Here is a 115343-nt window from a genome sequence, read left to right on the forward strand (position 1 = left end):
CCACTTTTTCTTTCCGGAGCAGCTGGCCGCTTTCAAAGACCACCAGGGTTTAATCGCCGCCTCTTACAGCACTTTTGCAGCAGGCAATGTACTGATGTGGCCCGCCATCCTTACTCTCGTGAAGCTGATCAACGCAAAAAGGCCCGGATGGGCCTTATGGGGCGGCGTTTTCGCCATCTTCGGGCTGTTTGCCCGCACATTTCATGCCGGCGTAGACCATCTGGCTTTTCAGCTGGTTCGCTCGCAAGGCTTAGAGCTAGCAGCGAAAGCCGTTGCCGATTCCTACGGAGCGTTCCATATTTTCAGCACGCTCAATCTTGCCATCCTGCTCGGATGGATCGTCCTGGCCATAGGCGCATTCCGCTCAGGAACATTCGGATTCATTCGGGCGATTGCGCTGGGGCTGATGGCTGCCCTTCCCTTAGGTGTGCTTAAAGGGACAACTTCGTTCTCCGTTGCTGCCGCTGCCGGGCTTTGTATAGCCCTCGTTCCGCTTGGCATCCAGGTACTGGGCAGCGGGCCCGCGCCGAGCCTTAGGGCTGCATTGATCTGGGGATTTCTCGTAGCTGCAGGAGGCAGCGTCTTCTATTATCTGGGGCAGCAGGGGTAACCAATCTTGTTCCATCTGTTGCGAATTTTCGGTCGCTAGCGCTGTATGGTAGTGGAGAAACCCTGTGGCCAGGGGAGTCTCCACCCGTTCCGCCCCTATCCCCACGGGCAGGTATACTAAAATGCATTTTGTGCCGGATTATTGTGACTATGGAAGCGTAGTGAAAAAAAAGCTGCATTTCCTGCCGTATTCTTGGGCTAACTATGCGTTTTTGGCACGTTAGAGCAAATAATCAGGCACTATTTGCAGGTTGTGCGACCATTTTAGGGCTTCATACATAAAAATCCGGCACTTGTTGCATTTCCGCGACCATGTTACCGTCATTTTCCCTTTGGATGCACCATGTCTTCCGGGCGCACATAAGCATCAAACTGCTCCGCCGTCAAATAACCGCTGCGTATCGCGGATTCCTTCAGCGTCAGCCCTTCCTTATGGGCTTGCTTCGCAATGCTCGCTGCTTTCTCATACCCGATGTGCGGGTTGAGCGCTGTCACGAGCATGAGCGATTGCTCCAGGTTGCGCTGAATCACTTCGTAATTCGGCTCCATGCCGATGAGGCAATTGTCGTTGAATGACCGCATCGCATCCGCCAATAGCCGCACGGACTGCAGGAAGTTATGAATGATGACGGGCTTGAACACGTTCAGCTCGAAGTTGCCTTGGCTCGCGGCGAAGCCGATGGCCGCATCGTTGCCCATCACTTGGCAGACGACCATCGTCATCGCCTCGCTCTGGGTCGGGTTGACCTTGCCCGGCATGATCGAGCTGCCGGGCTCGTTCTCCGGAATCGTGATCTCGCCGATTCCGCAGCGCGGACCGCTCGCCAGCCATCGCACGTCATTGGCGATCTTCATCAAGTTCGCCGCCAGCGCCTTCAACGCGCCGTGCGTGTATACAATCTGATCATGGCTGGTCAGCGCATGAAACTTGTTCGCCGCCGAGACGAAGCGCGTACCCGTCTCGCGCGAGAGAGTTTCGGCGACGCGCGCGCCGAACTCGGGATGCGCGTTCAGCCCGGTGCCGACCGCGGTGCCGCCGATGGCCAGCTCGCGCATCGCGTCGACGCTGGCGCGTACCATGCGCGCAGTCTGCTCCAGCATCGCCCACCAGCCGCTGATTTCCTGCCCCAGCGTCAGCGGGGTGGCGTCCTGCAGGTGGGTGCGGCCGATCTTGACGATGTCGGCATAGGCCTCCATCTTGCCGCGCATCGTCTCCTGCAGCAACGCGAGCGCCGGCAGCAGCTCTTCCTCCACGGCGATGACGCCTGCGACATGCATCGCCGTCGGGAACGTATCGTTCGAGCTCTGCGAACGATTCACGTCGTCGTTAGGATGGATGCGACCAGCACCATCCCCCGCCGCAGCGAGCAGCTCATTGCCGCGATGGGCGATGACCTCGTTGACGTTCATGTTCGACTGCGTCCCGCTGCCCGTCTGCCAGACGACGAGCGGGAACTCGTCGTTCCAGCGCCCTTCCACGATCTCGTCCGCCGCTCGTGCGATTGCCTCCGCTTTCTCCGGCGTTAGTCCGCCAAGATCGCGGTTCACCTGCGCAGCCGCCTTTTTCAACAGAGCAAACGCTTGGATCAGCCTGATCGGCATCCGCTCGGTGCCAATCTTGAAATTCTCGTAGCTGCGCTGCGTTTGAGCGCCCCACAACTTATCCACAGGTACTCTGATTTCCCCCATCGTATCTCGCTCCATGCGATACGCTTGATCTTGATCCATCATCAACACCTCTTTTGTTCAAGCTGCAACATAGCGCAGCGTTTTGTCTCGCCATAGCTTTCCCAACTCATGGAGAACTATCAATGATTCTCCAGCTGAAGAGCTCCATTAGCTCACTGGTCGTCACAATCGTCGCAAACTCCTCGTGCAGATTTGCAAGTGTCATTCGATGAACATCCTCCGCTTTATGCACGAACCCATCGGGTCCCATACGGTCAAACGTCGCCGTTGCATCAGATACGAGATATGTCTTGAACCCCAGATTGCCCGCCATCCTTGTCGTTGTTTCCACGCAATGATTGGTGGTCAGTCCTACGATCACGACTGTATCACACGCCATCGCACGTAGCCGTTGCTCTAAATCCGTACCGATAAAAGCACTGTTGACCGTTTTTTCTAGAACCGTTTCCCCTGCCAACGGCATGGCCTGGGCTTTGAACTCGAAACCAATAGTTCCTTTAGCAAAACGTGACTGACTTACGTGCCTAATGTGAAAGATAGGCAACTTCCGATTTCGCCACGCCTCCAGTAGAAAAGCGATCTGCTCCTCAGCCTGAGGGTTATTCCTGGGTCCCCATGTCGGATCATCAAAAGCTTTTTGCACATCGATCACAATCAATCCCATCATCCTGCATTCATCTGCCTCTCATTTATGAATATCGCCCATTATATCGGTCTATTCATATTAATTACATGGGAAGATGAATCCGTTGGCTGGTTTTCACTTTCAAAATTTAGATATAATAGACTCATGACTTTAATTTCCAAAGGACTGATAGCCATGGATGACATCGACAAAAAAATCATCGAACAATTGCAAGATAATGCCCGGCTCAGCATGACTGAACTTGGCAAAATCATTGGCCTCACCTCCCCGGCCGTCACAGAGCGTGTGCGCAAATTAGAGGATGCGGGCGTGATCGTCGCTTACCGCGCTATCGTGGCACCGGACAAATTAGAAAAACGGGTAATCGCGTACATCCTGATGGAAACAGAACATTGTAAAAAATATGTGGAATTCGCGAAGCACTACCCAGACGTCGTAGAGACCCATCGCATTACCGGAGCATTCAGCTACTTAACCAAGATCGTTACTCCATCCGTCCTCACACTCGAAGCGTTCATCGATGCATCGATGGCCAACGGGAAACCGACAACGTTGATCGTATTATCTTCTCCTGTCGAATATAGACCGCTAATACCCGAGACTATGAATGCTTAGGTGCGCGGAGCGGATGCGTTGAAGGGGTGCTATCTGGCTTTTCCTAGGTTATGATGACGAATGTCATGCTGCACTTAGGGCGCATCGTTGATCCTGCGCATATGGATTGAATAACGAATAGAGTCGTTGATTGGAGAGCACTAGGACGCTAATCGATGGTGATAAGGCCCAAATCAATTTTATTCGCAACTCCGGCGATCTTCTTGTTTCCGCTGCATGCCGAGCATCCCTAAACAAGCATTTCGACACCCCCGGAAATTTATAATTCTATAATGTATAAAAAAACACCCGACTAAGTCAGGTGCCTAACAAAGGAGTCTAAAGCCATGAAATCTAAGCTGGACATCATCGTCCGATCCACGGAAATCGATGTAAACGGACATGTCAACAACGCCAAATACTTGGAATACCTGGAATGGGGCCGTGAGGAATGGTACGAGCAATGCGAACTGCCCTATGACGCTTTCAGCCAAATGGGCATTCAAACCGTGACCGTCAACATCAATATCAACTATAAAAAAGAATGCAGGCAAGGCGACAAATTAACGGTCACCTGCCAGCCCGAAAAAATCGGCCGCTCCAGCTACGTGTTGAAACAGGAGATTATGAACGAACATAGCGAGCTCTGTGCGGACGCCCTCGTCACCAGCGTTACGATGGACAGCAGCACCCGCAAGAGCCGTGAAGTGCCGGCAGAGTTGCGAAAACATTTTGAGTGAACGCTTGCGCTATGACGCAGTATCTGTGGATAACTTTTGACCGATCGTTGTCGTTAAGCCGTCCATACTGACTGTATTTTTCTCTTTGCGGTAATCCAGCAGACCCTGCTCGCCTTTATTCGCCGCCCATTTTTGCAGCGTATCCCGTTCTCCCTCGTACGTGTAGAAGGGAACACTGAATCCGCATGAGGTTTTAACCACGTGGACGTTAACGACAATGATTTGGCGAGCACCGGGCAGCAACGTAAACCGCGTAGCCAGATCCTCCCAATCTTGGGTTCCCGGCAAAATAACCCGCCCCTGACCATATAGCCTGAGGATCATGGGAGGGCCCTCAAATGCGGTGAACATGAGCGTAATTCTCCCATTTTCTTCGAGATGCGCGCTCGTTTCATTGCCGCTTCCCGTCAAATCCAAATAAGCCACTTCGATCGGAGATAAAATACGCAGCACATCATGACCTTTTGGCGACAGATTCACATGTCCTTCACCATCCAGCGGAGCCGAACCGACAAAGAACATGTGCTGCTTCGCGATGAATGCTTCATGCTCAGGGAGCATCATTTCAAACACTTTTCCCATCCAAAACACCTCACCCTATTTGAGTTTCCATTTTCTTCTATTATCAATCCTTCACCTCTATTTGTGAAGTAGACGAATCCTATTCGGTTTATAGGTTTTTCCTATCAATATCTTCTTTGGTTTTGCTCTCTTCCGAATGAAATCCTCTCTTTCGTGGCATACTTTGTTCGTTACATAGCTATTCGTTTATGAACGCTAAGGAGGAGGTGATTTCACATGTCAACAGCCGATAACAATGACGTGATCAGTCATGCCATTAACGCAGCTCAAGCGAATGCGGATGACAGCGAGTCCAAAGAGCAGGTGGAACAATTGTCCTCCCAGCTGAATCAAGCAGGTGCAACATCCCAAGCCGACGACGCCACGGCACAACAATAATCATACAGAACGCCAAAAACGACAGGAGCCAAAAAGCTCTTGTCGTTTTATTTTCGGCACTTTTCAACCATCGCCTATTGCAAAATGGAACCATGAACCATTCGCCCATCTTTCGAATAAATTGTAGCAAAAACCTAGGGATGGATGATGGACATGGATCAACCCGTTAGTATACAGACGTATTCAGTGAAGCGGGAAAAGCTCGATTTGTTATATCCCGCTGTTGTGAACTTAACTCCTTATGCCGTAGGACACTCGATTAACACAATTATCGTGAATACGGTCAATCAAATGCTTCACGATCAGGGATATCCGCAAAATCCGCTGACTGACGTGAGCGCTTATTACGAGCTCAAAACAAATGAACGTCACATCCTCAGTTTGTCCTTGATCAATTATGCGTTTTCGGGGGGCGCACACGGATTAACGATCCAAAAATCGCTGACCTTCAGTACGGAGACAGGCAAGCTATATGCACTAAAAGATTTATTTAAGCCCGGCAGTAACTATGTCGCCAGACTTACAGCTATGATCCAAGCTCAGATTAAAGCCAGGAATATCCCGCTGCTTGTAGATTTCACCAGTATTCGTCCCGATCAGGACTACTATATCGCCGACAAAGCGCTGGTCGTCTACTTCCAGGTATATGAGCTTGCCGCCTATGTATACGGGTTCCTTTACTTCCCGATTTCCGTGTACGACATTCAGGATATCATCGACGAAAATGGGCCGCTCGGCAAAATGCTGTACTAGTCGGGCCGCGATCTTCACACGCAGACGAGAACCTGTCTGCTGAATTTGCCTTTGCGGACGACGCAGCGCTCGGCGATGCGGAAGCCGGCCCTAGCGACGAGCGGATCGATCTGCTCGGTCGTGATGATCACTGCGCGGGCCGCGAGGCGCCGGGCGCTCTCCAGCATTTGAAGCTGCTCGTCTTCGGGCAGCTTCGAGCAGAGGTTGTACGGCATGTCGAGGATGAGCGCCTCATAGTGGCCCCCTAGGCTTGTCGGCGATTGCGTCGCCTGCTCGCCTGTGCATCCGAGGGTCCGCATGTCCGCAAGGCTCACCACATTCGGCATGCCGAAGTGGTCCAGGTTCACCCGCGCGCCGCGCACCGCCAGCGGGTTCACGTCGCAGCCGACGATGTCGATGCCCATCGACATCGCTTCCACGAGCACCGTGCCGATGCCGCAGCACGGGTCAATGACCCGCGTGCCCGCTATCTCGGGCACGGCGATATTCACCACCGCCCGCGCTACGCGCGTACTTAGGGCGGTGGAATAGTTTTGCGGCTTCTGCTGATGCTGAAGCCATACGGCTTCGCCGTAGCTGCAGTCGCCGAACAACCACCGGCCTCGCAGCTCCGTTACGGCGAACCACTGCTCCGGCCGTCGCATCTCGGCTTTGCCGCGGAGATGCCGGCCTATTTCGCGTTCGATCTCCCGCTGGCGGTCATAGCTGACCGCAGCTCCCGTCTCCGCGAACACAACCTTGAACGTTGACCCCCGCACGGTCAACGCGGCAACCATCTCGGCCAGCTCCTGCAGGCTGCCGGCCTCGAACAGCACATCCATCCGCAGCTTCAGGAACGGGCTGCGGCTCGGCTCAACACAGCGCGCGCTTTCTACGTAGCGCGCATTTACTTCTGCGCCCAGTAAGGTGCGCAGCTCTAATTCACATAAAGCCCGCTCATCTTCATGGCAGGCATAGGTATACATATACTCCACGGATAAACCCTCTAATCTCTGTAAACATATTTTATTCGCGCTGTAAATATTGGATCTTTAAGCGGTCTTTAAGTCTCTCCTTTTGCTCCTTCTATTGTATACCCAGGTCCGGCCTGGTCAAGTTCTTAGTAGAAACAGGAGCGAACCCAACCGCCGAGATGATTTGAATGTAAAGTTTTACCATAACGAAAAATGGAGGATTAAAGTCGAAATATGTCGTAAACGAGTAGTCGTACTAAAATGACTACTGGAAGGAAGAACGCTACATATGTCCGTATTACGTACCTTATTGGGATCCAAATCGCTGAAAGTGAAAATGACGCTGCTTCTGCTGGCGGTTTCTCTGATCCCGTTATTGATTGCCATGCTCATCCTGACCTCGCAATCCGCGTCCGTCGTCGAGTCCGACACCAAAGAACAGCAAATGCACATTGCTGAGCTGAATGCAAGCGAAGTTAATGCTTGGCTGAACGGAAAAATCGCTTCTATTCAAACCGTTGTCAAAGATCACCCGGAGTTTCTGAACGGTAAAGCAGACGCTATCCTCCCCACTTTGAAAATTATGGCTCAAAGCGATCCGCAGGTGTTCCGTTTTGCTTATATCGACCCGCAAGGCAAGTCGATCGACACGGCAGGCGAACAGCTCGACGCCAACAAATTCGATAATTTCAAGAGTGCAGCAACTACCAAAAAAGTAGCCGTCTCCGAAATCATCAAGGAGGGATCCAGCGGTAAAAATATCATCATCATCGATGTTCCTCTCGTTGACGACAAGGGCGCATTCCGTGGTATCGTACAGTCCTTCCTATCGCCGGAGCAAATGCTGTCGATCATTAACCGGACCAAATTCGGGCAAACCGGTTACGGCTATCTGCTCTCACCGAACGAGACCTACCTCGTTCATCCGAAGAAAACGGGGCAAAAGCTGGCGGAATCCTCTACAGCGGAGAAAATGGATCTTTACAAAAAAACAGTATTTGCTGATAAAAGCGGATATATTTTATACAAAGAACCTGACGGCACGTTAAAGTCAGCCGCTTTTCAAACAATTGAAGCTACAGGCTGGAAGCTGATTTTGACCGGCGAGCAGGATGAAGTCTACCAAAAAGTGGATAAGCTAAGACATAATTCTATCATTATGCTGGCAATCACCGCTTTACTCGTCATCGTGCTGGCTATGTTCCTTACCAGGCTGATGATTCGCCCGATCATGGCGATCTCTTCGCTTATGCAGCAAGTAGGTCAGGGCGACTTATCCGGCAGATTGCCGGGCCGCGGTGAGGACGAGATCGCTTCCCTGCGAAAGAACATCAATGCCATGCTCGATACTTTTTCCGAGACGATCGGCAAAATGTCTGAAGCGGTCTCGCATACAGCCGCATCTTCCGAACAGCTCACAGCGATCGCAAACGAGTCCACAAAAGCTTCCGAGCATATTACCGCTTCGGTCGAGCAGGTCGTGCGAGGTGCCGAAGCGAATTATCAGGCCTCGGAGCAAATCTCTACCGCGATGGTTGAAATGGCGTCAGGCGTACAAAAAATTGCCGAGTCGTCCACCGATGTATCGGAAACCGCGCAAATCGTCGTTCAAGAAGTCGGCCACGGCAACGGCGAGATTCAGCAAGCCATCACCCAGATGCGGGAAGTCAGTCACGCCGTGGAGCATACGGCCGATCTGGTACGCGGCTTGGAGGAAAAATCCGAGCAAATCCGTCAAATTGCCGGCTTTATTTCCGAAATTGCCTCACAAACGAACCTGCTAGCCTTGAACGCTTCCATTGAAGCGGCAAGGGCCGGCGAGCACGGCAGAGGCTTCGCGGTTGTTGCGAGCGAGGTTAAAAAGCTGGCGGAGCAGACAAGCAGCGCCACCGTGAACATCACAGCCATCATTAGCGAAACGATCGCCGCCACCAAAGAAGCCTCCAGCTCTATGCAGGGCGGACTCGCGGAGGTCGAAAAAGGAGCGGTGCTTGTCGAGACCGCCGGTCAAGCCTTCCAAACGATCCTGGCCTCGATCCAAACGGTCAACGACCAGATCCAAGAGGTGTCAGCCGCATCCCAGCAAATATCTGCCGGGACGGAAGAAGTATCCGCTTCTTCCCAAGAAACCGTCGTCGTCGTGAAACAAGCGCTGGATAGCCTGCAGGCTATCGCCAAATCAGCGAGCGGACAGCTGCAATCGATGGAAGAAATCAGCTCTTCTTCCGAATCGCTTAGCGTAATGGCGGCTGAGCTCCAAGAACAAATTAATCGATTCAAGTTGAAATAACCCTTGGATGATTTCCCAAAAAAATGAGCAGTCTAAATGCGGAGGTGAAAGATCATGGACGAGCAAAAAGAAACTGTCACTTCATTCGATCCTAAAACCGGTCAATCCAAGGAGGTTAATGTCGTCTTGGATCATGCCCGCAATGGGAAAATGAAATACACGGTCGAAGATGCAGAGAAAGATAACCAGCAAACTAATCACTGACGCGATAGATAGAAAGCGCATGTTGCCAGAGGGGCTCTCCCCTAAACAACATGCGCTTTCTTAATGTCTGCTACCTATTATTCGTCAATACCTGCTCGGCATGTTTCAGGACTGGTTAATTCCGAACTGCTGTTAATAGTACCATCCGCCCCATTTTCATCGGTATGATCCTGTTTATCTTCGTCATTCATCGCCGATTCCATATATGAATCTATACGTCCGGTTTCACTATCCATACTTTTGCTCCTTTCCATATATAGGCTAATATGCTTCGTGAGTAAGGGACTTATTCCACCGTATTTTTAAAATAAAAAAAATACTGCATTAAAAATGCCGCATCAGTTCTTTAATAAACGTATCCATCGTCGTGCACATGAACATGTCCTTGCGGTAGACGATGCCCACTTCCTTTTGCGGGACGGGATCTACGATGGGAATACTGCTAATGCCGCTGCGGCCGCTTACGCTTTTCACATAAGATTCCGGCACAATCGCCCCGCCCAGGTTGTTCTTGGCCATTTGCAGCAGCGACTCCAAGGTAGACAACTCCAACACCGGCTTTAACGGGAAGCCGATTTGTCCGGTGCAATCGTCGATCATCTGCCGTACATAGAATTTCTTCTGGAGCATGGCGATCGGAAGCTTGTCCAGATCCCTTAGCGGGATCGAATCGGCTTTCGCAAGCTCGTGCTTGCTGGAAACGACGAGCTCGAGACGCTCATGATATAGCGGAATACGCTGCAGATGTTCATCCTCATCCGGCAGGAAAACAACGCCGAGATCGAGCTGATTGCTTAGCAGCCCTTCCTTCGTTTCTTCGGTAGCCAGCTCAGTGACCGAAAGCTCTATTTTCGGATAACGCGCATGAAACGAAAGGATCGTCTCGGTCAGCAGATGATTCCCGGAACAGCCAATGCGCAGTCGGCCACGCTGCATGCCCCTAATTTCATTGATCGCAGCCTGGGCTTGGCCGAGCTCGTGAAACATGTTCCTGCTGTGCTTGTGAAGTATTTGTCCGGCTTCCGTGACGAATACTTTTTTACCGATCCGCTGAAAAAGCGGCGTCCCGAGCCGATGCTCGAGTAGTCGGATTTGCTGGCTTAGGGTAGGTTGGCTGATGCCCAGCTTTTCCGCAGCTTTCGTAAAATGAAGTTCTTCACATACTGCTAAAAAGTACTCCAGCAGCCGATATTCCAATCTCCTCACCCCTGCATATCATAGTTAATATCTATGATCGTAATTGTTAATTCGGAATTGATCAATGATTATTCTTTATCTATAGTTAGAATAATCACTTTCATTTTTTTCCAATAAGGGGATGACTCACGATGTACGGGACTATTCGGATTGAGCGCAATGAGCAGGGAAAAGCCATACCTGCGGCAGAGCAGAGCCTTGGATTCGGGCGTTATTTTACCGACCATATGCTGCTGGTAGATTATGAGGAAGGGAAAGGCTGGCACGATCCGCGCATCGTTCCCTATGCGCCGCTTTCTTTGGATCCGGCTGCGATGGTTTTCCATTATGGGCAGGCTGTTTTTGAAGGCTTGAAGGCTTATCACTGCGTGGATACGGGTGAGGTTCGGATTTTTCGTCCAGATCAAAATGCAAAGCGGCTGAATCGTTCAAATGAACGGTTGCAAATGCCTCTTCTCGATGAGGATTTCTTTGTCAACGCTATTCAAGCTCTCGTTCGTCTGGACGCAAAATGGGTACCACAAAAAAAAGGCGCTTCGCTTTACATTCGCCCCTTCGTTATTGCGACGGAAGCCGGTCTAGGCGTACGGAGTTCATCGCGGTATCTGTTTGTCGTCATTTTGTCGCCAGTCGAGGCTTACTACGATGAAGGGCTGAAGCCGATTAACATTCTCGTTGAAAACCACTATGCAAGAGCCGTTCAGGGCGGTATCGGCGATGCGAAAGCCGCCGGCAATTATGCCGCAAGCCTTAAAGCCCAGGCGTTGGCGAAAGAAAAAGGCTGTGCGCAGGTGCTCTGGCTGGACGCCATCGAGAAAGCGCATCTGGAAGAAGTCGGCAGCATGAACGTCTTTTTCCGGATTGGCAGGGAAGTTATTACCCCTAGTCTGAGCGGGAGCATTCTTGCGGGGATTACAAGAGACAGCATCATTCAGCTGCTGTGCGACTGGGGAGTTCCGGTAACCGAACGAAAAATTTCGATAGCAGAAATTGTTCAGGCGTACGAGGAAGGTACCCTTGAGGAGGCTTTTGGCACGGGTACAGCGGCGGTCGTTTCGCCAATAGGCAGCTTGCTTTGGGGTGAAAAGCAGATGGATATTCAGGGAGGCGGCATCGGCGAGCTTACACAGAAGCTTTACGACGCCGTAACCGGCATACAGAGCGGAAGCCTTCCGGATTCCCGCGGTTGGATGGTTTCATGTTGAAATAAGTAAAAGCCCTCCGGAAGTGAGATAACCGAGGGCTTTCCTTATGCCAATATAGATCGAGTATTACGAAGTACGGCTTTCATAACATCTGAGTCAGCCGGAACGCTGCCGACAACTTTAAGCTTACGTTTTTTTACGTCCAAACTTATCATCTGTTCCGTAAGCACAACACCAGTGAAAGGGAGTCCTTCCGGAAGCGAGACTTCAAACGCATAATCCTGTGCTGAGCTTGTAATTGGGCAAACCAGCGCAAAACCGGTCAGCTCATTAAAGTCCTCTTCAGATAATACGATTGCGGGACGACGTCCGGCCTGTTCTCGCCCTGCTTGCGGGTCGAAGTCCAGCCAGACCAGGTCGCCGCGTATTGGGATAGCGGTCAAATCAGCTCGTCTCCTTCTTTACCGAGATCGATCTCTTCATGACGTGGTGAATCCGGTTTAATCTTTGAGAGAAGCAACCTTAAATGGGTACGCAATTCCTCATTCGACTCTTGCGGCTTTGCCACCGGGCGAAGCAAAATATCGTTTTCTGGAGTTAACATGATTTGCAGTTCAGCGCCTTCTTCCAGGTTCAAGCGTTTCAACAATTGGTTCGGAATGCGGATAGCGCTGCTGTTTCCCCATTTACTGAGCGTGGCAGTCGTCAATAGGATCAAGTCCTTTCCACTTTTATAATCCAAGTATATCCTCCCCCCGAGGAATGTATATACATATGATATACAAAAATCAAGGATTTGATACCTGATCACGCTGTACGAACATGGCTGAGAAAGAATTCAATATGATCCGCCATACTCTGCTCGATCGCACTGGTGTCTTGGTCTAAGTACTTTTGCAGGTTGTACTCGGTGATCATACCGAACAAAGGATACTGATACTCAGCTGCGAGCAGCTTTGGCGGGTGCGGCTTGACCGCCCCTTGCTCGATCATTAGTGCAAAGGCGCTCTCCAGAAAGCTCAGTGTTCTTTGAATAATATCCTCCACCAGAATCGAACGCGCCAAAGGGTCCCGGTACTGTTCAATCGTGACGATTCGCCAAATGCGCGCATTAATCGGATCATCAATATGAGCCTTGAAATTGATGACCCCTTGCTGCAAAAATTGCTCTGCTATCATTTGTTTCAAAGCGCCCCTTAGCATTTCAGGCGGTAGAAGTATCTCTCCGATCGCTCTGCGAAAATTGAGAAAAATAACGCCCAACAGCTCTTCTTTACTCGCAAAATGATTATAAAGCGAGCTCTCTTTGATCCCCACTTCCCGAGTGATCTCACGGATGGAAACGCCTGAGTAGCCTTTGCGGGAAAAGAGGTCAATGGCGGTTTCGAGAATTTTGATTTTGTTCGTATTGACGATCGGATTTCCGTTCAAATCCAAGTAAGTTCTGTACTCACTCATATGGCTTGCTCCCTTATGGAGTCAGTCTTATTCTCTCCGGTATTCTGTTGTAAAAAGGCGATCACGAGGTTGTTCACGAGTTCCGGATTCTCCAAGCTAAGTCCATGTCCCGCGCCTGCAATAACTTCCCCTTGCAAGTGAGGAATAAGCCGCTTCGCGCGCTGCAAGCCTAGCTTCGCATCATACTGCACCTCATGCTCTCCGAGCAGCAACAGAACAGGGCATTCGATGGCGCGAAGCTCCTCATCCGACATATTGGCAGCATGCAACCGCACTTGAGGTAAACAGTTCTGCATGGCGATGACGAATTGCTCCCGGACAACGGGATTGACCTGATTGCCAGGCGCGGTCATGTATTCCATGAGCCGTTGAATTCGTACCGTGCTCGGCAGCATGCCTGCCATCATGCAGCGCAGGAAGAAGCTTTTCCGTTGTGGCTGTATAGCTCCGCCAGGACTGATCGCAACCAGACTGCGTATTCTATCTGGCAACAGACGGCTTACGATCATCCCGATGAAGGCGCCGTAAGAAAGCCCCATAATATGGGCGCTGCCTATACCTAACCCGTCCATGACCTGCGCGAACCACTCCGTGCACTCCTCTTTGGTACGGATAACCTTGGTTGTCTTACTAAGGTTCATATCGCCGATGAAATCAATGGCATATACTCGGTACTTTGCGCTAAGCGGCTCTATGTTGTCGACCCAGCTCGTGGAGCTGAAGCCATAGCCGTGCAGCAGTATAAGCGGTTCGCCATCAACGGGGCCTGCCGCTATAATATGCGTTTGCCCATATGTTGTGGACACATACATACTCTCATAGTTCACCTTCCAACTAGACAAGGTGGCGTTGTAAGCCTCATTTAGCAGGATTTCTCCTGCCGGTTTCCGATATAAACTTCTCATGGTCGTCCCTCCAGAACTTATCGTTTGCCGTGTTATGACTTAGATAACCCGGGCCGATTGCTTCAAATGGCGAATATCGGGGCAGCGCATACAGCGCTGCTCTCTGATCCTGCGCACACGATCAGATTAACGAATACTGTCGTTATTTAGCGTACATCTTGACTCTATTCAATGATCAAAGGGGCCAAACTGATGCTCCAGCGAACAAGTTCTCAGTTTTACGAACATTGTTCGTTAATTTGCGTCATTTAGTCTCTACACCCTTATTTAAGTCTTATTGGCTCGATTTAGCGTCTTGAGTGTCGTTATTAGCGAAAAGTGGGCTCTATTCCATTTTGTTATGCGTAACCCAATTAAACTAACGACTGTTAGTCTATTTTAGCTAACGCTCGTTAGTTCGTCAATTATTTTCATAATAAAACGAGACCCACAGCAACGTTGTGGGTCTACGTTTTCTATTTTTCACTTTTTCAACAATAAATACATAAAATACGGCGCTCCAATCAATGAAACCATAATACCTGCAGGAATACCATCGGGGTCAATGACATTTCGCCCAATCGTATCTGCAAGCAATAACAGCCATCCGCCTAGTAGTATTGCGATTGGAATAAACAATTGATTTCTAGGTCCTACTAATGCTTTAGCAATATGCGGTGCCATGAGGCCTATAAAAGCAATTCCGCCCGTGACAGAAACCGCCGAAGCCGCCAGAGCAACGGCCGTTAACAGTAGCACAATGCGCTCTTTTTCAACTGATACACCGACGCCTATGGCCACTGGTTCACCCAGTACAAGGAGGTTCAAACGATGTGCTTTGTACAGGGTGAATGGAATAAGAATGGCTAACCACGGAAGGATGGCCCAAATAAAGGGCCAGTCGGTCCCCCAAATATTTCCTGCCAACCATTTCGCTATAAAATCAACTTTTACACGTTCGGCCGATGAAATAACGACGATCATGACGCCGGAAAGCGCGAGTGAAAACCCGACCCCGATCAGCACTAATCTTACAGGGTGAAGACCCGCTTTTCGACTATACGCCAGCACATAAATCAAACAGGCCGTGATGATAGCGCCGAGAAAAGCGACAAGCGGCAGCATATAAACAAAGGATCCTGCTTTAACGGGAAAAAATAAAAAGAAAACGGCAATGGCAACGCCGGCGCCCGAATTAATCCCAATAATACCGGGATCCGCCAAATCATTACGTGTGATCCCTTGCAGGATGGCACCGGATAAGGCAAGGCCCATGCCTGCTAACAGTGTAATGATGATCCGGGGCAGTCGTACCGAAAATAGAACGAACTCTTCTTTAAACGTACCATGGCCGAGAAGGGTCGGAATCAATCTGTCAAAGGATACCGAGGAATATCCGATCCCCATCCCGATAACGATCGTAATGATAATCAATGCAAGCGAACTGCCTACCAGGAGTCGTTGTTTTCTGAGCAAATTCAGATGAATCATGAGAATACTTTCCTCCCTTTGCGTTCGATAATGAGGAAGAAAGGCAGACCCATCATTGCAACGATCGCCACTACGGGCGTCTCGTAGGGAGAATTGATCGTACGGGCAAGGGTATCCGCAAAAAGCATAAATGTAGCGCCGGAAATCGCCGACATCGGGATAATAAAGCGATAATCGGTGCCGACGATCGCCCGAACAACGTGAGGAATCATTAATCCGATGAATGCCATATTCCCGACCAGTGATACCGAGGCGCCTGCCAGCAAGATAATGACGATAAAAAGAATCGTTTTGATATATACCGTCTTCTGGCCTAACCCGACAGCAACTTCTTCACTCAAACTAAGAATAGTTAACTGTTTAGAGAGAATTAGCGAGATCACCGTTCCAATTGCAATAAACGGCACGATGGCTTGCAGCTGTCCCCATGATGTACCGGTCATACCTCCGGCGGTCCACATGGATACATCTTTGGAAATTTTAAAATAAATACCGATGCCTTCCGCGATCGCGTACAGGAACGCAGAGACGGAAGCTCCGGCCAGTACGATACGAAGCGGCGACAAGCCCCCCTTCTTGACTGCGCCGATCCCGAACACCATGGCAGCTCCTGCGGCGGCTCCGATAAAACAAGCCACCATAATGCCGAAGTAGCCTGCCGAAGGAATAAAGGCAATCGTACAGGCAAGCGCGGCATTGGCTCCGGCAGTTAATCCGAGCAAACCCGGATCGGCAAGAGGGTTCCTTGTCATCCCTTGCATAATGGCGCCGGAAACCGCTAATGCGGCTCCGACGACAATTCCCGCAATTTCACGCGGCAATCGAATTTCACGGATGATCGAAATGTTATCGCCGGATGCGTTTGAGGTTAGCGCTAACCATACATCTTTCACTGTAGCATCTGCTGCGCCAAGTATCATGGAGATAACAAACATGAACATAAACGCTATGATTCCAGCAACCAGCTTAAAGCCAAACGGGATGGATCGTTGATTTTCTTTGGTCATGGAGTTATTTACCAAGCAAATTTTTATTAAAGGTTTCCAGTTGGAAATCCAGCGTTAACGGATCGTTGAAGTAAAACTCTTTTGCATTTACTTCGAACAATTGCTTGTTTTTGACGGCTGGAATGTTTTTATACGTATCGGTTTGCTGGAAGGAGTTATCCGCATCCAGGTTTTTACTAAAGATGACATAGTCGCCCGCATACTGAGGAAGAACCTCTAGGGACAAGGCGTAGTAACCGTCTTTTAACGCCATCTCTTTAACTTTTTGCGGCATGGACAGCTTCATTTCCTGGTAAAGAATTTCTGTTCCGCGGCCCCAGTTATCACCAAAGACGTAGAGCTGCTTGTCGAAGCTTTCAATGACGGAAATCGTTTTGTCCGCACCGATCTTCGCCTTAATGTCGTCTCCAGCTTTCTGAACGCGCTTTTTGAAATCATCGATCCAAGCTTTGGCTTCTTTTTCTTTGTTTAGAAGTTTGCCTATTTCCAGATGCTGCGTTAAATAATCAACCTTGCCGTAAGTGTATGTAACTGTAGGAGCGATTTGTTTCAACTTATCAACGTTCTTAATATTGGATAAGCCGATAATGAGATCGGGCTTGAGTTCAATCATTTTTTCCAGGCTTTCGTCGGTTACTTCTTGCACGTCTTTAAGTTGACTTTCAAAACGCGGGTTCTTTTTCGACCACGAATCCACACCGACCAGCTTGACGTTTAACGCCATGACGTTCCCTGCAAAGGAAGACAGTACAATAACGCGCTGCGGGTTAGCAGGAACTTCGACAGCTCCATTTTCCGATTGGTATGTGATCGTAGATTTGCTATCGGCTTTGGCTGGAGCGTTCTCTGCCTTGGCTGCCTGCGCCGGACTGCCCTCTGTTTTCGTTGTTTGGCTGCTGCAAGCACTGATAGCTAGCACAAGCACTAGCAGGATTGGAATGAATGGTTTTTTCATTTGGCTTAACTCCTTATATATAAATGATAATGATTATCAATCTTAGTTAATACCATACTTGATGTGTAAAATATTTGTCAATATTTTTTTTCGTTGTCAAAAGAAAGAAAAAACAGTATATTCGATTAAGAATGATTATCAATCGCAATAGGATGGCGAGGAGTGTGCGAAACATGGAACAGCCTGAATTGTTTGATGTGACTGTAATCGGAGGCGGACCGGCCGGGCTTTACTCGGCTTTTTATAGCGGGCTAAGAGAAATGAAAACCAAGATTATTGAGTATCAGCCGCAACTAGGCGGCAAAGTGCATGTATATCCGGAGAAAATGATTTGGGATGTCGGAGGGCTCACGCCAATACCTGGCGCAAAGCTGATCGAACAGCTTGTACAGCAAGGGTTGACCTTTCAACCTGAAGTGGTGCTGAATGAAAAAGTAGAGTCGATCACGCGTAACGCAGAGGGTAATTTTGTCTTGCATACAGCTTCCGGTAAACAACATTATTCGAAAACGGTCATTGTTGCGGTGGGCTCGGGGATTTTGAATCCCAAAAAGCTGGAGATTCAAGGCGCAGAGAGATACGAGGTTTCGAATTTGAATTACACCGTGAAGTCATTAGAGCGATTTAAAGGCAAAACAGTCATCATTTCCGGCGGAGGAAATTCGGCGATCGATTGGGCTAATGAATTGGAGCCTGTTGCCGAGCGCGTTTATTTGACCTATAGAAAAGATCAGTTAACAGGCCATGAGGCTGGGGCAAGACAGCTGATGAACAGCTCTGTCGTTTGTTTCTTTAACTCTTCGATTTCCAAACTGATTGCCGGTGCCAATCACGAATATATTGAACGCGTTGAACTGACCAATCATGAGAGTGGAGAAATATCGCATCTGCCGATCGATGAAGTGATTATTAATCACGGTTATGAACGCGATACGACACTGCTGGAGAATAGCGATTTGAATATCGCGATCGCCGACAATTATTATATTGCAGGCAATTCAACGAGCCAATCATCGGTTGAAGGACTTTATGCGGCCGGAGATATTTTAAGCTACGAGGGGAAAGTCCATTTAATTGCAGGCGCTTTTCAGGATGCCGCCAATGCTGCAAACAAAGCCAAACTCTATATACAGCCTAGTGCTGAAAAGCACGCAATGGTGTCTTCTCATAACGAAGTGTTTAAAAAGCGCAATCGGGAACTAATCGAACAAATGATAAGATAAGGATAAAATGCAAAAGCCGACCAGCGCGGGCTTCATGGGCTCCGAAGGTCGGCCTCTGTCTGATTCGGCTATCAGCTTACCGGTCTTATACGTGTAGGGAAACTTGATATCCCGGTTGGTTTTTGGGATGGTTTTGGTTTAAGAAGACGGATCTGTCGTTTTTCAAAGAAATCACTTCGAAGAATGGTGTAAAGCGCTCTTCGGAAATGTTAAAGCCGTTCAGGAATTTGGCGAACAATACTTGTTCTTCCTTTTCAGGTTCTCCATCGGCAAGCGAAGAATCGACCAGATTGATCAGGATACAGATTTTTTGGGCATCCGTCAGGATGGGAGCAGCTTCTTGCAGAAACTTCTCGATTGGATTGTTGCGGGTATACTTCATCGCACGGTCGAGCAATTCCCGATTGTTCGCGCCTACGCCGATTACACCATTTTTTTCTTCTCCGCCCAGCACCGCAAGCAACTGCCCGATTTCCTCATGATCCATCTCACCGTCTGATTTCATCATGTACAACAACGAAGTCGCGAATGCGAAATGAGGTGTCATGCCTTCTGTGCTCTTATCACCTTTGAATAAATCAAATAAACCCATACAAGATACCTCCAGAATTAAAAATAATGTTGCAGCTCCCGACGCGGGGACACGCACACCCTTCTGTACGCAGAAATCCGGACAAGGTTCCAAAATGCACCGAAAAATTATGCTTCCAAAAAAAGGATTGTCACAACCGTCTCCTTTCGTTACGATGTTGCTGTGTCGAAATGAAGAAAGGAAGTGCAACATGTCGATCTATAAACGAATGATGGATAGAGCTGCAAATGGTGGCGTTCAAATCGATACCTTTCTTGACGAACCGTCCGGCGTTCGGTGCGGAGAGGAGCTGCGAGGCTCCGTTATCCTGAAGGGCGGGCACAGCGAAACGCAAGTAACGCGGATTTGGTTTCAACTGCTTGCGGAGTTCGCATGCGAGAAAGACAAGCAGATTGTAAAAGAAAACGGCGTCATTTACCGTTATATGTTTGAAACGAACATTTCTATCGCGCCGGGTGAAGAAAAGAACATCCCGTTCCGGTTTCAAATTCCTTTTTCGACACCTCTTTCGATCGGGACAACGAACATCTGGCTCGAAACCGAGGCGGATGTGGAAATGGCACCGAATCGGAACGACCGGGACGTTGTGCGGATTATGCCGCCTCCGATCGTCGGCGCTTTCTTTGAAGCGGTCGGTCTGCTCGGCCTCCGATTGAACGAAGTATCTCTGCTGCACGTACCGCATTTGCGGCCGGACTTTCCCTTCGTGCAGGAATTTGAGTTCAAACCGCGGCTCCCCTCGGCTTTGGACGAAATCGAAGTCTATTATATCGCAGAAAGCCGGGACCGGGTCGACTTCTATATCGAGATCGACCGCCGCTCCAAAGGGATGCTAGGCTTGCTGGAAGAAGCTTTCGATTGGGATGAGCGGTGCATAAAAGTGACGCTGACGAGTGAGGACATCGGGGATCCCGATCGCTTGGCCGATCATTTGGCCCGGACCTTTCTACCTTATTTGGGACGATAACTGCCGGTTTCGCGACTTGTGAACCGACGCTGAAAAACCTGAGGCTGCGCTTAAGGCTGCGCCTCAGGTTTTTTTGTGCACGATTCTAACTCCATTGGAAAAAGTACAGTGTATTTTGATTAGGTACGATTTCCTATAGCGTAGCCTGGATTATGTACAATAAAACCACCCAAAAACAGCTCCGCAACAAGAGTTTCGGGCAATTCCAATGGATAAATTCCAATGAAGGGCCATCCAAACACCTGAAAAGAAGGAATCCGTTGTACATTTTCCAATAGTGATGGCCTTTGATACCGCCAAATTACTTTACCTGCCCGCCATTCTCTGCATCGTCCTCATCATCTACAAGCTGCGCCTCAATGTCGATAACGTCCGGGCTGTTCACCGCTTCCTCGCCGAAAAATTCGCGCAGCTTATCTTTCGCTTTACGCTTCACCTCGTCATCAATGCTCTGCGCCACAGCACCGAGCGCTAGAGCTAACGCGCCTAGATCGTCCACGTAGCCAACAGCAGGAAGAAGATCGGGAACGAGATCCAGCGGCAAAATGAGATAGCCCAGCGCACCGTAAATTTGTACCTTGGCTTTGAGCGGTGTTTTCTTGCTTTCGAGCGCATAGAACAGGAGCAGACCAGTGTAGATGACCTTGATGCCGGCGTCTTTGGCGCCTTTTTTCAGTTTGGCCCAGAAGCCGTCGTTAGAAAAATGTTTATCATACTTGGATGCATCCATCTTTCATCCCTCCATTCATGAAGTCATACGCACCGCAGTGGCTGAGCGTTTCACCCTACAGCGTCGTCACCAAGTAAATCGCAGCGGCCCACATGACGATGGCCGATACTTTATTTAGATAAGGAATAAGCTTACCCTTCTTATCCTTGACCCCCACCAAACGTCCGGCCAACGCCAATAAGAAGAACCACGTCCATGAAACGACGATGCACGTTAGGGTGAAAGCAATTTTTTCATAACCTGAGTAGCTTAATGAGCTCGTGCCGATCACACCGACCGTGTCGAGAATCGCATGCGGATTCAGGATCGAGATCATCATCGTAAACGAAATCAATTTACCGGTATGCGTATGCTGCGGTACCTGTTTGTCTCCTTCGGGCTTTGTTCTCCAAGACATATACCCCATGTATAGCAGGAATATAGTGCCGCCAACCACTAGGATCGTCTTCATCCAGACGAAACTCAACACAACAACCGATAGTCCGAGAACGGCAACTAAAATCAGTACCGAATCACATATTGACGCCGTCAAAACGACCGGCAGCACATAAATCCATTTTTCCCTGACTGCCCCTTGCGAAAACACAAAAAAGTTCTGAACGCCTAAAGGAAGGATAAGTCCGATTGCGAGTATGAATGCATGAATAATTGCAGATAACATGATGTCTCCTTAGTTCGATTGTTCGTATTTGGTGAGCCATTGCTTACCGGTTTCCCATTCCTCCACAGGGTTATTCTCCTGTAAAATATCGGCGCAAGCTTTGGCCATGATCCATTCTTTTAACCCATTCCGGTTGCTGGCTTTGAGTTCTTTCGTTAAATAGACGATTGCCGCATCTCCATGACGGACGATTCGGTCGTAGGATTCTTGGTTATTGGCTATGTATTGGCCCGGATTGCTGGACGCCATGGACGATTTATCCGTTATGATCTTGTGAAGATCGGCTTCGATTTCCTTGCCGATGTTCTGGTCGTTCTGGAGCAAACCCAACAGCGCTATCACACCGAAAATAGTGACAATAGCTCCCGAAACCCGATTGACCCATTTCAACGCGCCAACATTGAGGCGTTCTCTAAGTATGCCAACGATCAAACTCAGAGCGAGCCACCAGAGCGCGGAACCGATAAAGACGCCTGCGACTAAGGCCGCGGCCGAAGGAATGCCGGCTTGTGAGCCGCCAAGGCCCAGCCCTGCAAAAGCCCCGAGGAAGGACATAATCGTCAACGGGTTCGTAATGGTAAGCATGAAGGTCGAAGCATACGATCTGAACAGAGTCTCGCCTTTCGCTTTTGCGGGATCCTTTGCAGGGTCCGATCGATAAGTTTGTATCCCTAGATAGAGCAGGAACAAGCCCCCGACTGCCTGCAGCAGCGTTCTTTGGTCAAGAAGAAAATTCGTAATCAGAGTGAGGCCGAAACCCGCTATAAAGCCATAGAAAGCATCAGCCGATGCCGCTCCGAGCCCTGACAGAAAACCGTGAAGCCTCCCCAGCGTAACCGTCCGTCTTATGCACAGTATACCGATGGGTCCGACGGGTGCTGCTATCGAAAAACCTAGCAAGATTCCTTTCAATAGAGGAATCAACATAGCTGGTGAATCCCCCTCCTGTCATTTGGTTACGAAAAAAGCAGGTCACCTCGTATAGGGGCAGCCTGCCTTTTCACACATATTTCCTATAATACCAAATCGCCGTCGTATGTGGCAATTCTTTTATACAGATCCGGGCGACGGTCGCGGAAAATCCCCCACTCGATGCGCTGAACTTCCAGCTGATCAAGGTCGAACTCTGCAACGAGCGTCGTTTCTTCAGAACGGCCTGCTTCCGCAATCTTGTTGCCTTGCGGGCCGGCGATGAAAGAAGAGCCATAGAAATTGATGCTGGATTCATCATCGGTTTCCATGCCGACGCGGTTCGATGCAATAACCGGCATCAAGTTCGCCGCGGCGTGGCCGAGCATGCACATTTGCCAGTGATCCTTGGAGTCGATCGAGCTGTCCTGCGGCTCCGAACCGATCGCTGTCGGATAGAATAGCATCTCTGCACCCATCAAAGCCATGCAGCGCGCCGCTTCCGGGTACCACTGGTCCCAGCATACGCCTACGCCGATCTTGGCGTAGCGGGTTTTCCAAACCTTGAACCCGGTGTCGCCAGGGTTGAAGTAGAACTTCTCCTCATAGCCGGGACCGTCCGGAATATGGCTCTTGCGGTAAAGGCCGAGCACTTGGCCGTCGGCGTCGATCACCGCGAGCGAATTGTAGCGGGCGTAGTTCTTTTTTTCATAAAAGCTGATCGGCAGAACGACCTTCAGCTCTTTGGCGATTTCGCGGAAATGATTGATCGCTTTGTTGTTCTCCAGCTCCGTTGCGAAGTGATAATAATCCGACTTCTCTTTCTGACAGAAGTACGGCGTCTCGAACAGCTCTTGAATCAGGATGATCTGCGCACCCTCAGCGGCCGCTTTGCGGACCAGAGACTCCGCTTTGCGGATGTTTTCTTCAATGTTGTCGGTGCAGCTCATTTGGGTGGCTGCCACTTTCACCTTTCTCATTTCAATCACCTCGTCCTCTTTTATCGTTATATAAAACGTTACAGACCTACGCTCTTGCGCTTGCAGGCATTTGCTGCGTCGTGCAGTGGACGTTGCCGCCCTCTTTGATAATCGACATGCCGTCGATCTTACGGATTCTGCGATCCGGGAACACAGTGCTCAGCACCTGCTCCGCTTTGCGGTCCGTCTCTTCCGCGGTTCCGCCAAACACTGGCAAAATGATCCCGCCGTTCACGAAATAAAAGTTCAAATAGCTCAGCGTCAGACGCTGTTCTCCATAAAACGTCTTAGGCGGCTGTTCGATTTGAATAATCTCGAAAGCTCTGCCTTTGGCATCCTTTGCGCTGCGCAGAATCTCCAGGTTTTCCTGCGTGATGGCGTAGTTCTCGTCCGCCGGGTCGTTGCAAACCTGAATAATCACTTTGCCTGGGGCTGCGAAGCATGCAATGTTATCGACGTGGCCGTCGGTTTCGTCCCCATCCAGACCTTTATTAAGCCAAATGATTTTCTCCACGTTGACGAAGTTTTTCACATGTTCCTCGATTTGCTCTCGGCTTAGCTCAGGATTACGATTCGTGTTGAGCAGGCATTCCTCGGTTGTCAGGAGCGTGCCTTCACCATCCGTGTGAATGGAGCCGCCTTCCATGACGAGCGGTGCGTCGAGACGCTTAACGCCATAGTGCTCCAGTATTTGCGGAGCGACTTCATCGTCCAAATTCCATGGCGCATATTTGCCGCCCCATGCGTTGAACTTCCAGTTGACGCCGGCAATCTCTTGCTTTTCGTTCAACAAGAAAGTTGGGCCGTTGTCTCTGAACCAAGCATCATTATGTTCGATGGTCAGGAAAGTGATGTTCGGCTCCGTGAAAAGCGCCTTCACTTGCTCCGCATCGGAAGGATTCACGATCACCGTTACGGGCTCGAATTCGGCGATCGCCTTTACCAAGTCCGCATAACCTTTCGTTACAACCGCATAATCTTCCGGATATACCATCGAGGCTTGTACCGGCCAGGAAACGAAAGTACGCTCGTGTGTTGCCCATTCAGCCGGCATTGTATATTGTAAATCTTTAGCGTTCATCTCATCCATCTCACTTTACACATGAATTATTAGGGTAGCCTCGCCAAACGCTTTTCGCCATCGCAAGCACCGTCTTTCATCATATACTAAATGTCGCACAGTCTCAATGCAAATTCGGGAATGAAATAACAGGTATATGTGTTTGTTCACATGATGCTTGACAGGAATTATATGGAAATTATATGCTGTATATAATTTACAAACACATACGTAAACGCGATGATTGGGACTAGTAAGGAGCAACTCCGATCCAGAGAGCTGTCGGCCGGTGCAAGACAGTGATGAGACTCCCCAACTCACCTATGAGCGGTAAGGTCGAATTAACGTAGATCTTAACGGATCGCCTCCGTCATCAGGTTCTAAGGTATTTGCTGTTGCCCGACTGGACGGCGAATCAAGAAGAGTGGTACCGCGAAGGTCATAACCTATCGCCTCTTTCGAGGCGGTAGGTTTTCTTATTTTCAACGATCAAATAAAGCTAAGGAAGGTGTTAACAGATGGAGAATGTGATTGCGTATTATTCCAGTTTTGATGAGTGGGGAAGGTTGGATCGCGAACCGCTTGAGTTCACTGTGAATTGGCACTTTATGAAGCAATATTTGCCGGTAACCGGTCATGTTTTGGATAATGGCGCCGGACCCGGCAAATATGCCATGGAGCTGGCCAAACTGGGCTATCAGGTAACCCTTTCTGACCTAACGCCTAAATTAGTGGATATCGCGAAGGAAAAAGCTGAGGAGCTATCGCTTTCGGAGCGGTTTGATGGTTTCCATGTTTTGCATGCAGCTCATTTAGACGGAATCCCGAATGAAAAATATGACGCTGCCCTCATGATGGGTCCCTTGTACCATTTGCAGCAAGAATAGGAACGAGTGGCCGCTGTAAAAGAATTGTTCCGGGTGACGAAGCCGAATGGCATCGTTTTTGTAGCTTTCCAGACCCGTACCCGCATGCTGCTGACCTCTTTGAAATTTCCGCAAGCATGGAAGCCGAATGATACGATTGATGCTATCCAGCAATTTTATGAAACGGGCGTTTTTAATCATAGTGATACAGGGCGATTCACCGGTGCTTATTACTTTCATGTCGATCAAATCCAACCTCTTATGGAGCAGTTGAAACGATTCAGCTGATTGGCTCCTCCAACTTGGGTGCGTTACTGACAAATGAGCAAAAACAATACTGGGCAGAACAAGGTGACGAAGTGTACAACAAGCTGACCCAGCTGCTGATTGCCATTGCGGCAGATCCGTCTGTTTTGGGCGTGTCCTCGCATTTGTTATATATAGGAAAAAGGAAATAATAGCGGGATTCGTCAAAGATCGTACACATCCTGAATACCGGCGCTTCGTTTATAGGCTCCGATGGATTCTACAATACGAGCTCGTTCATTCAACAAATCCAGCAGTTTCAAATTCATTTCGTCAATTTGGGCTCGAAGCCCTTTTAATTCCTTATGGTTCATGCTGTCGTCTCTCCCTGTACGATTGTCACTTCTTCCCTCGGTATTTTCCCGTACGCAGTTCTAACAAATAAGGCTCCAGATCCGGCATTTCCTCGTTCATCGCTTGCTGTATGGCAAGTTCAATATCATAAGGTACCCGAACCAGCTGTATGTTCAACGCTGAAGCCTGCCGGCTGTGATAATGCCCCTCCAGGATCGCATACGAAGCCTGCGTCATATCGAGCGGATTACCGACACTTCCTGCGTTAAACAAGGTTCTCCCGTTCAAATTTTGAAGGTATGCATTGTGGACATCGCCATAGCCGGCAACATTCGCTTGCGACGACTCCGAGCATAGTGCCGAAGACTCGAACATGGACAATCGGCGTTCTACCGGATCCCATGGCTGAATACGTTCGTATACGCTTCTAGGGGATGCATGGAATAGCCTTACATACTTCCCGCTCATCCAAAATTCACAGGAAAAGGGCAGCTCCTGCAAGTAGGCCATTCTCTCTGCTCCCAGTCTGGTTTGGTGCCATACTAAAGTTGGATCTTCCGTCGGCTTGGCGATGAAATCGTCCCAGTTGCCTTGGATGACGACATCGCACACTTCGCGTACTCGATCAACAGCAAGATCAGAATGCGGGCCTTTGCCTACGAGATCGCCAAGACAAAGAATACGAGAAATATGGCGGTGATGAATATCCGCCAGAACAGCGTCAAGAGCAGGCATATTTCCGTGAATATCTGAAATAATGGCGATTTTATCCATGCTCATCACCTAACTCCTTCGCTAAGATTCCTTGATCATAGATAAAGCTGTTCGGTTTGCCCGCCCAACGAGAAACGGATACATCAGGTAAAGTCCCGCGGCGTAAAGAGCTACAGCGATATACACAGGCAGCAAATGCACGAAGTCTGTATATCCTATATGAAAATGAACGAGCAACCCAGCCGCAAACCCAGGTAGACCGCCTAGTAAAAACGTCCACCACAACCAGCTTTCGCCCTGGTTGACGCCCCATAGGGCTGAAGCGGTGATAGCTACCGCGAGTGAAAATAAAGCGCCTCCGAAGCCCGCGCGATCGTGCGCAATCAGTGGTATCAGCCGCTCATTCCATGCCTGCAGCTGTTCAGCGGTCAAGCCGATATAGGCTAAATCGGTCTGCACGAATACCGTCGTGATTCCAATCAAGGAGATCGTCAGCCCCCCGATCGCCAAAGCAAAACCAAGCACGACAAAACAGCACTGCCCCCACTGCGCTCTGCGCCAAACGGAGTCGTTGTACAGCCCGGGCGGCGTTCGCGAAGGACGATCCTTCAAGCCGCGCAGCGTCAGCAGCAGCATCGGGAGCAGCATCGCGGCAGCCACGGCGTGCAGCGGATCGAAATAGCCGTAACCGAGGTAGAGGAAAAAGCTGCTGAATCCCACCGCGCATGACGTGAGCAGCGCTGTCCGCGCCCAATGCAGCCCAAAGCGCAATCCGTGATGGGCTAGCTGATAGTAAAAGATGCCAATAGCAATCATCGTTCCTGCCAGTGTGATCCGGTCATGAGACATGAAATGAAGGAGATTGGGGTTGAAGCGACGGATGACGTTTCGGCTCACGCCAAGAAACGTTTCATCGTATGGCAGGAGCACGCTCGTGGCCGCAATGAGCCAGGCTAGCACGCCGCCGATCATCATGCCGATGCCCAGCAGGCTCATCCAGCCCCAATTCGCCCAGAACGACGGCAGATCGGGCGCTTTGGTTTCCCGAATGCGATCATAGAGGATCGCTTCGTTCACCCGCTTCGGCAGCCCCGGTCCTGCGTAGACCAGCCCGCTGTGCAGCTGGACGCTGTTCGCGCCGGCTGCCAGCAGCTCCAGCGCGTCCTGCGGCTGATGCACGCCGCCGGCCGCGACGATCGCGCTCCGCTCGCCCAGCGCCTCGCGGAGCAGCCGTACCCGGCTCAGCGACGCGCCGAGCGACTCCGGACCGCCGACACGGATGCGGCGGCCGTCGCCCTCGCGCATCGCGTCGCCTACGACTACACCGTCCCAGCTGCGCAGCTGGGCGGTTGTTGCAATCTGCCGCAGCATCCCCTGTGGATAACTCTGCGGCAGATAGAGCAACAGCGGCTTCCCCGGGGCCGCTGTCTGCGCGAGCCGGCGTACCTCCGCGAGGTACGCCGCAGCTTCATCCGATGGCCAGCCTTCGTCCAGGCCATCGATGTAGTAACCCGCCGCGTACGGCGCCAACTTCAGCAGCATCTCCTGCTGCTGGATCAGCGCCTCGCGCGGCGAGCTCCCGGGCATCGGCCGCAGCCGCACGAAGTGCGGCAGGCGATGCCCCGTGCCCTTGCTCAGGCGTCGTACGATCGCGTCGACGCCGTCATTCGCATAGCCATCGGGGTACACGATGGCTTCCTGCTCTTCTTCTCGCTGGATCACCGCATCGCCAACACCGCTCACCTCCCGTACGGTAACGGGGCCGATTTCGATGAAGCCAAAGCCGAATTGGGCCAGCGCCTTATGCGCTGTGCCATGCGGGTCTAGACCACCGCTAAGCCCGACAGGACATTGGATGGACACACCTGCCAGTTCGCTCTCAAGGATTGGCGACAGCTCCATATGCCCCATCGTTTTGATGACAAACGTACCTCCGGGAACGCGGCTGAGTCCGCCCATAGCATAGAGCGTGAAATCTCGTGCAAGTTTGGCCGGCAGACGAAATAACACAGGTCGGAATATCGCGTGATAAGACCAGTCAGGCATATTCAGATGCGCTCCTGTTCATAAGCGTTATAGATGGAAAAGTTTTCTCTATAGTATACCAAAACCGGAGCTTATTTGCCGATTCCTATGCTTGTACGTTCATTTAATCTTTCGGTTCGGCGCGGACACAGATCGTTGCCTTTTGGTGTGATTGAAATCACAAGCCCCCTCCTCCGCTTTGTTTATACTTGGGGCATATCTTCACATAAACATTGCGAATGAGAGGGGATTAATCATGTTAAGCGAAAAAACAATATCGATAATCAAATCCACCGTACCTGTTCTGGAGGTGCACGGTACAGCCATCACTAAGCGTTTTTATGAACTCCTATTCACAGGGCATCCCGAGCTGCTCAATGTTTTTAATCACGCCAACCAGAAGCAAGGAAAGCAACAGACGGCGCTGGCCAACGCCGTATATGCTGCAGCTCAACATATCGATCGGTTGGAGGCAATTCTGCCTGCTGTGAAACAAATTGCCCATAAACACCGGAGCCTTGGCGTGAAGCCTGAGCATTACCCCATCGTCGGGCAAAATCTGCTTGCCGCCATAAAAGACGTTCTCGGCGAAGCGGCGACGGAAGACATTTTGCAAGCATGGGCGGAAGCCTACGGTGTAATCGCAGATGCTTTTATAAGCGTAGAAGCGGACATGTATGTACAAGCGAAGGAACAGCATGGCGGATGGGCGGAGTTCAAGCCTTTTCGCGTGGTTCGGAAAGTGCAAGAGAGCGATGTGACTACTTCCTTTTATCTTGTGCCTCAAGATGGAGGGGCTGTCGCGGCATTTGAACCTGGGCAATATGTGAGTGTCAAAGTCGAGATCCCTGGGGAGCCAAACACCCATATCCGTCAGTACAGCCTTTCCGATGCCCCGGGAAAACCGTATTACCGAATTTCCGTCAAACGTGAAGATACGCTTGAAGAACGTCCTGCCGGAAAAGTATCGGTTTATCTACACAATCATATCGAAGAAGGTGGGGTACTCCTGCTCTCAGCACCGGCGGGTGCATTCATGTTGGATCAAGCGGATGAACGCCAGGTTGTTTTGATTAGCGGCGGGGTTGGACTGACGCCTATGGTTAGCATGTTGAACACATTGGTGACAGCCAATCCATCGAGAAAGGTCACTTTCATCCATGCCGCTCAAAATGGGAATGTGCATGCCATGCGCGAACATGTGGAAGAATTGGCCCGTCAGCATTCGCAGGTATCCGTGTATTGGTGCTACGAGAAACCGACGGAACGCGATAAAAAGGAAGCAGCCTACCATAAAGAAGGCTTCATCGATTTGGCTTGGCTGCAGGAAGTGGTGCCAACCCAAGATTCCGCATTCTATTTCTGCGGCCCTACTCCTTTCATGAAAGCGGTCAACGGCGCGCTTCGGGCTTGGGGAGTTCCGGAAGCCGACATTCATTACGAATTTTTTGGCCCTGCCGGCAGTTTGTAACCCTGCTTGCGGATGTGCGGGCACTCCTCCAATGCGGTTACGATACGGCCAGGAAACAACTTAGACTATTGGAAAACAAAAATGGCTATTCCCGGAAGGGAAAGGAACAGCCAGAACAAATGCATGGCGGATTGATACGACTCGTAAACCGCCTCTGTTGTAAGGGGCATAGCTGTAGTACGATTTCACCCACTTAGGAATAACCGACCAGGAAATTAGCGGATGTAGTCCCATTTTACCCGCTTACGATGACCGTATCGAACATGCGACCGTACTTACCATTTTACAACTAGGTATAATCGGACTGCAGCTAGTATTGACTGACGCAGCTTCCGTGGAATTGGGCATTTCCGGACTGCAGCGGGGCGTGGGTGACCAAGCTGGGACGGAGTTGGACGGACCGGGGGTGACTCCATTAAATAAAAAGACCAAAGTTCGTCCCAACCTTAACGTCTTGTGCTCTAGCCTTGGAGGCAACATCACACGGGGTTAGGCACGTTTTTCAGCCCTAACATCCCGGTCCCGCGGATACACGCCACTCAGCTCATCGGCTCCGATTCTGAGACTCCGCCCTCAATAGACGATTAACCGTTTCGCGGCGTAAACCGATGAACTGGCCGATCTCTTCCTGCGTCAGAACGTCGGTCAACGCTGCCGGGCCTATGTAGGTTTGAAACCATTGCTGCAGCTTTCGCAGTTTCTCGGCAGGGGTCACCTCCGTTAGCTGATCGATCCGCTGCTGCATCACCCTCAATTTATCCTGCAATTGGAGAGCTACGGCGCGGCATTTGTGCGGATTCTCGTCTAATTCCCGATACCAATCGGCTGCCGAAATCATCTTTACCTCACAGGTCACGAGCGCGATAGCTGTTCCATGATAAGGTTTGGGGCTAATGAGCGAGTGATGCGGTATGGTCTCATCCGGTACGATAATGTTGACGAGCGCCTGGTTGCCGTCTTCATGGAGACGGGTAATTTTGAGCAGACCGCTGTTCAAATGATAAAGCGGCCCCGACTCTCCTTGTCGGAACAGGGTCTCCCCTTTGTGTAAAATCATAGTAAATCTCCTTAATGAGAAAACCTCTATCGAGGTCATTTCAATGATGAGCGACCGCGTATAGAGGTAGGTTTTATCGCCAATAAGAAAGCGGTTTTCGGAAACCGAAAACTTATACTTTCTTATGTGGTTGAGAAAAAGCGAAAGGCAGGTCTATCACTGCTTTTCGCTTTCTTTATTTTTCGATTTAGCTTGAGACTAGCTTACAGCTCTTTCTTGACTGCCGTCCATTTACCGCTCCGCGACTGCAGTGCCATGGACCATCTTGCCAGCATAGGGAGCTGTTCCAGTCTCCCGATGACCAAGATCGGAACCAACAGACCTACCAAAGAAATCAATACGGCGGCAGGCAGCGCCCAGATCGAGGCCGGGTGGGCAAAGTACGGAATGAGCGATACGGACATGATCGGAGCCGCATTCCATTTGAAAAATTGAATCAGCCAAATCGTAATGATCGCTGTCACAAAGAATGAGATCGCTCCTGTGCTTACGCTATATAAAAGGCTGCCGATCGTTACGGAAATCATTGCACCGATAATTATCCGCCCTAAATCTTTAATTTGATCCACACGGTGCATAAAGAGAAAGCTGAATGCGCCAAGCGTCGGGTAGAACACCATCTTCATTGATGGGAAGTGATAGGATGCCCAATAGGCAGCCACCAGGTAAAAGCAAACAATAAGTGAACGAAGAAGCATCGTTGGTTCCCGTCCTTTACTATATAAATGAGTGCGAATGCCAAGTCAGCGACTAGGCTTTTCTCATTTTACAGAAGGTACGAACCTCTGGTCAATCATTTTGCGTTAATTATGCTCTACGGACACTCGTGTCGAGGCAAAAAACTTGGCAATCGCGAACGATGAAGCGCCGAGCACCGTCGAACGATCGCCCAGGCTCGAAAACTCTACATTCAGCTGTTCGCGCGGATGCGGTAACGAACGTTTCTCCAGAACGGTTTGCAGCGGCTGCATCAACCACTTCTCGGCTCTGGCCAATCGGCCGCCCAGAATGATGAAGTCCGGGTTATAGCCGTTGATGATATTCACTACACCTACGCCCAGGTAATAGCTCAGCCGTTCGAAAAGCCGGCTCACCGCCGGCTCTCCCGCATCTGCCATGCGCAGCAGCGATTCCAAATCTGCAGACTCCCCGAGCTCGATGCGGGCCTTCTCCAGCAGCGCATGCTCCGACGCATACAGCTCCCAACATCCCAAGCTGCCGCAGCGGCACTTGGGACCGTCGTGCTGGATCGAGATGTGCCCGATCTCGCCGGAGAAGCCTGTCGCGCCGCGATACAACTCGCCCTTGATAATAATCCCTGCACCGATCCCGATGCCGATGCTGACGTAGACCAGATTCGCCGTGTCCTTGCCGGCGCCGAATTGCTTCTCCCCGACAGCGCCCGCGTTCGCTTCGTTGTCGATAACGACCGGGATGTCGAACTCCTCTTCCACCTGCTGCTGCAGCGGGACGTTCTCCCATCCGAGGTTCGGCGCGAACAGCAGGTTGCCGTTCTCGTCGCAAATGCCCGGCACCCCGATGCCGATGCCGATAATGCCATAGACGCTGTCGGGCGCGCGGCGGATGAGCTCGCGGATGCTCGCTTTGAGCAGCCCGACCACTTGTTCCACAGAGGCATTGTCATGCTGCACTCTGTATTCCTCAACCACTTTGCCCGTGAGGTCGGTCAGTACGGCCAAAATATCGTGCACGCCAAGGTCTACGCCAATGGCGTATCCGGCCGTGCCGTTGAAGAGCAGCATCATCGGCTTGCGTCCGCCGCTGGATTCCCCGGCGCCGATCTCGTGGGCAAGGCTGCTCTCGATCAGCTCGTTCACGAGGCTCGATACCGTCGCCTTCGTCAGACCTGTAATTTCCGCGATTCGTGCGCGGGAAATTGGGGAATCCGACCGTATATGGTGCAGCACGATCGATTTATTTATTTTTTTCACCAGGTTCAAATCGCCTGTTTGCTTCATGATTGGCCCCCATACTACTTCTAATCTATACACCGTAAGCGCCAAAAAGGGCGCTACGGCGGCCACTTCACCGCCATCCCATCTGTAACGGCCGTATCGGCCCTTACCCGCCTCGTACGCTCCGCTCCTGCTTTAAGGACTGTGAAAACCGCCGTTCTCGTAGGTTGAAATGATTTTACCATGAATGGGCTGTCCATGCACGAACTAAGTTTGTTTAATGAATTTACAAACTTTGCGAATGATGCTATGATGACTTCATGAGCACTTATCAATCTTATTTGTGGAGGCTGAATTCATGAGCTACTTTGATAACATTCAAACGATCAAGTACGAGGGCAAGCAATCCAACAACCCGCTTTCTTTTAAATTCTACAATCCCGATCAAGTCATTCTCGGCAAAACGATGCGTGAACATCTGCGCTTTGCAATCGCTTACTGGCATTCCTTCTCCGCTAACGGCTCCGACCCGTTCGGCAGCGGAACGATGCTTCGCACTTGGGATAAATACGACGGCATGGATCTGGCCAAAGCGCGCGTCGAAGCTTGCTTCGAGCTTCTGAACATCCTGGATGTCGATTATTTCGCCTTCCATGACCGCGACATCGCGCCTGAAGGCAGCACGCTGCAAGAAACGAACCGCAACCTCGACGAGATCGTCGCGCTGATCAAAGACAACATGAAATCCAGCGGTAAAAAACTGCTCTGGAATACAGCCAACATGTTCACGAACCCGCGCTTCGTTCATGGCGCAGCTACTACGAACAATGCAGACGTGTTCGCGTACGCTGCCGCACAAGTGAAAAAAGCGCTTGAGCACGGCAAAGAACTCGGCTCCGAAAACTACGTGTTCTGGGGCGGCCGCGAAGGCTACGAAACACTTCTCAACACTGACCTCGGCCTGGAGCTGGATAACCTTGCCCGCTTCCTGCACATGGCTGTCGATTATGCCAAAGAAATCGGCTTCGACGCGCAATTCCTGATCGAGCCTAAGCCGAAAGAGCCGTCCAAGCACCAATACGACTTCGACGCGGCAACAACGCTGTCTTTCTTGCAAAAATACGACCTGCTTCCGTACTTCAAATTGAATCTTGAAGCGAACCATGCGACGCTCGCAGGTCATACGTTCGAGCATGAGCTTCGCGTAGCGCGCATCAACGGCGTACTCGGTTCGATCGATGCGAACCAGGGCGATATGCTGCTCGGCTGGGATACCGACGAGTTCCCGACAGACTTGTACGCGACGACGCTCGCTATGTACGAGATCCTGCTTAACGAAGGCGGCATCGGCCGCGGCGGCGTAAACTTCGACGCTAAGGTTCGCCGTACGTCCTTCGAGCCGGTCGATGTGGTTTATGCCCACATCGCAGGCATGGATTCCTTTGCCCGCGGCTTGCAAGTGGCGGCGAAGCTGATTGAAGACCGCGTCTTCGACAACATCCTTGATACGCGCTACGCTTCTTTCAAATCCGGCATCGGCGCGGACATCGTATCCGGCAAAGCGAACTTCAAGACGCTTGAAGCCTACGCGCTGCAAAACAGCAACAATATCGTGAACCAATCCGGCCGTCTCGAGCTGATCAAGGCGACTTTGAATCAATACATCATCAACGTTTAAGATTTTAAATAGTTAGGGGCTGTTTCTCCGTGGTTTAACCACCGGAGAGACAGCCCCTTTCCCTCATTTCACTTCAACAATGACATTATCAAAATAAACATCATTGACATAAATATCAAAGCGCCACAAGCCGGATTTGCTTATTCCGAATTTTGCCCCGCTTCGGGCATCGGCGCCGATTTCGTCTGTCACGACATTAATCGGCCATTCGTATAAAGGAATGACCTCATTCGTATCTTTATTGGTGGCCATTAATTTGTATTTTCCATTGAATTGCTCCGGTTTCCCCCAAAAATAAATTTGCATGACGATGCCTTCATTCCTCGAAATGAATGGTTCTGCAGTGGAGCCATTCATTTTTAAAAAACCGATCTTTCCTTCCTTCCCCATCAACGACTTCCCACCCGCGTTGAAATAACCGCTGGGACGCCATTCATTTTCTGCACTAGTCGCGGAACGTTGCGCACTCTGAAAAGGAAGACCTTGATTCAGCCAAGCGTAACCGATCAGAAAAACGATCGCCATCAAACCGACCACCGATAAAGCAACAACCGGTATGCGCCGCTTTTTCACCTTCGTCCTTTGCATCACGTTATATCTCAATTCATTTGTAAAATGCTTGCCGGCAAATGGCGACGCCTTCAATTGTTCCGTCCATATCTCCTCATGAGAATTCATTTTCTCCACCCTCCCTCATTATCCGTGGATACCATTTTCGACATATGTGCTTTTGCTCTGTGCAGGCGGGACTTGACGGTCCCTTCTGAAAGTTGGAGCAGCTCTGTCATTTCCTTCATGGTGAGTTCATAGTGATAATTTAAAATAAGGATTTCCCGGAATTTGCGCGGCAGTTTCATCACGTTGCTCCACAATTGAGCCGTTTCCATACGATCGAACATAACTTTCTCTGCGGACGGTGAAGCGTCGCCCTGGGGCCGTATGGTATCCATCAGAATCACCTTGCGAAAAAAAGCTTTTTTCAAAAAATTAAAGGATTTGTTGCGAGTGATGGTGAGCAGCCAACTTTTCACGCTGCATTCTCCACGGAAGGCGTACAGCTGTTCAAACGCTGTAAGAAAGACCTCCTGTGAGATGTCATCGGCTGCGTCAGATTTTTTAGTGATGAAAAAAGCAAAATTCCAAACATCTTCTCCAAAGGTCTCCATTAGATCACGCAAGACCTCTTCCCGCTCGAAGCCAGGAACCAGATTATGCAAATAATGACGCTCCACAATGATCACCTCTCAACAATAAGACAACTGAATCTGAAAAAAGTTCCCGGAACTTAAAAAAAGGCCCCCTGCCTTAGTGGCGGGAAGCCTCGGTTTCATGCTATTTTCGCAGCGCATCCTCTATCGCCTTTTCGATCTGATCCATCGGATCGTTCGAGGTTGCTGCGCTTTTCTTATACAGACCACTTGCGGCGGCGGCCTCCGCACTTACGGTCTTGTCATCCTCGACCAGTTTCTGCAGCAGCGTTTTGCCGCTGCCCTTCAGCTTGGTCTGGATGGCGCTGTACGCGACCGCGACCATGTCGTCGCGGCGGAACACCGCTGCTTGCGCGAACTGCTTCGCATCGCCGGCGCCAAGCAGCCCGCTTGACGCAGCGAGCTCGCTCGCCTGCTGCGGCTCCGCCTCCGCGTAGCCGAGCGCACGCAACGTCAGCGCGATGAATTGCGCGCCGGTCATGCTGGCGTCCGGCGCAAAGCTCTCGTTGGTGACACCATGCACCAACGATTTCCCGTGGGCGAATGCGACGGACTTCGCCGCCCAATGCTCCGCCGGCACGTCTGTGAACGGCGACGTCAGCCCTTGCGCGTTAGCCGCGGCGGCCTCCCAACCGAACAGACGAAGGAGCATCGTGGCGCCCTGCGCCCGAGTGAACGTCTGATCCAGCTCGTAGCCGCGGTCTGTGCCCTGGAACAGCTGCAGCTTGTTCAAAGCATCCGCCTCCGCAGTATGCTTAACTCCAGTGTCTGCAGCGGTTGCTCCTCCTGTTAATGAAGCAATCAGCAGCAATGTGCACATAAGTCCGATCACAGCCTGCTTCGTTACACGCAGGCAACTTCTTTTAACCATCAAATCCGTAGTCTTCATCGCTTCACCGCCTGATTGCCGCCGTTATGCCGCAGTGTTGAGAGATCAATCTGGTAAGTCGTTTCCGTCAGTTTTTGGAAAAACGGGTCGCTCGGACCTTTTAGATCCCAGTTAAACCGAATGGTGAAGCTTCCAGGATTGCCGTAATCATCCCAATTACGCGTCAATCGGATCGTTTTCCAGCCTTCGGAATAATCTTTGACGACGCTGCTGCCCTCGAGCTTTTTGCCGGTCACGAACTCGGTATCTTGCCCTCTCACTTGATTGTTGGCATTATAAATTGGCCCTCCGCCATTGGATAATCCGCGCGCCGAATGCACGCCGTCCGAAACCCGGATGAATTCTTCCGTAAACTGGGACCCATTTTCATTCGTGAGCTTCACGACACCATACATCACCTGGATTGGCTTGGGATCGCTGTTATATACCGCTTCGTAAACCGAAGCAGCGACAGTCGGCTTCTTATTCGAAGTCACAGGATTAGCCGTGAACTCAGCGGCATATTGAACCTCTATCGCTTTCATTTCATACTTGATGCTGCCAGGATTCATTACAGATTTCTCCGCTTTCACTTGAGCGGCGAATGCCAAACAACCCAAAATCAACAATAAAGTGAATTGCTTTCTCAATTTCCTTATCATTCCAATCCCCCTTTTATTCATAGATTACTAGAGGGCAGAGTGAACTGACAAGTCTTTATTTCTTATACCCTTCAGGTTTACGATAGAACCACACATAGAACCCTCGAGAAAGATACAGAGTCGCCCATGTGCTTAAGAAGGTCCAGTACCACTTCCAAGAAACGTAGTCAATCAGCCGGGTATGTATTTCGATATAATGCTCGATGATTGTGAGGCCTGCCGGGTAAGCCGCCACATATAACAATTGAATCCACATGCTTTTTCTTATTGGGTAATATAAATTCATATAAACGGCAACGAGCGGATAAGCCAAAAATTCATAGGTTAAGCTTGTCAGATTCAAGCTCAATTCTCTTACCGGATACTCCAGCCAGCCATTCTGAACGACAATCAGGCCCAGAATCCAGGTAATAAACTGTTGAAATAAAAACACGATTTGAGCTTCCCGTCTGAGATGCTTGGGCACCAAGAGCAAGCCGGCGATACATACCGCCCATACGGTTATTAATATGATTCGCTCCAGCGTGAATACCATATCGGCAATTCTATCCTTCCTTTTGGTGCTTTTTGAAGAACCAATGTCCATAGAATCTTACGGCATTTACACACAGGAAAAGCACAATCCCATTATAAAAAATGTTAAAATGCACGAATTCGAGTAAATCCGTATAAGTCTCAATGGTTTGCATGTAGATACAGGCTACTACAATATAGCTAGCCTGATATAAGACTCTAATGAGCAGCGATTTCTCCCTGGGATAATATAGATAGAAAAGTGTGGAAGTCAGCGGATAAAGCAAATAATTATCCGTAAAATTAGTCCCCGCTGCTTTCGGAAACTCCCGAACAGGGTTTTCAAACCAACCCATTTCAACAAAAAGCACGCTCAGAATCCAGGTGATCATTTGGTTCGCGAAAAATACGACAATCGCTTCCCGCGTTCTATCCTTGGGAATAGCAACCGGAATCAAGATCACGGCAACCAGCCAAATCAGAATCAAAATAGCCCTTTCGATCGTCATCGGTCCATCATCCTCCCCCTTTGGACAGCATAATACCTCCCAATATTCCCGATTTTGTTCAGATTATTCTCTCTGAGATGAAGTAAGCTCGGATCCAATGGATCCGAGCTTTTCTCAACTTCATTTGCCTAGCATGGGCTCGCCCACAATACTCTTGTCTCCTTGCACATAGATCCGGATGGACTTGGTATCTTTGATATCCAGCTCCAGATCCGTTATTTTCCCCGATTTCACTTTGAGCTCTTTCACCATGACATTATTTTCGTCAACAACGGTTACGATCAAATCATCATTCGTCAGCGTATCGGCCGCCCAAATTTTAGCCTTAAATTTACTGTACTCGAAGTTGGTTGTCACTTCCATGTTGACGGATCGGCTGCCTCCTGTGACATAACCAAAATTCAATAACGTGCCGTCAGCCGTTTTAAGTTCCTCGGGCGTCCGGCTTGCCAACCTATAGAGTTTTTCGCCATTATAAACAAATTCAGGAGATGCTTTGATGTAGTTGATGCTGCCTTTGGCAATATCCCCTCCCACTTCGCCGAGATATGCCGTTTCGGTGTTGGGATCCCAGGTTACTTTAAGCCCAGCCGCTTCGGCAACAGCCCTCATCGGTAAGTAGGTCGACCCTCTGTAGGTAATCGGCATGAGCTTTGTTCCATCGTCAGGATCTACCGGTTCGAAGGCTTTGCCATTCAGCATCACCTTGATCCCCGAGTTCAAAAACACCTTAACTTCGGTTAGTGAGCCTGCTCCGACTACATGCATGGAAAGGCTCAGGAACAACATGACGGAAAGGATGGGAATGACGATCCCTTTTTTAGTTAATGGCTTTCTCATTCTAATCATTCTCCTTTTAGTTTGTTTCAGTCGACTCGAAATTGTAAGAATTTTGGGAAAAACGCCCTGATCGCATCGATCAGAGCGCCCGAACGCTAAGGTTCGTATTTGAGGAGAGGGTAGGCCATGCCGATATGAGATAATCCCCACAGAACGGTGGCCCAATTCGACAGGAAGGGAATAAAGCTTATAAAAGGCCAGACAACCAATAAAATGGATGCCCAGCGGGGGAGTATGTTCAGGCGAATCGATTCAATCGCGAACTCGTTTCAAGGTCATGGAATCACAACCAGACTCGCCGAGCGGGCGGGCAATTGAATGGAAAGCATGCCGTCGTCAACTTGCGCGTTACCTGACGCTTGCAATCTTTGTTTCGCGTCGAAGCGGTAGATGGAAGCTGTGCCATCAAGGCTCGTATCGGCCTTCACTTCGGCTGTACGCGGTGCTGTATCTTTGTTGAACAGCAGTACAAACTTTTTGCCTTGCGGCGATACAATCGTATAGGCGCCTACAGCGTCGATATTGGAGCTGACCGTTTTCACGGCATCCCCTTCCACTTTAGAGCCTTGGCCGTCGTAGTTGATATACAGCTTGAAGGCATCTTCAAGCGGTGTATTCGCGAGCAGTGCTCCCCAACGTGTAGCGACATCGACGCCTTCGCGGGCAAAAATCGCGAGCGCTTCGGCTTGCGCCAGACCGCTGCCAATGCCGGTACCGTCACCGAAGTTGTACTCGGTAATGGCCAGCTTCGTATCCGGAGCGTTGCGCTGGATGATATCACGCATCCGCGGAATGAGGTTCACTGGCTCTTGGATCCAGGATGACGCATCTTGGAAAGCCGGATCATAGAGCGATTTGAGCGAGTTGAATCGCCTTTTGGTCATGGCCGGCGATTCATCGCTGGAGAAAGCGACATCCGCTTCGGCCGGATAATAGTGAATGTCGAGATAATCAACGAGACGAACGTTCTTCTGTTTCTGATACTCGCTGACTTGGCTCAAATACCATTCCAGGAACGGCTTATCGCCATGAGATTTCATATCTTCCCCGCCGGAATAGCATCCATCCTTGGCGGAATAGAAGTATTCGCACCAGCCCCATGCGACCGGACCGTATACATTCGCTCCCGGATCTTTTGCCTTAATCATGGAACCGTAGTTCACCGTGTAGTTCCAGATCTCATCATAGTTGGTCATCTGCGGATGGACGTCCCAATGGGAATAGCCCCATAGCGCAGGTTCGTTATCTAACGCATAGTTACGAACGTTGTTCCCATATTTCTGCTTGAGCTTATCGATCCAGCGGCCGATGAACTCAGGACCTACCTGCTTAGAAGTATCGGTCGGATCGTTGCCTGTCACATGCGTACGGTCCGGTTTCAGACCATTACCGGCATCTTTGCGGCACCAGGCTTCATGATAGTCGCACTCATTGCCGGCTTGCTGGCCATACTTTTGGATGGAGAAGCTCCATGAGATGTCCCTGCTCTTCGGCGTCCACCCGATCGTCGGCACTTGTAGCAGCACCTTCGTCTTATCCGCAATGGATTGCTCGATAAATTGGTCGGAAAGGGTTTTGCCTGATGCATTCGTTTCGTAAGGAACATTCAAGAAATACCAGTCGCCGCCCCGGTTGGTCGTATCGAGCTCCCAGTTATAACGTGTCATCTGGTTGCCGCCCCAACGCTTGAACGGGAACTTCAGCTGCGATCCGTTCTCCGTCGGAGTATCTTCGAAATTAACGCCAAAGATGTCCGGGCTTACCGCGCGTCGATCCGCCTGCTGGTCGATCGTGACGGAAACTTTGGGCAGATCCGGGTTAGGCAGGTTTATAACATTGGCGTTCTTCAATATTTCAATGTTATCAAAATAAACCGTACCTTGGTCATGTTCGCCCCAAGCCTGAATGACGATGCCGTCGAAGCTTGGCGTCGTCATGCCGAGGTCTGCCAGCTTTACAGTTGCCTCGACCCATTGGCCGGCTGGAAGTCCACCTTGCGGCAGCACATTATCCATCTCATAGTCAGCGGCGAAGTTGCGTCCGTCCATCAGCAACACTTTCAGCTTCTGCCCTCCGCTGCCCCCGCCGTAAACGTGGAAGCGCAGACCGTATGTTTGCGCCGTTTCGAACGGTTCTTCGTTTTTGTGGACCCAGATGCCTTCATAGCCCCTTGCCGCAAAAGAAACCGATCTCGTACCGGCATATGCTTGCGTCGCGTTCGCGAAATCCCGAGTTCCCCAGCTCCAATCTGAGTAACCGTCCGTAAGCGCATCCGTATACATCGGAATCGGTGTAACGTCTGTCACCGCCACATAAGCGGAGGATGATACACCGTCAAGACTTGCCGTTACTTTGGCAACGCCCTGCTTCAACGCGCTAAGGGTGCCGCCTTGTACAGCGAGTACGCTCGGATCGCTCGACGTCCAGGCGGCCGCTGCAGACGCGTCCTTGGACGTGCCGTTATTGTAGTTCGCCGTAAGCTGCAGCTTGGAGGTATCACCTGGTTTTAATACCAGCTGATACTGCGACAGCACAGTTTCGACTAATTGAGGAGGTGCTACATATTTCGGCAAGAGCCGAATGTCGTCGATGTAGAGAGAAGGCTGCGCGCTGCTTACAGCGCCGTGAAAAAGAAGCGCATCGAACAAATTCTCTTTCAGCCCAATATCAGCTAAAGTAATGGATGCCTTCGCCCACTGGCCGGCCGGTATGCGTCCGCCGTCCAGCAGACCGCCAATATCGACTTTGGCGACGGTCTCGCCCCCGGCGTTAAATTTCAGATCGACCTGCTGTCCGCCTTCAGCTCCGCCATGTACCCAGAACTCAAGCTTTTCGTAGTCTTTTACCGTCACCGGACCATCGCCTTTGTACAGATACAATCCGCCGTCATTGCTTGGATCGAAGCTTATCGCTTTCGTTCCGGTGTGGACGTTAGCGGTATCATTCAAATCATGCTGTGCCCAGCTGTAGTCCTGAAATGACTCGTGAAGCTGATCGTTATAAACCGATAAGCCAGGTCCGTCCTGCGCAGGCGGCGGTGTCGGCGTTGGTCCCGGACTCGGCGCCGGTTCGGTCACCGTGACGGTCATGCTCGCCGACTTGCCACCGTACGTCGCCGTGACGACAGTCGTTCCGGCTTGCACAGCAGTTAACTGTCCACGTTCAACCGTAGCTGTTTCCGGATGCTCCGATTGCCATACAGCACTATCGGATACGGCCACGGAGGAACCATCCGTATATGCAGCGGTCGCAGTCACGGACTGCTGATCTCCCTTTTTTAATGAGACAGTGTTCGGTGTCAGGTTAATGGAATCGAGCCGGATATCCTGAACGAGCGAAATATCATCAATATATAGCACAGGCTGGCTGCCTGTTGTCGTCCCTTGCAGCATAATGCCATCATAAATCTGATTGGGGATCGCGAGTGTCGTTAAATCGACTTGCACTTTTTGCCATTTCCCTGCCGTCAGCTTTCCTTCCGGTAAAAGCGTATTCAACGCAACGGTGGCCACTCGCTGACCGCCCGATTGAATGCCCAAATCCAAATTCTGTCCGCCTGCCGTTCCCCCGTGTACCCAGAATTCGAGCAGAGGGTAATCCTTCAAGCTAATTATCCGATCTTTGTATAAATACAAAGCCCCGTCTCCATCAGGCATCATTTGAATGGCCGTGGTTCCTGCGTGGATAACGGATGTTTGTGTGAGCTTATGTGCAGCCCAGCTATAATCAGCGAAGCTGTTTCGGAGCCCATCGTCATAGACAACCAGTTTGGTGCTGGCTGCAGCAGCTTCGGCCACTTGAACCGGCTGCGCCCCTGGCAGTATTCCGCTGAAAAGCAGCGCGTAGGCAAGCCCGGATGCAACGATATGTCGGAGCCTGCGGCGAGCCCGGTATGATTGGTGTTTCAACTTGTGTATCCCTCCTTGTGCGTATAAAGCCTCTTGCATTCCTTTATTATCCAGAGTTGATTGCTCTTCGGAAATGGACCTTCGCCCTAAATCGGCAGTGACCTCGTCACAATCCTCCTCGTGACCGGTCATAATTCCGTCATTTTAAGCAGCTTTTCATTGTAGGAAGACATCGGGGGGCGTTATACTGAAGTCAATAACCAATGATGTTGGGAGAAGAATAGCGTGATATCTGTACTTATAGCGGATGACCAAACCTTAATGCGGGATGGGCTGCAAACGATTCTGAGCCTGCAAGAAGATATGCACGTTGTGGGCATGGCCAAAGACGGATCAGAGGCGCTGCTTCTGGTCGAGACCTTGTCTCCTCAGGTTGTCTTAATGGACATTCAGATGCCCGGCATGAATGGCATAGAATGCACGAAGCGTATCCGGGCTGAATACCCCGGGACGATTGTGCTTATTTTGACTACATTTGCTGATGATGACTATATTATCGATGCTCTGGCTGGAGGGGCCACAGGCTTCCTCTTGAAAGATATCCCCGGCGAAAAGCTCGCGCAATCGATTCGCGACGCCGTGAGCGGCCACTTCCTGCTCCCTTCGGTCATCGCAGCCAAGCTTGCGGCTCGACTCTCCTCTGCTTCCACCACCGTGCAAGTCATGAAAAGCTCCGCCCGGGCGAAAGCGGAAGGCATCAAATGGTCCGAGAAGGAGCTTGAGGTGACAAGCTTAATGCTGGAAGGGAAAACAAACCGTGAAATCGCCGCCGCCTTGTTCATGAGCGAAGGCACGATCAAGAACTACGTCAGCGGCATCTACGCCAAAATCGGGACGAATGACCGCACCGTTGCCATCATGACGCTCAGAGAGCTGAATAATGGCTGACGAGACCCGCTCCATGACTACCAAACGTCCCGCGTCCCGGTTTACAGGATTAACTATGTTTCTGTTGATTGCGTTCGGATGTATGCTTGGCTATACGTACTTTATCAATGGCGGCTTTGACCGCTTAAGTGTGCCTCTGCTGCGGGGGTTAAAATGGGAAGCTGTTCAAGGCATGCTGCCTGTGCAGAATGACCGGCTACAAGCCTCGGATGCGAATTGGCAGCCGTTCAAGGCGCTGCAGCAATCGGAGCCCGGCAGAAGCCACAAGGGTGAGTTCTGGATGCGCACCCGCATTCCGGATGATGTCGCAGCGCTTCGGGATCCGGAATTATTTGTCATGCATATGAAGGCTTTCGAAGTCTTTGTGGATAACCGTAAAATCGCTTCGTTTCACACAGACGAGCAGCGGCCGCTGAAAACGTCGATCGTTGACTGGCACATGGTACCGATCCCACGGGATGCGGGAGGCCAAATGCTGCAGCTGCGCATTATGCCCGAAGATTCCGACTCCGGAATGATGGTCGGCATGATAACAATTGCGGAAGCGGCAGACACGCTCATTCAATTCGTTCGCAACGATTCGTTAAAATGGATATTGGCAGCATGCTTTTTCTTTATGAGCGTCATATCCATTGGGGCTTATTTTCTGCACAATCGGGACCCGCTTTATTTCTATTTCTCGCTGCTGACTGTAGCAGCCGGGTTCCCATGCGTAGCGCTTACGTATACATTGCAATTCTACGGGGACTGGTCGCACATCACCTACTATTACGGCGTTTGCATCCCGGTCGGTACGGTTGCGGTTGTCGGTATTTTTGAGCGGCTGACCGAGCCGGATTTGCACCGGCGGTTTCGCATCAGCCGTTATTTCATGCTTGTCTTTACCGCCATTTGTGCGATAACGGCGTACGGGAATCCAACTTGGTTTTCCGCATTCATTTATCTGTATCTCATCATCATTGTACTGGTAGTTCCCATTCTTGCTTTACCGATGATTGTCCGTTACCGCAAACGAAAAGACGGCGAAGCGGCTTGGTTAGCTACGGGCATTGGTGCAATCGTGATTGGCTTCACCATTCACTATGCTTACTTTTTCTTTCCCGGGCTGGGCCCGCTAACCCGCCAATATGCACCTTATTTCTACTTTTACTGGGTAGACGTAAGCAGCATTATGGGCGTATTCATGTTCGTCCTCTCTCTGGGAATGGTCTTGATTACCAGATTGCGCAGCGTTTTCGTGCAAAACCAGGCGATTTCCGCGGATTTGCAGGAGAATAACCGCCGATTACAGGAATTGGACCGGTTAAAGGACGATTTCTTGGCCAATACATCTCATGAGCTTCGGACGCCGCTGCAAGGCATTATCGGTCTCACCGAATCCTTGTTGGATGGTGTTGGCGGCCCCCTCCAGCGTAAAGTGAGAGATAATCTCGAGCTCGTCGTATCCAGCGGAAAACGGCTGTCCCGGCTGATCAATGATCTGCTCGATCTGTCCAAGCTGAATCATCAAGATATTGCGTTGGAACTTGCAGCTCTCCCTTTGCGGGATTCTGTCGCTCTGGTTCTTGCCGCATTCGAACCGATTGCTGCGGCTAAGCAAGTACGGCTAAAGAATGATGTGCAGCCCGATCTTCCGTTCGTGATGGCTGACGCCAATCGGTTGCAGCAAATTTTATACAATTTGATCGGAAATGCAGTGAAGTTTACGGACAGTGGGGAAGTGCGCATTACAGCCCGTTTGGTGCACCGCATGGTGGACTTAAGCGTGCACGATACCGGTATCGGCATTCCGGAAGCGAAGCTCTGGGACATTCGGGAGCCTTTTGAGCAGGCTGAGGGCGGGAGTCATCGGGGAGGAACCGGACTGGGACTGACCATCTCCCAGAGGCTGGTCGAGCTGCATGGCGGGAAGTTGAGCATGGAATCGGCTCTAGGGCATGGTACGACAGCCTCCTTTACATTGCCCATAGCGGATGTGAGTTCGGTTCAAGACGTCCAAGTTGTTCAGAGCATGCAGGCATATGGTCTTATGACTACCATGAATTATGCAGCTTCTGGTGTTGAAGCCGGCTTCGAAAATGAGCCTGCTTATTCCGGCACAGATAGCCCTGCCCCTGTTTGGCGATCCGAAATCTCTGCGGCCACTGTGCTGCTCGTCGATGATGAACCGATCAACTTGCAGGTTGTTAAGAATTACTTGGCCGGCTACCCGCTTCGCCTCATCAAGGCCACAAACGGCAGGGAAGCTTTAGCCTTGTTGGAACAGCAGCCTCCGGATCTTGTCCTGCTTGACATCTTGCTGCCCGATATGAACGGGTACGATGTTTGCCGGACCATTCGGGAGCGTCATGACGAAAGCTCGCTGCCTGTCATCCTGCTCACGGCCAAGGGCAGGCTCTCCGACATGCTGACGGGCTTTGACGCAGGGGCGAACGATTATATCGTGAAGCCCTTCGCCAAGCACGAGCTGCTTGCCCGCGTCGGGATTCAGCTCAAACTAAGCCGCTTCACCCTGGAGCTGGAGCAGATGGTGGAGGCGCGAACCGCCGATCTGGAGCAAACGACGCAGCGACTTCGAGAATCGATCCGTGAAACCGCGGAGACGCTCAGCGAGCTGTCGGTGATGGAAGAGCGGAACAGGATCTCCCAAGAGATTCACGATCACGTGGGGCATACGCTAACGACCTCCATCGTCCAAATGGAGGCTGCCAAAATGCTGTTAGACCGCGGAGACTCTAGAGGCCTTGAGAAACTGGCACTGTCCCAGCAGTTGGTGCGCAAAGGACTGGACGACATTCGCGAATCCGTCCGCATGATGAAGCGGCAAGCCGCCGACTTCAAGCTGGAGCCTGCGATGACCATGCTCCTGGAGCAGACCAAAGAAGCTGCCGGGCTTGAAATCGATTATTCGTTCGGCAAGCTGCCGCAGCTTACGTCCATGCACAAAAAAGCGCTCTACCATGCGCTCAAAGAGGGGCTGACCAACGGCATCAGGCATGGCCGCTGTACCCGCTTCCGTTTTCGTTTGGCGCATGAGGGCGGCATCATAACGTTCGCGCTATGGAACGACGGGCTCAGCTATCAGCAATCGGCGCATGGTTTCGGCTTGCAAACGATGTACGAGCGCGTATCGCAATTGGACGGAAAGCTCCAGCTGACAAGTTCGGATGAGCGTGAGGAGCATGAGGAGCATGAGGAGCGTGGTTGCCTGCTCCGCATCGAGCTGCCCGTGGCGTGAGCGTTTAACGGTATTTACCAGTGAGATAATGGCCAAACCCGTGTCTAAACCCTTATGTCTGAGCTAGGGATGGAAATAAGATGGAGTTCCCACCGCCAATCCTGTTCACACAACATAACGAACAGGGTCTTTATTTCGAGAACTTTTGAACGCTAATTGATGGCTAAACGGGTCAGATCAGGGCTCCAGCGAACAATGTTCTCAATTTCTCGAACATTGTTCGTAAATTTGCGTCATTTGGTCGTTATGCCTTCATTTACGCGTTACCCGCTCGATTTAGCGTTCAGAGTGGCGTTGTTAACGAACAGTGGGCTTTGTTGTCTTTTTCAAGCGCAACTTCTGAGGTATTCTTGCTTCCACTACATGCCGATCATCACATAACATGCACTTTCGACAACCCCGAAAATTTATAAATTAAAAAGTCGGAGATTGCCAGCGGCTGCTCCGACTTTTAATCACTACACTCTCTTTCTTTTAACAGCGATCAGCAACAAAACAGCACCTAACAAAACGATACCGCCCATAATATACCATACCGCACTAGGCAACCATTCGCTTTTAGCCATCTCAGCATGGCGAATATTAACAGCTTCGTCGATTACGTGCGGGGGCGTACCCAGCGAAGCATAGTCCGCTTGCGCTTCGGCATCTTTCAAATTTCCGTTGCAGAAATTCGTCTGTAACCATCCGTTTTGACCCATATAAGCATAAACCAAATAGGTCCCATTCATATCAAAAGCAAAACCGCATGAAGCCTCGCTTCCGTCATAACTATAGATGGTTATTGTATCGACCGTGGCGCCTTTCCACGATTTATGCACTTGAAACGTATACTCCCTAAGCCGGCCTATATCACCTTTCACGCTCTTCCCAACATCGATGACCTTTCCTGAAAAAACGGCGTTCGAGCCGCTTAATCTCTCTGCAACGCTGCCACCCGCACAACTGCATGCAAAAGCTTTGTTCTCGGGAAGAATAAGCAGCATTTGGATAACAATCAACGCAGTCACAAGCGTGTACATGATTAAGTGTTTTTTCACATTTTCATCATCCTCACATAGGATCGATCCGAATTCGACTCCCCGACTCTTTGTAATGAACCCTCATGCGCTATCACATAAACAGACGTAAGCAAGATTCTTTTTGTTACATTCCCCATGACGAAACCCACATTAATTCTTTAAGGTGATGATTTACTGTCAATATTCGAGTTTTCAAAATCGTAGTTTGGACGCCGATTCTCCTTACTCTTAAACCAGTTTCTAATCCCCTTGCCCGCAAACGGCTCGTCTGCAAATCTGGGTATCACGTGTAAGTGTGCGTGAAAAATATGCTGTCCTGCAACGGTCCCGCTGTTCCAACCCACATTATAACCGTCTGGTCCGAACTCTTTGTCTATGACTTTTTTCGTTTCATGAAGCAACAAATAGGTATGTCTCCATTCTTCCTCCGTCAAATCGAACACCGTTTCTCTATGCGCTTTTGGAATAATGATTCCGGAGCCTTCAATTTCGGGCTTCAATAATTGCAAATATAGACAGTACTCATTCTCCAGTACGATCCTTTGCTCCTCGAATTTAAGATTACAGTACTCGCAATCATTCACAACACTCGCCCCCACGTCCAACCGCTTATTTTTTCCACAATTTTCTTAGTAAACTAAATTCAACGCATTTAACAGATGACCTCCTTGTCAAAATGCCGGGTTTCTTATGGATCTCAATCGAAAAGATCGCATGGGAACGACGACGCGCTATTTAGCTAAAATGTGTCTCCTACCGAACCCGGTCAAGGTTAAAATTTCATCCCAAATGTTTATACCAAACGCCCGCGAATTCCGGTAATACGCTCCATTTATTCTCAATAACTTTATTCGCTAATACATCTCCAAAAAAGTACCTCGTTAATTCTTTCGCCTCATCTAAATCTCCAAATACATAGTCGGCTTGAATCCAGATATGTTTGTACCCATATTCATTTTCCAGTTTATCGAAATAAGGTTCTAGAAAATCGTATCGCATGGGTTCATGGACGCCTGTGCCCAACGTTTCGATAATGATTACTGTGCCGTCTTTTCTTAATACGCGCTGAATCTCCGCCATCATTCGCTTCAAATGATGTCGCCATTTTGGCACATTCGAGCTGGCCAGATAACACAAACTCCATCCGGCAACAACTAGATCGGCACTAGCATCGTCTAATGGCAGATCCCGATGATCAGCAACAATAGTCTTACAGTTCTGATGCTTATTCTCAATAAGTCTCGCTTCCAGCAAATCAAGCATTACTTTTGAGCTATCCAGACTAATGACAGACTTGGCTTCTACAGCAAGGAAAGAAGTCAGTCTTCCGGTACCGGCCCCCAAATCAACTACATCCAACTTACAAAATGATCTGATTCCGTTAATTACTTTTTCCAAACTTGGCTGTTTGCTTATTAATCTGTCATACATTTCAGCTCGATCTTGATAAATCTTTTCATCTCTTGACATGATGTACCTTCGCCTCCTTGTTAAGCACTTTAATGATTCATGGAATTAACCTTCCTAGAACGAAAAATAAACCTTAACGCAAGGTTAAGGTCAAGTGATTTTAAACGTTTATCCTTCATCGTACAAGCGTTCTTATTTCTCGATCCTCTCCGCCCTACACCTTCCGCGCATTTTGAAACCTATGTATCCCAAAATTCTTTAATGTCGAATTCAAAATGGCGTCTCTTAACGGGTATAAGTTCGGTGTGAATCTAATCTCTATATTCATGGCGATTAATTTTTCAATGAGGTTATGAATCGGATCTACGGACAGAGGTTCAATCGTCTGTTCTGCAATGTAGTAACCTGCTGTCTCGTCAAACAGTTGAAAATCGTCTCCCGGCAGCATATACCGATACAGGGTTGTTTCGTTAATGATCTTATACCAGCCGGTTTCGACGGTAATGATGGTGTCCGACTTACTGAGTCCAAAAAACTTGACCTCGTCCTCTGCGCTTATCCCCTCAGATCTGGTATAGACAATTCTAGGGCAATCTCTTGGGAAGTAAAAGGTAAACTCATGCTTTTGATCAATGGCCCATACAACGGGAGGCATGTCTGTTCGGTTTGCTTTCACTCTCGGTACGAATAGTTCAATATCCGGCTCCTCGCTAAAATGATACAATCTCATCAAATCCCCCCTGATCCGTTTGAATTAAAACGAATTCAATATGCTTTCTACCCATACGTAGCACGCTTCCAACTCTTCATCATTCACTAAATGTTCCATGCAGACCTATTTCAAATGAAAGCCCTCCCCCGTGAAGTACCATCCCCAAATCAGGAAATATTGCCCAATTTCATTCTAGTTTATATCCGTTTCGTTGTATACCAAAAAGAGCGCCTATCAGCCAACCGGTCGTAGACGCTCATCTATTTACAATTCCTCTGCGGCATCAACCGCTTGAAGGGCATCATCTTCATGATTATCGCGAATTGTTTTCTGTAGAACGAATGAGGACATTGTCAAGAACAATGCGGTTACGGCGTAGTAACCTTTGACAGAAAGCGGTTGCTGCAAGTTGATGATGCCGATGAACATCCCGAGCAGGGCCAACGCGAACGAACTCCATGCCAAGAAGGTGAAGGCCGTAGTATTGCGTTTGCGGGAACCATAACCGTCTTCCATGTTATCGCGAACTACTTTTTGCAGGACGAAAGCGGACATCGTCAAGAATAGCGCGCACACCGCATAATACCCTTTTACACTCAGCGCCTCCTCCAAGGTATATATCCCAATAAACATCGCCAGAAAAGCGCCAATAAAAGAAGCCCATGCCATAAAAGTGAAAGCTGTTGTATTTCGTTTCCGATTCGTGAACATGTCAGATGACCTCCTGTGGTTGCTTGCAGCAACGCGCGAATATCTTGCTCTTGTTCCTTATGATAGGAGATAAGTCTCATTCCGGATAGTACTATTTACCAATAGTACCGATCTCAAATGACGAAAAGACCGATCGAGCGATGATTCGAAACGGTCTTTTGAAACTCTCCCCCTCACTCGCACACCGCCACTCCAAATGCCAAATGATCCCAGAAAATCGCCTCCACCCGACCCGCTTCCTCTTTGGTACAGGTAACCAGCACAACGACTTCCGTATTTTGAGTGCTTGAGGTCGGGCTTGGTCGCTTCTTTTTGCGAATAACATCAATGATAAAACCTAGAATAAACCCGACAATCGCACCGATAATCCCCCATAGGATTGGCCCGCCTTTCAACTTAAAACCATAAGAGGAGCCTACCACCGCCAGTGCTGTTCCCAAAGCCACGCCCGCATCGAATAGGCTTACACCGTCTGAACGATGGATGGTATCGAATATTTTCGGCTTTTCGGATCTGCGACGCAAAGGAATGGCATAAATATGCGCTTTGGGAATACCCGCTTCTTCAAGCGCAGTAATCGCCAGCTCCAAATAAATGGAATGGTCAAAAGATGAGACTACATGCATACTTGTCACCCTCATTTTAGAAGCGGAGATTTAGGAAATGGATAATTGGAAGGTTGGTGGTCCGTCTGCAGCCATCGAATCTGGTCGTGATCAAACAGTTTGTTATATTCGACCGTACTCACATAAGCGTCATAAACGGCAAATCCATAGAGCGATGGTAAAAATAGCAGCCATTTCATTTCCACAACGGTTGCAGTTCGTGTCCAATCCCCCATGAGCATGTATTGAATCCCTTCAAGTAAATGCGAGAAATAAGAGAGCACGATCCAACTGCCAAGACCAAAAAAGGCATTAATGATGCGATGCGTATAAAGCTGCCCAATCCCCGGCATCAGCAGGGACCAAGCGACAACTAACCAAGGTGAGCGCTTATCCAGGTAGTTGAATTCAATACCGCTCATTGTAAAAATATCAATCGGGGCATTCTCCCTTTTGGCTAAGACGAATTGATGATTTATATCCACAGATGTGCGATAGCTATCGTAGATGGCGAACAAATAAACAGGTGCATACATGGACATCCACCGAATATTAAGCACTTCACTCGCGTGTTCGAACTGACCGAGAAAGGTATATACCATCGCCTCGTTCAGGTGCGTCTGCGTGTTAATCAACATCTCCCAACCAATGAGCATAAAGCCCCTGATATACTTGGATAGCAGCAGATGACCAAACCCAGGGAAAGCGGCGGACCACCAAGCGATAATGAGCGGATTGCTCAGATGCAGCTGAGTAATACCTATCAAGCTGACAAAAGCGATTCGACGACGCGGTTTATGAGCCATGTGCAGCATCCTTATGAATAAGTTTCCAGTCTTCCTATTATCTTCTTTCCAATGCAGGATATGCATGTACGGTTTGACAAACATTTTTTAGTACTGTAGAGTGCTAATATGATGAAAAAAAATAAACCCAGTAACCGTGACCTTGTCCTCCAAGTCGCGACCTCTCTGTTCCTGTCGAAAGGTTATCTCGCAACCAGCATGGATGAAATCGTAACGGCGAGCAAAGTGTCAAAAACAAATATTTATTATTATTTCAAAAGCAAGGAAGACCTGTTGTCTGCTATCATGGGTCAGCTCATACAAACCTATACAGAGATGATCTGCGATATCGCCAAGCGATCAAGTTTAACCGTAGAAGAGCGTTTCAAAGATATCCTACAGCTTCTGACACGTCAACAGTTGGAATGCTTAGGCGGGTGTCCATTTATTACCCTGTATGCACAAATGCCCCCTGAAGCCCACATGATTCGCGAAAAGATCGGCCAATTTTTTCGCAATCAAATCGACACAGTGGAACAATTAGTTCTTGAAGGGATTCAAAAGCAAGAGTTCAAGGCTGATTTACAGTCCAGACCCACAGCACAATTCATCGTCGCGGCGATCGAAGGCGGATTATTCCTGCAGCATGCGAGTGAAGACTCGGTTACGTTGGACCAAACTCTTCCTACTTTAGCGTTATTGCTAAAGTAATTTTTTTGCCCCGAATTAGTACTATTGAGTACTAAAAATAAGTTGAGAGTAGGCGATGTTGATGGCACATATTTTCATGACGGGAAGTACGGGATTCATCGGTATGTATGCATTAAAGGAGCTTGCGGATGCGCAGGAGATTCACACAATTACTGCTCTCGTGCGGTCCAGGACAAAGTGGGAGCTAGTGTGTAAGCAGATCGGTTTGGACAGCGAGCAAATGGGACGAATGACGCCGGTTATTGGAGACTTGAGCGTACCCCATCTCGGATTAAGCGAGTCCTGCGCTCCGTCCGCACGATGGAGATTCCGGCTGCTCACAACTTCCCGATTTCGCACCCGGAGAAGACAGCTGAGTTCCTGCGGCAGCTGGGACTTTAGGCTTGTTGGCTAGGCTTCGCTGCAAAATTTTACAGGCAAGCCTAGCCATTTCACATGAAAAACGCTAATTACCTGGCCATCAAGGACTTTCCACCACATCCAATGACTTTAACCCGGAAAACCGGCTTAACTCCGCCATTCTGCCGCTGATCGCAGAGCTTTCCAAGGGTAGCGTAACCGTAGAGGAGCTTTCGAAAGCATTCTTTGATAACAAATTAGGGCCCGCAGCAGCGGAGTACAGCACGATTATTTTGCAAGAAGGCGATCTATATCTCAGCGGCAAGTTCGTTGGACGATGCAATTCAAGCGATTAAAGAAAAAGTGGATGCAGCCATACTTATAAAAAGAGCAATAAGCAGTGAGAGGCTAGCATTTCAGCCCCTAATGCTCTGATTCGAAGAACTGGGAAAACCCGACCTCATTTCGGCCGGGTTTTCCTATAAGCAAATCAGTATCTAACGTATTCTCGCCTTCCTTGCCAGGGACAGATCCATCTCACCGAGCCGATCTCCGTAACCGCCACACATGGCTCGTAAAATCTCCATGCATCAGCTTCGCAGGCACCCGGAGACCGACCGCCATCAATTCGTCTCCGCCGAACACTTCTCCGCCCTCGACCAGCTCATACTCCCAATCCGCATCCAGGCCCTGCAGACGAACTGAACGGAAGCCCGAGTTGGGCTGAGCCAGCACCTTGAAGTAGAAGACGATGGCTTCCAAGCGGTTCTCCGAGACGATCATCCATGCGGCATCGTTGCCCTCGAACGGACTTAGCAGACGATAGAGATCCCCGAACTGAACCAATTGGCGAACTTCCTTGAACCATTCGACTTGCTTTGCGGCGGTCTCATTCTCCTGTTCGGTGAACGTGGTTAAATCCAACTCATAGCCAAACGCACCGAAGGCTGCCACGTTCCCTCGCGTCTCTAGCGATGTCACACGTCCAAGCAGGTGGTTAGGAACATCCGATACGTGCGCGCCAATCGTGCTGACCGGGTAGACGATGCTGGTTCCGTATTGGATTTTCAGCCTGCTGATCGCATCCGTATTATCGCTGGCCCAGGTCTGAGGCATATAGTACAGGATACCGGGGTCGAACCGACCGCCGCCGCTGGAACAGCTCTCGAACAGCACATGTGGAAACGCCGTCGTCAGCCGCTCCATCACCTGATAGACCCCCAACATATATCGGTGAGCCGTCTCGCGCTGGCGCTCCGGAGGAAGCGCAGCGGAGCCGATCTCGGTCATGTGCCGATTCATGTCCCACTTCACGTAAGCAATCGGCGTGTTTCCGAGAATCTCCGACAGCTGCTCCACGATCGCATCGCACACCTCCTGCCGCGAGAAATCGAGAATCAGCTGGCTCCGGCTGAGCGTACGGCGGCGCCCCTCTACATGAATACACCAATCCGGATGACGCCGATAGAGCTCACTGTCCTCGGATACCATCTCCGGCTCGAACCACAATCCGAATTGCAAGCCAAGCTTGTTGATCCGCTCCGCTAGATTGTCGAGCCCGTCCGGCAATTTCTCGCGATTGACGAACCAATCACCTAGCGAGCTCCGGTCGTCGTTCCGCCTGCCGAACCACCCGTCGTCCAGCACGAGAAGCTCGATGCCCAGCTCGCTCCCTTTGGCTGCGATCTGTTCGATCTTCTCTGCGGTGAAATCAAAGTACGTGCCTTCCCAGTTGTTGACGAGAATGGGCCTCACCTTGTCCCGGTACTCCCCCCTGCACAAGCGGGAGCGATAGAGGCTGTGATAAATCCGGGACATTCCTCCCAGCCCCTGGTCCGAGTATACCATCACTGTCTCTGGCGTCTGGAAAGCTTCGCCCGGCTCCAGCAGCCAGGAAAAATCAAACGGGTTTATCCCCATGGTAACGCGAGTCGTATCGTATTGATCGACCTCCATGTTCGCCAGGAAATTCCCGCTGTAGACGAGGTTGAAGCCGTAAACCTCTCCCTGCTGTTCGTCGCAGCCATTCCGCAATAGTGCTAGAAACGGGTTATGCTGCGGACTGCTGGCTCCCCGTTTGCTTTCGACAGACTGGTTCCCCGGGAATAGCGGCCTCCGGTACATATTTCGCTCGTTCGCCCAAGCTCCCGAGAGGTGGAGCATCTCATACTCCGCGTCGTCGAAATCCAGGCTCATGCTAGCAGCACGCAACAGCTTCACCTGCTGCCGATCTTTATTGAAGAATCGTACGGAGCGCGTCATTGCATCGAACCGGTTGAATACTGAGTAAGACAAAATCACGCTTAAATCCAGCAGAGTATCCTTCAGCTCGATTTCCAGCGTTTCGGCTTCCTCATCGCTTTCCGTATAAGTCGCAGGCAGCCCTTCCAGCTTCGGCTTTCCTTGAAAGATCCGATAAGAATGAAACCGCAGATCACAGGTCGTCGAGCCATCCGCCTGCATGATTTGAAAAGCCGGCGTACGGAAATCGCCCGTTCCGAAGCCAGGGTACTCCTGGGGCAGCATATCCAATGAAAAATTCCAGTCCCCGTCCGGATTAGGCGACAGCGGGCGGCCCTTAAATACAATCGGCCTCGAATCGCGGAACCTGCTGACTCTCTTGCCCCAATATCGATGCGCCAAGTACCCGTCCCGCACGATTTGTAGCACATAGCTGGTAGTTGATGTCGTTAAATGAAAGATTCGGCTCTGTTCGTCATAATGGATTGCCATTTTTCTTCTCATCCTCCTGTGTAACGAAACGCTTACTTCGTGAATTCCCGCTCCAGTATCGTATACTGATGGGTCATGCCACTTTCCTTTATGAAACATATGCTAGCGGAGATGTCCCTCGTACGTCATGCCGATCTTCTTTATGACGCAAGAGCAATAAGCCGGACGGACGTAATCTCATCCTACCAAAGCCGGAACCGCTTCCATAGGGCCCGTTCTTTGGATCGACGAGCTCATTTGTACGTTTCTTCCCACCGCTCAAAAAAGCCACCACTAAGGGTAGCCCTGTCTGCTGTCCGTTAGCGGGAGGATTGGCTCTTCTTGAAATCGGACGGGTATATCCCGACGATCTCCGTGAACAGCTTGGTAAAGTGTCGGGTACTGTAGTAGCCAACCTCCTCAGCTACTTGACCGACCTGTAAATTCGTCTTCGTCAGGAGTTCCTTCGCCTTCAGTATTCGGACCTGGGTCAAGTGTTTGATGAAGGTAGTTCCAGTCCTCTTATGAAAGAGGGTGCTCAGGTAGCTCTGGGTCATGTTGAGCTCCCCTGCGATCTGGCTGATCCCGATGTTATTCATGTAATTGCGTTCAATATACGCCAAGACCTGCTTAACCACATCGGGAGGTTCTGCCACCTGTCCTACTGCCAATAGATCCTCCCCCAACAAACGGAGCCTTTCCGTAAGTCCAGTGGAGCGTCCACTGGCGTCTGAGCGGGTGATGTCAGGAAAGACCTTGCGGAGATAGACCTCGATTCCCCTCCGTTCATCTGCAGCCGCTCGCGTCAGAAAGCGCTCCAGCTCCTGCAGGGTGGTCTGGTATTTCATATATAATCCATTCTTGAACTCCTGCTGCAGCTGCAGAGCCAGCTTTGCCGCCTTCAGGACCAGAGAGCCATCCGAACGTTCCAGATCTTCCAGCTCCTGCAGCGTCCACCTCCGGTCCAAGCCGTCCGCCGCTACCCGCAGGTATGCCCGTTCCTGAAGCCGCTTCAGCCGCTGCTGAAATTCCGAGAAACCTGCCGCCTCTCCCGTCTCCGCCACCGTCAGGGCTGTTACCTCCGACCGCAGTTGCTTAACGGATGACAGAATCTCCGCTTCGAGCCTCTGGAGACAGCGCTCCGATTCGGAATTGTGCGGATCCCGTACGCCAACCCATACCAGTTCTCCCCCGGGCAACGGAAGCAGGGCGAGATGAACGCCGTAAACGATGTTCTGCTGAACCACTTGCCTTCCCCCCTGAAGCCACCGGGTCTGCAGCTCGGCATAGTCGGCCGGGGATCCCGAAGTGTCGATCAGCACCATCCCCCCTGTGAAGACCCCGTTCCTCAACAGCCCGTTGGCCGATTCCAGAGATACCATACCGTGCAGCAGGGAGAACAGCTGGTTCTCGAATTGCTGGTTCAACTGCTGGATCACGAGCCGGTTGCCTTGGCTGATATGTGTGACAACCTTCTCCAGTTCTTCCGGATTCACCGGCTTCAGAAGATAATCGGAGACCCCCATCTGCAGCGCTTGCCGGGCATATTCGAAGTCGGAGTATCCGGTCAGGATGATCCATCGGGTCAGAGGTGACAAAAGGCGCGCCTTGCGGATGGCCTCGATACCGTTCAATCCGGGCATCCGGATATCGACGATGGCCGCCTCCGGCTGGATGGCTGACGTAAGCTCCACCAGCTCCTCCCCGTCCTTGGCCTCCCCGGCCACCTCCCAAGCCGTCTCCATCTCCTGGATCATGCTGATTAGCCCCAGCCTAACCCACTGCTCATCATCCGCCACCACGATCTTCATCTGCTGTCCCCTCTTCCATCCGTCTCTATGCCTGTAAACTTCAGTCTCAGTCGTCTTTCCATCTTAGGGGAATCGGCACTCCCTTGTCCATATGAAGTCCTACCCTGTAGGGAACCGGAGAAAGAGCCGCACGGCTTGCGTGCGGCTCCCCTGTTAATTGCCCAAATAAGCGGCCACTTGAATCCGGTCGATGTCGGGCGCGAAGCCGATGGAGCCGTTGGAGAACTTGATCGTGTTGGCGCCTGCGTTAAGATTCACATCGATTACTGTGGTTCGGAAGTTGGACCAGCCCAGGGTATTGCGGAAATAAACCTTCTGGGAGCCGCCCCCGTTCACCGATACGTCGGCATAACGGTCCACGATGTTGGAATTGTAATTGGTGGCGCCGTCCCCAAGTTCGCCGTTGGCATAGGTAACCACGATCCGATAGCGTCCTGCCGAGGGGGCTTGAATGCCGTTGAATTGCAGGGCATTCGCCGCCCCGTTTCCGATCCAGCTCACATATTTGCCTCCTGACGCGGCCGTCTTCGACTCCACTTTGGCCGTACCGGTCAGCGTGTTGCCGGCGGCTTCCGCCTCATAGGCTACGACGGTATCGGTGGCGGCGGCCACTTCTAGATAATCCAGGTTGACTGCATCCGAGTTATCCGCCGTATACGTTGTGAAGCCGATCCGGTTAATGCCAGCCTCTAGAAAAACCTTGGTGGTGGAGGTGGCCCAGCTATCCCAGTTGGCCGTTCCCCCCAAAGTCAAATCCTTCAAGGTCGTGCCGCCCACCGTCATTCGGATGGTCCGGTTAGCCGGTGCACCCGCCAATGGGCCAGCCGAGTAGCGAAGGGACAGATCATAATAGCCGTCCGTAGGCGCTGTCACGACAAACTGTCCGCTCGCGCTGTTACCGCCTCCGCCGAAGCCCTCCAGGAAGGATGTACCGGAGTAACCCGTGTTGCTGCTCGATGAGACGAAGGCCGTTCCGGTATAGGCGGCGTACTCCGCCTCATACCTGCCCGCTGTCCCCGAGGGGGACAGGTCCCGGTTCGGCGTGATAATCATCTGATACGCTGACAAGGCCTTCATGTTGGACACCGGAACTGTGATTTGGCCGTTCACCACGTTGTAGTCTCCTTCCTGAAGCACATAAGGACCACTGGATGGATTCAAGTTGGTGTTGTCGATTCCCATAACCACGGCATGGACCGTAGAGCCGAAATAGGAAGCAGTGCCGAAGCCCTTCACTACCACATCCGTCGCGAAGACATCGGAAGCGTTCAAGGAGCCGCCAAATAGAATCCGAGCTTGTCGATCAGTGGCGTTCAGAGCGGCTACTCCCTGCAGGGATCCGGAGGGGGAAGGAGGAGTAGTCTTGACGGTATTCCCGGACAGGTCTCCATACCACTTGTAAAGCCACCAGCCACCGGTCGCCTTGTTGTTCTCCGTCGCCAAATCATTCAGCGCACCTGCGGTAGTCCAGTAGGCCAAGCTTCCGTACACCTTACTGTTCTCGAACTTGCTTACGAACTGGACCAGATTGCCGGGAACCGGGATATCCCCGGAGAATCTTCCGTATTCGTTGATCGAGATTGGTCTGGGGGAGATGCCGAGGCGGGACTCGACGCTCCGGTAATGGTTGTAGTGGGTATCCCAATCCGTAAAGAAGCTGTTCTGCAGCTCATGCCAGGTGGTAACGTCAGGCAGGCAATCGTTGTTTTTTGCGAAAGTCAGGAACTGGTCGTACACATTAGCGTCGTAATAAGAGAAGCCGATTCCAGCAATCTTGGCATTGGGGACGATGGAGCGGATCTTCTGGTAGACCGTCTTCCAGTCGTTGAACAGCTGCTGCAGCTTGGTGCTGTTATTGTACCAGATCCAATCGGGCTCGTTGAAGGGTACATAAACATACTTGTCACGGTTCGGATTGGCATTAAGGGCGCGGACCATTGTGTCCACCTTGGCCAGATAATCGTTCATACCCAGGTTCTCGTATGGCCATTCCTTGTAGATATCCTGCATGATCACTTGAATCTCTTTGCCGCCGTTGCGGAAATACTGGTCTTGTACTTCGAACACGTCCCCGTTCGGATGCTGCAGTCCGCCGGGCGGCTTCTGGCTGGCGTATTGCGGCTTCAGCGGCGCCAGCATGTTGTCTTTGGGTATCCCGTCATTGCCGAGCCCGTACAAAAATCCTGTGGCGCCGTACAGCAATGCGCCTGTATTCTGGGATAAATCCACAGTCAGTTGCGGATTCGCGGCCGACGTGACGGCCGGAGACCCGACAAGTCCCGCGGCTACGGCCAGAACCAATAAAGCTGATGTTACTCTTTTTCGCATAATACACCTCCATTGGAATATGTCGGTCGCCATGGAAACCTCCAAGTTTCCCATGGTTTCGACACTATTAGAATACCATTCGTGGATGCGCTTACATATGCACCGGATGTTATCTATATGCGCTCATTTGTCATCTGGAATCCGAAGGGTGGCCACCGTGCCTTCCCCCGGCCCGCTCTCCAGGGTGAACGCTGCCGAAGGACAGAAAATCTGCAACCGCTCCCGGACGTTCTTTAGCCCTACGCTGTTGCCCTGACTGCCCGGCTGGAATCCGACTCCGTCGTCCTCGATACGGATGGACACCCAAGCGCCGGCGCCATCGACAGTCACCTCCCGCTCCGCTCGGATGCAAAGTGTGCCTCCCTGCTTCATCGGCTCAATGCCGTGGATGATGGCATTCTCTACCAGCGGCTGCAGCAGCAGCTTGGGCAGGTGAAGGTTCCTGGCGGACTCGTCCACCTCGATCTTCAATTGGAGCTTATCGCCGAAGCGCATCCGCTGCAATTCACCGTACCGCCGAATGAAGTCAGTCTCCTCCCCCAGGGTTACCGTATCCCGGTGCTCGAGCATATATCGGAGCATACCGCTTAAAGATAGAATGGCTTGCTCTAAGAGTCGGCTCTGGCCCGAGCGGTTCAATCCGATGAAGCTGGTCAAGGTATTATATAGAAAATGGGGCTGGATCTGAGATTGAAGCGCCCGGTATTCGGCATTGCGCTGGCCCAGGACAGCCCGGTACTCGCGGTCGATCATCTCCTTCAGCTGAGCGATCATCGTGTTTAACGTCATACCCAGCTGAGCGATCTCGTCACCGCCACGAATCTCTAGATGGCTGTCCAGGTGGCCCCGCTGTACACTTTTCATAAAATGCACCATTTCCCGGAACGGCCGCACAATCCACTGGGTCAAGGACAAGTTCAAGAACAACGTAACCAGCGTGCCTCCGGCAGCGAAGATCGTGCCCAGCCAATAAATCCAATTCAGCTGGGACCGGAATTCGCTGTCCGAAAAGAGAACCGCGATGGTCCACCCGGACTTCTGGAGCTTCTCCGTAACCACCCGGTAGCTGTCATTGTCCCCCTTCACATGGGATTTCCCTGCCGCCAGCTGTTTCATCATGTCGCCGGTCAAGGAATGGTTGCTGTAGAGAGGCTGGTAATTTTCATCCAAAATAGCCGTGATGGCGGTCACGTTGAATTTCACATCGCTAACGATCCTCTCCAGTACGATGTTGGCCGCATCCGTCATAATAACCCCGAGCGGCTTGCCGGAATCGGGGTCCTTCAGGAGCCGTGAAACGGAGAAGACCTCCTTCGGCACGTCCAGCTGCAAATAATTCTGGGTATGTTTGCTGATGTAGGCGACTCCGCCGTCCTGCAGGACGGCTTTCTGGTACCACGGCTGAATCTTATAGTTGAAGCCCGGGACCGGATCCGACCGGTCCACGGAGGTAATGATATAGACGGATCCGTCCAGAGGCAGCAGAATGGTTCCCAGGATATCCTTGCGGGTGTTCTTCAGCTGGCGGGGCAGTGTCTGCCGGAAGGCCTTCTCCGCCATGAACTTGGCGTATTCGGAGGCGTCATCCGGGCGGACGCTGGCCTTAAGCTTCAGCCCCGTCATGACATCGTCGTTCAGATAAGGAGTGATTGTGAGCCGCTCCAGATCGTCCAGATACATCTCCACGTTGCGTGTCAAGGACATCAGCGTCCCTCCGGAGAGCTGGGTAGTCTGCTGGATGAACAGGTTGTTGTAGTAATAGGGCAGGATCAGAATCATGATCACCGCTGGAACCAACACGGTCAGCATGTACAGGATGATCAATTTTTTGCGCAACGTGAGTGCTTTTCTCCGCATGGCCTGGCCCCCCGATAGTTGTCTGTCCTCTTATCATACCAGCCGGAGTCGGGGCTGAGTAGCATCTTCTTACCCCTTCACCGCACCGGAGGCCAGGCCGCTGATGAAATAGCGCTGCAGGAAAAGATAGACAATGGTGATCGGGACCGCCGCCATTAACGAACCCGCGGCCACCCATCCGATATTGTTGGTGTATTGACTGAAGAACCCGCTCAGTGCCACGGTGATGGTTTTCACCTCCGTCTTCTGGAGGAAGAATACGGAGAATTGGTAGTCGTTCCAGATGTTCACGCAGGTTAAGATGATAACCGTTGACGTAATGGGCTTCAAGAGAGGCAGCAGGATCCGATAAAACAGGGAAAACCGTCCCGCACCGTCGATCAACGCCGCCTCATCCAGTTCCTTCGGTATCGTGGCGATGAAGCCCGTGTACAAGAAGATGGTCATGGGCAGCCCAAAGGTCACATGCAGGAGGATGATGCCCCAATAGTGGTTCATCCCGCCGATATCCACCATGATCTTATATAGGGGAACAAGCGTGATAAGCGGCGGCACAATGAGAGCCGAGATGAACACCGTATAGATGAACTTGTTCCACGCCGTCTGATGCCGTGCCAGCGGATACGAAGCGATGGAGCCCAAGAGCACGATCAGGACGGCCGCACAGAGCGTGATCCAGATATTGTTCAGGAAGGCTCTGCCCAGATGGGCTTCCCGCCAAGCATTGGTGAAGTTATCCCAATAAGCGTAGCCGGGGGCGATCCACTTGGAGCTCAGATCGTCGGCCGCCTTGAAGGATGAAGTGACCAAGATATAGAATGGCAGGATGTGCAGGAGAGAGATCAGGAGTGCAGTCGCCCCCAGCCAGAAGGACGACTTGCCTCCGGTCTCCGCAGCTAGCGCTCTGCTGCCTCTTACACCGGAGCGGGGCTCTGCCGCTGCCGAGTTCATGGTTTTGCTCATGCCGCCGATACCTCCCTGCGTCTTAATACAATCAGAATAGATATACTGACCACGGAAATGATCAGGAACATCACGATACCGATGGAGGCCGCGTACCCTGCATCCTGTCGGCCGAAATACAGTTTGTACATAAGCGTAGAGAGCGATGCGGAGGCATATCCCGGACCGCTGTTTGTAAGCGCTGTAATGACGTCGAACAGTTTCAGACCCCCTATGACGTTCAGCACAATGCTGATCGTGAGCGACGGTGCAAGGAGCGGCCAGGTCACATGGCTGAACTTGAACCATCGGCCGGCTCCGTCCATGATAGCCGCTTCGTAATAATCCTTCGAAATGGTCTGCAGGCCAGCCAGGAAGATGACCATAGCCACGCCGACGAATTGGTACGTGTTGACCAAGGTGATCATCCATACGTTCCAATTGGAGTTACCAAGCAGGTTCACCGGCTGATCAGTGAACAGGAGAATGATATCGTTAATAGCACCGCCTCTGTATTGGAAGAAAAAGTACCAGATATAGCCCATGATCAGCGGACTGATGATGGCCGGCAGATAAACGATGGTTCGGGTCAAGCCCTTGAATCGGAGTCTCTGGTTCAGGAGCAGGGCATAAGCCAAACCCAGGATGTTCTGGAACAGCGTGCTGCCCAGGCCGTAGATGAAGGTATTGCGGATAACGCGGACAATGTCCGGATCCTGAAAGATACGGGTATAATTGGATACACCGATCCACTTGGAGGACTGGGAATACCCGTCCCAGTTGGTAAATGAGATCTGTAGCCCCTTCAAAAAAGGGTATAAGATGAACACTCCGAAAAGGGCGAGTGCCGGGAAATACAAGACATTCAAAAGGGAAGGCGAGCTCAGCAGGCCATTCCAGGTTCTTCTCTTGGTACTCTCCATCCTTTCATTCCTCCGATGCACGGGCACGGAAAAGGGCCGGACCTCTTGCTTCGTCCAGCCCCCCCATGACCGATTTTATTTTTTTCTCAGCCGTTCCACTTCTTGCTTCATCTTGTCGGAATATTGCTGCGGAGTGATCTGTCCGCCCAGTAATGCGGAGCCGGACTTGCAGAGCACATCCCACATCCCGTTCGGCAGGTATACACGGTCGAAGTACGGGAAGACACGGATGCTCGCATACTTATCGTAATATTCCGTGAATTCATGCTTCGCTGTGACACCCTTCAGTCCCGGAGGCAGCTTGGTGACGTTGGCGAACTTGGCCATGTTGTCCGGCTTGGCAAAATAGGCCACCAGCTTCTTGGCCTCTTCCAGGTTCTTGCTGTCCTTGGAAGCCCCCATCGTCAGGCGCTCGCCGCCGGAAAAGTTGGGCTCATCCCCAGCCACCATCGACGGAACAGGCATGAATCCGATCTTCAAGTTCGGATTCACCTTATGCACCTCATCCGCGAAGGACGGCCCCAGCAGGGTAAAAGCCACCTTTCCTTGAGCGAACAGGCCGGACAGGTCGCTGTACTTGGCCGTAAGCACGTCCTTGTTCATGAAGCCCTTCTTGTACATCTCGAGGAACTTCTCGGGGAGCTGGTTCCACTTGTTCCAATCCATCTTGTTGTCCAGCAGGGCTTGCGCCTCATTCTGCTTCGGACTGATCAGGAGCGAGGTGGCGAAATAGTCGAAAAATTGTCCGATCATCCAATCATCAATGCCGGAGAAATAGAACGGTGTTACTTCCCCCTTGCTCTCGGACTTCAGCTTCTCAGCGGCGGCCATCAATTCATCGAAAGTCTTCGGAACATCGATGTTATATTTCTTCAGAAGGTCGGCGTTGTAAGTGAGACCGTCCTTCGCTTCACTTAGTACCAGTGCATGAACCTTGCCGCTCTTGTCCGTTACCACGTCCTTGATCGTATCGGTCAGCTGCGGAACCCAAGGTTGATCCTTCAGGTCCGCCAGATACGTGCCGTAGCGAATGACCGCCCAGCCGTGGGTATCGAAGATATCCGGCATATCGTTGGCCGCCATCTTCACCTTCATAATGTTCTCATATTCTGATCCCGGGAACTGGAGATCTACTTCTACGTTTGGATTCTCCTTGATGTAATCGTTCGCAATTTGCCGATATACTTCTTGGACAGGTTTATCGGCGGTAGCGCTGTAGACGGTGATTCTCTTTTTGGGCCCGTTTGCCGCCGTTGCGGTTGTGGCTGCATTTTCCGCGGGCTTGACACTTTCCTGAGTAACCGATCCGGAATCGCTCCGTTGTGAACAGCCGGTCAGTGCAACCGAGAGCGACAGAGCCGATGCCAGAATTGCGCCGGTCAATTTCTTCATTTGTTATTTCCTCCCCTGTTAGTATTGGCTTGATCAACAAGTCTTGTTGATAATCTAATCGTACCACGGTTGATTACGCTTACATATGACACGAATATCCGATCTGTGCGCTGATTTATTCAGAGATCGATTCGATGGTCAGACGTTGTTCTTCAAGTTCGACAACAACATTATCCCATAAATTAAAAGGTACGATCCCTGCAGCTGTCAACCAATTTAGGAGAGAAGCATCCATTCCACAAAGCGAATGAAAACCCGGCCTCGCCATTCGATCGGCATGTGCTAGCTATGCGTTCGAACAAAGTGAATAGGATGAAGGAGATGTTAGGCATGAACGATCGCTACCAGTTGATGTTTGATTGCCAAGGGACGCGAGGGACAGATTAGAACGACACTCTCACCGGAGGCGAAGCATAAACTGGTTATCCCAGATGGGCATTAAAGAATCAATCACCCAAGACGACAAGTCTTGTCCGGCCAAACACCCCGCAGCCGCGCTGATGTTGCCGTTAGTTACCATACTTTCATTGACTACCTTTACGCCAAATCCCGCCATTGACACATGAGACGGTTCGGTCCCCAGCAGCTTTACTTCCCAGTCAGCGATACCGCCGACTAATCGTACTCTATTCAACAGATCCCATGGCAGGAACACGTCAAGATCCGTAAAATCGTCAAAGCAAACGATAGCTATTTCATTGGTATTATCCCCTTTCACGATAAATGGAAATAATATCCAGTTAATAGTATTACGCATTTTATAGAAGTAGACATACACCCATTCCACCTTTCGGGAATATGGTAAAGCAATGATAATCGCCAAACGCTCTAAGAGGAGGAAACCCCATGCAAATTCACGTTGTCCAAAAGGGACAAACGTTGTATCGAATTTCACAAGCTTACGGTGTGACCGTGGATACGATTGCTGCAGCCAATGAAATCGATCCGAATCAATCACTCGTCATTGGACAGGCACTGGTCATTCCGATCGTCGGTTCGTATTACTGGGTTCAACCCGGTGAAAGTCTCTATCTCATTGCCCGCAAATTAGGCGTTGACCTGCAAACGCTCATGGATGTTAACAGGCTTCGCCCAAATCAACCGCTTTCTGTAGGATTACGGTTGTACATCCCCCCGTTTCCGCGCCCATCAGCTGAAGTGAATGCTTACATTGAGCCCCGTGGAACGAGTATTTCTCCCGCATTGATTGAATCGGCTAGAGATGCAGCGCCTCATCTTACTTATCTGGCTCCTTTCAGTTTTCGCATTAATCGGGACGGCACTCTGCAGGCGCCGCCGCTGGACGATCTCGGCTCTGTGGCCGCACAGCATGGCGTCACTCTGATGATGGTTGTGACGAATTTGGAACAAGACCAGTTCAGCGCCGAGCTGGGACACATCTTTCTCACGAACGAAACGGTGCAAAACCGTTTGCTGGAAACAATCATATCTACGGCGAAGCAGTATGGCTTCCGGGATATCCATTTTGATATTGAGCATTTGTACCCGGGCGATCGTGAAGCGTATAATCGTTTCCTCCGCAAAGCAGCAGGACGAATCCATCAGGAAGGCTATCTGATTTCCACCGCCCTCGCCCCCAAAACAAGCGCCGCCCAGACAGGCGAATGGTACACAGCTCACGATTACAAGGCACATGGCGAAATCGTAGACTTCGTGATCATCATGACGTACGAATGGGGCTACAGCGGCGGACCTCCTATGGCCGTTTCGCCGATAGGTCCCGTTCGGAGAGTGCTGGAGTACGCGCTCACGGAAATGCCCGCATCCAAAATCATGATGGGGCAGAACTTGTACGGCTACGACTGGACGCTGCCCTACGTCAAAGGCGGCCCCTTTGCCAAAGCCGTCAGCCCGCAAGCGGCCATCGCTCTGGCCCGCAGGTGGAACGCCCAAATCTTATACGACTATACCGCTCAAGCACCGCATTTCAATTATTGGGATGACGCCGGCAAAGAACATACCGTCTGGTTCGAGGATGCGCGTTCCATCCAAGCGAAATTCCGCTTGATGAAAGAACTCGGCTTGCGCGGCATCAGCTACTGGAAGCTGGGGCTCAGCTTTCCTCAAAACTGGCTGCTGCTTGAGGATAATTTCAATGTCGTAAAACGATAATACAACTTAAAATTGTCCGCGAATGCACACCCTGAGCCCATGCCTCCAATGGTTCAGGGTTTTGTGCTATTAGCTATTCAATTTGGGCAGTTTCAAACCGATATTAAATAAGTTCCATAATTTTCATATTCATTTCGAAGGAGACCAACGTGGAGGTAATCAATCATGAAATTTAGTCGCAGCAAATGGTTATCATTTGTATTTATTTTCATCTTAGCCACGCAAACCTTAGCTGCTGGCATTGCCTATGCAGCTGATGAAATTTCCAAGCTGGTACTCAACAAGAACGAGATCATTCTGCAAGTCGGAGACACGGCTAATTTGACGGCAACGGCCATCTATGTTAGCGGCGCAACCGAAACCGCTACAGTCAAGGCGGATTGGTCCTCAGGGACGGCGGATATCGCCTCCGTTTATGCAGGCGTCGTTACAGCCAAAAAAGAAGGTAAAGCAGTCATCACTGCTACCTATATGGGTAAAACCGAAATCGTGAACGTAACCGTCACGAAAAAAGTGAAATCCTTAACGAAAGACAAGCAATCCTTGGATTTGCGTTTGGATGCCACTTACCAATTGAACATCAAAGCTTACTATGATGACGGCACATCCGAAGATGTCACAAGCAAAGCCGACTACACCATTGACGCAAGCTCCGTAGTATCCGTAACGAACGGTTTAGTAAGAGGACAAAGTCCGGGCAGCGCCAACGTCACCATTAAATATATGAACCAAAGCCTGACGCTTCCCGTCGATGTAGAAGTCGTACGACGTATCGATGCGAAGAAGTCTCAAGTTTCCCTCTTAACGAACGGTACGGAAAAAGTTGAACTCATCGCTACCTATCCGGACGGCACAACATCCGACGTTTCGGAGAAAGCCGTATGGACGACAGATAAAGAAAAAGTAGCCGATGCGATTAAAGGCACCATCAAAGGCTACGGTGTCGGTAGGGCTACCTTAACAGCCAGCTACGGCACCAAATCAACGACGATTACGGTCGATGTCGATAATGCTCTCAAGCTCGATTTAAACACTCAGAACCTTTTACTTAAAAAAGATGCGACAGGAACCCTTACGCTAACAGCGACTTATGCTGACGCATCAACCGAAGCTGAAAAGACCAAAGACGTTTCTGCTCTGGCTGAATGGACTTCAGAAGATACGGACATCGTGGAAGTGTCGGGCGGTAAGCTGATCGCTCGCTCCATCGGCGAAACCGTCATTTCCGCGAAATACGGAGAGAAGACAGTTAAGGTCATTGTCGATGTCGAAGTCCCTCGCAGATTAGTTGTTGATGAAGATACACTTTCCTTGAAAACCGGAGACGAGCATGCACTCACTTTGCGTGCTACTTACGCAGACGGCACAACTGAGATTGTAACGGATCGTGCGGAATGGACTGTCGACAATGATTCTGTCGCTTATGTTACAAAAGGGACAGTGAAAACCTATAAAGCCGGAGGCGTCAATGTAACGGCGACCTACGGCGGTAAAACAACCACGACCAAAGTGGAAGTGGATATTCCAACCCTCATCAAGCCAAGCAAGAAAATCGTCAATTTACAGATTGGCGGCTCCGATCAGTTGAAGCTAACAGCCATTTATAAAGACGGACGCGAAGAAGATGTCACAGGTAAGGCGGAGTGGACGACAAGCTCCAAGGAGATCGCCGAAGTGCGAAGCGGGGATATCACGGGAATAGACACAGGTACGGCCACAATTACGGCTAAATACGGAACACGTACTGCAGTCGTTCAAGTATCCGTTGGCGTTCTAAAAAGCTTAACGATCAGTCAAGAGAAGCTGGTTATGAAAAAAGGCGATGCCGTCACGTTGACAGCAACAGCCCTCTACACCGACGAGACATCGAAAGACGCTACTTCGGATGTCATTTGGACAAGCAGCAACCCCAAAGCCGCTTCTGTCGATGCTGGCAAAGTGAAGGCGTTGGCTTCCGGCGAAGCCACTCTGACGGCACAATTGGATACGAAAACGGTCACCATTTCCGTTCAGGTGGATATGGCGAGCGATCTGACGGCGAATGTGTCGAGCCTTGTTTTTGATTTGAACGAAACGAGATCCATCGTGTTGACGGCAACCGACTCCCTGGGCGCAACTCGCACAGTGACCAATGAGGCTGAATGGAAAACAAGCAGCAGTACGGTCGCAACAGTGGCCAAAGGGGTTGTTACCCCTGTAGCAAGAGGAAAAGCGACGATCATAGCTGCTTACGGCGGCAAAAGCGTCACGATTCCGGTTGAAGTCGGCGTCATTCAAGCTCTGGAAGCTGACACCACTTACATCTCAACCAAAAGCGGTTCACATGTTCAAGTGAAGCTGACAGCAACATTGTCAGACGGTACGACTAAAGATGTCACGAGCTCAGCGACATGGAAAGTATCGTCCTACAAGTTAGGTACGGTCAGCGATGGACTTTTCACCGCGACAAGCTCCGGGAAAACCACGTTAACCGCATCTTTTGGCGGTAAAACGGTTTCGATTCCTGTAGAAATCGACACGTTGAAATATTTAAAAACCGATGTTGTGAAAGTCGAGCTTCGCGAAGGTAAAAGTGCTGAAGTTGAAGCCTTGGCTACCTACACCGACGGATCGGAATTCGATGTGACGAAGCCCGCTCTATGGACATCGTCCAACATTCTGGTCGCAGACGTAAAAGATGGCATTATTAAAGCAACAGGCAAAGGGACGGCGAAGATCACCGTTTCGTATTCAAATATGAAAACGACGGTTGTTGTAACCGTAACGAAGTAAGCAGATACTTAAGCATCTCTGCCAAAGGGCGGGGATGCTTTTTTTCATGAAACCAAAGATACATAACTTCCGTAACAATGGGAAAACTGTCCATACCTACGTCTTAGGCACTATCAGACACCGTGTTTGGAGGTATGACACATGTTTCCCCGTTTTGTGAAGCTTGCCTTGGTTTCTTTTTTGTCGATAACAGCTCTCCTCGGAGCTCATCACTACCACTCACACTCTCAAGCGCAGCAGGTCATCTCGGAAACCGAGCGCTTGGACGCCGCTAAGCAAGGTTCCCCAACGTTCTTTGGTACAAACCCCTTCGGGTTGCCGGGAGCGGACCAGAGCGTTCGCGCGCTTTCAGATTCAGGCAGTCGGGCTGCTTCATATGGCTTGACACCGCCTACTTCTTACAAGGCTCTATCCGATCAGACAGTCGCGCAGCCAACTTCCAATCGTAATTATGTAGGACTGCTCGGCTTACTCGGGCTGCTTGGGTTCGTCAGCCGTTCGAGGAACGCACCCTCGTAGCTGCCCGCTCACCAACCAAATCGATCTAAAAAGGAGCTCTGTTCCGGTTTGCGGGACAGGCTCCTTTTTCAAATCCACTCGACCTTGCAAACATTTGTTTGTTGTATAGACAAAAGTTTAACATTACATTACACTGATGGTAGACCAATCAGGGAAAGGAGCCGCTCATGGATCGGGAACAGCAAATCTTAGCGCTCATTCGCCAAAATCCGTTCATCTCCCAACATGAAATGGCAAGCAGCATCGGTATTTCCAGATCTGCCGTTGCCGGCTACATCACCACGCTGATGAAGAAAGGTATCATACGGGGACGCGCTTATGTTACAGCGGACGAAAGCACGGTGATGTGCATCGGCGGCGCGAACCTGGACAGCAAGGCAAACAGCAAGCAAGCCATACGTCTCGCGTCCTCGAACCCGGTTACCGTTACAGAGTCCTGCGGCGGGGTCGCACGCAATATTGCGGAAACGCTGGCGGGCCTATCCTGCCAAGCCGCTTTGCTCACCGTTGTAGGCGATGATAAATCAGGCCAGTGGGTACTTGAGGAAACGAAGAAGCGCGGCGTCGACGTCAGTCAGTCGATTGTGCTGCACGGCGAGAAGACCGGTACGTATACGGCTTTGCTCGATGCAACCGGAGAGATGTTTCTGGCTTTTGCCAATATGGAAATTTATGATAAATGTTCACCCGCTTTGCTCTTCGAAAAGTGGTCGCATATCGCAGCCGCCAAGCTGGTCATCGCCGATACGAACCTGCCGGCCGAAACCTTGAAAGAACTGGTCAAACGCTGCGGCGAGGAAGGCATCCCACTGTTCATCGACCCTGTCTCCTCGGAAAAAACCAAAAAACTTCCGAAGCAGCTGCTGGGAGTGACCGCAATATTTCCGAATTTGGAGGAAGCTTGCGAGCTCGCAGGCATCACCATCACGGCAGATCCGGACCTCGCGAAGCTGGCTGAGGCCATTCGGGAGCGCGGCGTGAAGCATGTATTCATTACGCTGGGCAGCAAGGGCGTCATGTACCATGGCGAGGAAGGCAGCCGGCTCTTTGCCCCTATTCCGACGAGTGTCGTGGAAGTAACGGGTGCGGGAGATGCGCTCGTTGCCGGCATCGCTTACGGCGTGCTGCACCATAAAACTTTTATGGAAGCCTGTTCGTACGGCATCGCCGCCGCTCACATTACGCTGCAAACAGCAGAATCAGTAGCCAGAGAGCTAAACGAAGAAAGACTCATTCATACGATATCCATGATAAAAGGAGACTAATCATGAACAACAACTACTTGACGTTTACGGATGAAGTGAAAGAAGCGCTAGCTAGCAATAAGCCTGTCGTTGCTTTGGAAACGACAATTATATCCCACGGGATGCCTTATCCGCAGAACATCGAAATGGCCAAAAAAGTCGAGCAAATCATCCGCGATAACGGTGCCGTTCCGGCGACAATCGGGATCATGGACGGCAAGATCAAGATCGGCTTGAACGAACGGGAGCTTGAAGCTTTCGCCACGAACCCGAACGTGGAGAAAGTCAGCCGCCGCGACTTCCCTTACATACTGTCGTCCGGCAAAATCGGCGCGACGACAGTAGCCGCGACGATGATCGGCGCAGCGCTGGCGGGCATCGAAGTATTCGCCACCGGCGGTATCGGCGGCGTGCACCGCGAAGGCGAAGTGACGATGGACGTCTCCGCCGACTTGACCGAGCTCGCACAGACGAACGTCGCTGTCGTCTGCGCCGGCGCGAAGTCCATTCTGGACATCGGCCGTACGCTCGAATTCTTGGAAACTCACGGTGTGCCTGTTGTCGGCTACAAAACGAGTGAGTTCCCCTCCTTCTACGCCCGCGAAAGTGGCTTTGGCGTAGATTTCCGCCTTGATGAGCCATCCGAAGTGGCCGGCATGCTGCGGACCAAATGGGAACTGGGCCTGAAAGGCGGCGCCATCATCGCCAACCCGGTTCCAGCCGAGTCCGCTATGGACCACATGGAAATCGAAGGCGTCATTCAGCAAGCGCTGACCGAAGCCAAAGATCAAAACATTACCGGCAAAAAGGTAACGCCATTCCTGCTCGCACGAATCAAGCAGCTGACTGAAGGCCGCAGCTTGGAAACGAACATTGCGCTTGTATACAACAACGCGCAAGTCGCAGCGCAAATCGCCGTCTCGCTGAAAAAGTAAACAATAAAGGAGCTGTCCCGCAGGTCTTATCACAAGACCTTACGGGGCAGCTCCTTTGCTGTTTTATCTACTCACTTACCCATACTGTTTTTTGCTCGAACGGTACCCGCTCCGCTTTTGGCGGCGCCGGCATATCCGGGTAGCCGATATAGATGAATCCGACCATCTCTTCTTTCCCTTGGAGGTTGAACGTCTCCCGCATCTTCGGTTGGTAGGTCGGAGCGCCGGAGCGCCAAATTGCGCCTAATCCTAGAGAATGAGCGGTCAAGAGCATATTCTGAACAGCTGCATGCACCGCCGCGTACTCTTCAATTTCAGGCACAACCGGGTGCTGATCAGATGGCGATACGGCCACCGCGATGACAACCGGCGCGCGGAACGCCTTTTTCTCCTGAGCGCTTCTTCTTTGCGTCAGCTCTTCTTCTGAGATCTCTCCCGCCTCGGCGGCTGCGACTTCAGCATAGCCGCGCCCCAACAGCTTGCGGCCGTCTCCGGTCATGACCCAGAAACGCCACGGCTCCGTATTGCAGTGATTTGGTGCCCATATGCCGGCTTCCAGGATCTCCTCGATTAATGCTTTATCCACAGGATCCGATTTGACTTTCCCAATGCTGCGCCGATGTCGAATCGCCTCTTTTATATCCATGAATCTGCCACTCCTTTTTCAACATGAACAAAATTCAATGATCTAGTTCTATTGTGCACGAGGAGCCTTCGTTTCGCAACAAACATACATCACGATTCTGGCCAGTTAAACAAAAAAGGATTCCAACGAACCTTTTCGTTCGTAGAATCCTTTTTCATATACAAATATGATCTTACTTATCTTTTTTTGCGTGTGAACCGTCGCAGTTTCCTTCAGCGTTTTGAGTGTTGCCACATGCGCATTTACCCATAGTGTCAGCCTCCTTTACTTGTTGTTGTTGTTGAGTTTATTATAGTCGTTTTACTTACATTTGTAAAGTGATTAATTTTATGTTAGTAAATGAGTATAATAATCATTCTCACTATTCGTTAGTAAATGAGGCTAATTATCATTCTCATTAATTGATTCGTCTATCCAGTCCTAAAACTGGCACTCTCGCTGCGAGAATGTCGACAATTTGACAATGACGCACCCTATCGTGCAATGTATAGTTATAGCTACAGAACGACGCACGCTGAAAGCTAGTTAAATTATGATTCTATCATTTTATTTTCCAGGAGGTATTATGAAGCCTAAAAAACTTACGACGCTCGCCATCGCCGCTGTCACCTTCTCTATGTTGTCTGCGGCCGCACTGGCAAATCCCGCTAATGCAGCCACCGCTTCTACGACCTCTGCGAACTTTACAGATTTGACCGGTATCGATGCGACGTTGAAAGCCAAGATTGATGCGATGGTTGCGGCCGGTGTTTTTGAAGGTGTTTCCGAAAATACATTCGGTATTGCACAAAACATGACAAGAGCACAATTCGCCAAAGTGGCGACTTTGATCTATGGCATCACGGTTGACACCAATGTCAAGGTTTCCAGCTTTTCTGATGTTCGTACCGATGATCCGGCGAATAGCTGGGCGATTCCTTATATTGAAGCCGCTAAAAAAGCCGGCCTGATCGACGGAGTCACGGACACGACGTTCTTGCCGGGCGATTCCGTAACAACGGGTCAGCTCGACACTGTACTTCTAAAGGGATTAGGCAAAGAAGTGAGCACTACGGGTACGCCTTGGTATGCCGATGCAGTGAAACAGGCTAAGATGCTCGGTATACATGCAAACGGCAAAACTGGCGATCAACCGGCCAACCGGGCCGATCTCGTCCAAAGTTCATACACTGCCCAGGACGTATTCCAAAAGCAAAATTTGATTTCGGTAACTAGCGTGAAAGCTGCGTCCGATAATCAGAAGGTTGAAGTCACTTTGAACAAACAAGTAGATATCAATAAGGCAACTTTGACTTTGAATAAAGGCACAGCAGTCATCAATACAACTACCGTATGGTCCACCGATCGTAAATCCGCTACGTTAACCGTAACAGGCAGCGCTCTTACTGCGGGTGATTATAATGTAACTCTAGGCGGTTTGGATGCATCTACGATTCAAACGGCATCAGGTACATTTACGGTTTCCGCCCCATCTGCATCTACGGGCAATATTTCGATTGTTGGCAGCTATACGCTGGCCAATGTACTCGATAGCGGGTTGACTAGCGCGGCAACAGGTCTAAATCAACTAGCAACGAAAGCAGTCGCTGAAGATCCTGCACAAAGCAAGCTGGCAAAAGAAATTGAGTTGAAAGTAACGTCAGGCGGCGAGACTGTAGCGGTTCCCGGGATTGTACAATCCGCTCATTCTTCAGACCCTGGCATTGCCAAAGTCGCTGTCTCCACCGATCACCGTGCCTACGTTATTGGCAACAAAGCAGGAACGGCTGATATCAGTCTGATCGTCCGGGTCGGCAATGGCGATGCAAAGCAACTGCACGTGACAGTCACTGTGAAAAGCGACCATGTTGCTGCAAAAGAAATTAAAGCAGGCAATACGTCGATTGAGCAAACCGTAACGGGTGGCGTTTATTCCTTTAACGCTTATGAAAGAATGGATCTGAGCATCACGGATAACTACGGCATCACTTATAAGAAAAACGAGATCCGATCCTACAACTTCGCACTCGGCATGCTTTTCATTACGAATGAAGTCAAAGGCGATCCGAGCAAAGGTGCCACAGGCACTGTAAGTGTTGATCCCGACGGTACCGTACATGTAACAGGTAACGTAACATCTTTTGAATTAACAGGCGTATTGCCGACTGGCAATAAAGTAACGAGCTATGTGACGTTGAACCAAACCTAATATTAAAAGACCGCCAGGGAATTAATTCTCCCTGACGGTCTTTTTCATCTTATCATGGTTGGAACGCCAGCAATGCCTCTCTAACTTCTGCCGCCGTGTCCATGTCTAATATCTTTTCAACTAAAGCCGCGCAATCGCTGCGGTTCAAATCAGTAATCACTTTCTTCACCTTGGAAAGCGAAGAAGCGGACATGCTCCATTCATGCAGACCTAAGCCGAGCAAAAGAGGCGCAGCCAGTGGATCTCCGGCCATGCTGCCGCACATTCCTGTCCATTTCCCTGCATCGACCGAAGCATCAATAACCGTCTTGATTAGCCGAATGACGGCAGGATGGAAATAATCGTATAAATAAGATACCTTTTCGTTCATCCGATCAACAGCAACCGTGTATTGCACAAGATCGTTCGTTCCGATGCTGAAGAAGTCCACTTCCTTGGCAAATCTGGAAGCGAGCAATGCCGCCGACGGAATTTCAATCATAATTCCCAGCTCTACAGAATCCGCATAAGGGATTCCTTCTTTACTAAGCTGCTCGCGCACCTGCTCATAGATTTCTTTGGCCTGACGCCATTCTTCCATGCCCGAAATCATTGGAAACATGATTTTCACATGACCATGTACCCCCGCTCGCAAAATCGCTCGAAGCTGGGTATGAAGCAGCTCTTTGCGATCCAGACAAAGTCGGATAGCGCGGTAACCAAGGAAAGGATTCATTTCCTTCGGTAAATCCAGATAAGGAAGCTCCTTGTCTCCGCCAATATCGAGTGTGCGAATCACAACGGGACGACCCTTCATCGCTTCCGCCACTTCCCGGTAAGCTTTATACTGGGTTTCTTCATCCGGCATCTGTGATTGCCCCATAAATAGAAACTCCGTACGGTACAACCCTACCGCTTCAGCCCCTTGGCTGAGCAGGCTTGCCGATTCTTCCACCGTACCGATGTTAGCTGCCAGTTCTATGCGGAAGCCGTCCTTCGTAACAGCGTCCCGTTCCACATAGGCCTGTAATTCAGCTTTTTCGACTTCATCACGCAGCATGAGAGCATGATAGGATTCTTTGGTTGGTTCCGAGGGGTTTAAGATACATCTTCCGGTAGAGCCATCGATCAGAAGCTCATCTCCATGCTGAATAGGATCGATTCCATCACCTAATCCCAGAATCGCCGCGATTCCCAATGAGTTCGCCAAAATGGCGGTATGGGAAGTCTTGCCGCCAATACGGGTGACGAAACCGAGTACCAGGTTTTTATCCAACTGAACCGTATCGGAAGGCGTCAGATCATCGGCTATGAGTATGACCGGCTCCGTGATATCGGACAGCTGGGTTCCTTTGCGTTCACATAGCTGGGCGAACATCCTGTTCCCTACATCGCGGACATCTGCCGCACGCTCCCGCATATATTCATTCTTCATGCTTTCGAACAGGGCGGCAACCTGTGTAACGACTTGATGGATCGCGCTTTCCGCCGTCCATTGCTCATTTTCGATCAGCTTCTCCATGGGCGGATAGAAGGTTGGATCCAGCAAAAAGCTGATTTGTCCCTTCAGAATGACAGCCTTCTCTTCCCCAAGCGTCCTTTGCGCCTTTTCAATCAAAACTTGAAGTTCAGCCTCGCAGGCAGACTTGGCTGCCCGAAGCCGTTCAATCTCAGCTGGAGTATCTTGCGTTTTCTTTTTCTCTACGTCTGTCAGCCGCACAGGCGCGTATACGAATGCTTTACCTGTACGAATGCCGGCGGATACTCCGAGCCCTTGCAGTACACTCTCCGTCATCACAGTTCCTCCTATCCGTCAAGCTGCACTCTGCAGCTCTTACGCTTCTCCAAACCCACTGTCTACCAATTCTGTCAAAGCATCCATCGCTGCTTGTTCATCCGGCCCGTCTGTTATTAGCGTTATGACCGAGCCCTTCTCGAGCCCCAGCGTCATAAGACCGAGAATACTTTTCCCGTCGATGATCACATTATTAGGTTCATTGATATATTCAACTTTCACGGTAGATTGAAAAGATGCCGCTTTCTCCGTAAACAATTGGGCAGGGCGAATATGAAAGCCGGATTCGTTCCGGATCGTAAGTTCTTTTGAAATCATGCTGCTTATCTCCTCTTAAATGGTTTCTAAAATCGTGATCAACTGCTGTGCATCCGTCACTTCCAGCAAGCTTTGACGGAAATTCTCATCAATCAGCTTACGGGAGAGCGCGATCAAAATTTGCAGATGCTCATTGCCTGCGGCCGCCTCCGGTACCGCGATCATGAAGACGATTCTCACCGGCTGGTCATCCAATGACTTCCAATCTAGCGGCCCAGTCAACTTAGCAAAAGCAACACCCGGCTTACTGACGCCGTTCGATTTCCCATGAGGAATAGCGACCCCGAAGCCAATGCCTGTCGAACCCGTCTCTTCCCGCTTTAACACAGCCTCCAAATAAGCGGCTTTATCCGTAATGCACCCCGCGGCAACAAGTCCGTCAATCATGGATTGGATGCATTCTTCTTTGCTTGCCGATTCCAACGGGATCAAAATACTTTGTTCATTCAATAGCGCTTGTATATTCATTATAATAACCTCCTAAATATGTAAGGGGGAGAAACATGTGGTCATGGCTCCCCCTTCTCTTTTCATGCATGTGTGTAAAATTAGTTTCCGACAGGCTTCTTCAATATATTCAGCATGATCGCTGTTACAACCGTTCCCGCTACGATCGCTAAAGCATACAAAGCCAGTTGGCCGACCGCATTCGGGATGGGCAGGACGAAAATTCCGCCATGCGGAGCGCGCAGCGTAGCGCCGAACAGCATGGATAAAGCGCCTGTTAAAGCGGATCCGGCCATGATCGAAGGGATCACGCGGAACGGATCGCCTGCGGCAAACGGAATAGCGCCTTCCGTAATGAACGAAATTCCCAATACGGACGCTGCTTTACCGGCATCCCGCTCTTCTTTTGTAAATTTCTTCGGAGACAGGAGCGTTGCGAGCCATAACCCAAGCGGAGGCGTCATACCTGCAGCCATTACTGCAGCCATCGGACCATATACATCGCTAGCCAATAACCCTACAGCGAACGTATACGCCGCTTTATTCACTGGGCCACCCATATCGAACGCCATCATCGCGCCAAGTAATATGCCTAGCAGCACTGCATTCGTGGAACCGAGCGATTTCAGCCATACTGTCAAGCCATCCATAATCGCTTTCACAGGTTCGCCAATTACATAGATCATTAAAAGTCCAGTAATCCCGGTTGCCAGCAAAGGAATAATCAGAATCGGTTTCAAGCCTTCAAAGTTCTTAGGCATCTTGATATAATCTTTCAACAGCTTCGCGACATACCCCGCAAGAAATCCGGCAATGATACCGCCAAGGAAGCCTGCTCCAATTTGGGAAGCGAGCATCCCGCCTACAAGACCCGGCGCCAAACCCGGCTTTTCTGCAATGGAGAAAGCGATGAATCCCGCCAGAATCGGCACCATCAGCGCAAAAGCCGCTCCGCCGCCAATGTCCATCAGTGCTGCGGCAAAGGTGCCCTTCTCTTTAAAAGCCTCAATGCCGAAGATAAAGGAAAGTGCAATCAGCAAACCGCCTGCAACAACCAAAGGAAGCATATTCGACACACCGGTCATCAAATGCTTGTACGCTCCGCTCCGTGAAGCGCTGCGCTGAGCTTTGGACTGCTCGACCTGCTTCAGATAATCGCCGGCAGAAGCTGCTTCTTTGCTGAGCGCTTCTTCGAGAAGACCTGCCGGATTTTTGATCGCCTGCGCTACAGGAACTTTCACAACCGGCTTCCCGGCAAAACGGGATTCCAGCACATCCGTATCCGCAGCGACAATAATGGCATGAGCTTCGGCAATTTCCTGCTCGGTAAATTCATTTTCTACCCCGACAGCACCCCTGGTTTCTACTTTAATCGGAATATCCTTTTCTTTAGCTGCTTTAGCTAAGGATTCAGCAGCCATGTACGTGTGAGCAACACCTGTTGGACAAGCAGTAACAGCAAGAATCTTCTTTTTCATAGATGCCCCCGCCTTTAGTTCGAATTTGTTGTTTTTTGTAAAATAGACCATATGTTCACACTGCTAAGTTTGTCTTCAACTTCAGCAAGCGTACAAACCTGTGTTCCAGGCTTCAAAGCCGTTACAGTTCCTGCCGCTGAGCTCCACCTCGCCGTTTCTTCCAGCGACATGCCCTGCATCATGCAATAAATAAGCGCAGCAACCATGGAGTCGCCGGCCCCAACCGTACTTAACGGAGTAATCGGGGCCGGTTTGGCGCGAATGGCCTCCTTCTCCGTTACAAGGATCGATCCCTCGCCGCCTAGAGAAACGGCCACGTAAGCAATTCCTTTAGCGATTAATCTTCTTGCCGCATCGATAATTTCCTCATCCGTACGGAACGACTCTCCAAAGAACGATTCCAGCTCATGAATGTTCGGCTTAATGGCGTAAGGAACAGCCTCGATGCCATGAATGAAAGGCTCTCCGTCGGCATCCAATACTGTCCGAACGCCTACCTCATTCGCAATCCGGATCAATGTGCCATAGAAATCAGGCGGTATTCCCTTCGGCAAGCTGCCGGCCAGCACAACTAACGACATCTGACGGACATCTGTCTCGAATCGGTTAAGAAATTGATTCAACACGTCATCATCTACCGTGAAACCCGGCTCGTTCAGCTCGGTAATTTCTTGAGTGAGCTCCACATATATCTTCAGGTTCGTTCTCGTTTCGCCCTTCGCCTGAACAAACCAGTTCGGGATGCCCAGACTCGAAAGCGTATCCGTCAGCACATTCCCCTGGCGCCCTGCACACAGGCCCCAAGCGGTTACATCAACTGAGAAATTTTGCAGTACTTTGGCAACGTTGATGCCCTTACCTCCGGCATCCATTCTCCATTCTTTAATCCGGTTTAATCCGCCGAGGATGAAATCTTCTACCGTTACCGTTTTATCCAAGGCCGGATTCAATGTAATCGTCAAAACTGGCTGCTTCATGATGTCCTCCCACCCGTCTGTATGACGGTAACGGTAACTCCGGCGGATTCAAGCTCTTTCAGCGCAATGTCCGATATACCGTCATCCGTCAGAAGCTGGTCGATCTCGGGTAATCCGGCGACCTTGGCAAATGATACCCTTCCGTATTTGCTGTGATCCATCAGTAAAATCACCTGCTTGGTTGAACGGAAGAAAGCCCTTTTGGTTGCAGCCTCCGACATATTTGGCGTTGTGAGTCCGATAACGGGGTCCAGTCCATTTGTGGCAACAAAGGCTTTATCGACATGCACGGATTCCAGCGCCTTCTCTGCAAGCGGTCCTACCATCGCCAGTGTTTCATGACGCAAGGTGCCGCCCGTTAGAATCAACTCGATTCCCGTATTGGCGGACAGTTCTTGAGCGACCGCAACGGAATTGGTTACAACCGTGAGCTGCTTGAATGTTTTCAATTCCTTTGCCAAATAATATGTGGTAGTCCCTGAATCAAGTAAAATGGAATCGCCTTCCCGTACCATAGATGCAGCTTCTTTAGCTATAAGTTCCTTTTGCAAACGATAGCGATCTTCTTTTTCCACGAAAGTGGGTTCCGAATTATCGCTGACAAAGGCTACAGCTCCCCCATGCGTTCGACGAAGCTTTCCGTCTTCCTCAAGAATTTTCAGATCTCTACGAACGGTCGATTCGGAGACCTGAAAATGCTGAGCCAGCTCCTGAACGGACGCCCGCTCTCTTGTTTGAACATAATCGGCGATCTTCTGCTGACGCTCTTCCTCAAACAGCATTATGACCTCTCCTATTCCACTCTATACACTTGCGCATATACGATCATATTATTTGATTGATTGTTCTCATTCATGATTATATGTGATTGATAATTGTTTGTAAAGCGCTTTCTATAGGAATTATTTTCAAATTCAATCATGTTCAATCACAAACTTATCGGGTTTTATCGCCAATGAGAAGAACCCACTCCTAAGAGAGTGAGTCTAGAGAAGCTTCTATGAATCAGGCCGCATTCGCTTCTTTCCGGGTAAAGGTTGAGTACGTCCAATTCACCAGAAAAATGCCGACAAGGATGAGTGAACCCCCTGCATAAACGTACCATTTCACGACTTCACCAAGCAGCAACCATCCGGACAACACCCCAAAGAATGGCGCTAGAAACAAGAAAGCACTTGTTTTACCTGGATCACCTTGCTTCAACAGATAGAACCATGATGCAAACTGCACGATAGAAGCCATAATCGCTAGCCATAGCAGAATCAGCAGTGCGGATGCGCCTAAGGATAGCTTCGGGGTCTCCATCGTAAAGCCCAGTACAAGCAGCAACAGTCCGCCGAAAAGCATTTGGTAGGCCGTAAGAACCCATACATCCAGACCGGCTCCCCATTTTTTAATGAGCAGTGTCGCGATCGCCCACGATATCGCAGAACCAATCCCAAGCAGCGTACCGGTTTGCAGTTGCAAATGAACGCCCAGTGTAATAAACACGCCCACACAACCGAGGATGACGCCAAGCCATTGTGATAAACGGTATTTCGCGCCTAGAAACAGGGTGCCCAACACGATAACGAACAATGGATTTGTAAAGGTTAAAATCGACGATTCACCCGCCGTAATAGTACGCAAGCTTAGAAAAATGCAGCCCATAACTCCGGCTGTCTGAAACGCGCCTACAGCCAAGATTTTACCCCAGTCCCGATAAGCCGCAGGACGAGGCCTTTTCCTCACAACTATAGCCATAATCACCCCTGCCAGCGTAAAACGAAGGCCTGCCAACAATAGGGGCGAGTAATAAGTTAACCCCATTTTACCGACTGCAAAAGATGAACCCATCAAGGATGTAGTTACAACCACAAGTATGCCAAATAAATAACGATTCATTGAATCCTCCCCTGCTTACATCCTAAAAAAACTGCAAGATGTCGCTGTTGCTTCGCATCCACATTTCCATTATGCTCGAAATATGTTTGCTTGAGTCCCTGTTCGTGTCCGATAATAGGATTATAAAATAAATTGTTTTCGTTGTTCATCGAAATATGATTGCATCCTGCAGGAGGTTGAGATTCATGTGTACGAACCCGAATATTGTGGAAGTCGCTTCCCTCATCGGCGAGCCTTCCCGAATCGCGATTCTGCTGCACCTTCTCGGCGGCAAATCGCTGCCGGCTAGCGAGCTGGCCCGCGCCGCGCGCATAACGCCGCAGACCGCGAGCTCCCACCTTTCGAAGATGGTGGAAGGAGGTCTACTCGTCCATGAGTCATATGGACGGCACAAATATTACCGGCTGGCGAGCGCCGAGGTGGCCTACGCCCTGGAGGCGCTGCAAGCCATCGCCTCGCCGAAGCCGATTCGCTCTCTTCGCGAATCGGATCAACTGAGGGCGCTGCGTTACGCGCGCACCTGCTATGATCATTTAGCCGGTCAGGTCGGCGTAGCCCTGACAGACCGGCTGTTGGAGCTGGGCCTGCTTCAGGAGGAGGGTAAGGATTTCATCCTTAGCCCGGAGGGGAAGCAGCGGCTTGTGCATTTCGGCGTCGAGGTCGAAGAGGAGCGCAAGCGCCGGCGCCATTATGCACGGCAGTGCCTCGACTGGAGCGAACGCCGTCATCATGTATCCGGCGCGCTTGGCGCCGCCCTGACAAGACGGCTTTTTGAGCTCCGCTGGATCGAGCGGCTGGAGGGCGTTCGTGCCGTACGCGTCACCACTGAGGGTTTGCAGGGACTAGCGGATGAATTTGGGGTTGTGTTGTAAGGAAATCGTCTTCGGAGGAAACTTTGTTTCGGCAACATTCGCCCCCCTCCTTTTAACCAAATTATTCAATGCACACCAGCCCGTAATTTACATATATTGGTATGGCTTAGCGACAAAATGATAAGGAGAACGTCCATGAATTATCCTCCTTCTTACTACCCGCCGCAGCCTCATACCCTGTATGGCAACTATCCGCTGCCGGCTGCTGTTTACCCGACACCCTACTGGGTGTGGAATCGCGATTTCCCGCCGGTGGATACGACCATATTAGCGCATTCCGTCGTTGGCTTTCAAAAACTGATGAAAGACGCTTCTATCGTATTGAGCAAGCTTTCCGATCAACACATTTCCAACCAGATCATGACCGCCGCGCAGACCGGCAACCAAAAGGAAGTGGATCGCATCGTTCACGCTTTCGGCTGCGAATCGCTGGTCATGACCGGCTACACCCCTTCCGGCGTTCAGTTCAAGATTGATCCCCGTGATCAGGGCGTACCATGCTGCAGCTTAACGATGATGCTCAAATGGGGCAGATAGCATCGGCGTAATTGCTTGAAAGCCGCAATAAAAAAGCAATCTTGACCAACGGAAAGTGGCCGAGATTGCTTTTTTAATTCGAAACTATCGTTCCCCAATATATGTACTCGAAAAATCACACAGATTTATCATTCAAACGATAATTTCCATAGTTATACACGAAAAATCATACACAAAAGCTCTAATTGAAGCGAAGAGCCCGATTTTATATGAAATTTCATACAGAATCGTTGTTTCAATCAACAACAAAGTTTAACAGAGCCTTTTATTATGAGTTAGATGCCAGCCTTTACCAATCTGCTCGAACAAGTCATCGATTGGTCCGACGGAACGCCTAAGCCGCTGATCACAGCACCATGCAACACCCGTATTTGCCGGAGAAACGCACCTCCGAATCGGTCCCTTTTCTTCTTTGCCGATGTCTCATCCGTTACATTTAAGTATGAGGTTCGGGTGACGCGATCGAGCAACCGGAGGCTCGTCATTAATGTCTATGGCTTAAGCAGCAAACAGCCCTTCACGCCCCAAGTCGGGGGTACGGTGCTTCAACATGATCTAGTAGAATCAAGCGCAGCTAGTTATACCGCTTAATGATCTCCTGCAGCTTCAGAGCAAGCACCATAAGTCCTTCCACTTTGAGCGAGCCAAGCATAAACGCCATAGTCGTGTTCAAATCATCGTTCAAGATACCGGCCTCGCGTCTTCCGCTCCGAGGTTCGGTCTTTTTTACTTCGAGTCAACCGCCACCTGTCTATTTCTGTTATTTGACTAATTCGCCCGATAAAACTACAATATGTAGTGTTGATATTGAACGTTTTATTCTATTATTCTAACTCATCTTCAAAGGAGCTTAAGCCCAATGGACCAAACAATGATGCAGCAAGGACCCGGTCTCATTTCCATATTACTTTATATAGGCATCGGCATCTTTGTTCTAGCGATTGTCGGCTACGTGCTGGCTGTCAGAACGAACAAGGCGAATACGAGCCGATTGAAAAAGGCCGAAAAGCAAGTCCTGCAAAAAAAGTATAAACGCAATCTCATGATCTCCCATGTACTTCTGACTCTGGCTGTTTTGCTCACTGGCACTTCGCTCATTCAGCAATCCTCCGACAAATACAGCATCGAGAAATTGAACTTCAATGCGCCTATTCAAGTGACAACCGATAAGGATTACGGTCGCGGTCATTCCGAAATGCCGCTCCTATATGAGATGAAGATCCCAACCTCCGGAACGCATAGCCCGCATGATTTAAAGTTCGGTTTTTATACGGAAAAGCCGTCTACTGAAATGCTTGTCCATAATTTAGAGCATGGCGATATTATTATCCATTATCACCCGGATGCGAGTGCCGAGCTGCTGGACAAGCTTCGCTACATTACCAACTTCAAAAAAGCAGGTGCAGGCGTTCTGGCTGTTCCTAACCCGGTTGTGCCGAGCGATCAGGAAGTGGTCGTGACGGCATGGACCAAAACGATGCAGCTGCAAAAATACGATGATGCGAGCGTCGGCACCTTCATTTATCAGCATATCGACAAAGGTCCGGAGCAGATCCCGCCTGAAATCCGCCGCGGCGGCGGGACAATGTGATCACATATACTTGCCCCTTACTTACGCAACGTTTCACGGTCAGAAACGAAATCCGTCGGCACTAAACCGGTAAGACGCCTGAACACTCTGTAAAAATAAGACGGATCGCTGAATCCGATAAATTCCGAAATCTCCGTTACCGTCAGCGCGGAATGCCTCAGCATGTAAACGGCAGTTTTGATCCTTGTGGCGTTAACAAACTCACTGATCGTTTGCCCGGTTACCTTGCTAAAGAGCGAAGCAGCATAGTTTGGCGACCGGTTGATACAGGCGCCAAGCTCTTCCTTGGTTACGTGCTCGCGGTAATGATTTTGAATATAGGCTTTCATTTGCTCGACTAATTGAGAAGTGGCGCCGTTTGCCGTGTCCCCTTGATCCCACTCTCTTTGTAAATGTACAAACAGCTCTTTTAACAGCGCTTCGCACAGCGTTTGGTAATAGGGCTGTTTGTCTTGCCATTGCTGCAGCATGTAGCGCAGGCGATCCAAAATCAAATCGTACTTGCCGGTCATCCGGCTTCGAGACTGCTTCGAGTGCAAGAGCGGCAGCTGCTCGACGAGTCCATCGGCGGCAAACTGGATAACATATTTCTCATGCAGCACCGTAGGCACGCTTTTTCCGTAGAATGCGGTCTCGCTCGGGATGAGCAGCCATTGCCCTTTCTCCAGCAACTGCTTCTTCTCGGGATTGCCTCCGCCAATCCAGTACACACACTTGCCGTATGTGACCAGTACTAGCGTCCAGTACGGTTTATGATCGTGTTCCTCGAAGTACCAATTGCTCGTTTTGTCATACTTGATGGATGTAACCCGCATATTGATTCCACTTCCCATACTATAGTACATATAGAATACTATATTTCATGGAACTTCGGAACATTTAGGACTAAAATGAAGCCAATATCAAAATCGATAGTCCCCCATGAAAGGAAGTCCTATAGTGATGCGTAAAACGAAAATCATTTGTACGATGGGACCCGCTTGCGATTCTGTCCCTACCCTCAAAGAATTAATCCGTGCCGGCATGAGCGTAGCCAGGCTGAATATGGCTCACGGCGATTTGGACGAGCATCGCGGACGCATCGCGAGAGTGCGTCAAGCTGCCAAGGAGCTTGGCGTGACCATCCCGATTCTTATGGATATTAAAGGACCGGAAATCCGGATCGGACAACTGAAGGACGCTTCCTACGACTTGCAAAAAGGCGATCGCATCATTCTCACGACCGAGCAAATCGTCGGCGATTCCCGTCGTGTTTCCGTGAACTACCCGGGGCTTCCGCAAGATGTGAAGCCTGGAAATCTGGTGCTCATCGATGACGGCTCGATCGAGCTTCAGGTTGAAAGCGTAGATGGAACCGAAGTCATCTGTACGGTCCTGAACCAAAGCGTGCTGAAACAGCGCAAAGGCGTGAATTTGCCGGGTGTACGTACCTCTCTGCCGGGTGTGACAGAACGGGACATTATGCATTTGAAATTCGGCGTGGAGGAGAACATCTCCATCGTCGCGATGTCTTTCGTTCGCAACGGGGATGACGTCCGCGAAGTCCGCCACATTCTGGAGCAGCATGGCGCAGGATCTACGCCGATCGTCTCGAAGATCGAGAACGAAGAGGGCATGGAGAGCTTCGCTTCCATTCTGGAAGCCTCCGACGGCATCATGGTGGCACGGGGTGACCTGGGCGTCGAAATTCCGACCGAGGAAGTGCCGATCGCCCAGAAAGAAATGATCCGCCAATGCAATCTTGCGGGTAAGCCGGTTATTACGGCGACGCAAATGCTAGATTCCATGCAGCGGAATCCGCGCCCTACGCGCGCCGAAGTGAGCGACGTAGCGAATGCGGTTCTTGACGGCAGCGACGTCGTGATGCTCTCCGGCGAGACCGCCGCCGGCAAGTACCCCGTCGAGTCCGTGACGATGATGGCGACGATCGCCGAGCGCGTTGAGCAGACGATGGAGCGCAGCTCTTTGGTTGACGCGCAGCTCCAGTCGAATAACGAAGTGACGGAAGTGCTGTGCCAGGCTGTTGTCACGTCGGCGAACAAGCTGCACGCAGCGGCGATCCTGACGCCGACGGAGAGCGGCTTCACCGCCCGCATGATCGCGAAATATCGCCCGGAAGCGCCGATTCTGGCGATTACGTCAAACGAGTACGCGATCAACTACTTGAGCATGGTGCAGGGCGTTATCCCGATTCACGGGGAAACCTGTGACTCCACGGACGCGTTGATCCGCTCAGCGATCCAGCAAGCCGAGACGCTAGGCTACGTGAAGAAGGGCGACCTCGCGATCGTGTCCGCCGGCATCCCGATCGGGAAGTCCGGGACGACTAACCTGCTGAAGGTTGAGCGGGTATAAAACGCGCCAATTAATTGGCAGTTTTTCTACATTTGCGTCCACAGCGTACTAATAAAGAACCTCGTGACTCCAGTAAGTACAAGAATTGTGTGCTAAGGTTAGGTTAAAGAATAAAAGTCCATAAACAACGAACAATGTTCGCTGTTTATGGACTTTTGTGCGTTCGGGGCCTGAAACGAAGCTATCTGACCATTATTAGCGTCTCCAATATGCCTTATTTGCGACCTTTGTCCTTAACGCCTCGTGAAGCCTATCGAATGGGCAGCTCCCTACTCATTCGGATAGCTTTTCCGCTATTGACGAACCGACGGAAAATAATAGGGCTATAAATCTCAACTCAGCTTTACTGCCAACAATAACGCAGGTAGTTTTTTCGCATCAAAACTTACTTTTAGTTAGTTGATCCAAATGTTTGGATAATGTCCAAATCGTTTGCCTTCTTACATAATTTCGCTTACTAAAATATAATCATTTTCAACAAGCTCCGCCAGACGTGGCGAGCTAACGATCACGGGACTCATGAGCTAGCCATGCTCCCAATAATTAAGGTCTATAGAAAGGGAGATCAATATGAATCGCACTTTGATATATCTGCTTACGCTAGGCGTCTTCCTCACCGCCACATCCGAATTGGTGGTTGCCGGAATTTTAAATGTGATTGCTAATGAGATGGGTATTTCCGTTGCCCTTTCCGGGCAATTAATAACCGCATATTCGCTGGCTTTTGCAATTGGAACCCCCATTCTGGTGGCGTTAACCTCCCGAGTAGGTCGTAAAAAAATGCTGATCATTTCATTATCGGTTTTCATCCTTGGTTGCTTAATTTCTTTCGGAAGTTCTAATTATACGGTTCTGCTGACATCCAGAATTGTTCTGGGGTTGAGCGCAGGCGTATACCTTGTTGTTGTATTCAGTTCGGTTAGTAAACTGGTGCCTGTCGAGAAACTCGGAAGTGCGATGGGCACGGTCATCCTCGGATTTAGCAGCGCTATGGTGCTTGGCGTGCCGATCGGTATAGCGATAACCAATTGGCTGAGTTGGCAGGTCATTTTTATCCTATTGGCGATTGTCAGCACGTTCATCCTGATCGGGATGTTCTATCTGCTTCCTGAAATCGAAGGGGATGCTCCAGTCTCATTCAAGCAACAGTTGCTGGTACTAGCAAATCCGGTCATTCTTGCGGGACTGCTTATTACTTTTTTCAGGGAAACCGGGGGCTCAATCATGTATACGTACTTGACGCCTTTTCTGGAAACGATCCTTCATATGAATACATCCGCCATCGCGATTACGATGCTGATTTTTGGAATTTTCGGTGCAATCGGATCCCGGATAGGCGGTTATGGGGTCGACAAATGGGGAACGTCGCGAATGATATCATACGGTTTGGCAGCTCAAGTAGCGTCCCTGGCTTTGCTTCCGCTGCTCAGCGCATCATTGGCGGCCGGGATGGCGGTGACTGCGATATGGATTTTTTCCATGTTTGTCATCGCTCCGGCCATCCAAACTTACTTTATTCAACAGGCGCCTCAATCTTCTAATTTGGTTCTAAGTTTAAATACATCCGTTATTCATTTAGGACTCGCAACAGGTGCCGGTTTGGGGGGAGCGGTCGTATCCTCAATGTCCACAGTTCTGTATAATCCGTGGGTAGCAAGCGGGGCAGTTGTACTGGGTTTCCTTGTAGCTATCGTTTCGTTCTTCATGCGCAAGAGAAATTTAAAAGAAACTATTGCTTAAGTCAGTCAACTCTCGATTTCAAACGTTTATGCCATTTTAGAAGGAGCACAGCTGCCAGAACAACGAATAATCCGATACAAATGTACTTCAACCACTGTTGTACTAACAGAAAAACATAATGCCACTGGTCGCCAAAATAATAACCGATTCCGATAAATACAATGACCCATAGAGCCGATCCTGTATAAGCATATAAAGCGAAGGTCCGATAAGGAACCCTGATGATACCTACAAAATAGCCTATAATCTGCCTGACACCGGGTATGAAATAACTAAAAAGAAGCAGATTGTTACCGTATTTCTCGTAGTATTTCCTTGTTTTTTCCAAATGTGCCGGCTTCAAAAACAGCCACTTTCCGTAACGTTCGATCAGCGGCATACCCAGCAGGTACCCGATCCAATACGTAATCGTCATCCCCAGCACCGATCCCGCAAAAGCCGCCGCCATAGACGGCAGCCAATCAAGGACTCCTTTATAGGACAAATATCCGGTGTACGTCAGCGTCGTATTTCCCGGCGGGATCGGAAGTGCAATCGCATCGAGGGGCAGCCCGATCAACAGCACCAGATAGCCATATTCAGCAAATAATTGTTCGATTAATGATAACAGTTTCATTAGAGCTCCTTATTCAAGGCCGGTTTACGATCTTGGCTTCACAGGCCGGGATGCCGCGCGGTTGCCGGCTTTTCTCATTTTACGACGGATTCGTATCCAGTTTGCGATTGCTGCTTTATTTTGTTTAATGAGAAAAACGATCCCGGCGCCGATCACCAAAACAATAATAGCGGCAATGGAGTATTGAGAAATAACGTGAAGCAATTGTTCTATTTTTTGACCAAAAACGTTTCCGATCATGACATAAGTCAATGTCCACAGAAAGCCTCCCGTGAAATTATAAAGGATAAAAGTACGCAGCCGTACCTTTAGGATGCCGGAAACATAGCCTGTGAAATGCCGTAGACCAGGAATATAATAACTAACCAGTATTAGCTTATCACCATACTTATCAAACCATTTTGTAACCTTAACGATTCGCTCCTGGTTCATAAAAAAGAATTTGCCGTATTTCTCAAAGAATGGCGTTCCCAGCTTATAACCTAGATAATACGTAACAATTGTACCAAATATAGCGCCCAAATAGGAGTAGAGTATGACGAGTAGAATATTAAAGCTTCCGAGTGCAGACATGTGACCGGATATGGCCATGGCCAATTCTCCCGGAAAAGGCAAGGCTAAAGATTCGGCAAATAGCCCAAGAAATAAAACCAAGTACCCGTATTGCTCAAAAAGAGTGCCCATCCATTCCATTTTGTCGCTCCTCCAAACCGATCCATAACTTTTAATATCTAACTCTAGTTTAGCTAATCAATACACCATCCATAACTGTCTGGGGTTTAGTTTGTAACTGGACTTTGGTCTTGGAGGTAACAGCCAAAAGTTAAAGAAACGCAAGTTGTTACGGGGAAAGCCCACATAACAACTTGCGCTTCTTTTGGATATAACAACATTAAATCTCCATGATAATGGGCAGAATGACAGGTCTTCTTCCCGTTTTTTCATAGAGAAACCGTCCCAACGTTTCCTTGACACTGATTTTGAGCGAGCTCCATTGGTTAACGTTCTCCGTCTGCAATTTGGTGATCGTATCCGCAACGATTCGTCCAGCCTCATCCAAGAGCCCTTCCGACTCCCTGACATAAACGAAGCCGCGGGAAATGATATCAGGCCCGGACAAAATGCGGCCTTCCGTTTTACTAAGCGTGATGACGACAACAAGAATACCGTCTTCTGAAAGATGCTTGCGGTCGCGCAGCACAATGTTTCCCACATCCCCAATGCCCCAGCCATCTACAAGCGTGTTCCCGGCTATGACTTTCCTGGTTTGGCGGGCTGCTCCCTGTTCAATATCGACAACATCCCCATTATTCAAAATAAAGATATTGCCCGGTTCCACGCCAACAGCTTCCGCTAACAGGCCGTGATGATGGAGCATTCGGAATTCGCCGTGGATCGGAATAAAATAGGTCGGTTTCATCAACGTTAGCATCAGTTTCAGCTCTTCCTGACTCGCATGTCCGGATACATGCATCCCCGTAACCGAGCCTGATCCATAGATGACTTTGGCGCCCAGACGCAGTAAGTTATCGATCGTCCGTGAAACATTCCGCTCGTTGCCCGGAATCGGGCTTGCCGCCATAATGACTGTGTCTCCGGCCATAATATCCACTTGTCTATAACTGTTACTTGCAAGTCGGGATAAAGCCGCCATCGGTTCTCCTTGGCTTCCGGTGCATAGAACCGCAATGCGTTCAGGAGCCATCCTGTTCACTTCCCCCGCTTCCACCAGCATCCCTTCGGGGATCGTTAAATATCCAAGCTCAGAAGCGATTTTGACGACATTCACCATACTGCGGCCCAACAGCGCCAGCTTCCGATTGGTGAGATGAGCGGCATCTACGACTTGCTGAAGGCGATGGACATTCGAGGCGAAGGTGGACAGGAAAACTCTTTGCTTAGCTTTAATGAAAGCCTCCATAATATGTTCGCCAACAATGCGTTCCGACGGCGTGAAGCCAGGGCGTTCGGCATTCGTGCTCTCGGACAAAAGCGCCAGCACCCCGTTCCGGCCTATTTCAGCCATGCGATGAAGATCCGGATACTGCTCGTTAACCGGGGTCAGGTCGAACTTAAAGTCGCCCGTATGTACGACATTGCCTTCCGGCGTATGGAATACGACACCAAGACAATCGGGGATGCTATGATTCGTTTTGAAAAAAGTAGCCGTTATCGAACCAAGCGTGAGCTTCGAATCTGAGGTGATCAGGATCCGCTCCGTATCCGCGAGCAGCCCGGCCTCTTTTAATTTGCCTTCAATCAGCCCGAGCGTTAATCGGGTTGCATAAACGGGCATATTCAATTGTTTTAAAATGTAAGGCAAGCCCCCGATATGATCCTCGTGGCCGTGCGTGATGATCAATGCACGAACCTTTTGACTATTTTCAATGAGATAAGTGATATCCGGAATGATTAAATCGATACCAAGTAAGCTTTCATCGGGAAACTTAGAGCCGCAGTCGATAACGACAATATCATCGGCGTATTGAATAGCATACATATTTTTCCCAATTTCACCTACGCCTCCCAGGGCGAAAACGGATAGTTTGTTCTCAGTATGACTCAAAGTAAAGCGCCCCCATTGATTGACAGTTTTCATTAATTTCTCCTGTTTGGACCGGTTTTAATCGGGCAAAAAAAAAGCCGTATTTCTAATTAATATTCCTTGACAGGAATATTCCTTATGATGTATATTCAAATCAGAAGGAAGATGACCAAAAATCATAAATCATTCATGATCATGAGGAGGAATTACAATGTCTAACAACGCAATGCTTTCGAGAGTAGAGAACGATCGGGTACTGGTATTGGAGCGCGTTTTCGACGCGCCGCGCGATCTCGTGTTCAAGATGTATAAAGAGCCTGATCATCTCAAGCGTTGGTGGGGGCCGAGAGGCTGGGAAGTTCCGGTTTGCACCGTCGATTTCCGGCCGGGCGGCGTTTGGCACTACTGCATGAAGTGCGTCGATCAGAACCAAGGTCAATTTTTCGGCATGGAATCTTGGGGCAAAGGCGTTTATAAGGAAATTGTCGAGCCGGAGACGATCATCTACACCGATTACTTCTCGGATGCCGAAGGCAATACGAACGAGACCATGCCATCGACCGAGGTCACGATGGAATTCATCGATCTGGGCGGCAAGACGAAACTGGTCAACCGTGCTGAATATGTGTCCGCGGAGGCCCTCAAGACCGTCATGGACATGGGCATGCTGCAGGGCATCACCGAAACTTGGGACCGTTTGGAAGAGCGTCTGAACGAGGTCAAGTAAGGAAATATGGGGACGGCCGCCTGGCTTTGAGAGCCGGCGGCTGTTTTGATTTTGGCGTTTTTTTGAAAGCCGCGATTAATCCTGTACCGCCCACTCATTGCCGCCCAATTTTTCATCGAAGCAACCAACCCCTTCTATTAAATTTTTCCTCTTTAATTTCCTATTCGAAATCCCAATCCGGCAGAAGGTATTGACCCTGACACTAGTGGAAGGGATTAAACTGGCATCGAAAGCAATATTCAAAAAAAGGTGGGAGACGGGAATGAGAAGGGTTTTATTCGTAAAGGCAAATAATCGTCCAGTAGAACAAGCAGTAAGTGTTAAATTGTATGAAGCTTTTTTGAAAAGTTATGTGGATTCCCATCGTGAAGATCAGGTGACTGAGCTTGATTTATTTCAAGCGCACTTGCCTTACTTGGATGCTACTATGATTAACGGTGCATTCAAATTCAGTCAGGGCATGCCTCTCACTCCGGAGGAAAAGCAGGTAACAGATATTGCAACCAAATACCTGGATCAATTTTTGAGCGCCGACAAGATTATCATCGGTTTTCCGCTTTGGAATCTTGGCGTTCCTACAGTCTTACATACGTATATCGATTATTTGAATCGTGCTGGAACCACCTTTAAATATACACCGGAAGGCCCAGTCGGATTGGTAACAGGTAAAAAGGTTGTCTCCGAAACTAAGGGAAAAAATAATCGAAGACGCCGTTCAACTGGCTGTTGAAACAGCGAAAACTTTTTAAAAGGATGGGGAACAATAGCAATTGGAGACGTAACGGATGCAAACTTTAAAGGCGAAGTTGACTCCACTAGAACCGTTTCATTTCGGCCTGCAGATTTGCTTCACCGCGCAGAGCGCGACTTTTCACAGGGCTTCAACCGCCGGATTTCGCCGACGTCTGCCTGCTAGCTACGGGGCGGCTTGGTCCCTACCCCGACTGAACTTGCATCAGTAAGTTGTGCCTAGCTTGGCTAGGCGCGCACTGCCCGTTAGCGCAACAAAACCAGGGGCTGCTGCTCCCTGGTTACTGTGCTTAATGTGCATTCAAATTAATTCCATGTCGCTTTTACATAGAGAAGAACACTATGCTGGATGGTCTCCTTTTCTGATGTCTCTAAACTATCATTCATCGGCACTGGGACCGTAAATACCCGGAACCGATACATCAAGTAGCCGGAGATAGACCGTCAACTGCCCTCGATGGTGGTACCAATGATTGAGCAGTAACGATCGCACTTGCTGGAAACGTGGGGACTCTAGTATGACTTCTCCTTGTAAAGTCAGTCTGAAGGTCTCACGAAGACCTTCGTCTCCCCATGATGAAATGATATCCTCCGCTGTGGCAAGCTGTGCCTCCAACACTGTGAGAATCTCTGAAACGGATGTAGCTTCCGGGAGAGGCACAGTCGGCACCTCTCGGTCTGGCGCATTCAGCAACACGGCCAGCCCCCCAGGTAATCCAGCCGTATGCAAGGCCAACTGCCCAAGGGACATCGATTTGACATGTGGCTTCCAGGCAAGGCTAGCTTCTGGAATGCGTTCCATAACACGGCGTGTAGACAGCGCCTCCCACCGTAGTTCCTCCAATAAATCTTCTATAATACTCACATTGAATCCCCTCCTAGATCAGCTAACCTAATTATATGACAAACTTAAATAGGAGAGTTCTTATCAATTGCTAAGTTATTGGAATTCAAATACCATGACTGTTCTGTCTGTTTTACTTTACCTTCATCCATCCTTTACTATTGAACTCTCCTGCCCAATAGTTTAATGGGCATGTGAATAATCCACTACAAATCCAACCTTTAATATCACCGCGATTATGCGCATATGTCTGTGTCGCAAAACGATTATGCACCTATTCAGGAACAGAATTCACGACGTGTAAAAATGTAAAACCCGCTCAGCGCGGGTTTTAATGAATGTATGTTCTTGTCCTCCGACAACACTATTTGCTGCTTCCTTCTTTAACGATTTCACAAACCTCCTTTGATTGGAGCTTCTCTTACGGTCTTCGTTTCCTTCCGGCCGAGTTTAAATAAAGGCACGAGAAACAGCGCACCGGCCAAGAACAATATGCCGCTTGCCGTGAATACGCCGAGAAGCGAGATCCCTTTCATCAAGATTCCCGACAGCGACAAACCGATGACCATAAAGCCCATAAACATCGGCAGCATGACGCCGTTTACGCGCCCGACAAACGCTTCTTCCGTGTTCTGCAAAAAGAGTGTATTGATACCGGTTTGAATGCAGGGGTATAAGAAGCCGCCCAAAACCATAAGCGCCATAGTAATAATCACGTTTTCCGACAACCCGACTCCGATCGTAGTGATCATGCTGCCGAACATTCCGATCGCCAACAGCTTTTGCGGGGAAACCTTCTTGGCGATCGCCATGACCGCTCCGCCACCGACGAGCATCGCCGCTCCGTTCGCCATGAGCATCCACTGCAGAAACTCTTTCGACTTTCCTAAATTTTCGATGGCGACAAAGACGTTTAGCGGCTGTGTCAAGCCAAAAGCCAGACCGGCCATGATAAAGGTGCCGATCAATGCCTTGAGCACTTTGCTAACCCGAACGTACCGGAAACCGTCCGCCAGCTCACGCATGAAATGCGTACTGCCGGACGATGCTTCTTTTTCTTTGTCCTTAGGAAGGAAAGTAAGCACCAATGCAGACAGCAGAAACATCGCACCCATGACTCCGATCGAAATTTCAATGCCGAAGCGTTGATAGACGAACGTTCCGATGATCGGACCGAGCACCATAAAAATCGCCACAAGCGATTGGAACATCGCCATAACGCTTTGAAGCTGCTCTTCGGAAACATGCTGCTTGAACAGCTTCAAGGCCGACGGCTGCGAAAACTGTGACATGATGGACGAGACGAGCGTCGCCAAAAAAATCGCCTTCCAGTCCCCCCATATGAACGCTAACAGCACGGCACCGACGGATAACGCCGAAAGCAAGTCTGAAATAACCATCGTCCGCTTGGGTCGCCATCTGTCCGCGAACGTGCCCCCAATGATCGAAAAGAGGAAGATCGGAGCGAATTCGACTACCGAGATGAGAGATACGTACAGCGGGTCGTTATTGGTGATTTCGGTTACGTAAAGCAGGATGGCAAAATTTCGGATCCAAATGCCGAGCTGAAGCAGTACATTGGAGCTCAAGATCGATGCTACGGCGCGATTTTTAAATAAAGTCAGCATGTTTTCTCCACCTTTCTTTTATTAACCGCGGTTCTATCAAAGAATCCGCTTCTGTTCTTTCACTGTAGAAGAATCCGAATCGGTCAAACCGTTCTTATGTTCGACAAGCTCCCTTAAACGACTGTAACTTTTGACAAATCGGCATCCATGCCTTTGAGCAGAGCAAAGGTCAGTTTATCCATCGTTGCACCGTCAAAACAGATGGTTTTGATCATACGATAGTACTTCTTAGTCAAAGTAAACCCCGGCTGAAAAGAAACATTTTTAAATGTAGCGCCCTTGAACGAAACGTCGGTTAGTGCCGCTTTTTCAAACTTGACGCCGATAAACGTCTGACCGTCCAAACACTTCCCGCTTAGATTGGAGTACTTGAAGTCAACCCCATCAAATAAACAACCTTCAAAAATCGTTTTTCTAAGATCGGTCATCGTTAGCGTGACGTCGGTCAGTCTTACTCCTGTGAATTTGGCTCCGTCAAGCCCAGACTTGATTAAATTGGTTCGTACAAGGATCGTCTTATTGAAGCTTGCATTTGTCAGGTCAAGCGCGGATAGGCTGCAGTCCGTCAGATTCGCGCCGTCAAAATTGGCTTCGCGTACATCGCTGCCTTTGAACGTACTGCCGGTCAAATCCGCGCCAGAAAAGTCGGAACCGTGTAACGCGCTGCCTTTAAACTGTCCTTTATGGGCTGTAACGCCTGCAAGATCGCTTTTCGCCAGGTTGCTTGCGCTAAAGTTTGTCACTACTTGCCGTTCCAGCGAGCGGGAGGTCATTGTCAATTTCTGATTCATAACATTCACATCTCCTTATAATAAGTTTTCTAAAACGCGCTTTGAACCCGGATCGCCCATACATACCAACCGATGGTATGTATGACTTTAAAAATAAGCTGCCTTTCGGCAGTTTAGTTATCTATGCTGACTTCTCTAGCTGACAAACGAAACAGTTCCTCGTATCGTTGAAACATTTGCTCATCGAACAGATCAAGCCCCAGGCCTTTCAATATTTCATCGAAAAACCTTACCTTACGCAACATCATCTCAGGTGAAGCTTGGATGACCGCCGGGTTTAGCCACACGTTGGTGAGAATCATCAACGCTTCGCTAAGCTCCCTTGGATAGTCGGTTCGGATCGAGCCGTCTCGCATACCCTGTTCGATGATGGGCTGAATATAGACGGGTACGGCTTTTTCGATGATGTTCTCGATCTGTGCCGCCAGCAGCTTCGGATTGCGTAAGAGGTTAGGCGCAGCCGATGCCAGTTCGTTTTGGGCGGGATTGTCGAGAGAGACGCGGGAAATCTTGCGGAGCTTCTCCAGACCGTTCAGCCCATTATCGTCCCTTACGCCGGACAGCATCTCGTCAACGCCTTTGAACAAATGTTCGGTGACGGCCTGCAAGATCTCTTCCTTTGACTTGAAGTGATGGTAAATAGCCCCTTTTGTTAGCCCTCCCAGCTCGTTGATGATATCTTGAATGGAGGTCTGCTCGTATCCTTTTTGAATGAACAGGTTAAGAGCCACGGTTAGGATTTGGTTGATTGTTTCTTCCGGATATTTATTTCTTGCCATTCGCCCCCTCCTTTCATACATTCGGTTGGTATGTAACAAATATATCCGATCAACCTTTTAATGTCAACCAAAAAAAAAAAAAATTCAAAATCATTTGATTTGGGGTGCTTTGTATCACAATTGCTTTCGGCGTGGTGGACAGCGACAAAGGCTCTTACTTGACATATTCAGCCATTTCAATGTTTCGGTATCCCCTTCTGTTCCATGCACGTGAATCCATTGCCCATGCAGTGATTACATCGTTCCGTGATTTTTATTAAATTTAGTCCCATCCTTTAGCGTTAATCGGTTTCTTTTTATTATTAAAAAACCTACCTAATAAACTTAATTCCTTTTTTCGTTTGAGAGCGAGTTTAAGACCTTCAATCATTAGCCTTGCTCTCAATTCGTCGCGACGATTGAGCGTGTGTAACATCTTTATGAACTGTTTGTCCATGTTACCATCCCTCCCCAAGTATCTGTTAAAGAGAAGCAGGACTTTTGATTCTGATCTATATACATTATAAGCTTACACTGGATTAATGTTTGTCAGATTATAGATGAGGACAACGCTTGTTTTGTCGACATTTAGGCATCATAAAAGTTCGAAAGCACCGTCCCGATCCCACTTCTCATTCTGATTTCGACGAAACTTTGCTACACGTTAGCTTGGGCACACGGCAAAAAGAGACCCACAGCAACGGGCTGCGGGTCTAAGTTTTATATTTTAAAGGGGGTCAAGTTTTATTATAGGCTTGATTCATTAATGCTGTATGAAAATAAGATTTCAATTTTATTACATTTACTGAACAAACGTCTCCCGTTACTTCAATGAACGCTCTTGCCCTATAACAATGCCTTCAATATGATCGAGTGCCATTGGCCCGCAATATCCTTGGACTGGAAGGAACTTGTCTGATTAGTAAAAATTGAACTCAACTTTCCAAGGAACAAACAGATTTTCTTGAAACTCATAATGAATGACAGCTTCGCCTATGAACCCCCCCGGAGAAATCTGCCCTGGTAGCCGAGAGATCAGCATATGATCCTTTATTTCAAAACGAATAATGTTGCCGAAATACAAATGATCGAACCATTTTTCTTGATCGATACCGATTTGCTTTGTAGAAATATGCTGCTCTTTGCCATCTACAATGACCTGCACTCCAGATTCATTCTTTGAAGATATAACCCTTTGCTTCACTACCGTTACGGGATCCGCCAGTGGAATTTTCACCAAAGGTCTTAGAATTCAATATCCTCTTCTCCTCATTCCTGTATCTAAAGATATTACGTATTATGAGGTTTGTTTAGTTTTCGCTATACATGGGGTAACGAGTAGTGTTAGGTTATAACAATAAACAAGGAGCAGATTGCCGCGGCCTCTGCTCCTTGTTTTTCCAACTAACGTTCTTCGATAGCTTAACAAAAGCTGATGTGCGGCAGCCTTTATTAGGTGTTGAATTTATCATCTTGTTAGTCTACGATAAATAATTTTGCTCCAGTGTTCGTATAAGATCTATGTGGATTTGCATCATCAGCCACCTGATAACTGACTCCTGGCGTGAGTTTAAATTCTCTTCCATCTAAAAGTTCGGTATACAGTTCACCTTCTAGTACTAACAAAACGTGGCCTCTGTTACACCAATGGTCTGCAATATAACCAGGAGTATATTCTACCATTCGCACTCTAATGTTCCCCATCTCAAATGTCCGCCAATATGCAAACCCTTCAGTTCCAGGATGTTGAGTAGCGGTTATTTCACTCCAGTCAATTGTACAAAACGGAACATCCGTTATCTTCATGATGTTGTCCCCCTTTGATAATTTGGTTTTACATATGACTAACGTTCTTCGTTAGAGGAATATTCGATTTCTATATCCAATCTTCGAAATGATCTGTTACAAAACGAATCTCACTCTCATAGTGCGCCAAGTGACCCTCATCAACCATTTTTTGAAAGGCTGGATTCCCGTCGCCGGCACCATTTCTCAACGTATCACACAGTACTATCAACCGTTGAATAATCCACTGTCGCAGATTATTAGAGACGGGAATTCCATAAGATTCAAAAAACAAATGAATTCGCCGACGTCGCTCTGCGGCGTGTATTTCATATTGGTATGCTACCGTTGTTCCAGAAGAATGGTCAGGTGCGAAACTCGCAAGCGGAACCGATGTGTAAAGGGTGTACGCGATGTCCCACATACGCGGACCTGGGCCTGCCATGTCAAAATCAATCAGCGCCACAGGTTCCCCCATTTGAAAGACAACATTATACAACGCTGCGTCATTATGACAGATCACTTCGTGCTCGGCATCGTCGGCATAGCTAAGCTGCCATCTGTCCTCAGTATTGGGAGAGAACGCTTTAGTCGCATCATGGAAATGACGCAAAAGGCGTGCCAAACCCACAAGTGTTTCGTTCGACCACATGTACGGTTCAAGTTTTGGATAATCGTTTCCTGCAACTTCTCCAGAAATAAATGTCAATATTTCACGACCAGAGTCCGAGAAATCTTGGTGCTCCCTCAAAGCCTTGTTTTTCCAAATGCTTGAGCAGTTCATGAACACTTGCACTCCAATAACCTATAGGGCGGCGAACAGTGTTCGCCATACGGACTATGTGATTTACATTACCGCCTTTTAACACTTCTTCCTGAGTCATAAGGTTTCATTCCTCGCTTTTCAGTGCGTTATCCATTGCAGATTTTTGCCTGTTAGTTATGGGAGCTACTCCCCTAATAATAACAAAATGTTACAAGTCATTGCTTATAGAGAACAATTATAACTAAACTGCCCGTTCAGCAAAGGAAAAAGGGATCTGCTGACTGCGCCGCAGCCGGTGATCCCTATTTAAGTAACGTATCCGTTAATGTAATAGTCTTCCGAAAACCATTCTGCCCTTAGTGGATACATGGCTGATCTCCTCCGGAGAATCCGTCACAGATGCATCTGGAGGAAATCGCCGAAATTGTTCTTTATTTATCATCTTTTATAAAGATTATTAACAACATCTTCTATGGTAACTCCCTGGAGAACCTTCTCTAAAGCTGATTGGGCTAAAATAAATATGGGTTCAATCGTTTCTTGCAATTGCTTGCCCACAGGACAATCTGGGTTCGGATTTTCATGGATGCTGAATAATTCATTTTCGTTTACTACATTCACTGCTTTGTATACATCAAACAAGGTGATGTCAGACAACCCCCGAGCTAACTCAGCCCCTGCAATTCCAGGTTTGATTTTAACCAAACCAGCACTTTTAAGCATACCCATGATTGTTGATGTTCCTGACCATTTGGTCACGATGTTACCGCGATCGTTATAGAACGTTTGAGCAAGATCTTTTGCGTTACGGAGAAGTAGAGTAGGATAGCTATTTACCCCGAGATGCTTTACTTTGATGAAGTCTGCGCGGGCTACAGTAAAGCACGTGGCGGGTTTTACTCCGAGGCACCAGCCTCACTTGGTGGAGCTATGGGCATCGAGGAGCTTGAAGAGCGCCTGGCTCGCACGAATTTTATACAAAATACAGCAGGGGAACATTGTTCACTGGATAATAAGAACGGCTGTTGAAGTCGGCTGAGAAGAAAAGCTCTGATTCTGCATTCGTGCGGTCAGAGCTTTTTTGAATTTCATTGAAAAACTCATCAGCGTAAACTGCCCGTTTAGCTTAATCAGCAGGACGACAATGATATGAATATTTGTGTCACCATTAAATATTATTGAAAAATTGTTAGGCCCCTTACTAGCTGACCTTCGAAAAACAAAGGAGAATAATTATGGTTATTGCGGTAAAAATATCATTATCAAATTAAAGTATGGGCTGAAAATATTATGAAAAAGCTGAAAACGGACTTTAAGGACTTCGACCAATTAAAGAATCTCTCCAGAAAATCGAGCGACTTTAAAACCATTCATATTTCTATTGCCGGTCAACAAGTAAGCATCTCATATTTCAAAACATTAGTCGACGGGAAGGTACTGCAGTCAAATGTAATTCTTGCCTTGCAAAATCGCGCATTGCTCTCCGAACTCCGCCAGCTTGAGAATATAAAAGAATGGATTGCGATTGATGACTTAGAGATAACGGATAAGGTTGAAGACATTCAAGCGAAACTATTCAAAGGATATGCAATTGTTGAGCTTGATCAACACGATCAGAAATGCATGCTGGTTAGTGTCGGGAATAAAGAAGGGTTGCGAAAAGAGAACAATACCGAAAACGAGTTCAGCGTTGTCGGACCGAAGGTAGGGTTTGTCGAGGACCTTGATATCAACATACGTTTGTTAAGAGCGCAAATCAACATCCCGAACTTAATTGTAAAAGAAATAACCATTGGATCAACATCCAAAACAAGAGTCGCCATTATTTACATCGACGGGGTGACCAATGAACAGATCGTTCAAACCGCAGAGCAAAGGCTGAAACAAATCGACTATGACGTGGTCTTTGATTCATCCATTTTGGACCAATTCATCTCGGATAACTCGTCCACGCCCTTCCCGTTATTTTTGACTACGGAACGCCGAGACCGGGTCGTGTATGCCCTGATCAGCGGGCAAGTTGCGTTCATTAGCGACGGGTCGCCTTATTTTATTACGGGACCCTCAACATTGTTCGACTTTTTCATTTCCCCGGAAGATTATTATTTGCCTTGGATCTTGGGTTCATTTTTTAGGACGATTCGAATTTTCGGGGTTATTTTTTCTTTATTTGCAACGTCCATGTATATCGCCATAACTACTTTCCATTATGAGGTCATCCCAAGGGATTTGTTGGAACCGCTAATTTCTTCCAGAAAAAATGTCCCGTTCCCCCCTTTAATCGAAGTGCTTTTCCTGGAAATAACAATCGAATTTCTCCGGGAGGCCGGCGCCAGATTGCCGACCAAGATCGGTCAAACCTTAGGTATCGTAGGAGGGATTATTATTGGAACAGCTACGGTCCAAGCCGGTTTGACAAGCCATATTTTGGTCATCATCGTCGCCTTTTCGGCGTTGGCCTCGTTTGCGACGCCGATTTATAAGATGTCGAATGCGATACGGTTTTTACGTTTCCCCATGATCGTGATGACAGCCATATGGGGCGGGATAGGCATGTTTATCGCGATTGGTTTTCTGCTCGTCCATATTACCCGTTTGACTTCATTAGGCACTCCTTATACGGTGCCCATATATCCTTTACGGGTGCAGGGTTTTAGGGATAGCTTTATACGTCCGTCGTTTCAATTTATTAATAAAAGGTTTCGGTCCTTAAGGCCACATTCTTTAATTAGGTACATCCCTGAGCCGGTTAAACGAAAGAAGAACGATTTTGACGATGAATGATGGAGAAAGCGGGAATATGGAGTTGAGAACAACTTTTCTGTTTATCGTTCTAATTACATTGATGACCGCGTGCGGCAATCAAAAAATTGTGAATAGTATTAAACTTGTCCAAACCGTCGGTTACGATGCCGTCGAGAATGGAGTACGAAACGCTGCTCTTATTGCCAATTACGAAGAAGGAAAATCGAAGTTAGAGTTTTTCGTGACGGAGTCGAACACCATTTACGACAGTTCGCCAAGGCTAAGAACGAAACTTGACTTCCCGAATGAATATGGACAGGTGAGAATGACGTTGTTTGGAGAAACGTACGCGCGCAAAGGGATCAAAATAGTAACGGACACTATGATGCGCCATCCAGTCATATCATCCAGAATGCACCTCGGCGTAGCGGATCGAGACGCTTTGGAAATCTTGAACGTAACCGAAAACAAACGGGATCCTTATTTTTTATTCGATATGATCGAGAATAATATTAGGAACGGAAATTTGCCGATGACGAACCTTCACGTAACGGTTTTTAATTTTTACGGCGAGGGGCGAGATGTCTTCTTACCGTATTTCACAGTAGAACGCGGAGAAATCAAAATCGACGGTTTAGCTTTGTTCAAAGGAGATCAATTCAAAACCAAAATCAGTATAAGGGATGCATTCCTATTGAAGATGCTGCTGGGTAACTCCAAGAATGGGAGCGTCATGGTTCCTGTGAAGGGACCGAAACAAGAACGCGGCGATTACTTCTTAATGAACAGTATCGGTTCTAAATCAAGATTGAAGGTGATTAGCGTCGGACCTCCGGCATCCGTTTCCATCCAGTTAAAAGTGGACGCATCCGTTAGAGATGTTCCTGAATGGATGGATCTTACATCGGAGGATCAGCTTGCATCGCTTGAGAAAAGGATGGAAGACTATTTTGAAAATGAAATTCAAAATTTAATATCGTTTTGCAAAAGAAATAATGTGGACCCGGTGGGCTTTGGCGATCTAATAAGAAGCAGATCGTATCAATGGGAGGCTCGAGATTTTGAAGATCATTATGAGGCATTAAAAACGACAGTAAGCGTTAAAGTTATCATTGTCCAGACCGGTGCCGGCCAGTGAAGGCAGCCATGTAAAGGGAGGCGGCATGTGCAGTGAGCAATGAAATCAGCGAAAAATACATGATATCTCCCTACTTAATCATGTTTCCTCTTTATGTCAGCATTGTGGGAGTTGGAGTTCTGGCTTACCAAAGGAAATTAAGTGAGCATGCCGGTTATAACGCATGGATATCCGTTATTTTGACGGGGATTAGCATACATCTCGTCATATGGATGATTTATACAATATTAGCCTCACATCGTGACGGTCAAGAAATAATCACACTTAACCATACGCTTTTCGGGAAATTTTGGGGCAACATTGTAAACTCGGCCGTTGTTCTTTATTTTGTTTACGGGGCATTTGTTAAATTAAAAGCCTATATGGAAATCGTTCAAGTTTGGTTCTTTCCGGTAATGAACATTTTGCCCCTCAGTATCATTATCGCACTGCTTGTATACTATGCTGTGTCCGGCGGATTCCGGTCGGTTACAGGAATCAGCGTTTGGGCGACGTTTATTTCCCTTGCTTCTATTTTTCCGGAAGTCTTACTGAGCTTTCCGTTCTTGCATCCATTAAACTTGCTGCCGCTGCTGAACCATTCGGCAACCGATATTTTACTCTCTTCGAAAAGCATGGTGATTGAATATTTGGGGTTCGAGACGCTTCTCTTATTTTATCCGTTTATCAAAACACCGGCAAAGTCGCAAAAATGGGCGCATATGATCATGATCTTTGTTACCTTTTTATATTTAATAATCTTAATCTTGGCATTTATGTTTTTCAGCGAAGGTCAGCTGCGGCATTCCGTATGGCCGACCATAGAAATGATCAGTATCTTTGAAGTACCGCTGCTCCAGAGACTTGAATATTTTTTCGTGTCATTATGGTTTATCAAAATGGTTGCCGGTATTTGCATATACTTATGGGTGGCTTGCCGCGGAATGAAAACCGCTTTTCGCCTTGGACAGCGACACAGTTTGATTGTTTTTCTAATTGCGATTGTGACGTTGAATTATTTCATTGCGGGCCACAGAAATATTGAAAGGGTCTCCGAATGGTACTCAACCTTCGGATTATATTTTATTTACGCTTATATCCCGTTTATGTTCGTATGGGTACTTATAAGAAAAAGGTTGGCGCGTAATTTCGAAGAAAGAAAACCGGCGTAAATAGTTACGTCGGCTAGGGACAACCCACATTTTCTATGATACTCTCCTCTACAACGAACAACCGCCCTTCAGCTTACCTTCTTGTCAAGGTGAAGGGCGGTTTTCTTTATTCATTTTCCTTCTTCCGCTGCTCAAATCAGACCGAAAGCTATCGTACCCGATAGCTTAATAATCATTTCTCATTCTTGAAACCAATTCCCATCAAGATTAAAGTGTCCAGGAATCCGATACCGGGCCGTACAGATCTCGCATGGAAACCGGTAGGTCCAGCTGCTTCATGTAGGTGAACATTTGACCCCGGTGGTGATAGAGATGCGTCGTGATCTCCATCAGCCATTTGAACTGAACAGCGGGTTGATGTTTGGCAAAGAACGGGGCGGTTGATTTGTAAAGCAGCTCTGTTTCATCCAAGGAATTCATGTAGTCTTTTAACGCAGCAACTCCGCGATGCATGACATCCGACAAGGCGGCAGCATCTTTTAGATGCATTACGGATATGACAAGACTTCTTACTTGCTCCATGGACTGTTCCTGCAGGATGGCCAGCTCTTGTGCGGGCACATGAACAAGATGACGGGCAAGCTCGATTAAACTCCGCATATTCTCGTTTGGGCGATACTCCCATTGATCTTCTTTGATCAGGGAGAGCAATGAACAGGTCGTAGTAAGCGCAAGCTCCATTTCTTCAAAAAGAAGGTCCTTAATGCGGAAAATTTCCAGATTCATCTTCTCTCATCCTTTCTATATGTGCAAGAGTTGTTACGGATATGACTATAGCACGCAAATAAGTCAGATCTTGGCTTATTTACCGTGGTAAAATGGAAGAAAATGTGCGGCGAGGGATGAGGTTATTTTGATAAAATCACAGCGATTAATTCGATTAATGATGGTGATCAACGCAAAAAAGTCGTTTACAGTCAGGGAGCTTGCCGACGAGTTTGGCTTATCTCCGCGCACGATTACCCGAGATTTGCAGGAGCTTAGCGAAGTCGGCTTTCCTATCTACACGGTGCAGGGCCGCGGCGGCGGTTATCGTCTGCTTCAGGAGAGGATGCTGCCGCCGATTGCCTTCTCAGAAAACGAAGCGGTTGCCGTGTTTTTTGCCTGCCAATCGCTGCAGTATTTCGGCTCAGTTCCTTTTGATGAAAGTGCGGCTTCTGCGATTCATAAGTTTTACCATTATTTGCCTATCGACGCCAAGGAGCAAATCGACCGGCTCAGGAACCGGGTAGTGATCTGGAACCCTCGTCGTACGATGTCCGCGGACTGCCTCCAGACCTTGCTTCAAGCGATCATGAACAACAATGTAGTGACCATTACATATAAATCCAGTGATGGAGAAACGCAAAGAGATATTCAACCGGTAGGTCTCTTTTCGAGCGAAGGATACTGGTATTGTCCGGCCTATTGCTTCCTGCGTCGAACGTACCGTCTTTTCCGCGCGGATCGAATCGGCTTCGCCAGTTTGAATAATGCCTTTCCTTATCGGCAGGATCTGAGCGGCAGATCGGTATTTGATTGGATCACACCGGATTTGACTCGTTTTGATTTTCAGTACGATTTGATCGTGGAGTTACGCGAGGAAGGTGTGCGTTCCCTTGAAACCAATGTTTGGTTCGGTTCTCATATTGAAGTTCACGAAGACGGAGGAGGAACCCTGCGAATTCGGATTCCTGCTCAGAAAATAGAATTTTTTGTAGATTTGGTTTGGCAGCTGGGGGGAGAAGCAATGATTGTGGAACCTGCAGAAGCTATAGATTATATAAAACAAAAAATAGAAACGGTCAGACAGCGCTATCTTTAAACCCCCATGATAGGCGTCTAAACCCTCCTTCGGAGGGTTTTTCTGTAAAAGCGAATTAACGAGACCCTGAATACGATCATGCCGGTCGTAAGCGTTGTTCAGACGACTTTTTGTTGAGTCTTGGTTACCATTTGCCCATTCTCATAGCTTTCGTTCATGCCTCTCTCCATTTTCAGCAGCAGGTAATATGATAGCATAACAAACATAAAGACCACGACGGACTTTATACTTCCCATGGGATTGCCGACAGCCATCTCGGACCAAAAGGCAGCAATACAGTCAATAGTCAGGCCGGCATACGCCCATTCTTTCAGCCTGTAATATTTGGGAACCAGCAGAACAATGATACCCATAATTTTTGCCACTCCAAGAAGAGTCAGGAAGTAGGCCGGGTAGCCTAGCAGCTGGGTAGTTTCCATGAAAGTTTTGGGCGAATGAGCAATCTCATTGAAGGCACTGATTGCGAATCCTATGAGCGTGCAAACCGTAATGATCCAGTAAGTGATTTTGATGTTTTTCATCTTGATATCTCCTCGTTTCGTTTTTTGATTTTCCTGTAATTTGATTTTAGCTGGAATTGGACGCGGGCAAAGCTGTGAAAAGTCATGAATTCACAAAGAAAAAGGCAGAACGTTTGATCGCTAAAGCATGATGGATCTCATGCTCTATGCCAAAAGTCATGCCCTTATTGATTGTATGCTTGATGACGGACTGAAAAGAGTGCAGCCTGTGTTCTGTCTCGCAGACCAAGCTTGGCTATGAGGTTCGAAACGTGGTTTTTCGCTGTGCCTTCCGTGATGACAAGTATGCCTGCAATCTCTTTATTATTTAATCCCTGACCCAATAAGGCGAGGATCTCTTTCTCACGTTCGGTCAGAACCCCCAAAGCGGCAGGTTCGTTTGTGCTGAGGAGATTTGGATTATCCATGTTCCATTCCGACATTTTTTTAAGCTCATTCAGCAGCATGGCCGTTATATCGGATTGAAGCACCGTTCCGCCGTTATAAACGGTTTGAATGCTACTAACGATCGCCTCGGATGGCATATCCTTCAACAAATAGCCATGGACGCCTTTTTCCAAGGCCCGCATTATTAACTCAGCGTCATCGAAGGTGGTCAGAATCAGGATCTTGGTGTCAGGTAAATGCTTTAAGATCAACTGGGCTCCTTCCACACCGTCCATTCCCGGCATTCGGATATCCATCAGCACCACGTCCGGCCGCCATTCCAGCGCTTTGGCATAGGCATCTCTCCCGTCCACTGCCGTCCCAACCACTTCCATACCCGGTTCAAGACCGATGAGGGCGGCCAGACCCTCTCTCATGAGCCGCTGGTCATCTACGATCAGAATTTTCAATGATGGACACGCTCCCTTTCAGCTGCAGAATAGGGAAATGCTCCTTCGACAGCAAATCCTTCGTTCCGATCCAGGTAAAATCGCACCTCTCCATTCCACTCCCTCGCTCTTTCCTGCAAACTGATTAGCCCAAAGCCCGGTTTCAGTTCATCAGGAACCACACCGTCATTACGTATGCTCAGCGAAAATCCGCTCTCCGAATAGGCTAATGAAACGTTCACATTTTTGGCATGACCGTGCTTCTGCGCATTTGTAAGGGATTCCTGAACAATGCGATAAGCCGTTAACTGGAGATTGCGGGGCAGAGAGACGGGAACCCCCTTTATTTCAAAAGCGGTTTGTACTCCGGTGAATTTGGTAAACTCTGCACTCAGCTTTTCGAGGCTGTCATGCAGGGAGGTGGATCCCGCAGGTTCATCTCGAATGGCCCTTACGGACAGCCGGACCTCCTGCAGGGACGATCTGATTAAATCTTCACATTCCAGGTAGATTTGCTGACTGCGTGAGGAATCCGACCCGCTCAGCTTGCGAGCCAACTGCATTTGAACCAGTAGTGCCGTTAATTTATGACCCACCGTATCGTGAATATCCCGCGCAATGCTCACTCTTTCCCTGGCCGCTGCCCACTCTTCCGTTTTGAGTGCATATTCCTGCAGCTGCTCATGAGACTGCATCAACAGGGCATACAGCTGCATCGCATTCTCGCGAGCGCGTTGATAATGCTGGATTACAGCGCTCACGATACCCGCGAATATAATAAACGAACAGGAAACAAAATAGCCGGTTTTATGGAGTTGATTATATAAATACCAATCAATGCTGCCCATCGTTACAACATATACGGCAAGCAGCAAGATACAGGTAATGACCAGCATTCGGGTGCTCTTGACTAACATTAGAATCGCCAGGGCGGTAATCCCTATGAATAAATGATTCGGAAAATCCCCGCTAATATAAACATAGCCGTAAGCAGCGGATACCAGGAAATCGATGAGGAGGACGTGAAGAAGCCAATTCTGCCGTTTCTTCCTGTTGAGATAATATAAATTGATCCAAAGGAACATCAGCAGTGAAATCACAACAAAGCCCAGTCTCCAAAAAATCGTAATCGAATGTTCAAAATAAAAAACACCGGTTAAAGCTAAATCAAAGATGAGCTTCAAGCCGAAAATTAGTCTCCATGAAAGGGGGCTCTTTCTTATGTTCTCAGCCGCTTGGATCATACTCGCGTCCTCACCTCACTTTAATCCATATTAGCACACATCCTAGTGGAAGGCGCGAAAAATGAACAGTAAGTTCTGCAGCGGCCTCTTACTCTAGTGGTGCTTCCGCCATGGATTCCTCGAGCAAATGTCCGACTCGAATTGCCCGAATAGTTGAATATAGGCGTTCTTATCGCCCTTCTGGGCTTCTTGACCAAGCTGAGAAAAATAGATAATTTTTACTTCGAAAACCAACGGGCTCTATTGAAGTTTTTTGTTTTTCCGGCAAGGAGTACGAATACGATAAAGCATGCGACCCCCAATGCGGCAAAGACAGTTGAAGCGTAAAGGGACGCCGAGGAACCGGTTTGTTCGAACAGCATTCCGCCCACGACTGGCCCCAGCACGCGACCGGAGGTTGGCCCTCCCGCAACCAAACCTTGTACGGTTCCTTCCCGGCCCGGCTCGGCATAATCGGAGGCAAGCGCGGGAACACTCGGCCAGACCAGCATTTCGGCGAACGTCATGATGACCATGGCCACGACAAAACCGGCATATCCACTGGCTTGGGCCGTCACAAGGGAAGAGACGACGAAGATGAGGCCGCCCCAAAGCAACTGTGCTTTGAGGGATAGCCGGCATTTGCGGATTCCCCATGCCAACAGCGGTTGGGCCAGTACGACAATGATCGCGTTGATTGTCCAAAGCAGGTTATAGGAATAGGAAGGCAAATGGATGTTTTGAAAAAGGGTCGGGATGATGGTGAGCCACTGCATGTACATAAACCAAGTGACCATGAGGCCGGTACTGAGGGTCCCCAGTGCGATCCACTTTGCCAGTGACGGGATGCCAGCCGGTTGAAGGGCGGATGCCGGATCGTTCTTCCTATGCGCGGTGACGGATAAAGAATGTTTACGGAAATAAACGAAAAACAATAGCAGAAATACGACATGGAACACCGCGTTGCCCCAGTAGGCGAGAGAGTGGGAGACGGCGTATGCCGTCCCTCCTAAGGCGGTCCCTAACGCTCCCGCTACGTTTAAAGCGACGTATACCATATTGCTGTTCGACCGCCCGCCGGACGGATGCAATCTCGTGGCCCATGCGTTCGTGACTGCATAGAAAAATCCGCTGAAAAATCCGAGCGGGAGGAAACATGCGATAAAAGCCTCGAGGCTGCCTCCAATACCGATCGCGACCGTACATGCCAATGGAACGGCGGATGAAAGAACGATCGTCGTTTTGGCTTTCCACCGATCGAATAGAATGCCTCCTGTCACGTTGCCCGCAAACTGCATGGCAAAATGAATGGACAGCAGCGTGCCGCCGGTCGTAAGCGAAATGCCTAGCTCTTGGTTCATATAAGGCATGTAGACGGGCCATATGAAGGAAGCTCCGGCATGGTAGATGAAAATGAGAAGGGCAAGGTGTCGGATGCCTGGCGGCAACGCGGATATGGATTTGATCATGGCTGACTCTCCCTATGAGATAGACTTGATGTTGGGCCGGTTTACAATCTTCTGTAGATGTCGATATTTATGTGCAGCTTGCTTAAAATTGTGAAGACCTGAAATATCTTGGACTGACTCTGCTCTCGTCAATTAGCTCCTCCTCAACTTTGCTATTACTCCTTTATAAATCCCATAGCTTCGAACTACTTCCAAAAGCCATCCATATTGGGATAATCACAAAATCCATAATAATAAATAAAGTATGACAACAGTCTGTCATACTTTATTTATAGGTTATTGATACGTTCCATAAAACGAAAAGAGAGCTCCCGCTAAGTAAGCTCCTCAACTATCGTTCTTCGTTTAGTTCAATGAGCCCCCCGAATCAGTTTTTTACGGGGGGCTGCTTCTTCAAGGCTTAACTGCTTGATAAATAAATCTCTGATGGTTACCGGTCGGCTTTTTTCCATCCTTAAAATCTGCACAGACGGTTACATTTGAAAACCCAATGTCTTCAAGAATGTAAATAAACTCCTCAACCCCGTACCAGCGTAGTGCAAACCGCTGCAGTTCCGTTTGAACCAATGCTCCATTACGCCACTTTTCGTATTTTAAGTAGTTGACACGGTATTGATTAAAGAATAAATCTGCTTCGACACACTTGCTTTCCATCGTAATAATATCCCCATTAGGCAAGTGGTGTGTTGCAGACCCGCCCCATCGTCCAAGATCGGAACTGTTGAAATTATTGTCCGGCAAAAACAGATCAAGGATCAATCGACCGCCAGATTCCAAATGATCATACAATCGATGTAAAGCCAGCATCGACTCTTCCCGTTTTTCAATCAACAAAAATGAGCCCGCAGGGACAATGATAGCCTTATACTTATGAGGCAAAGAAAGCTCCTGTAAGTTCGACTCATATAATTCGGGTCTTAATCCACGCTCTTCACATCGTTTTCGGCAAGAAGCCAGCATGTGAGGAGAGTAGTCCACGCCATCCACAATAAGTCCTGATTCAAGAAGAGGAATGATAACTCGCCCAGAACCCACCATTGCCTCCAGAATACGCCCATTGCAATGCCTAAGCTTTTCGCTGTAATACTCGATATCACCGTTGAGTGATTGTCCAATTTTCTTTGTCAGATCATAGACCTGCGTACAAAGTTCACCGTAATTATTGAAAGACATATGTGCTTTCCCTCCGTTATTGGGCTTAACACGAAAGGGGAAGTCAAAGCAATTATCCCTTCCGTGCCTCGAAAATAATAGCGTCTCCAACAAATTTAGTGCTTCTCATCTTAATCACTCGCTCTCTAAAAAGAATACTTTAAGGATACGTGACAGGAAAATATTGGGCAACGGAATGTTTGTGTTTAGTTAAATTCTACTGCCACCCGTATTAGCGTAAACTGCCCTTCGCTTAATGAAAGAAGGAGCAGCTGCCACGGCGGCAAACTGCTCCTGGATCGCTAAACTATTGTACCGGTTAGCTCAATGGCGTAATGTTCAATCATATTTTGAATATTCCGAAAATAAATACGGCGATACTCAGAGGTTTATTCTGCATGATACTTCATAAACTCCAAAAAGAAGCAACTTCAAAGCCACTCCTCCACTATCGTCTCCAAATTTATGACAGAGGCTCTTACTTGACGCATTCAGCCATTACAATATTTCGATATACCCTTCTGTTCCATGCACGCGAATTCGTTGCCCATCTTTTATCAGTTTGGTAGCATTTTCTACTCCGACAACTGCCGGCAAGCCATATTCACGAGCGATAACGGCTCCATGGGTCATCAGTCCGCCAACTTCGGTGACTAGACCTTTTATGGATACAAATAATGGTGTCCAGCCAGGGTCAGTAAAGGAGGTGACTAATATATCTCCATCTTCCAGATCGGCATTTTCCATGTTTAAAATGACACGCGCTCTTCCTTCTATCACTCCGGAAGAAACAGATAGACCTACAATAGCTTCGGCTGGGATATTTTCTCGATTGTACTTTCCTGCAATGATTTCACCATCAGACGTGATGACACGCGGGGGAGTTAGTTTTTCGAAAAATTTGTAATCCACTTTTCGTTTGTTGATGATCTGATCATCAAGTTTGTTTGTGCGTACGACTTCGTGAAGTTCTTCAAAAGTGAGATAGTATATATCTTCTTTTTCATGAATAACGCCCGCTTGTACGAGTTGTTCGGCTTCTTTCAGTAAAGCCTGCTTATAAACGAAGTAGCGACTAACGTAACCGTATTTTGGATATTCCCGGTAACCGATGAAATTCCGGATGAGGTCGATCATTCGTTTTGTTTCTTTGGCTTTTTGTTCACCATCCGGTAATTGCTTCAATCGATCTATTAACTCTTGTTCTTTTTCCAAAGCTTCCTGGCGCCTTTGCTCAAATTTACGATTGCCGGCATTAGGCTCAAAGTTCTTGATGTTGCCAAGAATCATGGGGACAAGTGTAATTGGTTTTTCACTCCAACGAGTTTTCGTAATATCGATTTCTCCGGTACATCGCATTCCGTATTTGCTGAGATAATCATAGATAGCGTCTTGGGTTTCCCTTCCTCCATCAAACTTAGCCAGTTCATCCAAAAAGTTATCATCTTTTACATCCTCTAAATAATCAATGACTTCCGGATAGGGACGAATCACATCCGCGACATCCAATAACGCCAGACCCATTTCCGAAGTAATGTTGTTGGGTACGGATTGAGAGAGCGTATCTGCTGCGTTTTTTTCACCTAACCACTTGTTCATGTTTTCATTGATCCATGATGAAGCATCCATAGCAGCCATAAACACACGCGAACTTTGTGGATCAAATAAAATCTTCTTTAATTGCTGGATATCTTCTAGGATAAAATCAAATAAATCCGATCCTGATTTCGTTTGGATGTTGTGTTTTAACTCTTCTATCGATGTTTGACTTTTCTTAATCAAATCGG

General features: G+C 49.3%; 114 protein-coding genes, 2 pseudogenes and 1 other annotated feature (2 of these 117 running past the window's edge). Of the genes and pseudogenes, 37 read left to right on the forward strand and 79 right to left on the reverse strand.

Annotation, left to right across the window (positions count from 1 at the left end; genetic code table 11):
* On the forward strand, nucleotides 1–610 hold the 3' portion of the coding sequence (locus ICC18_RS20275) for a hypothetical protein (RefSeq protein ID WP_223192714.1). The gene continues 119 nt to the left of window position 1, outside the view; only the last 610 of its 729 coding nucleotides appear in the window; its start codon lies beyond the left edge, outside the window; the stop codon is at nucleotides 608–610.
* Nucleotides 611–930: 320 nt separating this feature from the next.
* Here ICC18_RS20275 and fumC read toward each other — a convergent pair whose 3' ends face one another.
* Nucleotides 931–2337: a class II fumarate hydratase gene (gene fumC / locus ICC18_RS20280; RefSeq protein ID WP_188176384.1), complete on the reverse strand. Its 1407-nt coding sequence runs from the start codon at nucleotides 2335–2337 to the stop codon at nucleotides 931–933.
* A gap of 67 nt (nucleotides 2338–2404) precedes the next feature.
* Nucleotides 2405–2965 (reverse strand): cysteine hydrolase family protein, encoded by a 561-nt coding sequence (locus ICC18_RS20285; RefSeq protein ID WP_188176262.1) that lies wholly within the window; start codon nucleotides 2963–2965, stop codon nucleotides 2405–2407.
* 153 nt (nucleotides 2966–3118) lie between these two features.
* Here ICC18_RS20285 and ICC18_RS20290 point away from each other — a divergent pair, with 153 nt between their 5' ends.
* Both ICC18_RS20290 and ICC18_RS20295 read left to right on the forward strand, forming a co-directional pair.
* Nucleotides 3119–3559 carry an Lrp/AsnC family transcriptional regulator gene (locus tag ICC18_RS20290; protein WP_188176263.1) on the forward strand — a complete coding sequence of 147 codons (441 nt, stop codon included), beginning with the start codon at nucleotides 3119–3121 and terminating at the stop codon, nucleotides 3557–3559.
* A gap of 326 nt (nucleotides 3560–3885) precedes the next feature.
* A complete protein-coding gene (locus tag ICC18_RS20295) occupies nucleotides 3886–4278 on the forward strand; it encodes an acyl-CoA thioesterase (RefSeq protein WP_188176264.1) in 393 nt (130 codons plus the stop codon).
* Between the two features lie 9 nt (nucleotides 4279–4287).
* Here ICC18_RS20295 and ICC18_RS20300 read toward each other — a convergent pair whose 3' ends face one another.
* Nucleotides 4288–4860: a pyridoxamine 5'-phosphate oxidase family protein gene (locus ICC18_RS20300; RefSeq protein WP_188176265.1), complete on the reverse strand. Its 573-nt coding sequence runs from the start codon at nucleotides 4858–4860 to the stop codon at nucleotides 4288–4290.
* A gap of 216 nt (nucleotides 4861–5076) precedes the next feature.
* On the opposite strand from ICC18_RS20300, the gene ICC18_RS20305 reads away from it, so the two are divergent.
* On the forward strand, nucleotides 5077–5238 hold the full coding sequence (locus ICC18_RS20305) for a hypothetical protein (protein WP_188176266.1): 162 nt from the start codon (nucleotides 5077–5079) through the stop codon (nucleotides 5236–5238).
* A 153-nt stretch (nucleotides 5239–5391) separates the two neighbouring features.
* The gene (locus tag ICC18_RS20310; protein WP_312029567.1) at nucleotides 5392–5991 is read left to right on the forward strand and encodes a PdaC/RsiV family protein; all 600 of its coding nucleotides are present in this window, start codon (nucleotides 5392–5394) and stop codon (nucleotides 5989–5991) included.
* A gap of 14 nt (nucleotides 5992–6005) precedes the next feature.
* Here the strand turns inward: ICC18_RS20310 and ICC18_RS20315 are convergent, their stop codons facing one another.
* The gene (locus ICC18_RS20315; protein WP_188176267.1) at nucleotides 6006–6956 is read right to left on the reverse strand and encodes a TRM11 family SAM-dependent methyltransferase; all 951 of its coding nucleotides are present in this window, start codon (nucleotides 6954–6956) and stop codon (nucleotides 6006–6008) included.
* Nucleotides 6957–7233: 277 nt separating this feature from the next.
* Here ICC18_RS20315 and ICC18_RS20320 point away from each other — a divergent pair, with 277 nt between their 5' ends.
* Both ICC18_RS20320 and ICC18_RS20325 read left to right on the forward strand, forming a co-directional pair.
* Nucleotides 7234–9234, forward strand: a complete 2001-nt coding sequence (locus ICC18_RS20320; RefSeq protein WP_188176268.1) for a methyl-accepting chemotaxis protein — start codon at nucleotides 7234–7236, stop codon at nucleotides 9232–9234.
* A 54-nt stretch (nucleotides 9235–9288) separates the two neighbouring features.
* Nucleotides 9289–9438, forward strand: a complete 150-nt coding sequence (locus ICC18_RS20325; RefSeq protein WP_188176269.1) for a hypothetical protein — start codon at nucleotides 9289–9291, stop codon at nucleotides 9436–9438.
* Between the two features lie 77 nt (nucleotides 9439–9515).
* Here the strand turns inward: ICC18_RS20325 and ICC18_RS20330 are convergent, their stop codons facing one another.
* Together ICC18_RS20330 and ICC18_RS20335 are read right to left on the reverse strand one after the other, a co-directional pair.
* On the reverse strand, nucleotides 9516–9674 hold the full coding sequence (locus ICC18_RS20330) for a hypothetical protein (protein ID WP_188176270.1): 159 nt from the start codon (nucleotides 9672–9674) through the stop codon (nucleotides 9516–9518).
* An 88-nt stretch (nucleotides 9675–9762) separates the two neighbouring features.
* The gene (locus ICC18_RS20335) at nucleotides 9763–10635 is read right to left on the reverse strand and encodes a LysR family transcriptional regulator (RefSeq protein ID WP_188176271.1); all 873 of its coding nucleotides are present in this window, start codon (nucleotides 10633–10635) and stop codon (nucleotides 9763–9765) included.
* Nucleotides 10636–10766: 131 nt separating this feature from the next.
* Between ICC18_RS20335 and ICC18_RS20340 the strand changes: the two genes are divergently transcribed.
* Nucleotides 10767–11840 (forward strand): branched-chain amino acid aminotransferase, encoded by a 1074-nt coding sequence (locus tag ICC18_RS20340; RefSeq protein ID WP_188176272.1) that lies wholly within the window; start codon nucleotides 10767–10769, stop codon nucleotides 11838–11840.
* A gap of 44 nt (nucleotides 11841–11884) precedes the next feature.
* On the opposite strand, the gene ICC18_RS20345 is transcribed toward ICC18_RS20340, so the two are convergent.
* From ICC18_RS20345 to ICC18_RS20375, 7 genes are all read right to left on the reverse strand, one after another.
* The gene (locus ICC18_RS20345; RefSeq protein WP_188176273.1) at nucleotides 11885–12223 is read right to left on the reverse strand and encodes a type II toxin-antitoxin system PemK/MazF family toxin; all 339 of its coding nucleotides are present in this window, start codon (nucleotides 12221–12223) and stop codon (nucleotides 11885–11887) included.
* Nucleotides 12220–12522, reverse strand: a complete 303-nt coding sequence (locus ICC18_RS20350; RefSeq protein ID WP_188176274.1) for an AbrB/MazE/SpoVT family DNA-binding domain-containing protein — start codon at nucleotides 12520–12522, stop codon at nucleotides 12220–12222. Before ICC18_RS20350 ends, ICC18_RS20345 begins: the two co-directional genes overlap by 4 nt.
* 65 nt (nucleotides 12523–12587) lie before the next feature.
* Nucleotides 12588–13238: a TetR/AcrR family transcriptional regulator gene (locus ICC18_RS20355; protein WP_188176275.1), complete on the reverse strand. Its 651-nt coding sequence runs from the start codon at nucleotides 13236–13238 to the stop codon at nucleotides 12588–12590.
* The gene (locus ICC18_RS20360; protein WP_188176276.1) at nucleotides 13235–14143 is read right to left on the reverse strand and encodes an alpha/beta fold hydrolase; all 909 of its coding nucleotides are present in this window, start codon (nucleotides 14141–14143) and stop codon (nucleotides 13235–13237) included. The genes ICC18_RS20355 and ICC18_RS20360 overlap by 4 nt, the downstream gene beginning before the upstream one ends.
* Nucleotides 14144–14605: 462 nt before the next feature.
* Nucleotides 14606–15613, reverse strand: coding sequence for a FecCD family ABC transporter permease (locus ICC18_RS20365; RefSeq protein ID WP_188176277.1), 1008 nt, complete (start codon nucleotides 15611–15613; stop codon nucleotides 14606–14608).
* Nucleotides 15610–16620 (reverse strand): FecCD family ABC transporter permease, encoded by a 1011-nt coding sequence (locus tag ICC18_RS20370; protein ID WP_188176278.1) that lies wholly within the window; start codon nucleotides 16618–16620, stop codon nucleotides 15610–15612. The genes ICC18_RS20365 and ICC18_RS20370 overlap by 4 nt, the downstream gene beginning before the upstream one ends.
* A 4-nt stretch (nucleotides 16621–16624) precedes the next feature.
* Nucleotides 16625–17575 (reverse strand): iron-hydroxamate ABC transporter substrate-binding protein, encoded by a 951-nt coding sequence (locus tag ICC18_RS20375; protein ID WP_188176279.1) that lies wholly within the window; start codon nucleotides 17573–17575, stop codon nucleotides 16625–16627.
* Nucleotides 17576–17748: 173 nt separating this feature from the next.
* On the opposite strand from ICC18_RS20375, the gene ICC18_RS20380 reads away from it, so the two are divergent.
* Nucleotides 17749–18798 carry an NAD(P)/FAD-dependent oxidoreductase gene (locus tag ICC18_RS20380; protein WP_188176280.1) on the forward strand — a complete coding sequence of 350 codons (1050 nt, stop codon included), beginning with the start codon at nucleotides 17749–17751 and terminating at the stop codon, nucleotides 18796–18798.
* Nucleotides 18799–18883: 85 nt separating this feature from the next.
* Here the strand turns inward: ICC18_RS20380 and ICC18_RS20385 are convergent, their stop codons facing one another.
* Complete coding sequence (locus tag ICC18_RS20385; RefSeq protein ID WP_188176281.1) at nucleotides 18884–19390, reverse strand: tellurite resistance TerB family protein; 507 nt, start codon at nucleotides 19388–19390, stop codon at nucleotides 18884–18886.
* A gap of 190 nt (nucleotides 19391–19580) precedes the next feature.
* Between ICC18_RS20385 and ICC18_RS20390 the strand changes: the two genes are divergently transcribed.
* A complete protein-coding gene (locus ICC18_RS20390; RefSeq protein ID WP_188176282.1) occupies nucleotides 19581–20357 on the forward strand; it encodes a sporulation protein in 777 nt (258 codons plus the stop codon).
* A gap of 301 nt (nucleotides 20358–20658) precedes the next feature.
* Here the strand turns inward: ICC18_RS20390 and ICC18_RS20395 are convergent, their stop codons facing one another.
* The 5 genes from ICC18_RS20395 to ICC18_RS20415 form a co-directional block, all read right to left on the reverse strand.
* Complete coding sequence (locus ICC18_RS20395; protein WP_188176283.1) at nucleotides 20659–21087, reverse strand: YkvA family protein; 429 nt, start codon at nucleotides 21085–21087, stop codon at nucleotides 20659–20661.
* Between the two features lie 55 nt (nucleotides 21088–21142).
* Nucleotides 21143–21748 (reverse strand): LysE/ArgO family amino acid transporter, encoded by a 606-nt coding sequence (locus tag ICC18_RS20400; RefSeq protein ID WP_188176284.1) that lies wholly within the window; start codon nucleotides 21746–21748, stop codon nucleotides 21143–21145.
* 9 nt (nucleotides 21749–21757) lie between these two features.
* The gene (locus tag ICC18_RS20405) at nucleotides 21758–22675 is read right to left on the reverse strand and encodes a LysE family translocator (protein ID WP_188176285.1); all 918 of its coding nucleotides are present in this window, start codon (nucleotides 22673–22675) and stop codon (nucleotides 21758–21760) included.
* 86 nt (nucleotides 22676–22761) lie between these two features.
* A complete protein-coding gene (aguB, locus tag ICC18_RS20410) occupies nucleotides 22762–23637 on the reverse strand; it encodes an N-carbamoylputrescine amidase (protein WP_188176286.1) in 876 nt (291 codons plus the stop codon).
* 46 nt (nucleotides 23638–23683) lie between these two features.
* The gene (locus ICC18_RS20415) at nucleotides 23684–24718 is read right to left on the reverse strand and encodes an agmatine deiminase family protein (RefSeq protein ID WP_188176287.1); all 1035 of its coding nucleotides are present in this window, start codon (nucleotides 24716–24718) and stop codon (nucleotides 23684–23686) included.
* 210 nt (nucleotides 24719–24928) lie between these two features.
* Nucleotides 24929–25157 (forward strand) — a binding site (T-box leader).
* 58 nt (nucleotides 25158–25215) lie between these two features.
* Here ICC18_RS20415 and ICC18_RS34600 point away from each other — a divergent pair.
* Together ICC18_RS34600 and ICC18_RS34605 are read left to right on the forward strand one after the other, a co-directional pair.
* Nucleotides 25216–25584, forward strand: a complete 369-nt coding sequence (locus ICC18_RS34600) for a class I SAM-dependent methyltransferase (RefSeq protein WP_312029569.1) — start codon at nucleotides 25216–25218, stop codon at nucleotides 25582–25584.
* 6 nt (nucleotides 25585–25590) lie between these two features.
* Nucleotides 25591–25851 (forward strand): hypothetical protein, encoded by a 261-nt coding sequence (locus ICC18_RS34605; RefSeq protein ID WP_312029570.1) that lies wholly within the window; start codon nucleotides 25591–25593, stop codon nucleotides 25849–25851.
* 182 nt (nucleotides 25852–26033) lie between these two features.
* Here ICC18_RS34605 and ICC18_RS20425 read toward each other — a convergent pair whose 3' ends face one another.
* From ICC18_RS20425 to ICC18_RS34800, 3 genes are read right to left on the reverse strand one after another with little or no spacing between them, the layout of a single operon-like run.
* Complete coding sequence (locus ICC18_RS20425) at nucleotides 26034–26183, reverse strand: chorismate mutase (protein ID WP_188176288.1); 150 nt, start codon at nucleotides 26181–26183, stop codon at nucleotides 26034–26036.
* 25 nt (nucleotides 26184–26208) lie between these two features.
* Nucleotides 26209–26937, reverse strand: a complete 729-nt coding sequence (locus tag ICC18_RS20430; RefSeq protein ID WP_188176386.1) for a metallophosphoesterase family protein — start codon at nucleotides 26935–26937, stop codon at nucleotides 26209–26211.
* A gap of 21 nt (nucleotides 26938–26958) precedes the next feature.
* Entirely contained in the window at nucleotides 26959–28158 is a 1200-nt protein-coding gene (locus tag ICC18_RS34800; protein WP_376745653.1) for a hypothetical protein, read from the reverse strand.
* Here ICC18_RS34800 and ICC18_RS34805 point away from each other — a divergent pair.
* The gene (locus ICC18_RS34805; RefSeq protein ID WP_376745655.1) at nucleotides 28051–28704 is read left to right on the forward strand and encodes a hypothetical protein; all 654 of its coding nucleotides are present in this window, start codon (nucleotides 28051–28053) and stop codon (nucleotides 28702–28704) included. The two genes, ICC18_RS34800 and ICC18_RS34805, sit on opposite strands and share 108 nt — an antisense overlap.
* 451 nt (nucleotides 28705–29155) lie before the next feature.
* Nucleotides 29156–30373, forward strand: coding sequence for an NO-inducible flavohemoprotein (gene hmpA / locus ICC18_RS20440; RefSeq protein ID WP_376745654.1), 1218 nt, complete (start codon nucleotides 29156–29158; stop codon nucleotides 30371–30373).
* Nucleotides 30374–30917: 544 nt separating this feature from the next.
* Here the strand turns inward: hmpA and ICC18_RS20445 are convergent.
* From ICC18_RS20445 to ICC18_RS34375, 4 genes are all read right to left on the reverse strand, one after another.
* Nucleotides 30918–31430, reverse strand: a complete 513-nt coding sequence (locus ICC18_RS20445) for a Crp/Fnr family transcriptional regulator (protein WP_188176291.1) — start codon at nucleotides 31428–31430, stop codon at nucleotides 30918–30920.
* 203 nt (nucleotides 31431–31633) lie between these two features.
* Nucleotides 31634–32128 (reverse strand): HPP family protein, encoded by a 495-nt coding sequence (locus ICC18_RS20450; protein ID WP_188176292.1) that lies wholly within the window; start codon nucleotides 32126–32128, stop codon nucleotides 31634–31636.
* A gap of 105 nt (nucleotides 32129–32233) precedes the next feature.
* Nucleotides 32234–33409 carry an ROK family transcriptional regulator gene (locus tag ICC18_RS20455; RefSeq protein ID WP_188176293.1) on the reverse strand — a complete coding sequence of 392 codons (1176 nt, stop codon included), beginning with the start codon at nucleotides 33407–33409 and terminating at the stop codon, nucleotides 32234–32236.
* Nucleotides 33410–33462: 53 nt separating this feature from the next.
* Nucleotides 33463–33591 (reverse strand): hypothetical protein, encoded by a 129-nt coding sequence (locus tag ICC18_RS34375; RefSeq protein WP_262495885.1) that lies wholly within the window; start codon nucleotides 33589–33591, stop codon nucleotides 33463–33465.
* A gap of 113 nt (nucleotides 33592–33704) precedes the next feature.
* Here ICC18_RS34375 and xylA point away from each other — a divergent pair, with 113 nt between their 5' ends.
* The gene (gene xylA / locus ICC18_RS20460; protein WP_188176294.1) at nucleotides 33705–35024 is read left to right on the forward strand and encodes a xylose isomerase; all 1320 of its coding nucleotides are present in this window, start codon (nucleotides 33705–33707) and stop codon (nucleotides 35022–35024) included.
* A 63-nt stretch (nucleotides 35025–35087) separates the two neighbouring features.
* On the opposite strand, the gene ICC18_RS20465 is transcribed toward xylA, so the two are convergent.
* From ICC18_RS20465 to ICC18_RS20500, 8 genes are all read right to left on the reverse strand, one after another.
* A complete protein-coding gene (locus tag ICC18_RS20465; protein WP_188176295.1) occupies nucleotides 35088–35702 on the reverse strand; it encodes a DUF4871 domain-containing protein in 615 nt (204 codons plus the stop codon).
* Nucleotides 35699–36256: an RNA polymerase sigma factor gene (locus ICC18_RS20470; protein WP_312029571.1), complete on the reverse strand. Its 558-nt coding sequence runs from the start codon at nucleotides 36254–36256 to the stop codon at nucleotides 35699–35701. The genes ICC18_RS20465 and ICC18_RS20470 overlap by 4 nt, the downstream gene beginning before the upstream one ends.
* A 100-nt stretch (nucleotides 36257–36356) precedes the next feature.
* Nucleotides 36357–36965 (reverse strand): S-layer homology domain-containing protein, encoded by a 609-nt coding sequence (locus tag ICC18_RS20475; protein WP_188176296.1) that lies wholly within the window; start codon nucleotides 36963–36965, stop codon nucleotides 36357–36359.
* Nucleotides 36966–37117: 152 nt separating this feature from the next.
* A complete protein-coding gene (locus tag ICC18_RS20480) occupies nucleotides 37118–37762 on the reverse strand; it encodes a hypothetical protein (RefSeq protein ID WP_188176297.1) in 645 nt (214 codons plus the stop codon).
* A 55-nt stretch (nucleotides 37763–37817) separates the two neighbouring features.
* Nucleotides 37818–38297 (reverse strand): CBO0543 family protein, encoded by a 480-nt coding sequence (locus ICC18_RS20485; protein WP_188176298.1) that lies wholly within the window; start codon nucleotides 38295–38297, stop codon nucleotides 37818–37820.
* 10 nt (nucleotides 38298–38307) lie between these two features.
* Entirely contained in the window at nucleotides 38308–38784 is a 477-nt protein-coding gene (locus ICC18_RS20490; protein WP_188176299.1) for a CBO0543 family protein, read from the reverse strand.
* A 120-nt stretch (nucleotides 38785–38904) separates the two neighbouring features.
* A complete protein-coding gene (locus tag ICC18_RS20495; RefSeq protein ID WP_188176300.1) occupies nucleotides 38905–39624 on the reverse strand; it encodes a stalk domain-containing protein in 720 nt (239 codons plus the stop codon).
* 275 nt (nucleotides 39625–39899) lie between these two features.
* Complete coding sequence (locus ICC18_RS20500) at nucleotides 39900–43532, reverse strand: glycoside hydrolase family 44 protein (RefSeq protein WP_188176301.1); 3633 nt, start codon at nucleotides 43530–43532, stop codon at nucleotides 39900–39902.
* A 225-nt stretch (nucleotides 43533–43757) separates the two neighbouring features.
* Here ICC18_RS20500 and ICC18_RS20505 point away from each other — a divergent pair, with 225 nt between their 5' ends.
* Complete coding sequence (locus tag ICC18_RS20505) at nucleotides 43758–44420, forward strand: response regulator (RefSeq protein WP_312029572.1); 663 nt, start codon at nucleotides 43758–43760, stop codon at nucleotides 44418–44420.
* Between the two features lie 13 nt (nucleotides 44421–44433).
* Nucleotides 44434–47658, forward strand: coding sequence for an ATP-binding protein (locus ICC18_RS20510; protein WP_188176302.1), 3225 nt, complete (start codon nucleotides 44434–44436; stop codon nucleotides 47656–47658).
* Between the two features lie 458 nt (nucleotides 47659–48116).
* Here ICC18_RS20510 and ICC18_RS20515 read toward each other — a convergent pair whose 3' ends face one another.
* From ICC18_RS20515 to ICC18_RS20545, 8 genes and pseudogenes are all read right to left on the reverse strand, one after another.
* Nucleotides 48117–48698: a hypothetical protein gene (locus tag ICC18_RS20515; RefSeq protein ID WP_188176303.1), complete on the reverse strand. Its 582-nt coding sequence runs from the start codon at nucleotides 48696–48698 to the stop codon at nucleotides 48117–48119.
* Nucleotides 48699–48838: 140 nt separating this feature from the next.
* A complete protein-coding gene (locus ICC18_RS20520; protein ID WP_188176304.1) occupies nucleotides 48839–49264 on the reverse strand; it encodes an HIT family protein in 426 nt (141 codons plus the stop codon).
* Between the two features lie 196 nt (nucleotides 49265–49460).
* Nucleotides 49461–50150 carry a class I SAM-dependent methyltransferase gene (locus ICC18_RS20525; RefSeq protein ID WP_188176305.1) on the reverse strand — a complete coding sequence of 230 codons (690 nt, stop codon included), beginning with the start codon at nucleotides 50148–50150 and terminating at the stop codon, nucleotides 49461–49463.
* 154 nt (nucleotides 50151–50304) lie between these two features.
* A complete protein-coding gene (locus ICC18_RS20530) occupies nucleotides 50305–50820 on the reverse strand; it encodes a DUF6886 family protein (protein ID WP_188176306.1) in 516 nt (171 codons plus the stop codon).
* Between the two features lie 246 nt (nucleotides 50821–51066).
* Nucleotides 51067–51318 (reverse strand): YiaA/YiaB family inner membrane protein, encoded by a 252-nt coding sequence (locus tag ICC18_RS33855; protein ID WP_223192732.1) that lies wholly within the window; start codon nucleotides 51316–51318, stop codon nucleotides 51067–51069.
* Nucleotides 51310–51513, reverse strand: a pseudogene (locus ICC18_RS33860) (YiaA/YiaB family inner membrane protein); the annotation flags it as partial. The pseudogene ICC18_RS33860 and the gene ICC18_RS33855, both read right to left, overlap by 9 nt.
* 173 nt (nucleotides 51514–51686) lie before the next feature.
* On the reverse strand, nucleotides 51687–52139 hold the full coding sequence (locus ICC18_RS20540) for a hypothetical protein (RefSeq protein ID WP_188176308.1): 453 nt from the start codon (nucleotides 52137–52139) through the stop codon (nucleotides 51687–51689).
* Between the two features lie 11 nt (nucleotides 52140–52150).
* A complete protein-coding gene (locus ICC18_RS20545) occupies nucleotides 52151–52924 on the reverse strand; it encodes a hypothetical protein (RefSeq protein ID WP_223192716.1) in 774 nt (257 codons plus the stop codon).
* 108 nt (nucleotides 52925–53032) lie between these two features.
* Between ICC18_RS20545 and ICC18_RS20550 the strand changes: the two genes are divergently transcribed.
* Entirely contained in the window at nucleotides 53033–53614 is a 582-nt protein-coding gene (locus ICC18_RS20550) for a TetR/AcrR family transcriptional regulator (RefSeq protein WP_223192717.1), read from the forward strand.
* A gap of 61 nt (nucleotides 53615–53675) precedes the next feature.
* Entirely contained in the window at nucleotides 53676–54008 is a 333-nt protein-coding gene (locus ICC18_RS20555; protein ID WP_223192718.1) for an SDR family oxidoreductase, read from the forward strand.
* Nucleotides 54009–54490: 482 nt separating this feature from the next.
* Here the strand turns inward: ICC18_RS20555 and ICC18_RS20560 are convergent, their stop codons facing one another.
* From ICC18_RS20560 to ICC18_RS20595, 8 genes are all read right to left on the reverse strand, one after another.
* Nucleotides 54491–56686: an alpha-galactosidase gene (locus ICC18_RS20560; RefSeq protein ID WP_188176311.1), complete on the reverse strand. Its 2196-nt coding sequence runs from the start codon at nucleotides 56684–56686 to the stop codon at nucleotides 54491–54493.
* A 299-nt stretch (nucleotides 56687–56985) separates the two neighbouring features.
* Nucleotides 56986–58476 (reverse strand): response regulator transcription factor, encoded by a 1491-nt coding sequence (locus tag ICC18_RS20565; RefSeq protein WP_188176312.1) that lies wholly within the window; start codon nucleotides 58474–58476, stop codon nucleotides 56986–56988.
* A gap of 153 nt (nucleotides 58477–58629) precedes the next feature.
* Nucleotides 58630–60804 (reverse strand): carbohydrate-binding protein, encoded by a 2175-nt coding sequence (locus ICC18_RS20570; RefSeq protein WP_188176313.1) that lies wholly within the window; start codon nucleotides 60802–60804, stop codon nucleotides 58630–58632.
* 123 nt (nucleotides 60805–60927) lie between these two features.
* Complete coding sequence (locus tag ICC18_RS20575; protein ID WP_188176314.1) at nucleotides 60928–62508, reverse strand: cache domain-containing sensor histidine kinase; 1581 nt, start codon at nucleotides 62506–62508, stop codon at nucleotides 60928–60930.
* Nucleotides 62509–62730: 222 nt separating this feature from the next.
* Nucleotides 62731–63624: a carbohydrate ABC transporter permease gene (locus tag ICC18_RS20580; RefSeq protein ID WP_223192719.1), complete on the reverse strand. Its 894-nt coding sequence runs from the start codon at nucleotides 63622–63624 to the stop codon at nucleotides 62731–62733.
* Nucleotides 63621–64526, reverse strand: coding sequence for a carbohydrate ABC transporter permease (locus tag ICC18_RS20585; RefSeq protein ID WP_188176315.1), 906 nt, complete (start codon nucleotides 64524–64526; stop codon nucleotides 63621–63623). Before ICC18_RS20585 ends, ICC18_RS20580 begins: the two co-directional genes overlap by 4 nt.
* Nucleotides 64527–64601: 75 nt before the next feature.
* On the reverse strand, nucleotides 64602–65918 hold the full coding sequence (locus ICC18_RS20590) for an ABC transporter substrate-binding protein (protein ID WP_188176316.1): 1317 nt from the start codon (nucleotides 65916–65918) through the stop codon (nucleotides 64602–64604).
* 397 nt (nucleotides 65919–66315) lie between these two features.
* Entirely contained in the window at nucleotides 66316–66675 is a 360-nt protein-coding gene (locus ICC18_RS20595; protein WP_188176391.1) for a type 1 glutamine amidotransferase family protein, read from the reverse strand.
* Nucleotides 66676–66764: 89 nt separating this feature from the next.
* Here ICC18_RS20595 and ICC18_RS20600 point away from each other — a divergent pair, with 89 nt between their 5' ends.
* The 5 genes from ICC18_RS20600 (at nucleotide 66765) to ICC18_RS20620 (ending at nucleotide 73521) form a co-directional block, all read left to right on the forward strand.
* Nucleotides 66765–68051, forward strand: coding sequence for a glycoside hydrolase family 18 protein (locus tag ICC18_RS20600; RefSeq protein WP_188176317.1), 1287 nt, complete (start codon nucleotides 66765–66767; stop codon nucleotides 68049–68051).
* 165 nt (nucleotides 68052–68216) lie between these two features.
* Nucleotides 68217–70823 carry an Ig-like domain-containing protein gene (locus tag ICC18_RS20605; protein WP_188176318.1) on the forward strand — a complete coding sequence of 869 codons (2607 nt, stop codon included), beginning with the start codon at nucleotides 68217–68219 and terminating at the stop codon, nucleotides 70821–70823.
* Nucleotides 70824–70964: 141 nt separating this feature from the next.
* Nucleotides 70965–71342: a hypothetical protein gene (locus tag ICC18_RS20610; RefSeq protein WP_188176319.1), complete on the forward strand. Its 378-nt coding sequence runs from the start codon at nucleotides 70965–70967 to the stop codon at nucleotides 71340–71342.
* A 167-nt stretch (nucleotides 71343–71509) separates the two neighbouring features.
* Nucleotides 71510–72607, forward strand: a complete 1098-nt coding sequence (locus ICC18_RS20615) for a carbohydrate kinase (protein ID WP_188176320.1) — start codon at nucleotides 71510–71512, stop codon at nucleotides 72605–72607.
* 2 nt (nucleotides 72608–72609) lie between these two features.
* On the forward strand, nucleotides 72610–73521 hold the full coding sequence (locus tag ICC18_RS20620) for a pseudouridine-5'-phosphate glycosidase (protein ID WP_188176321.1): 912 nt from the start codon (nucleotides 72610–72612) through the stop codon (nucleotides 73519–73521).
* Between the two features lie 67 nt (nucleotides 73522–73588).
* Here ICC18_RS20620 and ICC18_RS20625 read toward each other — a convergent pair whose 3' ends face one another.
* Nucleotides 73589–74167 carry a nitroreductase family protein gene (locus ICC18_RS20625; protein ID WP_188176322.1) on the reverse strand — a complete coding sequence of 193 codons (579 nt, stop codon included), beginning with the start codon at nucleotides 74165–74167 and terminating at the stop codon, nucleotides 73589–73591.
* 565 nt (nucleotides 74168–74732) lie between these two features.
* Here ICC18_RS20625 and ICC18_RS20630 point away from each other — a divergent pair.
* Nucleotides 74733–76355 (forward strand): S-layer homology domain-containing protein, encoded by a 1623-nt coding sequence (locus ICC18_RS20630; protein ID WP_188176323.1) that lies wholly within the window; start codon nucleotides 74733–74735, stop codon nucleotides 76353–76355.
* 52 nt (nucleotides 76356–76407) lie between these two features.
* Here the strand turns inward: ICC18_RS20630 and ptsP are convergent, their stop codons facing one another.
* From ptsP to ICC18_RS20665, 7 genes are all read right to left on the reverse strand, one after another.
* The gene (ptsP, locus tag ICC18_RS20635) at nucleotides 76408–78129 is read right to left on the reverse strand and encodes a phosphoenolpyruvate--protein phosphotransferase (protein WP_188176324.1); all 1722 of its coding nucleotides are present in this window, start codon (nucleotides 78127–78129) and stop codon (nucleotides 76408–76410) included.
* 39 nt (nucleotides 78130–78168) lie between these two features.
* Nucleotides 78169–78447: an HPr family phosphocarrier protein gene (locus ICC18_RS20640; RefSeq protein WP_188176325.1), complete on the reverse strand. Its 279-nt coding sequence runs from the start codon at nucleotides 78445–78447 to the stop codon at nucleotides 78169–78171.
* A gap of 15 nt (nucleotides 78448–78462) precedes the next feature.
* Nucleotides 78463–78915: a PTS sugar transporter subunit IIA gene (locus ICC18_RS20645; protein WP_188176326.1), complete on the reverse strand. Its 453-nt coding sequence runs from the start codon at nucleotides 78913–78915 to the stop codon at nucleotides 78463–78465.
* 80 nt (nucleotides 78916–78995) lie between these two features.
* Nucleotides 78996–80372: a PTS fructose transporter subunit IIC gene (locus ICC18_RS20650; RefSeq protein ID WP_188176327.1), complete on the reverse strand. Its 1377-nt coding sequence runs from the start codon at nucleotides 80370–80372 to the stop codon at nucleotides 78996–78998.
* Nucleotides 80373–80386: 14 nt separating this feature from the next.
* Entirely contained in the window at nucleotides 80387–81349 is a 963-nt protein-coding gene (gene pfkB / locus ICC18_RS20655; RefSeq protein ID WP_188176328.1) for a 1-phosphofructokinase, read from the reverse strand.
* Nucleotides 81346–82131, reverse strand: a complete 786-nt coding sequence (locus tag ICC18_RS20660) for a DeoR/GlpR family DNA-binding transcription regulator (RefSeq protein WP_188176329.1) — start codon at nucleotides 82129–82131, stop codon at nucleotides 81346–81348. The genes pfkB and ICC18_RS20660 overlap by 4 nt, the downstream gene beginning before the upstream one ends.
* Before the next feature lie 223 nt (nucleotides 82132–82354).
* A complete protein-coding gene (locus tag ICC18_RS20665) occupies nucleotides 82355–83233 on the reverse strand; it encodes a DMT family transporter (protein WP_188176330.1) in 879 nt (292 codons plus the stop codon).
* Between the two features lie 185 nt (nucleotides 83234–83418).
* On the opposite strand from ICC18_RS20665, the gene ICC18_RS20670 reads away from it, so the two are divergent.
* From ICC18_RS20670 to ICC18_RS20680, 3 genes are all read left to right on the forward strand, one after another.
* Nucleotides 83419–84105 carry an ArsR/SmtB family transcription factor gene (locus tag ICC18_RS20670; RefSeq protein WP_188176331.1) on the forward strand — a complete coding sequence of 229 codons (687 nt, stop codon included), beginning with the start codon at nucleotides 83419–83421 and terminating at the stop codon, nucleotides 84103–84105.
* Nucleotides 84106–84240: 135 nt separating this feature from the next.
* The gene (locus ICC18_RS20675) at nucleotides 84241–84642 is read left to right on the forward strand and encodes a YuzC family spore coat inner layer protein (RefSeq protein ID WP_188176332.1); all 402 of its coding nucleotides are present in this window, start codon (nucleotides 84241–84243) and stop codon (nucleotides 84640–84642) included.
* A gap of 279 nt (nucleotides 84643–84921) precedes the next feature.
* On the forward strand, nucleotides 84922–85233 hold the full coding sequence (locus tag ICC18_RS20680; protein ID WP_188176333.1) for a hypothetical protein: 312 nt from the start codon (nucleotides 84922–84924) through the stop codon (nucleotides 85231–85233).
* On the opposite strand, the gene ICC18_RS33865 is transcribed toward ICC18_RS20680, so the two are convergent.
* Nucleotides 85217–85327, reverse strand: a complete 111-nt coding sequence (locus tag ICC18_RS33865; RefSeq protein ID WP_223192720.1) for an SCP2 sterol-binding domain-containing protein — start codon at nucleotides 85325–85327, stop codon at nucleotides 85217–85219. The two genes, ICC18_RS20680 and ICC18_RS33865, sit on opposite strands and share 17 nt — an antisense overlap.
* A 174-nt stretch (nucleotides 85328–85501) precedes the next feature.
* On the opposite strand from ICC18_RS33865, the gene ICC18_RS20685 reads away from it, so the two are divergent.
* Nucleotides 85502–86233, forward strand: coding sequence for a DUF3105 domain-containing protein (locus ICC18_RS20685; RefSeq protein ID WP_188176334.1), 732 nt, complete (start codon nucleotides 85502–85504; stop codon nucleotides 86231–86233).
* 17 nt (nucleotides 86234–86250) lie between these two features.
* On the opposite strand, the gene ICC18_RS20690 is transcribed toward ICC18_RS20685, so the two are convergent.
* Entirely contained in the window at nucleotides 86251–87048 is a 798-nt protein-coding gene (locus ICC18_RS20690; RefSeq protein ID WP_188176335.1) for an AraC family transcriptional regulator, read from the reverse strand.
* A 127-nt stretch (nucleotides 87049–87175) separates the two neighbouring features.
* On the opposite strand from ICC18_RS20690, the gene pyk reads away from it, so the two are divergent.
* Nucleotides 87176–88588 carry a pyruvate kinase gene (gene pyk / locus ICC18_RS20695; protein ID WP_188176336.1) on the forward strand — a complete coding sequence of 471 codons (1413 nt, stop codon included), beginning with the start codon at nucleotides 87176–87178 and terminating at the stop codon, nucleotides 88586–88588.
* Between the two features lie 570 nt (nucleotides 88589–89158).
* A complete protein-coding gene (locus ICC18_RS20700; protein WP_188176337.1) occupies nucleotides 89159–90328 on the forward strand; it encodes an MFS transporter in 1170 nt (389 codons plus the stop codon).
* Between the two features lies 1 nt (nucleotide 90329).
* Here ICC18_RS20700 and ICC18_RS20705 read toward each other — a convergent pair whose 3' ends face one another.
* From ICC18_RS20705 to ICC18_RS20715, 3 genes are all read right to left on the reverse strand, one after another.
* The gene (locus ICC18_RS20705; RefSeq protein ID WP_188176338.1) at nucleotides 90330–90944 is read right to left on the reverse strand and encodes a DedA family protein; all 615 of its coding nucleotides are present in this window, start codon (nucleotides 90942–90944) and stop codon (nucleotides 90330–90332) included.
* 24 nt (nucleotides 90945–90968) lie between these two features.
* The gene (locus ICC18_RS20710) at nucleotides 90969–91637 is read right to left on the reverse strand and encodes a DedA family protein (protein WP_188176339.1); all 669 of its coding nucleotides are present in this window, start codon (nucleotides 91635–91637) and stop codon (nucleotides 90969–90971) included.
* Nucleotides 91638–91836: 199 nt separating this feature from the next.
* Nucleotides 91837–93543, reverse strand: coding sequence for a ribonuclease J (locus tag ICC18_RS20715; protein WP_282559205.1), 1707 nt, complete (start codon nucleotides 93541–93543; stop codon nucleotides 91837–91839).
* A 157-nt stretch (nucleotides 93544–93700) separates the two neighbouring features.
* Between ICC18_RS20715 and ICC18_RS20720 the strand changes: the two genes are divergently transcribed.
* Nucleotides 93701–94216 (forward strand): SRPBCC domain-containing protein, encoded by a 516-nt coding sequence (locus ICC18_RS20720; RefSeq protein ID WP_188176340.1) that lies wholly within the window; start codon nucleotides 93701–93703, stop codon nucleotides 94214–94216.
* A gap of 262 nt (nucleotides 94217–94478) precedes the next feature.
* A pseudogene (locus ICC18_RS20725) lies at nucleotides 94479–94892 on the forward strand (FMN-dependent NADH-azoreductase); the annotation flags it as partial.
* A gap of 453 nt (nucleotides 94893–95345) precedes the next feature.
* Here ICC18_RS20725 and ICC18_RS20730 read toward each other — a convergent pair.
* The 9 genes from ICC18_RS20730 to ICC18_RS20770 all read right to left on the reverse strand — a co-directional run bounded on the left by ICC18_RS20730 (nucleotide 95346) and on the right by ICC18_RS20770 (nucleotide 102396).
* Complete coding sequence (locus ICC18_RS20730) at nucleotides 95346–95831, reverse strand: DinB family protein (RefSeq protein WP_188176342.1); 486 nt, start codon at nucleotides 95829–95831, stop codon at nucleotides 95346–95348.
* A 371-nt stretch (nucleotides 95832–96202) separates the two neighbouring features.
* Nucleotides 96203–97438, reverse strand: a complete 1236-nt coding sequence (locus ICC18_RS20735) for an MFS transporter (protein ID WP_188176343.1) — start codon at nucleotides 97436–97438, stop codon at nucleotides 96203–96205.
* Nucleotides 97439–97551: 113 nt separating this feature from the next.
* Nucleotides 97552–98229, reverse strand: coding sequence for a pentapeptide repeat-containing protein (locus ICC18_RS20740; RefSeq protein WP_223192721.1), 678 nt, complete (start codon nucleotides 98227–98229; stop codon nucleotides 97552–97554).
* A gap of 113 nt (nucleotides 98230–98342) precedes the next feature.
* Nucleotides 98343–99008: a TetR/AcrR family transcriptional regulator gene (locus ICC18_RS20745; protein ID WP_188176344.1), complete on the reverse strand. Its 666-nt coding sequence runs from the start codon at nucleotides 99006–99008 to the stop codon at nucleotides 98343–98345.
* Nucleotides 99009–99270: 262 nt separating this feature from the next.
* Nucleotides 99271–99444: a hypothetical protein gene (locus ICC18_RS20750; protein ID WP_188176345.1), complete on the reverse strand. Its 174-nt coding sequence runs from the start codon at nucleotides 99442–99444 to the stop codon at nucleotides 99271–99273.
* 462 nt (nucleotides 99445–99906) lie between these two features.
* Nucleotides 99907–100152, reverse strand: coding sequence for a hypothetical protein (locus tag ICC18_RS20755; RefSeq protein WP_188176346.1), 246 nt, complete (start codon nucleotides 100150–100152; stop codon nucleotides 99907–99909).
* Between the two features lie 311 nt (nucleotides 100153–100463).
* A complete protein-coding gene (locus ICC18_RS20760; RefSeq protein WP_188176347.1) occupies nucleotides 100464–100793 on the reverse strand; it encodes a DHCW motif cupin fold protein in 330 nt (109 codons plus the stop codon).
* A gap of 70 nt (nucleotides 100794–100863) precedes the next feature.
* Nucleotides 100864–101556 (reverse strand): aminoglycoside phosphotransferase family protein, encoded by a 693-nt coding sequence (locus tag ICC18_RS20765; RefSeq protein WP_223192722.1) that lies wholly within the window; start codon nucleotides 101554–101556, stop codon nucleotides 100864–100866.
* Nucleotides 101557–101976: 420 nt separating this feature from the next.
* Nucleotides 101977–102396, reverse strand: a complete 420-nt coding sequence (locus ICC18_RS20770) for an Rrf2 family transcriptional regulator (protein WP_512699403.1) — start codon at nucleotides 102394–102396, stop codon at nucleotides 101977–101979.
* A gap of 432 nt (nucleotides 102397–102828) precedes the next feature.
* Between ICC18_RS20770 and ICC18_RS20775 the strand changes: the two genes are divergently transcribed.
* The 3 genes from ICC18_RS20775 to ICC18_RS20785 are packed head-to-tail and all read left to right on the forward strand — an operon-like array spanning nucleotide 102829 to nucleotide 106572.
* Complete coding sequence (locus ICC18_RS20775) at nucleotides 102829–104322, forward strand: spore germination protein (protein WP_188176349.1); 1494 nt, start codon at nucleotides 102829–102831, stop codon at nucleotides 104320–104322.
* A gap of 16 nt (nucleotides 104323–104338) precedes the next feature.
* Nucleotides 104339–105421 carry a Ger(x)C family spore germination protein gene (locus ICC18_RS20780; protein WP_188176350.1) on the forward strand — a complete coding sequence of 361 codons (1083 nt, stop codon included), beginning with the start codon at nucleotides 104339–104341 and terminating at the stop codon, nucleotides 105419–105421.
* A 32-nt stretch (nucleotides 105422–105453) separates the two neighbouring features.
* Nucleotides 105454–106572: a GerAB/ArcD/ProY family transporter gene (locus ICC18_RS20785; RefSeq protein ID WP_188176351.1), complete on the forward strand. Its 1119-nt coding sequence runs from the start codon at nucleotides 105454–105456 to the stop codon at nucleotides 106570–106572.
* A gap of 207 nt (nucleotides 106573–106779) precedes the next feature.
* Here the strand turns inward: ICC18_RS20785 and ICC18_RS20790 are convergent, their stop codons facing one another.
* Nucleotides 106780–107298, reverse strand: a complete 519-nt coding sequence (locus tag ICC18_RS20790) for a DinB family protein (RefSeq protein WP_188176352.1) — start codon at nucleotides 107296–107298, stop codon at nucleotides 106780–106782.
* 127 nt (nucleotides 107299–107425) lie between these two features.
* Between ICC18_RS20790 and ICC18_RS20795 the strand changes: the two genes are divergently transcribed.
* A complete protein-coding gene (locus tag ICC18_RS20795; RefSeq protein ID WP_188176353.1) occupies nucleotides 107426–108376 on the forward strand; it encodes a helix-turn-helix transcriptional regulator in 951 nt (316 codons plus the stop codon).
* A gap of 98 nt (nucleotides 108377–108474) precedes the next feature.
* Here ICC18_RS20795 and ICC18_RS20800 read toward each other — a convergent pair whose 3' ends face one another.
* From ICC18_RS20800 to ppsA, 6 genes are all read right to left on the reverse strand, one after another.
* Nucleotides 108475–108897 (reverse strand): DoxX family protein, encoded by a 423-nt coding sequence (locus ICC18_RS20800; protein ID WP_188176354.1) that lies wholly within the window; start codon nucleotides 108895–108897, stop codon nucleotides 108475–108477.
* Between the two features lie 164 nt (nucleotides 108898–109061).
* A complete protein-coding gene (locus ICC18_RS20805; protein WP_188176355.1) occupies nucleotides 109062–109733 on the reverse strand; it encodes a response regulator in 672 nt (223 codons plus the stop codon).
* Nucleotides 109730–110896 carry a sensor histidine kinase gene (locus ICC18_RS20810; protein ID WP_223192723.1) on the reverse strand — a complete coding sequence of 389 codons (1167 nt, stop codon included), beginning with the start codon at nucleotides 110894–110896 and terminating at the stop codon, nucleotides 109730–109732. The genes ICC18_RS20805 and ICC18_RS20810 overlap by 4 nt, the downstream gene beginning before the upstream one ends.
* A 278-nt stretch (nucleotides 110897–111174) precedes the next feature.
* On the reverse strand, nucleotides 111175–112404 hold the full coding sequence (locus ICC18_RS20815; protein ID WP_188176357.1) for an MFS transporter: 1230 nt from the start codon (nucleotides 112402–112404) through the stop codon (nucleotides 111175–111177).
* A gap of 393 nt (nucleotides 112405–112797) precedes the next feature.
* Nucleotides 112798–113577, reverse strand: a complete 780-nt coding sequence (locus ICC18_RS20820; protein ID WP_188176358.1) for a class I SAM-dependent methyltransferase — start codon at nucleotides 113575–113577, stop codon at nucleotides 112798–112800.
* Nucleotides 113578–114054: 477 nt separating this feature from the next.
* Nucleotides 114055–115343, reverse strand: partial view of a phosphoenolpyruvate synthase gene (gene ppsA / locus ICC18_RS20825; protein WP_188176359.1) — the 3' end only. The gene runs 1309 nt beyond the window's last position; the window shows 1289 of its 2598 coding nt (coding positions 1310–2598); the start codon falls outside the window, past its right edge; the stop codon is at nucleotides 114055–114057.

Origin of the sequence: Paenibacillus sedimenti (assembly GCF_014534655.1) — a bacterium.
Lineage (GTDB): Bacteria > Bacillota > Bacilli > Paenibacillales > NBRC-103111 > Paenibacillus_E > Paenibacillus_E sedimenti.

Bases quoted from the DNA above. Each gene is read 5' to 3' on its own strand.
- ICC18_RS20740 (WP_223192721.1), bottom strand. From the start codon at position 98,229: ATGAATCAGAAATTGACAATGACCTCCCGCTCGCTGGAACGGCAAGTA.
- ICC18_RS20585 (WP_188176315.1), bottom strand. From the start codon at position 64,526: ATGGAGAGTACCAAGAGAAGAACCTGGAATGGCCTGCTGAGCTCGCCT.
- ICC18_RS20525 (WP_188176305.1), bottom strand. From the start codon at position 50,150: ATGTCAAGAGATGAAAAGATTTATCAAGATCGAGCTGAAATGTATGAC.
- ICC18_RS20455 (WP_188176293.1), bottom strand. From the start codon at position 33,409: ATGAAGCAAACAGGCGATTTGAACCTGGTGAAAAAAATAAATAAATCG.
- ICC18_RS20555 (WP_223192718.1), top strand. From the start codon at position 53,676: ATGGCACATATTTTCATGACGGGAAGTACGGGATTCATCGGTATGTAT.
- ICC18_RS34375 (WP_262495885.1), bottom strand. From the start codon at position 33,591: ATGGTAAAATCATTTCAACCTACGAGAACGGCGGTTTTCACAGTCCTT.
- ICC18_RS20615 (WP_188176320.1), top strand. From the start codon at position 71,510: ATGGATCGGGAACAGCAAATCTTAGCGCTCATTCGCCAAAATCCGTTC.
- ICC18_RS20575 (WP_188176314.1), bottom strand. From the start codon at position 62,508: ATGTCCTTGACACGCAACGTGGAGATGTATCTGGACGATCTGGAGCGG.
- ICC18_RS20545 (WP_223192716.1), bottom strand. From the start codon at position 52,924: ATGGCTCATAAACCGCGTCGTCGAATCGCTTTTGTCAGCTTGATAGGT.
- ICC18_RS20490 (WP_188176299.1), bottom strand. From the start codon at position 38,784: ATGACGATCGAAAGGGCTATTTTGATTCTGATTTGGCTGGTTGCCGTG.
- ICC18_RS20400 (WP_188176284.1), bottom strand. From the start codon at position 21,748: ATGTTATCTGCAATTATTCATGCATTCATACTCGCAATCGGACTTATC.
- ICC18_RS20530 (WP_188176306.1), bottom strand. From the start codon at position 50,820: ATGAGATTGTATCATTTTAGCGAGGAGCCGGATATTGAACTATTCGTA.
- ICC18_RS20495 (WP_188176300.1), bottom strand. From the start codon at position 39,624: ATGAGAAAGCCATTAACTAAAAAAGGGATCGTCATTCCCATCCTTTCC.
- ICC18_RS20820 (WP_188176358.1), bottom strand. From the start codon at position 113,577: ATGTCTTTCAATAATTACGGTGAACTTTGTACGCAGGTCTATGATCTG.
- ICC18_RS20600 (WP_188176317.1), top strand. From the start codon at position 66,765: ATGCAAATTCACGTTGTCCAAAAGGGACAAACGTTGTATCGAATTTCA.
- ICC18_RS20665 (WP_188176330.1), bottom strand. From the start codon at position 83,233: ATGAATCGTTATTTATTTGGCATACTTGTGGTTGTAACTACATCCTTG.
- ICC18_RS20750 (WP_188176345.1), bottom strand. From the start codon at position 99,444: ATGGACAAACAGTTCATAAAGATGTTACACACGCTCAATCGTCGCGAC.
- pyk (WP_188176336.1), top strand. From the start codon at position 87,176: ATGCGTAAAACGAAAATCATTTGTACGATGGGACCCGCTTGCGATTCT.
- ICC18_RS20375 (WP_188176279.1), bottom strand. From the start codon at position 17,575: ATGAAAAAACCATTCATTCCAATCCTGCTAGTGCTTGTGCTAGCTATC.
- ICC18_RS20285 (WP_188176262.1), bottom strand. From the start codon at position 2,965: ATGATGGGATTGATTGTGATCGATGTGCAAAAAGCTTTTGATGATCCG.
- ICC18_RS20365 (WP_188176277.1), bottom strand. From the start codon at position 15,613: ATGATTCATCTGAATTTGCTCAGAAAACAACGACTCCTGGTAGGCAGT.
- ICC18_RS20630 (WP_188176323.1), top strand. From the start codon at position 74,733: ATGAAGCCTAAAAAACTTACGACGCTCGCCATCGCCGCTGTCACCTTC.
- ICC18_RS20700 (WP_188176337.1), top strand. From the start codon at position 89,159: ATGAATCGCACTTTGATATATCTGCTTACGCTAGGCGTCTTCCTCACC.
- ICC18_RS20445 (WP_188176291.1), bottom strand. From the start codon at position 31,430: ATGATTTTACACAAAGGGGAGACCCTGTTCCGACAAGGAGAGTCGGGG.
- ICC18_RS20425 (WP_188176288.1), bottom strand. From the start codon at position 26,183: ATGAACCATAAGGAATTAAAAGGGCTTCGAGCCCAAATTGACGAAATG.
- ICC18_RS20660 (WP_188176329.1), bottom strand. From the start codon at position 82,131: ATGCTGTTTGAGGAAGAGCGTCAGCAGAAGATCGCCGATTATGTTCAA.
- ICC18_RS20290 (WP_188176263.1), top strand. From the start codon at position 3,119: ATGGATGACATCGACAAAAAAATCATCGAACAATTGCAAGATAATGCC.
- ICC18_RS20800 (WP_188176354.1), bottom strand. From the start codon at position 108,897: ATGAAAAACATCAAAATCACTTACTGGATCATTACGGTTTGCACGCTC.
- ICC18_RS20395 (WP_188176283.1), bottom strand. From the start codon at position 21,087: ATGGATGCATCCAAGTATGATAAACATTTTTCTAACGACGGCTTCTGG.
- pfkB (WP_188176328.1), bottom strand. From the start codon at position 81,349: ATGAAGCAGCCAGTTTTGACGATTACATTGAATCCGGCCTTGGATAAA.
- aguB (WP_188176286.1), bottom strand. From the start codon at position 23,637: ATGAGAAAGGTGAAAGTGGCAGCCACCCAAATGAGCTGCACCGACAAC.
- ICC18_RS20370 (WP_188176278.1), bottom strand. From the start codon at position 16,620: ATGACCAAAGAAAATCAACGATCCATCCCGTTTGGCTTTAAGCTGGTT.
- ICC18_RS20710 (WP_188176339.1), bottom strand. From the start codon at position 91,637: ATGGAATGGATGGGCACTCTTTTTGAGCAATACGGGTACTTGGTTTTA.
- ICC18_RS20295 (WP_188176264.1), top strand. From the start codon at position 3,886: ATGAAATCTAAGCTGGACATCATCGTCCGATCCACGGAAATCGATGTA.
- ICC18_RS20510 (WP_188176302.1), top strand. From the start codon at position 44,434: ATGACTACCAAACGTCCCGCGTCCCGGTTTACAGGATTAACTATGTTT.
- ICC18_RS20670 (WP_188176331.1), top strand. From the start codon at position 83,419: ATGTGTACGAACCCGAATATTGTGGAAGTCGCTTCCCTCATCGGCGAG.
- ICC18_RS20765 (WP_223192722.1), bottom strand. From the start codon at position 101,556: ATGAACTGCTCAAGCATTTGGAAAAACAAGGCTTTGAGGGAGCACCAA.
- ICC18_RS20360 (WP_188176276.1), bottom strand. From the start codon at position 14,143: ATGAGAAGTTTATATCGGAAACCGGCAGGAGAAATCCTGCTAAATGAG.
- ICC18_RS20625 (WP_188176322.1), bottom strand. From the start codon at position 74,167: ATGGATATAAAAGAGGCGATTCGACATCGGCGCAGCATTGGGAAAGTC.
- ICC18_RS20705 (WP_188176338.1), bottom strand. From the start codon at position 90,944: ATGAAACTGTTATCATTAATCGAACAATTATTTGCTGAATATGGCTAT.
- ICC18_RS20305 (WP_188176266.1), top strand. From the start codon at position 5,077: ATGTCAACAGCCGATAACAATGACGTGATCAGTCATGCCATTAACGCA.
- ICC18_RS20310 (WP_312029567.1), top strand. From the start codon at position 5,392: ATGGATCAACCCGTTAGTATACAGACGTATTCAGTGAAGCGGGAAAAG.
- ICC18_RS20570 (WP_188176313.1), bottom strand. From the start codon at position 60,804: ATGCGAAAAAGAGTAACATCAGCTTTATTGGTTCTGGCCGTAGCCGCG.
- ICC18_RS20480 (WP_188176297.1), bottom strand. From the start codon at position 37,762: ATGATAAGGAAATTGAGAAAGCAATTCACTTTATTGTTGATTTTGGGT.
- ICC18_RS20680 (WP_188176333.1), top strand. From the start codon at position 84,922: ATGCCAGCCTTTACCAATCTGCTCGAACAAGTCATCGATTGGTCCGAC.
- ICC18_RS34805 (WP_376745655.1), top strand. From the start codon at position 28,051: ATGCACGCCGCCGGCCGCGACGATCGCGCTCCGCTCGCCCAGCGCCTC.
- ICC18_RS20645 (WP_188176326.1), bottom strand. From the start codon at position 78,915: ATGAATATACAAGCGCTATTGAATGAACAAAGTATTTTGATCCCGTTG.
- ICC18_RS20405 (WP_188176285.1), bottom strand. From the start codon at position 22,675: ATGTTGATTCCTCTATTGAAAGGAATCTTGCTAGGTTTTTCGATAGCA.
- ICC18_RS20565 (WP_188176312.1), bottom strand. From the start codon at position 58,476: ATGAAGATCGTGGTGGCGGATGATGAGCAGTGGGTTAGGCTGGGGCTA.
- ICC18_RS20735 (WP_188176343.1), bottom strand. From the start codon at position 97,438: ATGCTGACTTTATTTAAAAATCGCGCCGTAGCATCGATCTTGAGCTCC.
- ICC18_RS20675 (WP_188176332.1), top strand. From the start codon at position 84,241: ATGAATTATCCTCCTTCTTACTACCCGCCGCAGCCTCATACCCTGTAT.
- ICC18_RS20560 (WP_188176311.1), bottom strand. From the start codon at position 56,686: ATGGCAATCCATTATGACGAACAGAGCCGAATCTTTCATTTAACGACA.
- ICC18_RS20780 (WP_188176350.1), top strand. From the start codon at position 104,339: ATGGAGTTGAGAACAACTTTTCTGTTTATCGTTCTAATTACATTGATG.
- ICC18_RS20315 (WP_188176267.1), bottom strand. From the start codon at position 6,956: ATGTATACCTATGCCTGCCATGAAGATGAGCGGGCTTTATGTGAATTA.
- ICC18_RS20300 (WP_188176265.1), bottom strand. From the start codon at position 4,860: ATGGGAAAAGTGTTTGAAATGATGCTCCCTGAGCATGAAGCATTCATC.
- ICC18_RS20685 (WP_188176334.1), top strand. From the start codon at position 85,502: ATGGACCAAACAATGATGCAGCAAGGACCCGGTCTCATTTCCATATTA.
- ICC18_RS20415 (WP_188176287.1), bottom strand. From the start codon at position 24,718: ATGAACGCTAAAGATTTACAATATACAATGCCGGCTGAATGGGCAACA.
- ICC18_RS20320 (WP_188176268.1), top strand. From the start codon at position 7,234: ATGTCCGTATTACGTACCTTATTGGGATCCAAATCGCTGAAAGTGAAA.
- ICC18_RS20775 (WP_188176349.1), top strand. From the start codon at position 102,829: ATGAAAAAGCTGAAAACGGACTTTAAGGACTTCGACCAATTAAAGAAT.
- ptsP (WP_188176324.1), bottom strand. From the start codon at position 78,129: ATGACGGAGAGTGTACTGCAAGGGCTCGGAGTATCCGCCGGCATTCGT.
- xylA (WP_188176294.1), top strand. From the start codon at position 33,705: ATGAGCTACTTTGATAACATTCAAACGATCAAGTACGAGGGCAAGCAA.
- ICC18_RS20760 (WP_188176347.1), bottom strand. From the start codon at position 100,793: ATGAAGATAACGGATGTTCCGTTTTGTACAATTGACTGGAGTGAAATA.
- ICC18_RS20385 (WP_188176281.1), bottom strand. From the start codon at position 19,390: ATGGGTTTATTTGATTTATTCAAAGGTGATAAGAGCACAGAAGGCATG.
- ICC18_RS20340 (WP_188176272.1), top strand. From the start codon at position 10,767: ATGTACGGGACTATTCGGATTGAGCGCAATGAGCAGGGAAAAGCCATA.
- ICC18_RS20485 (WP_188176298.1), bottom strand. From the start codon at position 38,297: ATGGTATTCACGCTGGAGCGAATCATATTAATAACCGTATGGGCGGTA.
- ICC18_RS20745 (WP_188176344.1), bottom strand. From the start codon at position 99,008: ATGGCAAGAAATAAATATCCGGAAGAAACAATCAACCAAATCCTAACC.
- ICC18_RS20450 (WP_188176292.1), bottom strand. From the start codon at position 32,128: ATGCTTCTTCGTTCACTTATTGTTTGCTTTTACCTGGTGGCTGCCTAT.
- ICC18_RS34600 (WP_312029569.1), top strand. From the start codon at position 25,216: ATGGAGAATGTGATTGCGTATTATTCCAGTTTTGATGAGTGGGGAAGG.
- ICC18_RS20715 (WP_282559205.1), bottom strand. From the start codon at position 93,543: ATGAAAACTGTCAATCAATGGGGGCGCTTTACTTTGAGTCATACTGAG.
- ICC18_RS20815 (WP_188176357.1), bottom strand. From the start codon at position 112,404: ATGATCAAATCCATATCCGCGTTGCCGCCAGGCATCCGACACCTTGCC.
- ICC18_RS20465 (WP_188176295.1), bottom strand. From the start codon at position 35,702: ATGAATTCTCATGAGGAGATATGGACGGAACAATTGAAGGCGTCGCCA.
- ICC18_RS20650 (WP_188176327.1), bottom strand. From the start codon at position 80,372: ATGAAAAAGAAGATTCTTGCTGTTACTGCTTGTCCAACAGGTGTTGCT.
- ICC18_RS20390 (WP_188176282.1), top strand. From the start codon at position 19,581: ATGTCGATCTATAAACGAATGATGGATAGAGCTGCAAATGGTGGCGTT.
- ICC18_RS20610 (WP_188176319.1), top strand. From the start codon at position 70,965: ATGTTTCCCCGTTTTGTGAAGCTTGCCTTGGTTTCTTTTTTGTCGATA.
- ICC18_RS20620 (WP_188176321.1), top strand. From the start codon at position 72,610: ATGAACAACAACTACTTGACGTTTACGGATGAAGTGAAAGAAGCGCTA.
- ICC18_RS20640 (WP_188176325.1), bottom strand. From the start codon at position 78,447: ATGATTTCAAAAGAACTTACGATCCGGAACGAATCCGGCTTTCATATT.
- ICC18_RS20325 (WP_188176269.1), top strand. From the start codon at position 9,289: ATGGACGAGCAAAAAGAAACTGTCACTTCATTCGATCCTAAAACCGGT.
- ICC18_RS20605 (WP_188176318.1), top strand. From the start codon at position 68,217: ATGAAATTTAGTCGCAGCAAATGGTTATCATTTGTATTTATTTTCATC.
- ICC18_RS20580 (WP_223192719.1), bottom strand. From the start codon at position 63,624: ATGAGCAAAACCATGAACTCGGCAGCGGCAGAGCCCCGCTCCGGTGTA.
- ICC18_RS20690 (WP_188176335.1), bottom strand. From the start codon at position 87,048: ATGCGGGTTACATCCATCAAGTATGACAAAACGAGCAATTGGTACTTC.
- fumC (WP_188176384.1), bottom strand. From the start codon at position 2,337: ATGGATCAAGATCAAGCGTATCGCATGGAGCGAGATACGATGGGGGAA.
- ICC18_RS20595 (WP_188176391.1), bottom strand. From the start codon at position 66,675: ATGCGTAATACTATTAACTGGATATTATTTCCATTTATCGTGAAAGGG.
- ICC18_RS20790 (WP_188176352.1), bottom strand. From the start codon at position 107,298: ATGAATCTGGAAATTTTCCGCATTAAGGACCTTCTTTTTGAAGAAATG.
- ICC18_RS20720 (WP_188176340.1), top strand. From the start codon at position 93,701: ATGTCTAACAACGCAATGCTTTCGAGAGTAGAGAACGATCGGGTACTG.
- ICC18_RS20540 (WP_188176308.1), bottom strand. From the start codon at position 52,139: ATGCATGTAGTCTCATCTTTTGACCATTCCATTTATTTGGAGCTGGCG.
- ICC18_RS20380 (WP_188176280.1), top strand. From the start codon at position 17,749: ATGGAACAGCCTGAATTGTTTGATGTGACTGTAATCGGAGGCGGACCG.
- ICC18_RS20355 (WP_188176275.1), bottom strand. From the start codon at position 13,238: ATGAGTGAGTACAGAACTTACTTGGATTTGAACGGAAATCCGATCGTC.
- ICC18_RS20330 (WP_188176270.1), bottom strand. From the start codon at position 9,674: ATGGATAGTGAAACCGGACGTATAGATTCATATATGGAATCGGCGATG.
- ICC18_RS20550 (WP_223192717.1), top strand. From the start codon at position 53,033: ATGATGAAAAAAAATAAACCCAGTAACCGTGACCTTGTCCTCCAAGTC.
- ICC18_RS20590 (WP_188176316.1), bottom strand. From the start codon at position 65,918: ATGAAGAAATTGACCGGCGCAATTCTGGCATCGGCTCTGTCGCTCTCG.
- ICC18_RS20430 (WP_188176386.1), bottom strand. From the start codon at position 26,937: ATGGATAAAATCGCCATTATTTCAGATATTCACGGAAATATGCCTGCT.
- ICC18_RS33855 (WP_223192732.1), bottom strand. From the start codon at position 51,318: ATGGAAGACGGTTATGGTTCCCGCAAACGCAATACTACGGCCTTCACC.